Source organism: Nocardiopsis eucommiae, from assembly GCF_965344335.1.
Taxonomy (GTDB): Bacteria; Actinomycetota; Actinomycetes; order Streptosporangiales; family Streptosporangiaceae; genus Nocardiopsis; species Nocardiopsis eucommiae.
On sequence record NZ_CBDRIY010000024.1, the window covers coordinates 1 to 92,507 of the forward strand.

Genomic DNA, 92,507 nt, shown 5'->3' on the forward strand with positions numbered 1-92,507 from the left:
TGGCCTGGTGCCCGCGCCAGGCCACGGGGGTGCGTGGAATCACGCCAAGAGCACCAACTACGCCATGTTGGCGTCATAGGGCATGATGGGATGCATGAGTACCGACACCAGTGATGCGCACGAGCTGTCCGTGACCCAGGCCCGCGACCACTTCTCCGAGCGAGTCAACCGCGCGGTCTACGGGGGCGAGATCACATTCGTCACCCGGGGCCGCCGCCACCAGCGGGCCGCGGCGATCGTGCCGGCCGACATGGTCGAGCACTACGAGGAGCTGTTGGACGAACGAGACGCTCGGATCGCTGCCGAACGACTGGCCGATATCGAGGCAGGGCGGTCCACGACCGTGCCCTTCGACGAGGTCATGCGCCGGATCGGTCTGAGCGCGGAAGAGCTGGGGCAGTGAGCGGGATCTACACGGTTTCCTTCGCTGAACAGGCGTACAAACAGCTCGACAAGCTTGACAAGCCGGTGCGGTTGCGGATCGCTCGCAAGGTGCAGGAGCTGACGGTTGATCCCCGCCCCGCTGGGAGTATCCCGCTCAAAGGCGAGCCCGATCTCTGGCGGGTCCGAGTGGGCGACTACCGAATCGTGTACGCGATCCGTGATGGGGAGCTGCTCGTGCTCGTGTTGAGCGTGGCGCACCGTCGTGAGGTCTACCGCGACCTGTGACCGAGTCTGCCCCCGAAGTTCTCCCTGGCCGGAGAACACGTCATGGCCGTGGACACCACGGAGCCACGGGTGTCGCCCCACAGACCGTGGGCCCGTCGTCCCCCTCGCGTGCTTCGGTAACTCATGCTGGGAAGGCCGCGCTGGTCGACTTGATGAAGGGCCCATCCCCGCGTGCGCGGGGCCTACGCTTCACGACCTGCGGAAACGTGGGCCGTTATCTCCGCTTGACCTTTGGTTCGATCCACTCCTGGGCACAGGATGACAGATTCCGGGTCGCGGCATCAGCTCTCCTGGGCGTTGGCGATCGCGGCACTTGCCACCCCAACAGCCACCTCGCATGCCTCGTCGGCACTGACCTGTACGTAGAACGAGTGCTCATCGGAGACAGCCACGGTGAGGTCACAGGAGTCCGGGAACTCCAGGGTCACGCCCGGGTACCCCTCCACGCTGACGAACTCCTCGTCCTCAGCCCCGGAAAAGCCCGCAGAGACGGTGGACTCGACGGCGTCCCTCTCCTCGTGGACCTCCACTCGTAGGTCCACGCTGGCATCGACCCGGTTCGTGTAGAAGCAGTTCGCGTTGGACTGGGGGCTGCCCTCGCCCTCCTCGTCCAGGATCCCCAGATCGACGGCGGCGGCATCGGGGACCAGAGCACACGGGTGCGTGCCGGTGGGATCCAGCGCGCTGACCTCGAACTGCCGGATGGAGTCGCGCTCCTCCAGCTCCACAGCGCACCCGGTGAGCAGGAGCGCCGCCACCACGGCGGTCCGTGCACGCATACGCCGCTCCGTTCGCAGGGTGCCGGGACCCGGAAGGGCCCCGGCACGAAGCTACAGAGCGGCGTCTCGGAAGTGGCGCGCGTGGCCGGAAACGGTCAGACGACGAAGGCGGTCACGCCCGTGACGAGCAGACCCACACCCAGGCAGATCACCAGTCCGCCGAGCAGCACCGAGGCCGACGGGCGCAGCTCGCCCAGCCCGGTGCGCCCGCTGACCATGGCCTGACGGCGCGCCAGAACGGGCAGGAGGGCGACGTTGACCGCGTACATCACGGCGGCCACGACGCTCGCGGAGGCGAAACCCACCCAGAACCCACCGCCGCCGGACATCACGTTGAACGCGGCCAGCGACGGAAGCAACACCAGGAGCAGCACCGACGCCGCACCGAAGGCGGTGAGCAACCGGGGCGAGGACCCGCGCGCGCTCCCTGAGACCACGAGGAGAAGACCGATCAGGGCCGCCACCATGATGGCGCCCCCGATTCCGAACACGGCGATGTTGACCAGCGAATTCACGCTGGTCATTGTCGCACCGCCCGGCACCGTCCCCAACCCGGGGTGCGCTCAGCCGTGGTGCTCCAGCCTGGAGCCACCGGCGGCCTTCACCACACGGAGACGGGTCGTGACGCGTTGGCGGAGGTCCGCGACGTGGCTCACCACCCCGACGGCACGGCCGCCGTCGCGGAGCCGGTCCAGCACGTCCAGGACCTCCTCCAGGGTGTCCTCGTCCAGCGTCCCGAAACCCTCGTCCACGAACAGGGTGTCGATCTCCGTGCCGCCCGCCTCGGCGGTGGCCACGTCACCCAGCCCCAGCGCCAGGGCCAGGGAGCTGAAGAAGGTCTCCCCGCCGGAGAGCGTCGCCGGGTCGCGTTCCACCCCCGTCCAGGCGTCGACCACGCGCATGCCCAGGCCCCCGGCGGAGCGGGCTCTGCCGTCGCCCGCCGCCTTGTCCACCGTGTACCGCAGCTCGTACCTGCCGTCCGACATGGTCAGCAGCCGGTGGTTGGCCGCCTCCACCACCTGTTCCAGACGGGCCGCCAGCACGTAGGCGGACAGCCGGACGCTGTCGGTGTTGTCCGGTGAGGTCCCCGCCGCGAGGGTGCTCAGCCCCTGGGCCACCGCGTAGCGGCGCAGGACGGGCTCCGAACCGGACAGCTGTCCGTCGAGCTCCACGCGCAGATCCGCCAGACGGCGGGCCCGCTCGGACAGCATCCCCTGCCAGGCCACTGCCTGGTCCGCCGCGCGGTCGGCGGTCCGGGCGGACTCCTCCAGGGCCGTGGGGTCCGGTGCGGGGGCGAGTTCGGCGGCGGTCAGCTCCGGGTCCGCCAGGCGGGCCTCGACCGCGGCCCACTGGTCGTCGAAGTCGCGGGCCCGGGCCCTGAGGTCGGTGCGGCCGCGCTCGTCCAGGGCGGCCGCCACCACCTCGGCCTCGTCCTCGAAGCGCGCCTCGGTCAGGGAGCGTCCGGCCTCGGTGACGGCGGTGCGCAGCTCCTCGGCGGCCCGGCCGCGCAGTTCGACGGCGTCCGCCGCGTCGCGCAGCACCTCGGCCTCGCCGCGCAGTCGGGCGATCCGCTCGGCCAGCCCGGCGTCCTCGCCGCGCGCCCGGTCCAGCAGCGCGGTCAGCCGCTCGTGCTCCCTCGCCCCCTCCTCGCGGCGGGCGGTCAGTTCGCTCTCCTCACGGACCAGCTCGCCCTCGCGTTGGCGGGCTCGCTCCAGGTCCGCCGTGGCCTGGGCCAGCTCCTCCTCCAGGCGGTGCAGCTCGCGGGCGGCGGCGCGGGCCTCGGTGAGCTCCTGCTCGCGGGCGGCCACCTCCTCGGCGGCGGCCTCCACGGTGCGGCCCTCGGCCCGCTCGGCGGCGGCCGTGTGCCGTTCCCGGAGCGCCACCAGGGTGTTCTCCGCCTCGGTGCGCCGGGCGGCGGCGGTGTCCGCCGCCTGCTGGGCGGCCCGCTCCTCCTCGGCCGAGACCAGCCCCCTCGCGCTCGGTGCGGCGGGGGAGGGGTGCTCGGTGGACCCGCACACCGCGCAGGGCGCGCCGTCGGCCAGGTCGGCGGCGAGTTCGGCGGCCATGTGCGCGATCCGCCGCTCGCGCAGGTCCTGGGACCGGTCGCGGGCGGTCTGGGCGGTGTCGACCGCGCGCCGCCGCTCCTCCTCGGCCCGCTCGACCTCCCCACCCAGGCGCCGGTGCTCCTGCGCGGCCGAGCGACGCCGTTCGGCCAGGTCGAGGGCGGCCTTCGCGGGGTCGGTGAGTCCGGACTGCTCCTGGGCCCGGCGCAGCTCCTCGGTGATCGTCCCGACCCGGGCGGGCAGCGCCGTCACCCGTTCACGGGCCCGGTCCGCCTCGGTGCGCACGGCCGCGATCCGCCGGTCGAGCGCGGCGAGGTCGCGGTGCAGGGAACGACGGCGTTCGGCGTCCCCGCGCAGGTGGTCCAGGCGGGCGAGCTCGTCGTGGCGCGACCTCTCGGCGGAGCGCAGCGTCGCGGGGAGGTCGGGGTGGTCCCCCTGCTCCGCGTGTCCGGTGGCGTCGATGTCCGTCAGTGCGGCGGCGTCGACGTGCGTCAGCCCGGCGGCGTCCACGTCCGCGAGGCCGCTGACCAGGGCCAGGCGGTCGGTGACGGCCAGCTCGGCCTTGTCCAGTTCGGCTCGGCGGTGGTCGCGGGCGCGCAGGGACGGCAGCACCGTGTCGGCCCGCTCGGCGGCGGCCAGACGGGTGTCGATCCCGGTCCGCCACGCGCGCCGCTCGGCCAGCTGGGCGCGGCGCTCCCGGGCGGCGGCCAGCCGTTCCCTGCGGGAGAGCAGTTCACGCCCCGTGGCCAGCGCCTCCCTGGCCCGGTCCCGGGCCCGCGTGAACTCGGCGGTGACCTCCTCGGCGTCGCGGGCGGTGGCGGCCTGCACCGAGGCCAGTTCGGCGGCCCAGGCCGTGAGCTCCTCCGGGGCCTGCGGGGCCGTGGACCCGCCGACCTCCGCGATCCTTCCGGAGACCGCCCGCACGCGTTCGTCGGCGGCGCGTACCTCGCGCTCCAGCTTCCGGGCGTGCCCGCCGAACCACTCCTCCACGTCCCGGAACACCCGGGTGTTGAAGATGCGCTCCAGGGACTTGCGCCGGTCGTCGGACTTGGCCCGCAGGAACCGGGCGAAGTCGCCCTGGGGCAGCATGACGATCTGGCAGAACTGGGTGATGGTGAGCCCGACCAGGTCGCCCACGAACTGCCCGGCCTCGTCCGGGCGGGTCGTCACGCCCTCCCAGCGGTCGCCCCGCCAGTCGAACACGCGGACCTTCTGGTTCTCCGTGAGGGTGCCGCTTCCGCGCTTCTTGGGCCGCTCCCACCGCGGGTTGCGCTCGATCCGCACGCGGCGTCCCCGGACGGTGAACTCCAGGCTGACCTCGGGCCGGACGCCGGGTGCGGCGTGGTCGCTCCTGGGGGAGCGGTCCTTGCCGCGCGCACCGGGGACGTCGCCGTAGAGGGCGAAGCAGACCGCGTCCAGAACAGAGGTCTTGCCCGCGCCCGTGGGCCCGTGGATGAGGAACAGCCCGCCCCCGCCGAGCCGGTCGAAGTCGACCGTCTCGGTTCCGGCGAAGGGCCCGAAGGCGGTCATCGTGAGGGTGTGCAGCCGCATCTAGCGAGTCCCTTCCTGGACGCGGACCTCTTCGACGGCGCGGTCCACCAGCGCGCGTTCCTCCGGGGTCGCGGCGCTGCCCCGGGCCCACGCGACGAAGTCCGCGACCACCTCGCGTTCGGGCCGGTCCGCGACGGCCACGGTGACGGGCCGCCGCTCCACGTCGCCGTCGTCGGGGTCGAACTCCAGCATGAGGGTGTGCGGGAAGCGCTCGCGGAGGCGGTCCATGGGCTGGGCGGGACGCCGGGGGTCGGTGAGGGTGACGTGGAGCCAGTGCCCGGTGTGGGGATCCCACCGGTCCTCGGTGAGCAGGTCGTCGAGGCGGCCCCGGACGCGGGAGAGCGGCCGGGGCACCGGGGCGTCGGCGAACTCCGCTCCGGAGAAGCCGTCCGCGTCCAGGTCCACCAGCCAGAACCCCTTGCGGTGGTGCTCCTCGGAGAAGGAGTAGGCGAGCGGGCTGCCCGGGTAGCGCACCGACGGCGTGATGGTCTGGCGGCCGTGCAGGTGGCCCAGGGCCACGTAGTCGACCCCGTCGTAGACCGAGGCGGGCACGTGCGAGGCCCCGCCCACGGAGATGTCGCGCTCGCTGTCGGAGGGCTCCCCGCCGGTGACGAACGCGTGGGAGAGCACCACCGAGCGGGTGCCCGGCCGCTGGGCGAGGTCGGCCCGGACCAGGTCCATCGCGTGGCCGATCGCCGCCGGGTGGCCGCGTTCGGGCAGGTCCCAGTGGTGGCGGGCGATCTCCGGTTCCAGGTAGGGGATGCCGTAGAAGGCCACCGGGCCGTGCTCGTCCTCGATCAGCACGGGGGTGCCGATCCCGTCCAGGGAACTGCGCAGGTGCACCCCGGAGGCGTCGATCAGGCCGGTGGCGAAGGACATCCGGGCCATGGAGTCGTGGTTGCCGCTGATCAGCACCGCCCTGGCCCCGGTCTCCCGGATGCGGCCGAGGGCGCGGTCGAACAGGCGCACGGCGTCGACCGGCGGCAGGGCGCGGTCGTAGAGGTCACCGGCGACCACCACGACGTCGATCCGCTCCGCGTGGATGGTGTCGACGAGGTGGTCGAGGAAGGCGGCCTGGGCCTCGATGAGGTTCTCCCGGTGGAAGGAGCGACCCAGGTGCCAGTCCGAAGTGTGCAGCAGGCGCATGGAACTGGACATTACCCAAGATCACCCCGTCCCCGCCGGGAGAACCGTCCGGCCTGTGGACAACCCGGGCGGACGGAGTCGGGGGGCTCAGAGCCTGCGGGCCAGCGTGAGGCCGTCTCCGATGGGGAGCAGGACCTGTTCGACGCGGTCGTCGGCGACGAGCCTGTCGTTGAAGTCACGGATGCCCTGGACGTGCGGCGCGGTCTGCTCGGGGTCCACCACCCGGCCGTGGGACAGGGTGTTGTCGGCCAACAGCAGCCCGCCGGGGCGCGTGCGGGGGACCAGTTCCTCCCAGTAGTCCACGTAGCCGGTCTTGTCCGCGTCCAGGAAGGCCAGGTCGAACTGGGGTTCCCTCGGCAGGGCGCGCAGCGAGTCCAGCGCCGGGCCGATCCGCAGGGTGATCTTCTGTGAGACCCCGGCCCGCTCCCAGTACCTCCGGGCCACCGACGTCCACTCCTCGCTGATGTCCAGCGCGAGCAGGGTGCCGTCCGCGGGCAGGCCGCGGGCGAAGCAGATCGAGGAGTATCCGGTGAAGGTGCCGATCTCCACCGCGTTCCGCGCCCCCGACAGCTGGGTGAGGAGCGTGGAGAAGGCGCCCTGTTCGGGACCGATCTGCATCCCCTGGGACTCGGGGAACAGTCGGGCGGTCTCCTCGGCCAGGTCCGACAGGACCGGGTCCACCGGCTGGCTGTGGGCGACGACGTAGGCGTGCAGTTCGGGGCTGATGCCCTCTGTGGTTCGAGTCACGCCGCCAGCCTAGGAGGCCCCACCGCTCCGGCCAAGCGTCCCGCGCTCGGAGCGGCCGGTGCGGAACGACGCGCGTCCGCCCCTAGTGGTCGGGGAGCAGGGTGGGCCAGTCGAACAGGTACACGGAGCCGATGATGACGCCGATGGTGAGCAGCGGGGTGACCACCTTCTGCTCCACCGGGCCGTTGGTGACGAAGCCCTTGCCCTGGCCGATGCGCTTCTTCCAGAACGGCCAGAAGATCGGCACGCCCATCTTGGTGATCATGTCCCCGAAGAAGTGCAGGACGATGCCGAAGGCCACCGCCAGGCCCAGCCACGTGTAGTTCACGCCCACCGAGAACAGGGTGAGGGTGATCGCCGCCGTTCCCAGCGCGTTGATGATCCCCGAGGCCGTCCGGTTCTTGTCCATGCCGAAACCCAGCCCCTGGAGAGCGATTCCGACCAGCAGGAACACGAAGATCTGCACGGCCAGTTCCGACCACAGGGCCAGGGCCTGCACCAGCACGCCCATGAGGATCGCGAAGAAGAACGAGTGGGTCCCCATCCGGTGCCCCCCGAAGGCCCAGTTGAGAATGTCGCTCAGGATCTCGGTGGCCTTGCCGTAGGTCTTGGTCACCGTCGCGCTCTTGTGGTCCACGTCCGGCAGCAGGGCCGCGCCCGCGCACACCAGGGAACCGGCGATGATCTCACCGGGGCCCAGGTCGAAGCTGAGTCCAAGGAATTCCGTGCCCTGGACCAGCGGTACGACCGCCATCCAGCCGACCACGCCACTGAGTGCGTGCGAGTGCCCCATCATGGCGGGAACCGTAGCGGAGTCTGCCAATCGTCGCGAATCAGAGACCGGTTTCGGACAGGGAACAAAAGCCACTTCATCCTCAGGAAACACGAACGCTCCTGACACAGGAGTCGAATGTGTTGCGATATCCCGCCTCACCTCGAAGATCGTTGACGCTCGTCGTGACGAGTTGGTAGACAACCAACAACCCCCAGGTGGCAATGCCACCAACCCCACGAAACCTGACAGGGGCCGTTATGAAAACCCACCATCCTCCCTCCGGCACCCTTCTCCGGCGGACGGCGGCGTCCGGCAGCGCGCTCCTTCTCCTCGGAGGACTCACGGTGGCCCCCGCGGCCGCCGACGAGGCGAGCGGCACCACCCTCACCGTCGCCATCGCCCAGCAGGTGGACTCCTTCAACCCCTTCACCGCGCAGCTCGCGGTCACCACGAACATCCTCCGGCACGTCTACGACAGCCTCACCACCGTGGACCCGGAGACCGGAGAGCCCGCCCCCTCCCTCGCGGAGACATGGGAGACCTCCGACGACGGCCTCACCTGGACCTTCAACCTCCGTGACGACGCCCTCTTCAGCGACGGCGAGCAGCTCACCTCCGACGACGTGGCGTGGACGTTCACCACGATGATGGAGAACGAGGCCGCCGCCGTCGCCAACGGCAACTACGTCTCCGGGTTCGACACCGTCACCGCCGAGGACGACACGACCGTCGTCATCGAGCTGGACGAACCGCAGGCGACCATGGAGTCCCTGCGCGTGCCGATCGTCCCCAGACACGTCTGGGAACCGATCATCGAGGAACAGGGCGAGGCCTTCGCCGACTACACCGGCGACGACCTCCCCACGGTCGGCACCGGCCCCTTCGTCCTCACCGAGCACGCGCGCGGCGAACACATCCGTCTGGAGGCCAACCCCGACCACTGGCGGGGCGCACCCGGCTTCGACGAGCTCTACTTCCGCTACTACTCGGAGAAGGACGCCGCCGTCGAGGCGCTGCGCAGCGGCGAGGTCTCCTTCGTCTACGAGCTCACCGACGCCCAGATCACCTCCCTGGAGACCCTGGACAACGTCGCCGTCAACATCGCGGACGGCAAGCGGTTCCAGGCCTTCACCATCAACCCCGGCGCCGTCACGCAGGACGGCGAGGAGTTCGGTGACGGGCACCCGGCGCTGGCCGACCGCACCCTGCGCCAGGCCATCGTCATGGGCATCGACAACGAGGAGATCGTCCAGCAGGGCGCCAACGGCCAGGCCGTCGCGGCGGGCGGCTACGTCCCGCCCCGCTACACCGACTTCCACTGGGCGCCCGAGGGAGACGAGGCCATCCTCGACTTCGACCCCGACGCCGCCAACGCGATGCTCGACGAGGCCGGGTACGAGAGGGGCGAGGACGGCGTGCGCGTCTCGCCCGACGGCGACCGGCTCGAACTGCGCATGCACGTCCACGCCGACCGGCCGGACAACGTCCAGGCCGGACAGGTCATCGACGAGCGCCTCGCGGACCTCGGCATCGAGATCGACAACCAGACCGTCGACCCGGGCATCCTGAGCGACGCCCTCTACGACGCCGAGTACGACCTCATCTTCACCGGGTGGACGGTCAACCCCGACCCGGACTACGTGTTCAGCATCCACACCTGTGACGCGCTGCCCACCGAACCCGGCACCATGCAGGGCGACGCCTACTTCTGTGACGAGGAGTACGACGAGCTCTACGCCGCGCAGCTGGCGGAGTACGACCGCGCGGCCCGCGCCGAGATCATCCACCAGCTCCAGGAGGTCCTGTACCGGGAGGCCGTGGTCAACGTCCTGACCTACCCGAACATCATGGAGGCCTACCGGACCGACCACGTCGCCAGCCTCCAGCTGGAGCCCGCCGAGGGCGGGAACATCTGGGGGCAGGACGGCTACTGGGCCTGGTGGTCGGCCGAGCCCGCCGAGGGCGCCGGCAGCGGCGGCTCGGGTGTGTCCACCGGGGCGCTCATCGGCATCGGCGCCGGCGTGCTGGTGCTGGTGGTCGCGGGTGCCTTCGTCTTCTTCCGTCGACGCTCCACCGTGGAGGACCGCGAGTGACCATGACGCCCACCGAGGCGGACGAACCGACCGGGGCGGGGACCACCGACGTCCCCGCCCCGGCGGGCCCCACGGGGCTCGGCCGCGTGGCCCCCGTGGCCACCTACGTGCTCGGCCGCCTGACCACCGCCGTGGTCTCCCTGTTCGCCGTGATCGTCGCCGGGTTCTTCCTCTTCAGGATCCTGCCCGGCGACCCCGTCCGCGCCATGACCGAGGGCCGAGAGGTCTCCGCCGAACAGCGCGAGGAACTGCGCCGCCAGTTCGGCCTCGACCAGCCCCTCTGGCAGCAGTTCCTCGACTACGCCGCCGGACTGCTCCGGCTGGACCTGGGGATCTCCTTCCAGTACCGGGAACCCGTGGTCGACCTCATCCTCGAACGCCTGGGCCCGACGATCCTGCTCGCCGGGACCGGCACGGTCATCGCGGCGCTGCTCGGGCTGTTCCTCGGCGCCCGCGCCGGGTGGCGGCCGGGCGGACGCGGGGACCGGATCAACACGGCGGTGGCACTGTTCTTCTGGTCGGTGCCCACGTTCTGGCTCGGCCTGCTGCTGATCGTGCTGCTCGCCTCGGGGCGCGGGTTCATGCCCGGTCTGTTCCCGACCGGCGGCATGGTCTCGCCCAGCGCCACCGGACCGCTGGAGACCGCGCTGAGCACCGCCCGGCACATGGTGCTGCCGGTCGTGACCATGGTCGCGGTGATCTACGCGCAGTACCTCATGATCATGCGCTCCTCGCTGATGGACGAGAAGGGCGCCGACTACCTGGTCACCGCCCGCGCCAAGGGGCTGCGCGACGCGCTGGTGCGCCGCAGGCACGCCGTGCCCAACGCGCTGCTGCCCACAGTGACGCTCATCTTCCTCAACCTCGGGCAGGTCGTCTCCGGGGTCATCCTCGTGGAGACGGTCTTCTCCTGGCCCGGCCTCGGCCAGCTCTTCTACTCCGGCCTGCGCGTACCCGACCTCGGCCTCGTCCAGGGGCTGTTCGTGGTGTTCGCGGCCTCGGTGATCCTCATGAACCTCCTGGCCGACCTGGTGTATCCGCTGCTCGACCCGAGGGTGCGCCCATGAACACACCCACCGGACCCGCCACGGCCGGACCGTCGGCGGACGGCACGCCGCCGGTCCCGACGCTCTCCGCGAGCGCCCTGGCCCGCAGGCGCCGCCGCGAGGCCCTGGTCGGCTTCGCCCGCGAGTACGCGCGCAACCGGGCCGGGCTCCTCGGCCTGGGCCTGCTCCTCACCATCGGCGTGCTCGCCGTGACGGCCCCGCTGTTCATCGACCAGACCCACCTGACCATCACCGGAGCGCCCGGCGCCTCCCACGAACCGCCGAGCTGGCGGTTCCCCCTGGGAACCGACAACTTCGGCCGCTCCATCCTCGACCTCGTGATCTGGGGCGCGCGGGTCTCGCTGACGGTCGGCCTGCTGGCCACGTTCGTCTCGGTCACCCTCGGCACCCTCGTGGGCGTCACCGCCGGGCACTTCGGCTCGTCCGGCGGCGTCGGCGGCCGGATCGTGTCCACGGTGCTCATGCGCGTCACCGACTGGTTCCTGGTCCTGCCCACCCTGGTCCTCGCCGTGGCGCTGGCCGCCGTCCTGCCGCGCGGCACCGGCACCATCATCATCGCGATCGGCCTCACCGTCTGGCCGCCCACCGCACGCCTGGTGCGCGCGCAGACCCTGGCCGTGGAGGCCCGACCGTTCGTGGAGCGCGCCCGCGCCCTCGGCGGCGGCCACGCGCACGTGATGGGCTGGCACGTGCTGCCCAACGTCATGCCGGTGGTGCTCGCCCAGACCACGCTGCTGGTCGCCACCTCGATCATCGCGGAGTCCACCCTGGCCTTCCTCGGCATGGGCGACCCCACCACCATCTCCTGGGGCGGGATCCTGGAGGCGGCCCGCACCGCCGGGGCGATCAGCGCCGGGATCTGGTGGTACATCGTCCCGCCAGGCCTGGCCATCGCCGTGGTCGCGCTCTCCTTCACCCTGTGCGGGCGCGCGGTCGAGTCCGTCATCAACCCACGGCTCCGGGGGCAGAGTTGACCAGCCTTCTCGACGTCAGCGACCTGCGCGTCACCTACTCCGGCAGCGGCGGGGACGTCCCCGCCGTACGCGGCGTGAGCCTGTCCCTGAACCCCGGCGACACCCTCGGGGTGGCGGGGGAGTCCGGCAGCGGGAAGTCCACGGTGGCCCTGGCTCTGCTGCGGCTGCTGCCCGCGAGCGCGAAGGTCACCGGAAGCATCCTGCTGGAGGGCGAGGACGTCCTGCAGATGAAGTGGGGCCGTCTGCGCGCCGTGCGCTGGGTGGGCGCCTCGGTGGTCTTCCAGGGCGCCATGCACTCGCTCAACCCGGTGAAGCGGATCGGTGAGCAGATCGCGGAGCCGCTGCTCATCCACGAACTGGTCCGACCGGCCCGGGTGGACGCGCGGGTGTCCGAGCTCCTCGAACAGGTGGGGCTGCCCGCCTCCCGCCGACGCGACTACCCCCACCAGCTGTCCGGCGGCCAGCGCCAGCGGGTCATGATCGCGATGGCGCTGGCCTGCGAGCCGCGCCTGATCATCGCGGACGAGGCGACCACCGCCCTGGACGTGATGATCCAGGCGCAGATCCTCGGCCTGCTGGAACGGCTGGTGGACGAGACCGGGATCGGCATGCTGATGATCAGCCACGACCTGTCCGTCCTCGCCGCGACCTGCGACCGGGTCGCGGTCATGTACGCGGGGCGGATCGTCGAGCAGGGGCCCGCGCGCGAGGTCGTGCACGCCCCGGCGCACCCCTACGCGAGCGCGCTCAGCGCGGCCTTCCCCAAGATCGGTGACCCGGCCTCGCGCCTGGCCCCCCGGGGACTGCCGGGCGACCCGCCCGATCCCTCGGACCCGCCCTCGGGCTGTGTGTTCCGGCCGCGCTGCGCCGTCGCGGAGACGGTGTGCGCCACCGTCGACCCGCCGCTGTGGCCGGTCCGCCCCGACCGCGACGGCCACACCGACCGGCACGCGGCCTGCGTGCACGTGGGGCACGGGCCGGGCCTGCCGGACCGGAGCGGGGCCCCGGGGGACGGCGGCGCACGCGGTTCCCACGACACGAGCGGTTCCCACGACACCGAGGAGACGAGCCGTTGAGCGCCGACACCGACTCACGACAGCCCTCCTCCCTCTCCGTTCCGAGGGAGGACACCGGACCGATCCTGCGCGCCGACGACGTGCGGGTGGCCTTCGCCGCAGGGGCCGCCCCGGGCGGTGGCCGGGGGACCGCCCGTGCGGTCGACGGCGTCAACCTCGACGTGGCGGCGGGGGAGATCGTCGCCCTGGTGGGGGAGTCCGGCTGCGGCAAGACCACCCTGGCCCGGGCCCTGCTCGGGCTGGAGCGTCCCACCGGCGGCCGCGTCCTGTTCGAGGGCGCCCCGCTGGGCTACCGCTCGCGCGACCTGCGTGCCTACCGGCGCCGCGTCCAGCTCGTGCAGCAGGACCCGATGGGCTCGCTCAACCCCCGCCGCACCGTCTACGAGTCCGTCGTGGAGGGCCTGCGCATCCACGAGGGCACGACCGCGGACGAGACCGAACGGGTCTCCCGGGCCCTGTCCCAGGCCGGGCTGCGCCCGCCCGAGCGGTTCTTCACCCGTTACCCCCACGAGCTCTCCGGCGGCCAGCGGCAGCGCGTGGTGATTGCCGGGGCGCTGGTCCTGGACCCCGAGGTGCTGGTGGCTGACGAACCGGTGGCGTCCCTGGACGCGTCGGTGCGCGGCGAGATCCTGCGGCTGCTGCTGGAGCTGCGCGACGAACTGGGCCTGTCCGCACTGGTGGCCACGCACGACCTCGGGCTGGCGTGGAACATCGCGGACCGGGTCGCCGTGATGTACCTGGGGCGCGTGGTGGAGCTCGGCACCGTGGAGGAGGTCCTGTCCGCGCCCGCCCACCCGTACACGCGGGCGCTGCTGTCGGTCCTGCCCGACGCCGGGGCCGAGGAGGAACCGGTGGTGCTCTCCGGAGAGCCGCCGGACCCCAAGCAGGTGCCCGCGGGCTGCCGGTTCCATCCGCGCTGTCCCGTGCTGGTCTCGGGGGAGGCCGAGCGGGCCGGGGTGGCCCACCTGTGCACCACCGTGGACCCGGCGGTGCTGGGCGGCGGCGCCGAGCGGCGGGTGGCCTGCCACTGGGCGGCCGAGGACGAGACCGGGCGCCTGCGCGCGGACGGTCCGCCCGGTCCCGTCACCGTGTAGGGGAGCCCTGGCCGACGCCCGGTCACGGTACGCGTGCTCCTCGGTGGCCGAGGGGGAGGGTGTCGGCCCGGGGCCGCGCGCGCAGTACGTGGGGCCCTGGGAGACAGGAGTGTCCCGAGTGGACAGGGGCGTGAGCGCTGCGCGTGGGTGCAGTGACGGTGCCAGTGCGGTTCGCTGTCTCGCCCTGGGGTCGCGTGTGTGCCTCCGGGAGAGGTCGGGAGGGGCGTGTGCGCGGGTGGCCAGAGGGCCGCGTGTGTCCGCGCGGTGTGGGGGAGGCGGGCGTGCGGGTGCCGGAACAGCTCCGGAGCGGGTGCCGTTAGCCAGGACATGGGGACCAACGAGCAGCATGGGCGACCCGTACCCGCGACGCCGCCGGGTCCGCCGCCGGTACCCGAACCGGCCCTCACCGACCGTGACTTCTGGCACGGCGCGGCCCTCGACCTGGACGCCTATCTGGCGCGCCTGGGCCTGTCCGGGTCACCGCCACCCACCCTGGACACCCTCACCGCTGTGCACCGCGCCCACCTGGCGGCCATCCCCTTCGAGAACCTCCAGCTGCTCCTGGGACGCCCGGTCCCGCTGGACGTCCCCTCGCTGACGGACAAGATGGTCCACCACCGCCGGGGAGGCTACTGCTACGAGCAGAACCTGCTCCTCGCCGCCGCCCTGGACCGGCTCGGGTTCACCCTGACCGCCTTCACCGCCCGGGTGCTGCTGGGCGGGGACGGCCGCCCCCGGCCCTCCACCCACGCCCTCCTACGGGTGCGGGTGAAGGGAGAGCCCTGGTTGGCCGACGTCGGCTTCGGCGGCGGTGGCCTCGTGGAACCCCTCCGTTTCGCGGACGGCCAGCAGGTCTCGCAGGGCGGCTGGAACCTGCGGCTGGACCGGGTGTCGGAGATCGGTGACGAAGAGTGGCTGTTGCGCGGCTTCGAGGGTCGGCAGTGGCGGAACCTGTACTCCTTCGCCGCCTCGGGGGTGCTCCCCCAGGACTACGCGGTGTTCAGCCACTACCTCACCACCCACCCGCGGTCACCCTTCCGCCACCGACTGATGGTCGCGCGGACGGTCGGCGGGACCCGGTACGCGCTCGACGACACGACCCTGTCCGTCGAGCGGGTCGACGGCACCGGCGAGGTGCGGGAGTTGGCTCTGGGGGAGGTGGGAACGGTGTTGCGCGAGGTGTTTGACATCGCCCTTGACCAGGAGGAACGCCGGATCATCGAGGCTCGGGTGCGGGAGTTCCTGGACGCCTGACCCGAGCCCGCGCTATGTGATCGTCGTCACGTTAGAGGGCGCCCGCCGGACGGCTCCGTCACGAAGCCCGACGCCAACGGGTGTGTCGTGCACCTGATGACGCACCCGCTGAACGGGCCCGTGCGGCTTGCCACGATTTGGGGTGATCGCACACGTTCGTGACCGTGCGTGTCGGGGCAGGACCTGTGGGGCGCGACCCACAGGGAGCTGCTCATGGCGCACATGACCACGGAAGACGTCCACGACTACATCAACGGTGTCTGCTTCAAGACCGGCCCGCCCGGAAAGGTCGGGGCCGAGACCGAATGGCTCGTCACCGACCCCGAGGACCCCACCGCACCCGTCACCATCGACCGCCTCGCGGAGCTGCTGGAGGCCTGTGGCCCCCCGCCCGCGGGAAGCCGGATCACCTTCGAGCCCGGCGGCCAGATCGAGCTCAGCTCGGCGGCCATGCCCGGCCCGGCGCGCGCCCACGAGGCACTCGCCCGGGACCTCGACCACCTACGCAAGACCCTCGCGGACGACGGACTGCACCTGGCCGAGACCGCACTCGACCCGGTACGGCCGCCCGTCCGCCAGCTCCGCCTGCCCCGCTACACGGCCATGGAACGGTTCTTCGCCAACCGCCGCCAGCCCAGCGGACACACCATGATGTGCAGCACCGCGTCACTCCAGGTCTGCCTGGACACCGGCGCCGACCCCGCCGACGCGGGCGCCCGCTGGGAACTCGCGCACCGGCTCGGTCCCGTCCTGGTGTCGGCCTTCGCCAACTCCGCCGTGTGGCGCGGACGCCCCACCGGCTGGAAGTCCACCCGCTGGGCGATCTGGGCGGCCACCGACGGCACCCGCACCCGCCCGGCCCTGGAGTCCCACACCCACCCGGACCCCGCCACCGCCTGGGCCGAGTACGCCCTCGCCGCCCACCTCCTGGCCGTGTCGGAGGTCCCCGGCGGCGGAGGGGAGTGGACGGCCGACCCCGGCATCACCCTGGCGGACTGGATCGGCGGGCGCGGAGCCCGGCCCATCACGCTGGCCGACCTGGAGTTCCACCTGTCCACGCTCTTCCCGCCCGTACGCCCGCGCGGCTGGTGGGAACTGCGGATGATCGACGCCCTGCCGCTGGACTGGTGGCCGGTCCCGATGGCACTGGCCGCCGCGCTGTTCGACGAGCCCCGCGCCCGCGCCGTCGCGGAGGAGGCCACCGAACGCCTGTGCCGGGGCCGCTTCCCCGACCCCGCGCTGTGGCGGCGCTCGGCCAGCCTGGGACCGGCCGATCCCGAGATCGACGCCTGCACGCGGATCTGCTTCGACGCCGCGGTGGAGGCACTGCCGAGGATGGGCGCCGCCGGGCTCGCCCACCTGGTGGACGCCTACGCGGACCATTACGTCCGACGCGGACGGTGCCCGGCCGACGGCGCGCTCGGGCGACTGGTGCCCGAGCCGCGCGCGGAGACCGGCACCCGGGACGAGGACCACGGCGGCGTCCACGCCGTGCGAGGGGGAGACACGCCATGAGTCGGGAACAGGAACGCGCCAAGGAGCGCATCGCCGCCGAACTGGACCGGAGCAGACGCCGCAGCAACGGGCTGACGCTCGACTCCCTTGACGAGGCGGACCTGCTCGCCCAGCACTCCCCGCTGATGTCCCCGCTGGTCTGGGACCTGGCGCACATCGGCAACTACGAGGAGCAGTGGCTGCTGAGGGCCGCCGGGGGACGTGAGGCGCTGCGCCCCGACATCGACGGCCTGTACGACGCCTTCGAGAACCCCCGGGCCGACCGGGTCGCCCTGCCCCTGCTGCGGCCGGAGGAGGCCCGCGAGTACAACGACCGGGTGCGCAGGGAGGTCCTGGACACCCTCGACGCGGCGGACCTGGAGACGGTCCCCGTACCCCGGAGCCCGGGGGAGCGGTCCCTGCTGGAGGCCGGGTTCGTCTTCCACATGGTGATCCAGCACGAGCACATGCACGACGAGACCATGCTCGCCACCCACCAGCTCCGCCGGGGCGCCCCCGTGCTGCTGGAGGAGGAGAGCGCGCCACCGGAGCCGAGCCCGCCACCGGCCGAGGAGGTCCTGGTCCCCGCGGGGCCCTTCACCATGGGCACCGACGACGACCCCTGGTCCTACGACAACGAGCGCTCCGCACACACAGTGGACCTGGACGCCTACTGGATCGACACCGACCCGGTCACCAACCGCGCCTACCTGCGGTTCGTCGAGGACGGCGGCTACCAGGACCCGCGCTGGTGGTCCGACGAGGGCTGGGAGTGGAAGCGGCGCCGCGACGCCGTGGCCCCCGCCTTCTGGTCGCGGGACGGCGACGGCTGGGTCCGGCGCCGCTTCGGCCGGGTCGAGGAGGTGCCGCCGGACCAGCCCGTCCAGCACGTGTCCTTCCACGAGGCCGAGGCCTACGCCCGGTGGGCGGGCAGGCGACTGCCCACCGAGGCCGAGTGGGAGAAGGCCGCCCGCTTCGACCCCGCCAGCGGACGCTCACGCCGCTTCCCCTGGGGCGACGAGGAGCCCACCGGCGGCCACGCCAACCTCGGCCAGCGGGCGCTCGGCCCGCACCCGGTCGGCAGTCATCCCGAGGGGGACTCACCCCTGGGAGTACGGCACCTGATCGGTGACGTGTGGGAGTGGACCTCCACCACCTTCCACGGCTACCCCGGGTTCTCCGCGTTCCCCTACCGCGAGTACTCGGAGGTCTTCTTCGGCGGCGGGTACAAGGTCCTGCGCGGCGGCTCCTGGGCCACCCACCCCACGGCGGTGCGCTCCACCTTCCGTAACTGGGACCACCCGATCCGACGGCAGATCTTCAGCGGGTTCCGCTGCGCACGCGACGCGGACCGCGCCTGATGTGCCGACACCTCGCCTACCTGGGGCCGCCGCGTACCGTGCACGAACTGCTGTACGCGGCGCCCCACTCGCTGCACGTCCAGTCCTGGGCCCCGCGACAGCAGCGGTACGGGACGGTCAACGCGGACGGCTTCGGCGTCGGCTGGTACCCGGAGGGGGCCGAGACCGCGCCGCTCCGCTACCGGCGCGCCATGCCGATCTGGGGCGACTCCTCCTTCGCGGACGCCGCCCGGTCCATCAGCTCCGGGTGCGTGGTCGCCGCGGTGCGTGACGCCACCGTCGGCTTCGGCTCCGAGGAGTCCGGGGCCCAGCCCTTCCGGGCCGACCGCCTGCTGTTCAGCCACAACGGGGCCGCCCGGGACGACCAGGCGCTCCTGGACGGCCTCGCGGCGCCCTCGCCGCCGGGCGCCCTGGACGCCCGCGCTCCGGTCGACTCCGCGCCGCTGTTCGCGCAGACCCTCCGGGCCTGGCGGACGTCCAGGGACCTCGCCGGGGCGCTGGTCTCGGCGGTGCACCGCGCGCGGGAACTCTCCCAGGGCCGGTACAACCTGCTGGCCAGCGACGGCGAGGTGATCGTCGGGACCACGGCGGGCGACACCCTCTACACCCTGCGCCGTGAGGGGGCCTGGCTGGCCTCCGAGCCCTTCGACGACGGCCGCGGCTGGCGGCAGGTCCCGGAGAACTCCGTGGTCGTGGCCACCCGCGAGCGCACCGACATCCACCCGCTCGGCTGACCCGGTCGCGCACCCCACTGGTTTCACCCCGCCCCGGGTACATCCGTAAGGGACACAGGAGGCACCATGTTCCGGATTGACCGCAACCTGACCGCTGACGAGCTCGACAAGGCGTTGCGCACCGACGTCGCGGAAGGACTCACCGCGCGGCCCAAACAACTGCCGCCCAAGTGGTTCTACGACGAACGCGGCAGCGCGCTCTTCGAGGACATCACGCGGCTTCCGGAGTACTACCCGACCTGGGCCGAGCGCTCCATCCTGGAGACGCGCGCCGACGAGATCGCGGAGGCCGCCGGAGCGGTCGCCCTGATCGAGCTCGGGTCCGGTTCCGGGGTCAAGACCAGGCTGCTCCTGGACGCCATGCGCCGCCACGGAGGCCTTTCCCGGTTCGTGCCCGTGGACGTCAGCGGGGAGTTCCTCGCCGCCTCGGCACGCCCGGTCGCGGACGACTACCCGGGCCTGGACGTACACGCCGTGGTCGGGGACTTCGAGCAGCACCTGGGCCTGTTGCCCGTCAGTGAGGGCGGCCGTCAGCTCCTGGCAGTGCTCGGATCGACCATCGGCAACCAGGAACCCGGACCGCGCGCCTCCTTCCTGCGCGACATCCACAGCGTGCTGCACTCGGGGGACTCCCTGCTGCTCGGCGCCGACCTCGTGAAGGACCCGGCCCGCCTCGTGGCCGCCTACGACGACTCCCAGGGGGTGACCGCCGCGTTCAACCGCAATGTGCTCTCGGTGATCAACCAGCGGCTCGGCGGCGACTTCGACCCCACCGCGTTCGAACACGTCGCGGTGTGGAACGCCGAGTGCGAGTGGATCGAGATGCGCCTGCGGGCCCGCGCTCCGCAGCACGTGCGCGTCGCCGACCTCGACCTGGAGGTGGACTTCTTCGAGGGCGAGGAGATGCGCACGGAGATCTCCGCCAAGTTCCGCCGCGAAGGAATGACCGCCGAACTCGACGCCGCGGGGTTCGACCTCACCCACTGGTGGACCGACGAACCGGGCGACTTCGCCCTCACCCTGGCCACCGTGCGCTGAGCTCAGCCCGCCGCCACGCCGATCAGCGTGCCGACCGTGTACGTCACCAGCATGGCGAACGACCCGCCGAGCACGCACCGCACCGCCGCGCGCATCGGCAGGGCGCCGCCCATCCGCGCGCTGACCGCGCCCAGCAGACCCGTGGCCACCAGCACCGCGACCACCGTCACGGCCAGGCGCCAGGCGTCGGGGCTCAACAGCATGGCCGACAGCGGGATCATCGCGCCCAGCAGGAAGGAGAACATGCTCGCGAAGGCGGCCTGCCACGGATTGGCCCGGTAGCGGTTCAGGCCCAGCTCGACCTCCACGTGGGCGCTCAGCGCGTCGTGGTCGGTGAGCTCCCTGGCGACCTCGCGGGAGAGCCTCTCGCTGAGTCCGCGCTCCCGGTACATCCCGGCCAGCTCCTCCAACTCGCCGTCCGGGTCCTCGGTGAGCTCCCGCCGCTCCCGGGCGATCGCCGCCCGCTCGGTGTCGCGCTGGGTGCTCACCGAGACGTACTCGCCCGCCGCCATCGACAGCGCGCCCGCCAGGGTCCCGGCCACACCCGCGACCAGCAGGGCCTCCCGGTGCGGGGTGGCGCCCGCCACGCCGACCACGAGACCCGCCGTGGAGACGATGCCGTCGTTGGCGCCCAGGACCGCCGCCCGGAGCCCGTTCAACAGCGATCCCAGCCGCCTCTGCGAGTGCTCCGAGTTCGGTTCCATGGGGTCAGAGTGACACGTGTGACGCGCCCCGACCCGTCCCACCACGCCGAACTCCGCTACGCTCGTGCCGTGTTCAAGGTAGGAGTTTTCGGCGCCGATGGGCGCATGGGGTCAGAGGTCGTCAAGGCGGTTCAGGCCGCCGACGACATGGAACTCGTCGCCGGCGTGGACAGCGCCGCCGACCGTGACGCGGTGCTGGGGGCCGACTACGTCGTCGACTTCACGCACCCCGACGTGGTGATGGACAACCTCGCGTGGTTGATCGACCACGGGATCCACGCCGTCGTCGGGACGAGCGGCTTCGACGAGGCCCGCCTGGCGAAGGTGCGCGCCCTCCAGGAGGCCAGGCCGGGGGCGAAGGTGCTCATCGCGCCCAACTTCGGCATCGCCGCCGTCCTGATGATGCACTTCGCGAAGAAGGCCGCGCCCTACTTCGACTCTACGGAGATCATCGAGCTGCACCACCCGAACAAGGCCGACGCCCCGAGCGGTACGGCCTACCGGACCGCCGAGCTGGTGGCCGAGGCCCGCCGTGAGGCCGGGACCCGGCCGATGCCCGACGCGACGACTTCGGAGATCCCCGGGGCCCGTGGCGCGGACGTCGAGGGCGTCCGTGTGCACGCGCTGCGCATCCAGGGCCTCATCGCCCACCAGGAAGTGGTGTTCGGTACCGATGGCGAGACCCTGAAGATCCGCCACGACTCCATGAACCGCACCTCGTTCATGCCGGGTGTCCTTCTCGGTGTCCGCCGGACCGCTGAGCTCCCGGATTCCCTCACCCTGGGCCTGGAGCCGCTGCTCGGCCTGGACTAGTCACCAGACCACCGAGGGGGACCGCCACACGGGTGGTCCCCCTCAGTCATGTTCCATCCCCGCGTGCGCGGGGAGCACCCTTCTCCACCTGGGGACTTACCAGTGGCAAGGGTCGAATTCTCCAACTTCCCGAGAAACGGACATGTCCGGCTAGGCGCCTCGGCGGCAGGTCAGGAAGATCTGCACCTCGGGGTGGGCGCCCTCGGGGTTGTAGGCGACCACGCGCTCGTCCTCGATGATGAGCCCGGCCCTCTCCACCACCTCCCGCAGTTCGTCGCGGGGGTACCCGGACACGCGGATCTCGTTCCCCAGGAAGGAGATGGGCTGGTCGTCCAGGTCGGCCTCGACCATCGACAGGCACACCAGGCCGCCGGGCACCAGGGAGGCCCGCACGCGGCCCAGGGCCTGGGGGATGCGGTCCTTGGGCAGGCAGAGCAGCGAGAAGAAGGCCACGATGGCGTCGTACGAGCACTCCACCGGGTCGAGGTCGACGATGTCGGCCTGACGGAACGTCGCCTCGGGGACGTTCTCGCGGGCGAGCGCGATCATCTGCTCGGAGATCTCGAAGCCGGTCACCCGGGCACCCGAGCTGACCAGCTGGCGGGCGGTGGGCAGGCCGGTTCCCGAGCCGAGGTCGAGCACCTGCGCGCTCGGTGGCAGCAGACTCAGCAGCCTGCGCACGCAGTCCTCCTGGCCTTCCTTGTTGGGGAAGGCCTCGTCGTAGCGGTCTCCGATCGTGTCGAACGCGTTCGCCTGGCGGGCGTTGCGTTCGGCCCAGGCCACCGGGTCGGGGGCGAGCTCGAGGGGATCGGTGGGGTGGTCGCTCGGCACGGTTCTCCAAGGGGGTACGTAGGCGGGGCAGGCATCGTAACCGGACCGGGGTCCGGTGGTGGGTCCGCTCAGGTCCGCGCAGGCAGGACGGCGTGTCCGTCCTCCAGGTAGACCAGGCCGAGCCCCTGGTCGTCCACCGACACCGCCGCCTCCAGGCGTCGGGCCGTCCCGGCGGCGAGGTACTCGGACAGCCGCGAGGGCGGGACCCACTCCCAACCGGACAGTTCGTCGGGCTGGAGACGGAAGTCGGTGTGCGGGACCTCCACACGGAACAGCCACTGGTACGCGGCCGTGCGGGGTGGTCGGGACGGCACCCAGTCGATGACGAGCGGGGCCAGCACACGGGCGGTCACACCCAGCTCCTCGGCGATCTCACGGCGGCAGGCGGCCACGGGGGACTCGTCGGCCTCCATGATCCCGCCGGGGATGCCCCAGGGCCGCTCCGGGTCGTACACGCGCCGCACCAGGAGCACGTCGCCCGAGGTCGAACGGATGAGTCCGCCCGCCGCACCCCGGGTCGCGGGCAGGTTCGCGAAGAAGTCGTCGTCGCTCTGATCCACCCGACGACCCTAACCCGCCTAGCCCAGGGCGAGCGCCACCGAGAACAGCACGCCGAAGGCCATCTGGAGTTTCCCGGTCTCACCCAGCCCCAGGACCAGGTCGCGGCCGACCTGCCCGCCGAGCACCCGGCGCAGCGGGGGCACCGCCAGCGGCGCGGCCAGCAGGACCAGCGGCACCCACCACGACACCGTGGTCAGCACCAGGGCGACCAGGAACGACGCCACGATCATGCCCGCGTAGAGGCGCCGGGTGCCGGTCTCGCCCAGGCGGACGGCCAGGGTGATCTTCCCGGTCTCCCGGTCCGTGGGGATGTCCCGCAGGTTGTTGATCACCAGCACCGCGCAGGAGAGCAGACCGACCGGCACCGAGGCCACCCAGGCCTGCCAGGGCAGCGACTCCATCTGCACGAACACCGTGCCCACCACGGCCACCACGCCGAAGAACACGAACACCGAGACCTCGCCCAGGCCCCGGTAGCCGTACGGGGTGTTCCCACCGGTGTAGTACCAGGCGGCGGCGATCGCGGCGGCGCCGATCAGCAGCAGCCACCACGAACTGGTCGCCACCAGGACCAGGCCGACGACACCGGCGAAGGCGAAGCTCCCCAGCGCGGCGGCCAGCACCTGCCTGGGCGCCGCCAGCCCGCTCGCGGTCAACCGTGTGGGCCCGGTGCGTTCCTCGGTGTCGGTGCCCTTGACCCCGTCGCTGTAGTCGTTGGCGAAGTTCACGCCCACCTGGAGCGCCATGGACACCACCAGGGCGAGCAGCGCCTTCCACCACACGAACCCGTCCAGGGAGAAGGCGAGCGCGGTACCCACCGCCACCGGGACGATCGAGTTCGGAAGCGTGCGGGGGCGCAGCCCCGAGACCCATTCACTGACCGTGGCCACGCGCCGGTCCTCCAGATTCGAGACGGTGGCGCGCCGTGGGGCGCGCCGGACAACTACCCAACGGTAGTGCCTGGCCGACGCGCCGCCGCACTACTCGGACACGGCCGCGTGCAACCTCACCATCGGCAGCAGACGACCCATGTCGATCTCCCGCCGGGCCCCGTCCGCGCGCCACCCCGAGGCCTCGAAGAACGACCGCAGCGCGTTCTCCTCCTCCGGAACCCACACGTGCGCCGTGCCGAACCCGCCCTCCACCAGGTGGTCCACGCAGGCGTTCACCAGACGGCTGCCGTGCCCCTCGCGCACCCGCTCCGGATCCACGTGCAGCGCGAACACCTCGGCGTCCCTGGCGGGCCACAGGTCCGGGTCCCCGCCCGGGCCGAACGCCGCGAACCCGACCACCGTGCGCACCCCGCCGTCCTCGTCGGTGGCCACCACCAGCCGGTGCTTGGAGGTGGGCGGCGACTCCAGGGCCGCCGTCCACTGCTCACGGAAGCTCTCCCGGGCCTGGTCTCCGGAGAGCTCCTCCGCCACCTCGGCGGGCAACAGGTCCTTGTACACCGACCGCCATGACGCGACCTGGAGGTCCACCACCCTGTCCACGTCGGCGGCACGGGCGGGACGGACGAACTGCGCACTGGACACGAGGGGCCTCTCGGTTGGTTCCGCACCCGGCGTGGCGCGGGTGTGCGACACGCCGGAAGAAAAGATCACCCACGCCGGAGTTTCCGGACCTTGCACCGGCATGGGAACATCTACGTTGTGAGCCTCATTATCAGAGTTATCGCGAACGCGCTGGCCCTTTGGGCCGCTGTCCTCCTTGTCGACGGGATCGACGTCACGGCGCAGGACACCGCCGGTCAGATCTTCGTCTATCTCGTGGTCGGCGCGATCTTCGGTGTGGTCAACGCGGTCATCAAACCGATCGTCAAGACGGTCGGCTGCCTGTTCTACGCCCTCACCCTCGGGCTGATCGGGCTCGTGGTGAACGCGTTGCTGTTCATGCTCACCGAGTGGATCGCCGGGCTGTTCAACATCCCGTTCCACGTGGACGGATTCTGGCCCGCCTTCTGGGGCGCCATCATCGTCACCATCGTGAGCTGGATCGTCAGCATGTTCCTGCCCGACGGCAAGGACGACTGAGACACGCCCGAACGCCACCCGCGCGCCGTCCTCCGACCACGGTGACACCGGGCCCCGTCCGCGTGACGAGGGCCCGGTGCGGGTAGGTTCACACTTCCGGGCACCGGTCGAGCGCGTAGGCTCCAGGTGACCTGGTCGGTCACACCCGTGACGGTCCCTCACCTCAACCCACGAGGACGGGGGCCGAACCGGACCCGCTCCCGCGCACTCCCACGTGCGAGGGACACACAGACTTTCCCGCTTCCGGTGGCCCGCGTTCACCGGTCGCGGCGACGGACGTTCAACGCCGTCTTCACCCGTTGCACGGAGGAAAGCACCCGGCTCGGGACACGCACCCGTTTCACGCACATGGAGAGGAGGAAGGGCAACCCAGGGCCCCGACGCCTTCCGGCTGGGGCCCGAGAGCCTTTCACACACGATGGTGGAACCCAAGAACCGCCCATTCGGCAAGATGCTGACCGCGATGGTCACCCCGATGCTCGAAGACGGGGAACTCGACTACGACGGTGCCGCCCGCCTCGCCACCTACCTGGTGGACGAGCAGCACAACGACGGTCTGGTGATCAGCGGCACGACCGGTGAGTCGCCCACGACCAGCGACGACGAGAAGGACCGTCTGCTGCGCTCCGTGGTCGAGGCCGTCGGAGACCGCGCCCAGATCATCGCGGGGGTCGGCACCAACGACACCCGCCACAGCGTCAAGCTGGCCCGGGCCGCCGAGAAGGCGGGCGCGCACGGCCTGCTGGCTGTCACGCCCTACTACAACAAGCCCCCGCAGGAGGGGCTGATCCGGCACTTCACCGAGATCGCCGACACCACCGACCTGCCGGTCATGCTCTACGACATCCCGCACCGCACCGGGACGCCGATCGCCTCCGAGACCCTGGTCCGGCTGGCCGAGCACCCGCGCATCGTCGCCAACAAGGACGCCAAGGACAACGTCGGCGCCAGCTCCTGGGTCATGGAGCGCACCGACCTCGCCTACTACTGCGGCACGGACATCCTGAACCTGCCGCTGCTGTCGGTCGGCGCGGCCGGATTCGTGAGCGTCGTCGGCCACATCGTCGGCAGCGACCTCAAGGACATGATCGACGCCTTCGAGGAGGGCGAGGTCGGCCAGGCGCTGGCCATCCACCGCCGCCTCACCCCGGTCTACACCGGCATGTTCCGCACCCAGGGCGTCATCACGACCAAGGCGATCCTGAACCTGTTCGGGCTCCCCTCCGGTCCGGTCCGCACTCCGCTCGCGGACGCCTCCTCGGAGCTCCAGGCCCTCCTGCGCGAGGACCTGGCCGCCGCCGGGGTCAAGGGCCCGATCGGGCTCGCCCCGCACCAGGCCGTGCCCGCCAGCGCCGTGCGCGTCGAACGTCTGACGGAGGGTTCCGTATGAGTCACCCGCACCCCGAACTCGGTCCGCCCCCGCCCCAGGGCAAGGGTGTCCTGCGCATCGTCCCGCTCGGCGGTCTCGGTGAGATCGGCCGCAACATGACCGTCTTCGAGTACGACGGCCGTCTGCTCATCGTCGACTGCGGTGTGCTCTTCCCGGAGGAGGAGCAGCCCGGCGTCGACCTGATCCTGCCGGACTTCGACTACATCCGGGACCGTCTCGACGACATCGAGGCGATCGTGCTCACCCACGGGCACGAGGACCACATCGGCGGCGTGCCGTTCCTGCTGCGCGAGCGGGCCGACATCCCGATCGTGGGTTCCAAGCTCACCCTGGCACTGATCAGCGCCAAGCTCGGCGAGCACCGGATCAAGCCGGAGACCGTCCTGGTGGAGGAGGGGGAGCGCCACGACTTCGGCCCCTTCGACCTGGAGTTCTTCGCGGTCAACCACTCGATTCCGGACGCACTCGCCGTGGGCATCCGCACGCCCGGCGGCACGGTACTCCACACGGGCGACTTCAAGATGGACCAGCTGCCGCTGGACAGCCGCCTCACCGACCTGGCCGGGTTCGCCCGCTTCGGTGACGAGGGCGTGGACATCCTGCTGTCGGACTCCACCAACGCCGAGCAGCCCGGGTTCGTGGTCAACGAGCGCAACCTCACCGAGGCCATCGACAAGGTGTTCCGGCAGGCGAAGAAGCGCATCGTCGTGGCCTGCTTCGCCTCGCACGTGCACCGCGTCCAGCAGGTCATCGACTCCGCGACCGCGCACGGCCGCAAGATCGCTTTCGTGGGCCGCTCCATGGTCCGCAACATGAACATCGCGCGCGACCTGGGCTACCTGAGCATCCCCGGCGACACCATCGTCGACGTCAAGCAGCTCGACAAGATGCCCGCCGACGAGGTCGTGCTGATCTGCACCGGTTCCCAGGGCGAGCCCATGGCGGCGCTGAGCCGTATGGCCAACCGGGACCACCAGATCCGCATCGAGGAGGGCGACACCATCCTGCTCGCCTCGTCGCTCATCCCGGGCAACGAGAACTCGGTCAACCGGGTCATCAACGGCCTGACCCGCTGGGGTGCCAAGGTCGTGCACAAGGGCAACGCGCTCGTGCACGTGTCCGGCCACGCCTCCGCCGGTGAGCTGCTGTACGTGCTCAACATGGTGCGTCCGCGCAACTTCATGCCGGTGCACGGCGAGTGGCGGCACATGCGCGCCCACGCCGACCTGGCCAAGCTCACGGGCGTGCCGAGCGACCGCGTCGTCATCGCCGAGGACGGCGTGGTCGTGGACGTGTACAAGAACCGCGCCAAGATCGTCGGCGCGGTGCAGGCCGGGTACGTCTACGTGGACGGCTCCTCGGTCGGGGACGTCACCGACGCCGCCCTGAAGGACCGCCGCATCCTGGGCGAGGAGGGCTTCATCTCCGTCGTCGTCGCGGTGGACTCCAACTCCGGGAAGATCCTCGGGGACCCCGAGATCCACACCCGGGGCGCGGGCATGGGCGCCGCGGCCTACGACGACGTGATCGACAAGATCCAGGACGCCCTGGACAAGGCGGCCGCCGACGGGGTCAACGACCCGCACCAGCTGCGTCAGCTCATCCGCCGCAGCACGGGACGCTGGGTCAACGAGACCTACCGTCGACGTCCCATGATCATCCCCGTCCTGGTCGAGGTCTGACCGTAGGGGAAGCAGGGACACGGCCCGGGAACGTCCGCGTTCCCGGGCCGTTTCTTGTCTTTTTGCATCTCCGCTCCGCTTCGATGCGTGTTCGGGCGCCTGGAAAGGCAGGAACCTTCGGCGCCTGCGGTGTGATGGCTCGTTCCTCGCGATCCCACCTGCGGCACCTCCAGAACCCTGCCGGCGCCCGAACGAAAGCACCCCCCGTGGCCTTGGGCCCTGAGCGGGACTCACGACTGTGGGTGGGCGTGAGTCCCGCCTGTCCGCCTTGGCCACCGGGGGGGTGCCCCGTTCGAGCGCCGGAGAGGGTTCTGCAAGACGAGTCAAGCCGCCAGCGAGGAACGAGCCAGGCGTAGACGAGGATGAAGAATCCCTCTGCAAAGGCGCCGAACACGGGCCGAAGCGAAGCGGAGGCCCAAAGAAAACAGAGAACACGCCGTGCCCCCTGGGTGCTCCGGGCTGGACGGCTTAGTAGGCTTCCCGCCGTGCCGGGTCGCTGTGCCCGCACCTCGGAATCGACCCCGTCCCCGGTGGAGGTGACCCCCGATGGCCACGCGTGCCTCCTCAGGCGGTGCTGGGCGCAAGAAGCCCGCAGCGCGCAGACCGGCGGCGAAGAAGCGCATGCCCGACGGGCCCATCGCGTACGTGGTCACGCTCTTCGGTCAGTTCCTGCTGGTGATGTGGAAGCTCGTCGCGCACACGGTGGGCGGGGCGGCCCGCGCGGTCGGACGCAGCGCCCGCGGCCTCGACCCCGACCTGCGGCGCGACGGGGCGGGGCTGATCCTGCTGGCCCTGGGCATCCTGGTCGCCTCCGCCGTGTGGTGGCAGAGCGACGGCCCGCTGCTGGAGGCCACCCGCTTCGTGGTGGTCGGGGGCTTCGGCACCTTCTCGCCGATCCTTCCCCTCCTCTTCCTGCCGATCGCGGTCAAGCTGATGCGCACCCCGAGCACGAGCAAGGAGGGCGACGCGGGGCGGTTGTTCATCGGGGTCACCTCGATCATGCTCGGCCTCCTCGGGCTCATCCACATCGCCCACGGCATCCCGCAGCCCGCCGACGGTATCGAGGGGCTCCAGGAGGCGGGCGGCGTCATCGGCTTCGTCGCCTCCGGCCCGCTCAGCGCGGTGGTCACCCCCTGGCTCACCGGGCTCCTGCTGGCCCTGATCCTGATCTTCGGCATCCTCGTGGTGACCGCCACCCCCATCCGTCGCATCCCGGACCGGCTCCAGACCCTCTTCGGCGCCCTGATGGAGCGCGACACCGGCCCCGACTCCGGGATCGGCCTCCTCGGCGCGGACCCGGAGAAGCCCGCCAAGCCGCGCAAGCGCAAGCCGAAGGCGCAGACCGCCGAGGCCCAGACCGTCGCCGGGGACCACGAGCGCCCCTACGACAGCCCGGTCCTGCCCAGTGAGCCCGAGGCCGCGTCGATCGCCCCCGCTCTCACCGACGAGGAGGAGGCGGAGGCCTCGGCGGCGAAGAAGCCCGCCCGCAAGAAGGCCAAGGCCCCGACCCCCGACCCCACGCCGCCGCCGGTCACCACCGAGCAGCTCTCCATCCCCTCCCGCGTGGTCGAGGGCGACTACGAGCTTCCCGCGCCGACCATGCTCAAGCCGGGCACGCCGGTCAAGCCCCGCACACAGGCCAACGACGACGTCGTCGCGGCCCTGAGCGGGGTCCTGGAGCAGTTCAAGATCGACGCCGAGGTCACCGGGTTCACCCGGGGCCCGACGGTCACCCGCTACGAGATCGAGCTCGGCCCCGCGGTGAAGGTCGAGAAGGTCACGGCGCTCTCCAAGAACATCTCGCTCGCGGTGAAGAGCGCCGACGTACGTATCCAGTCGCCGATCCCCGGCAAGTCCGCGATCGGCGTGGAGATCCCCAACACGGACAAGGACATAGTGAGCCTGGGCGACGTCCTGCGCTCCTCGGCCGCCACCTCGGACGACCACCCCATGCTGGTGGGTCTGGGCAAGGACGTCGAGGGCAGCAACGTCGTCGCCAACCTCGCCAAGATGCCGCACGTGCTGGTCGCCGGTGCCACCGGCGCCGGTAAGTCCACCTGCATCAACGGACTCATCACCTCGTTGATGATGCGCGCCACCCCCGACGAGGTGCGCATGATCCTGGTCGACCCCAAGCGGGTCGAGCTGACCATGTACGAGGGCATCCCGCACCTGATCACGCCCATCATCACCAACCCCAAGAAGGCCGCCGAGGCCCTCCAGTGGGTGGTGGGGGAGATGGACCGGCGGTACGACGACCTCGCGGCCTCCGGATACCGGCACGTCGACGACTTCAACGCCGCCGTGCGCACCGGGGAGCTCACGGCCCCGCTGGGCAGCGAACGGGTCTACGAGCCCTACCCCTACCTGCTGGTGATCGTCGACGAGCTGGCCGACCTCATGATGGTCGCCCCCCGCGACGTCGAGGACGCGGTCGTGCGCATCACCCAGCTGGCCCGCGCCGCGGGCATCCACCTGGTCCTGGCCACCCAGCGCCCCAGCGTCGACGTCGTCACCGGCCTGATCAAGGCCAACGTCCCCTCGCGGCTGGCCTTCGCCACCTCCAGCCTCGCCGACAGCCGCGTCATCCTCGACCAGCCCGGCGCGGAGAAGCTGGTCGGCAAGGGCGACTCGCTCTTCCTCCCGATGGGCGCGGGCAAGCCCATCCGCCTCCAGAACGCCTGGGTGGCGGAGAAGGAGATCCGGGGGATCGTCGACCACTGCAAGAAGCAGTCCGAGCCCAGCTACCGCGAGGACGTCGCGGTCGTCGACACCAAGAAGAAGGAGATCGACGAGGACATCGGCGACGACATGGACCTGCTGCTCCAGGCGGTCGAGCTGGTCGTCACCACCCAGTTCGGATCCACGTCGATGCTCCAGCGCAAGCTCAGGGTCGGGTTCGCCAAGGCCGGCCGCCTGATGGACCTCATGGAGAGCCGCGACGTCGTCGGCCCCAGCGAGGGTTCCAAGGCGCGCGACGTGCTCGTGCAGCCCGACGAACTCGCGGCCGTGCTCACCGACATCCGGGGCGGATGAGACCGAAACCACGTCCGTGACGCCCGATTTGGCGCGATCTTGAGGCCTTCATGGGGCGTGGTGACCTGCGTTGTCCGTGTCCGGGTAGCAGAGTGGGTAGACGTAGGCACAGACAGTCGCGGGGGGAGTGCGCATGGCGACGATCGGCCAGACCCTGTCCGCCGCACGGATCGCGGCGGGTTGCTCCTTGGAGAACCTGAGCACACGCACACGTATCCGTATGCAGGTCCTGAGGGGGATCGAGAACGAGGACTTCGTCCCCTGCGGAGGGGACTTCTACGCGCGAGGACACATCCGGAGGATCTGCAAGCTCTTCGGTGTGGACCCCGCACCGTTGCTGGAGGAGTTCGACAGGGAACACGCGTCGCCTGAGAAGGCCACCTTCGTCCCTCCGCCCCGGCACCCGTCCGCGAAGCCCAAGGCGGCCAGGGTCGCGGCGGCCCACGGCGGACGAACCCACGCCGGAGCCGACGAGCGCCAGGCGTCCCCGGACGTTCGGCGCACCTTCGGCGACGAGGAGGCCGACCCGGAGCAGCGGGCCGAGAGCTGGGGCCACTTCGAACGCAACCAGCGGCTGGCCCGGCCGCCACAGCGCAACAGACCCCGGGGGGTCCCGACGGCCGGGGCCAACGGTGGGGCGGCGGTACCGGAACCGCGTCGACCCGGACGGCACAGCAGGCCGGAGAGCCCGCCGCCGGGGGCCCGACCGGGCGCCGCCCGAGCCGCCGCGCCCCGGAGCGGCGTCAGCAGCACCAGGACCCGCCGCGCCGAGGCGGTCCGGCGACACTGGCCCTGGGCCGTCGTCGGCATCATCCTGATCGCCGCCGTGTTCGTGGGTGTGCGCACCTGGCAGGGCTGGGAGGAGGGCAATCCCGTCCGGACCGCCTTCGAGTCGGCCCGGTCGGGCGGCGAGGGAGGTGCCGACTCCGTGCTGCTCCCGGAGGACGCGGCCGTCCCCCTCGACCGCGCCGAGACGGTCGAGGAGGCCCCGGCCGAGGTGGAACCGGTCGAGTTCACCGTCTCCTTCACCGCCAGCGACCGCAGCTGGATCGAGGTCAGCGAGGCCGACGGCGAGGCGATCTACACCGGGTTCCTCCTGGAGGGGGAGACCCAGGACTACGCCACCGAGGTGCCGCTGAACCTGTGGATCGGCAACGCGGGCGCGATCGACGTGGCCGTGGACGGTGAGGACCACGGCCCCGCCGGCGAGATCGGAGAGGTCCGGGAGGTCACCATCGGGGCCGAGGGCCTGGAGAACTGACGGGTTCCCACGACGCGGCACGGCACCACGTGCGACGAGGCCGGGGTACGGGCGGGTAGGTCAACCACGGTAGTGTGGGGGGCTGCGGGCGGCGACCATCGACGCCTTCGTGCGAGCACGACCCGACCGGTACCCCGGCCTTCGGCCGCGCCGCGCCCGCTGCACCCGTAGCTCTCCCACACGCTTGGAAGCCATGTCATCGCGCCGTACTGTCTCACTCGTCACCCTGGGGTGTGCGCGTAACGAGGTCGACTCCGAAGAGCTCGCCGGTCGCCTTGCCGCTGGCGGCTGGGACCTCGTCGACGACGACACCAAGGCCGACGTGACCGTCGTCAACACCTGCGGGTTCATCGACGCCGCCAAACAGGACTCCATCGAGACCCTGCTGGAGGCGGCCGAGGGCGGCGGCAAGGTCATCGCCGCCGGCTGCATGGCCGAGCGCTACGGCTCCGAGCTGGCCGAGGCCCTCCCCGAGGCCAACGTCATCGGGTTCGACGACTACGCCACCATCACCGACCGGCTCGACGACGTCGTCGCCGGACGCAAGCTGGCCCCGCACGACCCGCGCGACCGCCGCACCCTGCTGCCGATCAGCCCGGCCGAGCGCGACGCCTCCCAGGTCCACGTGCCCGGACACGCCGCCTTCACCGACTCCGAGGGCGCTGAGGGCACCGAGCTTCCCTACCGCGCGGCCACCCCGCGCCGCCGCCTGACCGGCGGCCCCGTCGCCAACCTCAAGATCGCCTCCGGCTGCGACAGACGGTGCACCTTCTGCGCCATCCCCGCCTTCCGGGGCGCCTACATCTCCCGCCAGCCCGACGAGATCGTCCGCGAGGCCGAGTGGCTGGCCAGCGAGGGCGTGCGCGAGGTCTTCCTCGTCAGCGAGAACTCCACGTCCTACGGCAAGGACCTGGGCGACGTGCGCGCGCTGGAGAAGCTGTTGCCGCGCCTGGCCGCCGTCGAGGGCCTGGAGCGGGTCCGGGTCAGCTACCTCCAGCCCGCCGAGGTCCGCCCCGGGCTGGTGGACGTGCTCACCAACACCCCCGGTGTGGTGCCCTACTTCGACCTCTCCTTCCAGCACGCCAGCGGCCCGCTGCTGCGCCGCATGCGCCGCTTCGGTGACCGCGAGCGCTTCCTCGAGCTGCTGGAGACCGCCCGCAAGGGCGCTCCGGAGGCCGGTGCGCGCTCCAACTTCATCGTCGGCTTCCCCGGCGAGACGGAGGAGGAGTTCCAGGAGCTGGTGGCCTTCCTCAGCGAGGCCCGCCTGGACGCCATCGGTGTGTTCGGCTACTCCGACGAGGACGGCACCGAGGCCCTGACCCACGAGGGCAAGGTGCCCGAGGAGGTCGTCCAGGAGCGCGTGGACACCCTCAACCGCCTGGCCGAGGAGCTCATGGTCCAGCGGGCCGAGGAGCGGATCGGTACCGAGGTGACCGTCCTGGTGGAGACCGTCCTGGAGGACGGCGCCTACGAGGGCCGCTCCGAGCACCAGGCGCCCGAGGTCGACGGCAGCACCATCCTGTACGGCGAGGGTCTGGCCGTCGGTGACCTCGTGCGCGCCACCGTCATCCAGTCGATGGGGGCCGACCTCGTCGCTGAGCAGGACGGGGAAGCCGCCGACAGATGAGCACCCACGACCCCGCGGCCTCGCCCGCCCCCCAAGCTCCGCTGTGGAACATCGCGAACATCCTCACGATGAGCCGCCTGGTCATGGTGCCGGTCTTCGTCTGGTTCATGTTCCTGGACGGGCTCGGCTGGCAGCTCGCCGCGTTCTCCGTCTTCGTGATCGCCGCCATCACGGACCGGGTGGACGGTGAGCTGGCCCGCCGTCGGAACCTGGTCACGGACTTCGGCAAGATCGCGGACCCCATCGCGGACAAGGCGCTGACCGGCGCCGCGCTGATCGTGCTCTCCGTCCAGGGAGACCTGTGGTGGTGGGTCACCATCGCGATCCTGCTGCGCGAGTGGGGGATCACCGCCCTGCGCTTCGCGGTGCTGCGCTACGGCGTCATGCCCGCCAGCAGCGGCGGCAAGCTCAAGACCGTCCTCCAGATCGTGGCGATCAGCATCTACCTGTTCCCGTTGGGGCTGCTGCCCTTCACCAGCGTGTTCATCTGGATCGCGCACGGGGTCATGGCCGCGGCGCTGGCCGTCACCCTCTGGACCGGTCTGACCTACGTGGTCGACGCCGTCCGCCTCGTGCGGGCCAGGGGCGCCGACGGCGGGAAGCAGTAGGGCCGTGGACGGAGCGGGGGACACCCGGATCGGGGGAGAGGCGCTGGAGGCCGCGCAGGCCGCCCACCGCGCCCTCCTGGAGGCCGGGTCCACCGCCGCCACCGCCGAGTCCCTCACCGGCGGTCTGATCGGCGCCCACCTCACCGCGGTCCCCGGCGCCTCCGCCACCTACCGGGGCGGGGCTGTCACCTACGCCACGGACACCAAGGCCTCCGTCCTCGGGGTCCCCGAGGCACTGCTCGCCGAGCACGGCGCCGTCCACCCGGACGTCGCCGTCCACATGGCGTGCGGGGCGCGCCGACTCACCGGAGCCGACTTCGGGGTCGCCGTCACCGGCGTGGCCGGGCCCGAACCGCAGGACGGGCGGCCCGTCGGCACCGTCTACGCGGCGGTCGCGGGACCGGAGTCACACACCCGGGTCGTCCGGTTCAGTTTCACCGGGGATCGTTCGGGTATCCGCCTTGACACGGTCACGGGTGCGCTGAGGCTCCTGGGGGCCGCCGTTCGCGGGGACGTGGCGGGAAACACCCGGGCCTGATCCCTCCGGCTGGTCCACCTCCCCCGGGGTGAGGGAACAAAACCACCCCCGGGCACGGTTCCCCCTCCAGCGAACAGGACGGCAAGAGGTGCCCGAATCGGGCGTGGGGCAGGTACGGTGTTGTATATGAAGGTCGTTACCGGTGGGAGGGAGCGCGAATGATGGTCCTGCTTCGTCACCTACTTGGTGACGTGCTCAGGCGGCTGCGCCAGCGCCAGGGTCGCACCCTCCGCGAGGTGTCGGCCGATGCACGGGTCTCCCTCGGATACCTGTCCGAGGTCGAGCGGGGACAGAAGGAAGCGTCCTCCGAACTGCTCTCCTCGATCTGTGGGGCCCTCGGGGTTCCGCTCTCGCAGGTCCTCAGGGAGGTCTCCGACCAGCTGGCACTGGCCGAGCTCCAGGAGGCCGCACTGCTGGGCGACGCGGTCACGACCGACCCCGTTCCCGCGCAGGACCTCGGCATCGCGCCCGTCCCGGATCGCGTTCCGCAGGTCGCGGACATGGCCGGTGTGTGACACCAGGTCCCACCCGCACTCGTCAGCGCGGACCGTACGAGTCCGCACTCAGGAAGCCGGTCACCCCTCGGGGTGACCGGCTTCCGGCGTTCTGGGCGGCGCCCCGGAGGGGCTGTCCGTTCAGCGGTGGGTGTGGTTGACCCAGGACTCGGGGTCCTCGGCCAGCACGCGCACCTGTTCGGGGAGTTCGTTGGTGACGAGGTGCTGGAGGTTGACCCCCTCCAGGATGGAGCGCTCACTGGCGCGCAGGGCGATCCACACCTGTTGCAGGCTGCGGGCGGCCCCGTCGTAGTCGACGTGCTCGGGGCGTTCCCCGCGCACGTTGGCGAGCGGTCCGTCGACCGCTCGGATGATGTCGGCGAGGGAGATCTCCGCCGCTGGTCGGGCCAGCCAGTAACCGCCGACGGGACCCCGTTGGCTGCGTACCAGACCGGCACGGCGTAGCTGGGTGAGGATGTTCTCTAGGAATTTTCCGGGGATGGCCTGCGCGCGTGCGAGCTGCTCGGCCGTCACCGGACCGTCGCTGGCGACAGCGAGCTCTGCGGCCGCGCGAAGCGCGTAGTCGACCCGGGCTGAAAGGCGCATGCTGTGATTATGCCGTGGTTAGAAGGGCGAATGGGGCACCGGGCGCCGACGAGTGTTGCCAGCGGCCGGGATGCTACACGCCAAGGGTACTTCTCCTACCGACTTTCGGGGACATGGGTGATGTCCCCCCCTCGTGTCGGAACCGGAGAACACCCGCGGCCCGGTCCCTGGTGGAGTGGTGGGGACCGGGCCGAGGCGGAGCGTACGGGGTGGGTACGCCCTGGGAGGGGTCGAGGGGCGGGCGGCCTACCGCGCGGCCTCCAGCGCGCCCGTGGAGCCCAGGAGCTCGGCGGCGCTGAGCCCGTTGACGTGCGCGGCGCCGTAGGTGCTCACATAGGCCCCGCAGTCGGGCCGCCAGATGGGCAGGCCCATCTCGACGACCACGGCCTTCGGGTAGGCGCTGATCAGGGCGTTCACGAACGCCTGGGCGGTCGGGTACCGGTGCGCGTCGCGCACAACGACGACCAGGTCGCGGCCGGAGGCGGCGGTCAGCACGGCGGTGGGGTCGTCGGTCTCCGGGGAGACCCGGACGGTGTCGCTGAACCAGGGGCCCAGGCCCCACGGCACGTCGCCGACGGCCACCCCGGCGGGGGCGTCCACCTCGACCACGTACGGGTTCTCCAGCGGGGGGAGGTCCCCGTCCACGCGGACGGCGCGGCGGGCGCCGGTCAGGCCGACCCGCTCGGTGTCCTCCGCGTCCGCGCGGCCCTCGGCGGAGTCCCTGATCCACTGACGCAGCCGGGCGTTGCGGTCGGCCGCCTCCTCCAGCCGCTCACCGGCCAGGCGGCCCTCCCGGACGGCCTCGACCAGTGCCGTGCGGACCTGGGCGACCTGGTCCGCGTAGACGAACCGGCCCAGGCACAGCAGGTCGCACCCGGCGGCCACCGCGAGCACGCTGGCCTCGGGGATGCCGATCTCACCGCTGACCCCACGCATGTCCATGGCGTCGCTCACCACGACCCCGCCGAACCCGAGCTCGCCGCGCAGCAGGTCGTTGAGCAGCGCCTGGTTGAGCGTGGCCGGGCCGTCGCCGCCGCCCAGACCGGGCAGCTCGATGTGCGCGGTCAGGATGGATCGGACCCCGGCGTCGATGGCCGCCCGGAAGGGCAGCAGTTCACGCCGGTGCAGCAGGTCCGCGTCGGCCTCCACACGGGGCAGGGTGTGGTGCGAGTCCTGGGAGGTGGCGCCGTGGCCGGGGAAGTGCTTGGCGCACGCGGCCACTCCGGCCTCCTGGAGGCCACGAACGGAGGCGGCGGCGTGTCGGGCGACCAGCTCGGCGTCGGCTCCGAAGGAACGGGTGCCGATCACCGGGTTGTCGTCCGCGACGTTGACGTCCACGGAGGGGGCCAGGTCCAGGTTGAAGCCCAGACCGGACAGCTGGTGGCCGAGCGCGCGCAGGGTGGCCCGGGTGAGGTCGGGGTCGTCCACCGCGCCCAGGGCGGCGTTGCCGGGGTAGTCACTGCCCCGGGCCTGGCCGATACGGGTGACGTCGCCGCCCTCCTCGTCCAGGGAGATCAACGGCGTGTCCGTGGCCTCGCACAGGCTCGCGTTGAGCGCGGTGACCTGCTCGGGGCTCTCCAGGTTGTTGTGGAAGAGACAGACGCCGGAGATCCCGTCCGCCAGCCCGTCCAAGATCCATCGGGGGGCCTGGAGGGACTCGAAGGGCACCAGCAGCGTGGCGTTGGCCAGACGCTCCAGTGTCGGGTCGTGCGGCATGACGAACTCCGTTCGGTGAGCAAGGGTGCCCAGGGGAGGGCAGACGCGTGGCGGGGATGGTGTGGTGTGACGGTCGGTCGTGTCGGGCGGTCAGCCCTTGACGGCCCCCATGGTCAGGCCGGAGACCATGCGGCGCTGGACGAAGAGGAAGAAGATCATCACCGGGATGGTCAGCAGGGTCGAGGCGGCCATGATCGGACCCCACTCCGTGCCGAAGCGGCCGAAGTAGTAGGAGAGGGTCAGCGGCAGCGTGTAGTTGTCCGTGCTCCGGCCGAGGAAGGTCAGGGCGACGATGAACTCGTTCCACGCCGTGATGAACGCGAAGATGCTGGCCGCCACCAGGCCGGGTGCGACGAGCGGCATCAGGATGCGCCAGAAGATGGTCCAGCCGCTGGCGCCGTCGATGGCCGCGGCCTCCTCCAGCTCCTTGGGGACCGCGGCGACGAAGCCGCGGAGCATCAGGATGGTGATCGGCAGCGACACGGCGGTGTAGACGATCAGCAGGCCGGAGAGGTTGCCGAGCAGCTGCACCCCGGTGGCCTCCGAGAGCGACCGGAAGTTGATGAAGATCGAGATGATCATCGCTTCCATCGGCACCATCTGGATGACGATGAGCAGCATGATGAAGGCGGAGCGGAGCTTGAACCGGAACCTGGCGACGGCCACCGCCGCCAGCAGGGAGAACAGGGCTCCCATGGCCACGGCGCCGAGGGTGACCAGGAGACTGTTGGCGAGGAAGGTCCCGAAGTTCACCCCGGGGATGAGCTGGCCGTTGATCACCCGGTCGAAGTGTTCCAGCGTGGGCGCCTGGGGGAACAGCCGCTGGTCCCGGGTGAAGATCTCGCCGGTCGGCTTGAAGGCCGTCGAGACCATCCAGTAGACGGGGAAGACCGAGAACAGGAAGACGGCGATCCCGGCCAGGTACAGGGGGAGGTCGCGCAGGCGGCGCAGCGGGCTGCGGCGGTGGACGCGTCGCGGGGTCCCGGTGCCGCCGGAACCACCCGACGTGGAGCCGGGAGCGGCGGTCGCGGGCCGAGCGGTCTTGTCGACGGCGGTCATCGGGTCTCCCCCTGGCGGATCATGATGCGCAGGTAGTACGCGGTGACGGCGAGGATCATGACGGTCATGACCACCGCGATGGCCGAACCCATGCCGTAGTTGGCCGGGCTGGCGCTGAACCCCTGCTGGTAGATGTAGTAGGAGAGCAGGTAGACGTCCTTGTTCTGGAAGCTGTTCGCCAGGATGTACAGCTGGGTGAACACGCGCAGGTCCCAGATGATCTGGAGGACCAGCAGGAGCGCGAACAGCGGACGCAGCATCGGGAAGGTGACGTTCCAGAACGACTTCCAGGCGTTGGCGCCGTCCATCCGGGCCGCCTCGTAGAGCTCGGACGGGATGCTCTTGAGACCGGCGAGCACCGACACCGCGACGAACGGGAACGACTGCCAGACGATCACCATGATGAGGATGCTGAACAGCGACAGCGGTTCGAGGAACCAGTTGTACTGGAGCCATCCGTCACCGACGAGCCAGTTCGGCAGACGGTCGAGGACGACGTTGACGAGGCCGCGCTCGGGCAGGAACAGCCACCGGAACACCAGGGAGGCGCTCAGGGCCGGCGTCGACCAGGCCAGCATCATGCCGATGGCCACGAAGGTGGAGAACCACTTGGGCAGCTTGTGCAGCAGGATGCCGATCAGCGTTCCGAGCACCATGGTGATGCCCACCATGAGGACGCAGACGACGACCGTGTTGCGCAGGATCGACCAGAAGGCGGGGTCGGTGAGCAGGCTCTGGTAGTGAGCGAAGTCGTTCCACTCCGGACCCGGCTGGTTGGGCATCAGGTTGCGGGTGGTGAAACTCGTGAACGAGTACCAGACCATCTGGACGATCGGCCAGAGCAGGACGACCGCCAGCAGGATCACCGACGGGATGATGAGCAGGTACGGGATCGGCTTGGGCCGCCTGGCTCGGGCGGGGGCCTGACCCACGGCGCCGTCCGGTTCGGCTGACGCTTTGTCGACGGTTCTCGGCATGGGCTTCTCAATCAGGGCGGGTTCGACCGGAAGGGGCGGGCGCGGGGTCCGCGCCCGCCCTCACGGCTGTGCTCAGAAGGGACGGGCTCTTACTCGACCGGCTCGTTGAGGATGGTGGTCAGCTGCTCGTTGGCGCCTTCCATGACCTCTTCGGGGTCGCCGCCCCGCACGATGTCGAGCACGGCGCCGGGCAGGATCTTGTTGTCCAGGTCGGCGGCGTTCCAGCGCGGGGTGCTGGGGAAGAAGCGCGTGTTCTGCATGCTCGTGGCCGCGGCGGCGCGGGCGGGGTCGTTCTGGTACTCGTCCGCCTGGAGCAGCTCCGGGTAGGCCGGGAAGAAGCCCGCGACGTCGGCGTAGGCCTTGCCGCCCTCCTGGTCGCCCAGGACGCCGAGCAGGTCGAAGGCCTGGTCCGGGTACGAGGTGAGACCGAAGACGGTCAGGGCCGAACCACCAGCGAAGACCGGGGCGTTGCCCTCGGCGCCGGGGATCGGGGCGGAGGCGATGTTCTCCAGGACCTCCGGGTCCTCGGCCTGCTCCTCGATGGAGCCCAGGGCCCAGCCGCCGTCGATGTACATGCCGAGCTGGCTGTTGGCGATGTCGGCCAGGGCGACCAGCTCGGTCTCACCGACGTAGCTCTGCGGGGAGATGCCGTCCTGGGTGAGCCCGGCGTAGAACTCCACGGCCTCGACGGTCTCGGGGTCGGTGAGCCGACCCGTCCACTCCTCGCCGTCCTGGACGGCGATCTCGCCGCCGTTGCCCCAGATGAAGCTGGCGATGCCGTTGGTGAAGTCGGTGGGCGCGGCGAAACCGGGGACGCCGTACTCCTCCTCGATAGCCTCGGAGACCTCGATGAGCTCGTCCCAGGTCGCGGGCGGCTCGTGGCCGATCTCCTGGAGCCAGTCGGCGCGGTAGTAGAGGGTGCGCACGCCGGAGAACCACGGGACGCCGTACTGGACGCCGTTGTACGTGCCGTACTCCAGGGCTTCCTGGTCCATGTCGGCGGCGGGGGCCCACTCGCCGACGTGGTCGCCGATGTCGAGCAGCGCGCCCTGGGAGGCCCAGCTGGAGACCTGGTCGTTGCCGACCTCGAGGACGTCGGGAGCGTCGCCGCCCGCGATGGCGTTGGTGATCGACTCCTGGGCGTCACCCCACGGGATGAACTCGACGTTGACGGCGGTGTCCGGGTACTGCTCCTGGAAGCGGGTCTCGGCTTCGTCGAAGTACGCGACCAGGTCGTCCTGGGAGGTGCCCATGACCCACACGGTCAGGGAATCAGGATTCTCGCCGGAAGAACTGTCGTCGCCACCGCCGCAGGCGGCCGCGAGCATCACCACGGCCGAGGCCAGAGCGATCTTGGGGAACCTCATGTGAACGTATCTCCCTTCGCACGTCACGCCGGGGCTCGGCGCCTGTGCTCGAAACGACCTGGGATCATGAACGGACCCGGGCGCCTCGACGTCTCTTATGGGGGTGTGCTGGGACAGCACTGGTTGTGGCCGCCCCGCCGGCGCGGGTACCGGTGGCCCGAATACAGCCTCGGACCTGCCGGGACGTGACCTCCTGTGAGGTTGTCAGCTAAATTAACAGGAAACTTTCCTAATAAAAACAGGGTGAGGTGTCACGGTTATGTCTCAACGTCCGGGGACTCCCCGGCTGCTGCGCCAGCTCAACGATCGCGCGGCACTGGAACTCCTCTTGTCCGGCGGTCCGTTGACCAGGACCCAACTCGGCACGAGGACGGGCCTGTCCAAGGTGACGGCGTCCCAGCTCCTCTCCCGTCTGGAGGAACGCGACCTGGTCCGGGTCGTCGGCAGCCAGGCGGGGGGCAGGGGGCCCAACGCGGCCCTCTACGCGGTCGTCCCGGAGAGCGCCTACGTGGCGGCGCTCGACGTCAGCGCGGGACGGGTCACCGCCACGATCGCGGACATCACCGGCCGGGTCATCAGCGAGGTGACGGTCGACCCCAGCGCCTCCGACGATCCCGTCGCCCTGGTGCACACCGCCGTGATGCGCCTGGCCGAGACCGCCGAGGTGCCGCTGGACAAGGTCCGCGCCTGCGTGATCGGCACCCCCGGTGTCGTCGACCCCCGCACCGGTGACATCCGGTTCTCCTTCGACCTCATGTCCTGGCACGAGGGTGTCCTGGAGGCCCTGCGCAGCGACCTCAAGCGCTCGGTCATGCTGGAGAACGACGTCAACCTGGCGGCGCTGGCCGAGTACTCCGAGGGCGCGGCCGAGGGCGCGGACGAGTTCGTGCTCATCTGGCTCAGCGCGGCGGGCGGCGTCGGTATGTCCACGATGATCGACGGCCGTATCCTCCGGGGCCGTTCCGGTGGCGCGGGGGAGATCGGCTACCTGCCGGTGCCCGGCGCCCCCATGCCGGTCGACGTGGGCCTGACCGGGAGCTACGAATCCCACCTGGCCCAGGGGGACCGGGAGCTGCCGCACGGCTTCCAGGCACTGGTCAAGGCCAAGCAGGTGGTCCAGCTCGCCGCCGAGCACGGCATCCCCGGCGACGGCGTCACCGAGGTCGTGGCCGCGGCCTCGGCCGGTGACACTCCCGAGAGCGACGCGTTCCTCGACGCCTTCGCCGACCGTCTCGCCCGGGGCGTGGCGGCGGTCAGCGTCATCATCGACCCGGGCCTGGTGGTCCTGGGCGGCGACGTCGCCAAGGCGGGCGGCCCCAAGCTCGCGGAGCGGGTCCAGGCGGCCACCGCGCGGATAGCCCCCAACGTCACCGAGGTGGCCATGGGCACCGTCGAGGGCAGCCCCGTGGTGCGGGGCGCCCTGCTGCACGCCCTGGAACGCGCCCGGGACGAGGTCTTCTCCTCCACCGTCTGAACCCCCGTCCCCCACCGACTCCGCGCCCCGGCACCTCACCCGCCGGGGCGCGCGGGCGTGGTCGCGCCCGGCGGGACGTGGACGCGCGCGGTGGGGTCAGTTCCCGGTGTCGGGGCCGAAGGAGTCGATGACGGCCTGGAACTCGTCCTGGCGCTCCTCGCGGAGGTCGGCCGGGAAGTTGAAGCTGATCCGGTAGGAGATCCCCCGGCTCTCGTCGGTGATCTCCCGGGTGAACATCCACCGGTCCGGCGACTCGCGCTCCTCGTGGCGGAACAGCACCTCGTAGACGGCGCTCTGGAGGCGGCCCTCCAGCTGTTCGGTCTCCAGCCGCTGCTGCCGGACGTCGCTGAAGTCCTCGTCCTCCTGGAGCAGCTCCTCCATCCGCACCATGGCGCCCTCGGCGTCGCGGACCAGGAAGTCGTACTCGGTGGCCACGACCGTGACGGACCCGTGCTCGTCACCGGTGACCAGGTCGTACGAGGCCAGCCGGGTGGCTGACTCGCCGCCGCCCTGGAGGTCCCCGTCGCGCACCGTCCAGTCCTCCGGCATGACCAGCCCCACCACGCCGTCCCCGAGGCGGACGTGTCCCTCGGGCGCGTCGTCCGAGAGGGTCTCGGGAAGCGTGTCGGACGCGCCCTCGGCGTCGGAGGGGGCACCGCTCGGCTCGGGGGTCGGCTCCTCCTCGGTGAGCTGGGCCTCCGCCTCGTTCCAGTCCCCGTCGGCCAACAGGGCCGGGACGGTGAACCAGCCCAGCACCAGCACCCCCGCGAGCACGGCGGAGCCGATCCACAGCGGGGCGCGGGAGCGCCGGGAGTCGCCCACCGGAGCGGTGGGCGGTGCCACCGCGAACACCCGGGGTGCCGAGGCGGTGGGAGCGGGCGCGTCGAGCAGCTCCAGCGCCCGCTCCGGGAGCAGGCGCCGCCGGGGGTCCCGCACCAGCAGCCCGGCGACCACGGCGGCCACCGGTCCACGCGCGGGCACCGGGGGAACGGGCTGGGTGAGCACCGCCGTGAGGGTCCCCGTGAGCGTGTCCCGCTTGAACGGGGACTCCCCGGACAGCGCCGCGAACAGGGTGGCGCCCAGGCTCCAGAGGTCCGAGACCGCGCTCGTCTCGTCGTCCTCCAGCCGCTCCGGAGCCGCGTAGGCCGCCGTGCCGAGGATGGTCCCGGTCCCGGTGAGCGCGGTGCCCTCGTGGTCGGGCAGGTTGGCGATCCCGAAGTCGGTCAGGACCGGCCGGGCACCGCCCTCGCTCAGCATGATGTTGGCGGGCTTGACGTCGCGGTGGATCACCCCGGCCCGGTGGGCGGCCCACAGGGCCCCCAGCAGCGGTCGGGCGATCCGCTCCACCTCGTCCTCGGACAGGGGCCCGGTACGCCGGAGCCGGTCCCGCAGTGACTCACCGTCCAGCAGCTCCATGACGATGAACGTGACGCCGCCCTCGTCCAGGACGTCGTGCACGGTCACCACCGAGGGGTGGGAGACCCGCGCCGCCGCCTGGGCCTCGCGCACCATCCGGGCCCGGGCGCGCTCGCGCTCACGCGGCGGCATGTCGTGGGGGAGGTGGACCTCCTTGACCGCGACCTCCCGGTTCAGCCCGGTGTCGTGGGCCCGCCACACCGTCCCCATGGCCCCGCTGCCCAGTTCGCCGAGGAACGTGTAACGCCCGACCGATCCGCGCGGGGAGGTCTGGCTGAGGTCGGCGGTCGGGCCGGAGGGGTCCGAGGGATCGGTGGGGTGCATGACCCCATCCTCTCAACACCGCGAAGCGCGACGAAAGCGAAGGTGGCCCTCCGGGGCGGAACGCCCTCGGTCAGCCGCGCCCGAGCGGCCGCGCCATCGCGATCCTGGGCCGGACCATGATCCCCGCCTCCTCCTCGACCTCCCACTGCCGTTCCAGCTCGGGGCCCCACCGTTCCCGAGGGAGCTCCTCGAAGCCCCGGCGCCCGTACCAGGGGCCGTTCCACGGCAGGTCCCGGAAGGTGGTGAGGGTGACCCGGTCGTACCCGTCCTCCTCGGCGTGGGCGCACACCGCGTCCAGCAGGGCCCCGCCGATCCCGCGCCGCCCGTGGTCCGGGTGCACGGCGAGCTGTTCGAGGTGGACGGCCCCGTCCAGGACGACCGTGGCGGCCAGACCGCACACGCCCTGGTCGGTGACGGCCACCAGCACCCGCTCCACGTGGTCGAGCATCTCCCGGGGATCGTCCGGCGGGAGTTCCAGCCCGGCCTCCGCGAAGAGGGTGTCCGCGGCGAGGGACACCTCCACCAGGGCGTCGGTGTCCCCCGGCTCCATGGGACGGATCACGAGTGGCAAGGCCACCTCCTGCGTAGGGTGCGTGTGGTCGAGGCTGATCCTCGCACCATGACGCGGCTCGGTCAGGGGTCCCACCGCCGTGCCGCGCTCAGCGGCGCAGACGCAGCCCCTTCGGGGTGACGTGGAACCCGGCCGCGACCAGCGCGGTGTCCGCCGGGGTCCCGAAGACCTCCGCGCCGTCCGCCCGCTCCACCGTGAGCGACTCCACCCCGCCCGCGTCCACCAGTTCCGCCACCGCGCGGGCGGCCCGCTCCAGCAGCGCCGGGGTGGAGCCGAAGGTCAGCACCGACCGCCCGCCCCGGCCCACGAACAGGGTCGGGCGGCCGCCGTCGAGCACCACCAGCGCGCCCGCGACCCGTCCCGGCCGGTGGGACGCCTCCACACCCGCCGCGCCCGCGGGCCAGGACAGCGCCGCGCCGAACGGGTTGGCCGGATCCGTGGCGGCCAGCACCACGGGCGGGGTCGGACCGCCCGGATCCTCACCGGACAGCGCCCGCAACCGGTCCACCGCCCCGGGCAGCGCGAACTGCGCCCCGCCCAGCCCCTCCACGAAGTACCCCCGGCGCACCCGCCCCGCCTCCTCCATGGACCGCAGCACCCGGTACTCGTCCGACGAGATGCCCCGGCCCTGCTGCCCCTTGAGCAGGAGCCCGTCCCGTTCGAGCCGGGCCTCCACCCGCGCCAGCGTGCGCTGGGTCGGGTCCGGGTCGGGCACCGGCAGCGCCGACCAGCGGCCCGCCGCCGTGGGAGGACCGGACCGCGTCGGCATCACCGGACGGTGCCGGGCACGGGAGGAGCCCCGGCGCGTGACGGGGCCCGCACCCAGCGCGGCGCGCAGCGGGGCCAGGGTGTCGTTGGTGACGCACCCCGACCACACCAGGAGCCACAAGGCCGCCACCAGGTCCGCGTCGGAGACCACCGCCCCGCCCAGGGCACGGGCCACGCGGTCGGACACGTCCCGGAAGAACAGGGCACCGCCCTCCCGCAGCACCTCCAGGACGGTCTCGGCCAGGGAACCCTCCTCCGGCGGGACCGGATCGGGCAGCAGCAGCCGGGCCTCGTCCGCCGGGGCCAGCGCCAGCCAGCCGTCCTCGCCCGGCAGCGACCCGGTCCCCGCCCAGACGACCTCGCCGGCCTGCGTGAGCGCGTCCAGGGACACCGGGGAGTAGCCCTCCACCCGGGCGGGCAGCACCGTCGACTCCAGCGACGAGGCGACCAGCGCCGTCCCGCGCAACGACTCCACCGCCTCGAACACCGCGTCGGGGCCGCGCAGTCGCGCGTCCGGGACGGCACGCTGCCACAGGGGCACGAACCGGGCCAGCGCCCGTGGTTCGACCGGCTCGACCTCCCTGCGCAGCCGGGCGACCGAACCCCGCCGCAGACGGCGCAGCACGTCGTCGTCGCACCACTCGGTACCGCTGCCGCCGGTCCGGAACCCGCCCCTGACCACCCGTCCGCGTCCCGCCAGCTCCCGCAGGGCACCCTCCACCGTGTCGCGCCCCAACCCGAGCCGCGCGGCCGCCCGCGCCGAGGTGAACGGCGCGTGCGTGCGCGCGTACCGGGAGACCAGGTCGACCAGCGGCTCCGCCACCGGCTCCAGGAACACCTCCGGGACACCGGGCGGGGGCTCCGCGCCCAGGGCGTCACGCAGCCGGGCCACGTCCTCCACCGCGCACCACCGCTCGGCCCCGGCCACCCGCATCCGGACCACGCGGCCGGAACCCTCCAGCTCCTCCAGCCACTCCCGCCGCGCGCCCCGCTCGGCCGCCTCGGCCGTGGTCAGCGGCCCCACCTCCCGCAGCAGGTCGGCGGCGCCCTCCAGGTCCCGCACCGGCGCGGCGATCCGCTGCAACAGGGCGTCGGTGTGCTCCACCACCTCCGGGTCCAGCAGCTCCCGCAGGTCCGCGCTGCCCAACAGGTCCGCCAGCAGCGACGGGTCCAGGGTGAGCGCCTGCGCGCGCAGCTCGGCGGCGGGCGCGTCCCCCTCGTACAGGAACGCCGCCGTGTACTCCATCAGCAGCGACCGGGCGAACGGTGAGGCCTGCGGGGTCTCCACCTCCACCACCCGCACCCGCCGCGCCCGCACGTCGGTGAGCACCTCGGCCAGCGCGGGCACGTCGAACACGTCCCGCAGGCACTCCCGCACCGTCTCCAACACGATCGGGAACGACCCGTACCGGCCCGCCACCGACAACAGGTGCTGGGCGCGCAACCGCTGCTGCCACAGCGGCATCCGCCGGTCCGGGCGCTGGCGGGGCAGCAGCAGCGCCCGCGCCGCGCACTCACGGAACCGGGACGCGAACAGCGCCGAGCCGGTGAGCTCGTCGGTGACCACGGCCTCCACGGTCCCGGGGTCCAACGACACCAGGTCGGTCAGCTCACCCGCCCGCAGGAGGCCGCCCGCCTCCACGTCCGGCAGCCGCAGCACGATCCCGTCGTCACCGTGCACCACCTGCGCGTCCGTGCCGAACCGCTCCCGCACGCGCCCGGCGATCGCCAGCGCCCACGGGGCGTGCACCCGGGCACCCAGCGGAGAGTGCACCACCGCCCGCCAGTCGCCCACCTGGTCCCGGAAGCGCTCGATCACCACCGTGCGGTCGTCGGGCACGCTCCCGGTCGCCTCCCGCTGGTCGGCCACGTACTCCACGAGGTTGTCGGCGGCCCAGCCGTCCAGCCCGGCCTCCGTGGCCAGCTCGCGCCCGGCGACCCGGTCGCGATCGGCCAGCTCGCGGGTCATTGCGCCCACCGCCCGGCCCAGCTCCGCCGGGCGCCCCAGGGCGTCCGCCTTCCAGAACGGCATCCGGCCCGGCCTGCCCGGGGCGGGGGAGACCATCACGCGGTCGGCGGTGATCGCCTCGATACGCCACGAGGTCGAACCCAGCACGAACACGTCGCCCACCCGCGACTCGTACACCATCTCCTCGTCCAGCTCACCGACACGCGTCGGTGCCCTGCTCGACGACTCCGAGGCCAGGTACACGCCGTACATGCCCCGGTCCGGGATGGTGCCGCCGCTGATCACCGCCAGCCGCTGGGCGCCGGGCCGGGCCCGCAGCACGTCCTCGTCGCGGTCCCACACCAGGCGCGGGCGCAGCTCGGCGAACTCGTCCGAGGGGTAGCGGCCCGACAGCATGTCGAGCACCGACTCCAGGACCGCGTCGCTCAGGCGGGCGAAGGGCGCCGCCCGGCGCACCAGCGCCGCCAGCTCGGGCACCGTCCAGTCGTCCATCGCCACCATCGCCACGACCTGCTGTGACAGCACGTCCAGGGGGTCGCTCGGCATCTCCAGCCGTTCGATCCCGCCCGCGCGCATGCGCTCGGTCACCACGGTGGTCGCCAGCAGGTCGCCCCGGTACTGCGGCAGGAACACCCCGCGCGAGGTCTCACCCACCTGGTGACCCGCGCGGCCCACCCGCTGGAGGCCGCTGGCCACGGACGGGGGAGCGGCCACCTGGACCACCAGGTCCACCGCGCCCATGTCCACCCCGAGTTCGAGGCTGGAGGTGGCCACCACACACCGCAGCCGCCCCGCCTTGAGGTCGTCCTCGATGAGCTCCCGCTCGGCCTTGGACACGGACCCGTGGTGGGCGCGCGCGATCACCGGGGCACCGCCACGGCTCTGCTCCGACTGGCCGATCACCTGGGCGGCGACCTCCTCACCGGGCAGACCGCCGTCGACGCGTTCGGCGTGGAGGTCGTTGAGCCGGGCACACAGCTTCTCGGCGGTACGGCGGCCGTTGGTGAACACGATGGTGGAGCGGTTGGCCTCGACCAGGTCCAGGACCCGGCGCTCCATGTGCGGCCACACCGAGCCCCGGCTCATGGTGTTGCCCGCGCGCGGGTCCGGGGGCAGGCCCTCGGCGGTGGCGGGCGGGCTCCCGGGTTCGTCCAGGTCGGGGACGGACGCCTCCACCCGCAGGTCCATGCGCGGGGTGTCCGGCGGTGCGACGATCACGGCGCCCGCACCGGGGGTGCCCCCACCGGTTCCGGTCAGGTAGGAGGCGACGGTCTCGCGCGGGCGCACGGTGGCGGACAGGCCGATCCGCTGGGCCGGGCGGTCCAGCAGGGCGGCCAGGCGCTCCAGGCTCAGCGCCAGGTGGGCGCCGCGCTTGGTCCCGGCCAGGGCGTGCACCTCGTCGACGATGACCGTCTCCACCCCCGCCAGTCCCTCGCGCGCCCGGGAGGTCAGGACCAGGAAGAGCGACTCGGGCGTGGTGATGAGGACGTCCGGCGGGTGGGTGGCCATCCGGCGCCGCTCCTGGGCCGGGGTGTCGCCGGTGCGCACCCCCACGGTGACCGGGGACAGGGCCTCCCCGCCGCGCTCGGCGGCGGCCGCGATCCCCGCCAGCGGCTGGCGGAGGTTGCGTTCCACGTCCACGGCGAGCGCCTTGAGCGGTGACACGTACAGGACCCGGCAGCGCCTCGTCCGGTCCGTCGGCACGGGGGCGTGGGTGAGGCGGTCCAGGGACCACAGGAAGGCCGACAGGGTCTTGCCGGACCCGGTCGGCGCCACCACCAGCGTGTCGCGGCCGGAGGCGATCGTCCGCCAGGCCTCGGTCTGGGCGGCCGTGGGACCGTGCGGGAAGGCCCGTCCGAACCAGGTCCGGGTCGCCGTTCCGAAGGGTGCCAGGGGGTCGGTCGCTCCGCTCATCGCACCAGTCTGCCCAAGGGGGCCGACAGATCGGCGCAGGACACCCGGTGCCCGGGACCCGGTGGAACCCGTCCTGTGGACGAGTCCCACCGGCTCCCTCCGGTCACTCATACTGGGGCCGATGAGACTCACTGTTTTCTGGCACAACATGCACGCCCAGTTCGGCGAGGCCTACGCGGACAGCCTGGCCAAGGACTACGTCATCGAGAAGCTCGGCTCCCGCACGGTCAACCAGGCGCTGGCCGACGGGATCTCGGCCAAGGAGGTGTGGCGGGCCGTGTGTGACGCGTTCGACCTTCCCGCCTCCGTGCGCTGACCCGTCCTTCGCCAAGCCCGCGTAAAAACCGGGACGCCAGGGGTTCGCACCGGATTTCGAACATGAGTTCGGGTAGTCTGGGTTCTCGACGGGCGGACGCCGAGCGTCGCGATTGTCGTACCGACCGCGTAGCGTCATGCGCATCATGAAGAAAAAGGCATCAACCCAACAGGGGAATCCCGTGGCATCTGGAGACCGAGACAAGGCTCTCGAAACAGCGCTCGCGCAGATCGAGCGGCAGTTCGGCAAGGGCTCCGTCATGCGCTTGGGGGACGACGACCGTCCGCCGATCGAGGCGATCCCCACCGGCGCCATCGCGCTGGACGTCGCCCTGGGTATCGGCGGCCTGCCCAAGGGCCGGGTCGTCGAGGTCTACGGCCCCGAGTCCAGCGGTAAGACCACCGTCGCGCTGCACGCGGTGGCCAGCGCCCAGAAGATGGGCGGCATCGCCGCCTTCGTCGACGCCGAGCACGCGCTCGACCCCGAGTACGCCAAGAAGATCGGCGTCGACACCGACAACCTCCTCCTCTCCCAGCCGGACACCGGTGAGCAGGCGCTGGAGATCGTCGACATGCTCATCCGCTCCGGCGCCGTCTCGATCATCGTGATCGACTCCGTGGCGGCCCTGGTGCCCCGCGCCGAGATCGAGGGCGAGATGGGCGACAGCCACGTCGGCCTCCAGGCCCGGCTCATGTCCCAGGCGCTGCGCAAGATCGCCGGTGCCCTGCACTCCACCGGCACCACCGCGATCTTCATCAACCAGCTCCGCGAGAAGGTCGGCGTCATGTTCGGCTCGCCGGAGACCACCACCGGTGGCAAGGCGCTGAAGTTCTACGCCTCGGTCCGCCTGGACGTGCGTCGCATCGAGACGCTCAAGGACGGCACCGACGCGGTCGGCAACCGCACCCGCGTCAAGGTCGTCAAGAACAAGGTCGCGCCGCCCTTCAAGCAGGCCGAGTTCGACATCCTCTACGGTGTCGGCGTCTCCCGTGAGGGCAGCCTCATCGACCTGGGCGTGGAGCACGCCATCGTGCGCAAGTCCGGTGCCTGGTACACCTACGACGGCACCCAGCTCGGGCAGGGCAAGGAGAACGCCCGCAACTTCCTGCGCGAGAACGTGGACGTGGCCAAGGAGATCGAGAAGAAGATCAAGGAGAAGCTGGGCATCCCCGGACAGGGTGACGACAGCGCCTCCGGCCCCGCGGAGCCCGCCAAGACCGACCCGGTCAAGGTCGAGGAGCCCAAGGCGCCCGCCAAGCGGGCCGCCGCCAAGACCACCAAGGCCGCCGCCCCGGATGCGTGAGGGGCGCCGGTCAGCCGACCGCGCCGGAGCGGCCGAGGCCGACCCGGTGAGCGCCGACGAGGAGGCCGCTCCGGGCGGGAGACCCGGAGCGGACCTCGAGAACAAGGCCAGGAACCTGGTCCTGAGGATGCTCACCCACTCCCCGCGCACCCGTGCCCAGCTGGAACGCTCCCTGCACCGCAGGGAGTACCCGGACGAGGTGGTGGAACAGGTCCTCAACGGCCTCGACGAGGCCGGGCTGATCGACGACGCCGCCTTCGCCCAGGCCTGGGTCTCCTCCCGGCAGCACGGCAGACACCTGTCCCGCCGGGCCCTGACCCAGGAACTGCGCACCCGGGGAGTGGAGGAGGAGACCGTCCGTGAGGCGGTCTCCGAGGTCAGCGACGAGGACGAGCAGGAGGCGGCCCGCGCCCTGGCCCGCAAGAGCCTGCGCGGAAGTCGTGGCAAGGACAAGGAGTCCCGGATCCGCCGCGCCCTGGGTGTCCTGGGTCGCAAGGGCTACCCGGGCGGTCTGTCCTACCGCATCGTGCGCGAGGAGATGGAACAGGAAGGCCTGGAGGCCGACCTGGACCACCCCGACCTCTAGCCGCCCGCTCGGGGGTGCGCTCATCCGTGCGACGTGGGTTCCGGCGGGTGATCACGCCGTGCCGGCCGCCCTCGGGCGCACCGGTCCCCACGGGACGCGGGTCGGAACGGCCCCGGTCGCCGTGAGCGTGGGCGGGGGCGGGGAGCGACGGCCCGCGCGACGCGGGCCACGCGCGGATGCTAGCTTCCCTTCCCATGACGGAGCACCAGGACCGGACCAGGGCGGCCTACGACGGGGTCGTCGAACTGTACGCGTCGTTGTTCGCCGGTCGGCTGGAGACCCAACCGTTCGCGCGGAACATGATCGGCACCTTCGCCGAGCTGGTGCGCGGGACGGGGAACCCACGGGCGGCCGATGTCGGCTGCGGTCCCGGGCATCTGACGGCCATGCTGGACGACCTGGGGTTGGACGCCTTCGGCCTGGACCTCTCCCCGGCCATGGTCGAGCACGCGCGGCGGGCGTACCCGTCCCTGCGGTTCGACGAGGCGCGGATGGAGGCGCTGCCGGTCGAGGACGGCGCGCTCGGCGGCGTGCTGGCCCACTACTCGATGATCCACACCCCGCCCGAGGAGCTGCCCGCGCTTCTGGCCGAGCAGGCGCGCGTCCTGACCACAGGGGGACTGCTGCTGGTCTCGTTCTTCGCCACGGACGGGCCGGAGACGATCCGCTTCGACCACAGGGTGGCACCCGCCCACAGCTGGCCCGCGGACCGGCTCGCCGGGCTGCTGACCGGGGCCGGGTTCACCGTGGTGGCCCGACTGCTCCACGATCCGGCCTCCGAACGCGGCTTCCTCGACGCCCACCTCCTCGCCCGCCTCGGCTAGGGCGTGCCTGTGCGGGTGCCTTCGCCGGTGGTGGTGGGGCCGCCGTCGTGTGCGCTGGACGCGGGCTCGCACAGCGGGGCCCGACCGGGTCTGGCCGTCCGGGCCTCATCGGCGCGGCGAGAGGCAGCGTGGCGACGCGAGCGCCGCGGAACGATCCGGGAAACACGCCCCAGAGCCCGTCCCAGCGCGCCTCACTCGGCCCGCCCCGACCGGGGCCGCACGGCGATCAGGACGGTTCCGTGGCTTCCCGGATCACGGGCTCACCGGTCACGGCGGTCACACCGGCCTCCGGGGTCACCTCGGGCAGCTGCTCCACGACGGGGAGATCGTCCTCCGGCTCCTCGCGCGGCGCGGGAGGATCGGTGGTGAGCTCCAACGGGGCCACGTCCGGCGTGAAACCGAAGACCCCCGCGTAGAAGGCCAGCTCAGCCTCCAGGGTGCGAACGCGCGCGGCCTCGGACCGGAAGCCGTGCGCCTCACCCTCGAACTCCAGCAGCGCGTACGGCACCTCCCGCCTGCTGAGCCCCGTGGCCATGCGGGTCGCCTGGTCCGGGGTGACCACCCGGTCCTCCAGACCCTGGAAGAGCAGTACGGGGGCCGTGATCTCACCGATCCGGTTGATCGGTGACCGCTCCCGGTAGGTTTCCACGAACCCCGGCAGGGTGCCCACCAGCGTGTCCGTGAAGCGGGACTCGAAGTCGTGGGTGGACTTGACCAGCCCCAGCAGGTCCGTGACACCGAAGTACGACACCCCGCAGGCGAAGGTGTCACCGGTCAGGGCGAGCAGGGCCGTGAGTCCGCCCGCGCTCGGGCCCCGGATGGCCAGACGCTCGGGGTCGGCCAGCCCCTGCTCCACCAGGGCTCGGGCGGCGGCGGTGCAGTCCTCGACGTCCACCGCGCCCCACTGCTTGTGCAGGCGCTTGCGGTAGGAGCGCCCGTAGCCCGTCGAACCGCCGTAGTCCACGTCCACGACGCCGATCCCACGGCTGGTGAAGTAGGCCTTGACCAGGTCCAGCGAGCGCGAGGCCTGCCCCACCGGGCCGCCGTGCGCCCACACCACGTAGGGGGCCGGACCCTCCGAGGAGACCTCGGGGTTGGTGGGCGGGTACACGTTGGCGTGCACCGTCGCCCCGTAGCGGCCGGGGAGCGTCTCCGTGCGGGGAACGGGCAGGTACGCGGGGTCCACCGGCACGTCGGAGCCCACGAGGACCTCCACCGTGCGGCGGTCCGGGTCCAGCCGCACCAGGCACGGGGCGGTGTCCGCCGAGGCGGCGAGGGCCACCACGCTGGTCCCGTCGGAGTCCAGGTGCGACCACGCGGTCAGGTCGGTGCCGACCGGTTCCAGGTCGAGGGTGTCCGGGTCGTACACGCTCGGCCGCATCGCGGTGTCACCGTGCAGGGTCACGATCCGACCGTCGTCCAGCAGTCGGAAGCAGCGCTCGCCCAGGCGCCACGGCGGGGAGTGGAACTCCTCCTCGGCCGGGTACAGCGCGATGGCCTGGCCCTTCAGACCCGCCTGGTAGAGGTTCCAGAAGCCCGGCCAGTCCGAGGCCACGTACAGTGTGGAGTCGTCCGCCCAGACGGGGGCGAGCACGGACTCGTCCACGCCGCCCTTGAGCGTGTACTCCCCGAGCAGCCCGTTCTCGGTGAGCTCGCCCACCCGCAGCTCGGTGCCGTCCCAGGGCATCCTCGGATGGTTCCACCGTACGTAGGCGAGGTGGGTGCCGTCCGGTGAGACGGTGGGGGAGGCGTAGAAGTGCGCGCCGGAGACCAGCTCGCGGATCGCGGACGGGTCGTGCCCGCCCCGCCCCGAGAGCGGCACCGCGACGATGGAACGGCGCACGCCGCCGTCGACGTGCTGCTCCCGCACACACAGCAGCTGCCGGCCGTCGGCGCCCAGCGCCGGGTCGGCGTAGCGCAGGGCCCCGGGCGCCTCGGGTTCGGGTGTCAGCGGGACCGGGTCCTTCGCACCGCGTTCGAGCAGGTAGAGGCGCTGGTCCTCGGCGTTGGCGAAGACCACGCCCACCCGGGCGATGGCCTTGTCGTCACGGCGGGGGACCGGCAGGTGGGAGCGGCCGCCGTACTCGTGCACCCTCGTGCCCACGCTCCACGGGGCGGGGAGCAGGTCGCGCACGGTGCCGTCCGCGTCCCGGCGCACGAGCGTGGTGCGCCCCTCCTCCCCTGGTCGGTACTCCTCCCACCAGACCTCCTCGCCCAGGACGGAGGGGTACGCCATCTGGCGCACTCCTCGGGCGACGTCACCGGCACTGATGGGTGATGGCCAGGAGCCGTGGGGGCTCGACAGTTCAGACATGTCCCGCTCAGGATGGGTCGTGGGTGTGATCAGATGACATGTCGACCTTAGTGCTCCATGGCCTTCGTGTGCAGTCCCGGTGGGGCCACCTGTGGACGGTGGGGCGCGGTGGGGGTCGGTGGGAGACCCCGTCGCCGCCCCCGTGCGTCCACGGGCCCACGACGACGGCCCCGCGGAACGCACTCGGGGGTGCGTCCACGGGGCCGTCGCGGGGTGCTCTGGGGGCTCGGTTACGAGCTCGAACCCCCGTCGCCGCCGGAGCCTCCGCCGGAGCCTCCGCCGGAACCGGAGTCCCCACCGGAGCCCGAGCCCCCGTCAGGAGCGGAACCGCCCTCGCCTGGCTCGGGACGCGGCTCGGACTCGGGCTCGGGACGCGACTCGTCCCGCTCGGAGCCCTCCTCGGTCTCGACCACGACGACGTCGCCACGGGGCTGGGCCGCCGCCCCGCCGGGCTGACCGCTCGGTGCGGCGGTCGGGCCGGTCACGTCGGTGGGCGCGCCGCCCGCCGCCGTCGCCTTGGCGGAGGGCCGGCCCCGTCGGGCGTTGCGGCGCTCCAGCCAGATCGCGAACCGGCTGAGCGACAGGTTGATGATGATGTAGATGACCGCGCAGATGATCGCCGCGGGGATCACGTTGCTCTCCCGGGTGGCGACCAGCGTGAAGCTGCGCAGGAGCTCCGGGAAGGCGATGATGTAACCCAGCGCGGAGTCCTTGAGCAGGACCACCAGCTGCGCCACGATCGCGGGCATCATCGAGGTGACGGCCTGCGGGATCAGGATCGTCCACATCGTCTGGGTCCGGCTCATACCGATGGACTGCGCGGCCTCGGCCTGCCCCTTCGGCACAGCGAGGATGCCCGCGCGGAACACCTCGGCCAGCACCGAACCGTTGTACAGCGTCAGGCCCGTGACCACCGCGACCAGCGCGGTCACCTGGAAGGTGCCCGTCGGGATGTCGAAGAGCTGCCAGGCGACGATGGGCAGCGCCATCGTGAAGAAGATCAGCATCAGCAGCGGGATGCCGCGGAAGAACTCCACGACGGCCCCGGACGGGATGCGGATCCACCAGCGCTCGGAGAGCCGTCCGATGCCGAAGACCAGGCCGAACAGCACCGCGAGCACCGACGCGGTCAGCGCCGCAGTCAGCGTGTTCTGGAGACCGGGGAGGACGTAGCCCGTCCACGTCTCCGGCCGCAGGAACGGTTCCCACTTCTCCGCGGCCCACTGCCCGGACGGATTGACCGCCCAGGTCTGCGCCGAGAAGAGGGGGGACTCGCGCTCGCTCAGGGTCCGGTTGAACCCCAGGTACAGCACGGCCAGACCGACCAGCCCGAGGGCCACGGTGACGATCGTGTAGAGGACGTTGCGCGCCCGGGCCCTGGGCCCCGGAGCGTCGAAGAGAACGGACTGCGCGCTCATCGGACCACCGCCACTCGCTTGGCGAGCCAGCCGAAGAAGTACCCCATCGGCAGGGTCAGGATCAGGAACCCGATCGCGAATCCGACGAAGGTCGGCAGGACCGGGGCGACGCCCTGGTCGAACATGAGCTTCATCTCCCGGGACGCCTCCTGGACGCCCAGCCCCGCGACGGAGGCGACGGTGGTGTTCTTGGTCAGCGCGATCAGCACGCTGCCCAGCGGGCCGACGACGGTGCGCAGCGCCTGCGGGATGACGATCAGCCGCAGGTTCTGGGTGAAGGTCAGGCCCAGGGAACGGGCCGCCTCGACCTGGCCCAGCGGGATGGTGTTGATACCGGCGCGCAGCGATTCGGACACGAAGCACGCGGTGTAGGCGGACAGTCCGATGACCGCCCACCAGAACACGTCCCAGGCCACGCTGTCGGCCAGGCTCAGCCCGAGGGCGCTGTTCAGGCCCAGTCCGCAGAAGAGCAGGACCAGGGTGAGGGGCGAGTTCCGGATGCCCTCGACGTAGGCGGTGGACAGACCGCGCAGCAGCGGGACGGGGGAGACCCGCATGGCGGTGAGCAGGACACCGAGGACGAACGAGAAGACGGCGCTGAACAGGGTGAGCCGGACGGTCCATGAGAAACCGTCGACGACTTTGTCGATGTTGCTGAGAAAGGCTTCCATAGGTCCCAGCCGGTCAAGGCTCGGAAGGTGGGGCCGGGCGGTCCCGACCCCACCTTCCGAACAAGGTCAGATGACGGTTTTAGGCGCAGGCCTCGAGCTCGGGGACGGACTCCTCGAAGGCGAAGTCGGTCTCACCGAAGGCGCTCTCCAGGTACTCGACGGCCGAACCGTCCTCCCACATCTTGGTGATGGCCGCGTTGACCTCCTCGCAGCGCTCGGTGGAGCCGGCGGGCAGGCCGACGCCGTACTTTTCCTCGCCGAACGGGTTGTTCACCAGCCGGTAGTCCTCGGGGTTCTGGGCGGCGAAGCCCGCGAGGATGGTGTTGTCGGTGGTGACGGCGTCGACGGTGCCGTTGCTGAGCAGCTCCAGGCACTCGGAGTAGTTGCCCGCCTCGCGCAGCTCGGCGTCGATCTCCATCTCCTCGGTGATGTTGTGCGCCGAGCGGGAGCCGGAGGCCGAGCACAGCACCTTGCCGCTGAGGTCCTCGGGGCTGTTGATGTCGGAGTTGTCGGCCTGGGTCAGGATGTCCTGCTTGGCGACGTAGTACGGACCGCCGAAGTCGACGACCTGGCGGCGCTCGTCGGTGATCGAGTAGGTCGCGAGGATCATGTCGACCGTGCCCTGCTGGAGGAAGGACTCACGGTTGGCGGAGGCCGCCTCGGTCCACTCGATCTGGTCGGGGGAGTACCCGAGCTCACCGGCGACGTAGGTGGCGACGTCGACGTCGAAACCGGCGGGGGTGCCGCCCTCGCTCAGGCCCAGGCCCGGCTGGTCGTACTTGACGCCGATGGTGATGGTGTCACCGTTGCCGCCACCGTCGCCGGAGCCGCCGTCACCCTCGCCGCCGACGTCGGCGGTGCCACAGGCGGACAGGGTCAGGGCGAGGACGGCGGCGCCGCCCAGGATGGTGTTGAAACGACGTGCTCGCATGTGGGGTACCTCTTCCTTGAGCGTGCGAAGAACGCGAAGATCTGGGGGAGCCCGAAGGCTCGGAAACCTAGTGGGTCAGGATCTTCGACAGGAAGTCCTGGGCCCGCTCCGACCGGGGGTTGGTGAAGAACTCGTCGGGGGTGTTCTCCTCGACGATCTGGCCGTCGGCCATGAAGACGACCCGGTTGGCGGCACGGCGGGCGAAGCCCATCTCGTGCGTGACCACGACCATGGTCATGCCCTCGCTGGCGAGGTCGGTCATGACGTCGAGGACCTCCTGGACCATCTCGGGGTCCAGAGCGGAGGTCGGCTCGTCGAAGAGGATCACCTTCGGGTTCATCGCCAGCGCGCGGGCGATGGCCACGCGCTGCTGCTGACCACCGGAGAGCTGGGCGGGGTACTTGTGTGCCTGGTTGCCGATCCGCACCCGGTCGAGGAGCTCCATGCCACGGGCCTCGGCGTCGGCCTTGGACTGGCGGAGCACCTTCATCGGGCCGAGCGTGACGTTCTGGAGCACGGTCTTGTGCGCGAACAGGTTGAACGACTGGAACACCATGCCGACGTCGCTGCGCAGCTTGGCCAGGCCGCGGCCCTCGGCGGGCAGGGGCTGACCGTCCAGGGAGATGACACCGGAGTCGATCGTCTCGAGCCGGTTCATGGTGCGGCAGAGCGTCGACTTGCCGGACCCGGACGGGCCGATGACGACTACCACCTCGCCGGAGTTAACCGTCAGATCGATGTCGCGGAGCACGTGCAGGTCGCCGAAGTGCTTGTTGACGTTCTCCAGCACGACGAGAGGAGTTGAAGTCATGCATCGGAACCTAATGGGTCCAAGTTGCCGTGTCATCACGAAAACGCTGCTTGACCCAGGAGTAGCTGACTTGTTACGGCGTGATCGGCAAAACCGTTATCGATTTCGTTGTGTAGGACGGATTCTGTCGCGCGGAGTGTCGGAGTCACTCTCCAGAGTTTCCGGTGGTGGCTCTCCGTGACGGCGTCGGAACTCCGAGCCGACCATGGTGGGCGCCGTCCCTCCAGGTCACGCGGGAGGTGTGGTGCCGGGTTCCGTAACAGGGATTGCGGGCGTGTTACGGAGCGTCCCTTTTCCCGGAAACTGGCTTTCCGCCTTAAGGAGGACTTCAGGAAGACGGGAGGAGGCTCGGGGAACGCCCTCGGAAACCACGCTCCCGATAACCGGCGGCTGGCCTGTCCCCAATGATCCGGGAGACCGAATCCGGTCCGGCGGAGCGCCCCGACCGGCGGTCCGGCCGACTCCGCCCCGAGGCTCCGGACCGGACTCCGCGCGAGCGTCCTGGAGGCCGCCGCGAAGCGGATAGCCTGGAACGGTGAGCCAGAGTCGTACCTACCAAGTGCGGACCTACGGCTGCCAGATGAACGTCCACGACTCCGAGCGCCTCTCCGGTCTGCTGGAGGACGCTGGGTACGCTCGCGCAGCTGAGGACACCACCGCAGACATCGTCGTCTTCAACACCTGTGCGGTCCGTGAGAACGCGGACAACCGCCTCTACGGCAACCTCGGTCACCTGCGCCCGGTCAAGGACGCCAACCCGGGGATGCAGATCGCCGTGGGCGGCTGCCTCGCCCAGAAGGACCGCGGGGAGATCGTGCGCCGCGCCCCCTGGGTGGACGTGGTGTTCGGAACCCACAACATCGGCTCCCTGCCCACGCTGTTGGAGCGCGCCCGCGTCCAACGCGAGGCGCAGGTCGAGATCGCTGAGGCGCTGGAGCACTTCCCGTCGACGCTCCCCAGCCGTCGCGAGTCCGCCTACGCGGCCTGGGTGTCGATCTCGGTCGGCTGCAACAACACCTGCACCTTCTGCATCGTGCCCGCGCTGCGCGGCAAGGAGAAGGACCGGCGCCCCGGAGACGTGCTCGCCGAGGTCCGCGCCCTGGTCGACGAGGGCGTCACCGAGGTGACACTGCTCGGCCAGAACGTCAACGCCTACGGCAGCGAGTTCGGGGACCGGCAGGCCTTCTCCAAGCTGCTGCGCGCCTGCGGTGAGATCGAGGGGCTGGAGCGGGTCCGCTTCACCTCCCCGCACCCGCGCGACTTCACCGACGACGTCATCGAGGCCATGGCCGAGACGCCCAACGTGATGCCGCAGTTGCACATGCCGTTGCAGTCCGGGTCCAGCAGGGTCCTCAAGGACATGCGCCGCTCCTACCGCCAGGAGCGCTTCCTCGGCATCGTGGAGAAGGTGCGCGCGGCGATGCCCCGGGCCGCCATCACCACGGACATCATCGTGGGCTTCCCCGGTGAGACCGAGGAGGACTTCGAGCAGACCCTGCACGTGGTCCGGGAGTCCCGGTTCGCCATGGCGTTCACCTTCCAGTACTCCAAGCGCCCCGGCACCCCGGCCGCCACCATGGACGGCCAGATCCCGCCCGAGGTCGTCAAGGAGCGCTACCAGCGGCTCGTCGAGCTCCAGGACCAGATCTCCTGGGAGGAGAACCAGAAGCTGGTCGGCCGCGAGGTCGAGCTGATGGTCTCCGAGGGCGAGGGCAAGAAGGACGGCGCGCATCGGCGCCTGTCCGGCCGCGCCCCCGACAACCGTCTCGTGCACTTCGCCGTGGGCGACGCCGAGGAACCCCGCCCGGGCGACATGGTCACCGTCGAGGTCACCTACGCCGCCCCGCACCACCTGGTCGCGGACTCCGGCGTCAGGAACCTGCGCCGCACCCGCGCCGGTGACGCCTGGGACGCCCGCCAGGGCAGGCCCGTCCAGGTCACCAAGCCGGACGTGCTGCTGGGCATGCCGAAGATCGGTGTTCCGGACGAGCAGCCCGCCCCCGCTGGCGGCTGCTGCGACGCCTGACCCGTACGCCTCCGAGACCCCCGACGCACACGCGCCGGGGGCCTCGTGCCGTCCGGGCGCGGCTCACACCTCGGCTGGCCGGAGCCGGATCGGCAGTTCCCTCAGGCGCAGCGTCCCCGGGACGGCGTCGGACACCGGCGGGCGGCCGGGCACCAGGGACAGCTCGGGGTAGGTCGTGAGCAGGGAGCCGAACGCGACCTCCCCCTCCTGGCGAGCCAGGGCCGCGCCCAGGCAGTAGTGCGCGCCGTGCCCGAAGGCCACGTGGGCCTCGCCGGGCCTGCCCTGCTGTCGGGTGACGTCGAACCGGTGCGGTTCGGAGTGGACCTCCGGGTCGTGGTTGGCCCCGGAGATCAGCGCCACCGCCCGCTGCCCGGCGGGCACCACCCCACGTTCGAGCCGGACCTCCTCCGTGGCGTACCGGGCCTTGGCCGAGACGGCGGTCCCGCCGACGCGGAGCATCTCGTGGACGGCGGTCGGCAGCAGTCCGGGGTCGGACCTGAGGAGGGCGAGCTGGTCCGGGTGTTCCAGGAGCGCGCGGGTACCGTTGCCCAGCAGGTGGGCGGTGGTCTCGTGACCGGCGATGACCAGGGTGAACACCAGTGTCACCAGTTCGCTCTGGGAGAGTCGGCCGCCGTCCTCGTCCCGGGCGCGCACGAGGGCGTCGAGCAGGTCCCCGCGCGGGTGTTCCCGGCGTTCGGTGATCATCGCCTCGACGTGGTCGATCATCGCGCCGAGGGCCTCGTTCATCACCTCCGGCCGGGCGGGGTCGAACTGGGCCAGCTGGTGGCTCCAGGCGTGCCACCGGGCGCGGTCGGCCACGGGGACCCCCACCAGGTCGCAGATGACCGTGATGGGCAGCGGGTAGGCGAAGTGCTCGATCAGGTCGACCACCCCGTCCTCGTCCGCGTGGTCGGGGAGCGCCGCCAGAAGGTCGGCGCTGATCCGCTCGACGCTCGCCCGCATCTCGTTGACACGGCGCACGGTGAACGTGCGGGAGACGAGTTTGCGTAGGCGGGCGTGGTCGGAGCCGTCCTTGTCCAGCAGTGACTCCGTCAGGTAGGTGACGAGGTCGCGGCGGAGTCCCAGCGCCACCATGGCGTCCGACCGCCGTGTCGTCTCCAGCCCCTGGGGCACGTTCTCGGGGTCGACGACGAACCGCCGGTCGCTGAGGATGGTGCGCACGTCGGCGTCGTCGACGAAGGCCCGTGCGGGCTGACCGTCGAGGAAGACGACCGGGGCCGAACCGCCCGCGGCCCGGATCCGTTCGATCACCTCCAGCGGCCGTGCGGCGAAATCCTCGGCGCGCATGTTGATGGGTTCGGGGTCGCGGGAGTGGTCCGTGGCTGGTGCGGCGGTGGTCATGTGCCCCTCCTCGTGGGGTCTACGTGCTGCGCTTGACGCGTTTCTGTTCCTCGATCTCGCCGGTCAGGAGCCGGTCGAGTCCGGAGAAGAGGGTGATGGCCCCCGCCTGCACGGCCTCCATGGCGGTCGCGGTCACGTCCTGTTCCATGAGCAGGCGGATGCTGCGTGCGGCCAGGTCGGCCCGGGTGGTGCGGTCGGGAACGGGGTACCCCTGCTGGGCGAGCAGGGGTTCGGCGAGCAGGTGTCCGATGACGGTGGAGCTGTAGGCGTAGAACTGCTGTTCCGAGGGGAGCAGCGGGCTCAGCACCCCGTGCTCCTCCAACAGGTCCCAGTAGTCGCGCAGGACCTTCTGCCGGGCCTCCGCGAGGTCCTTGACCAGCTCGGGAAGGGTGCGGGAGAAGGACCTGAGCTCCTCGCTGCTGTTGTTGTAGAGCGCGTGGACGACGGGGGAGTCGAACTGGAGGAGGTAGATGTGGCGCGCGATCTCGCTGGGTCGGGCCGCCTCCGGGTCCTCGCGCATGAGCTCCAGGAGGCGACTGACGATGTCGTGCTGGGCGCGCATCACCACAGTGAGGAAGAGCCGTTCCTTCGTGGGGAAGTGCAGGTAGACGGTTCCCTTGCCGACCCCCGCCCGGCGGGCGACGTCGTCGATGGTGGTCTTGCGTTGACCCCAGGCCACGATCAGCTCCTCCGCGGCGTCGAGGATGCGGTCGGCCCGTAGCTCGCGTTCGGAGGCGGGCCGGTCCTGGGCGTTGTGGTCGGCGGACGGGGACACGTACGGCTCCTTCGGTACGGGGGCCGCCGGTGAGGGCACTCACCAGCCTTGACGCGAAGACCATATCCAGACCTCCCCTCCCGGACCGCATCCTTCTGACTCTGTGACTGGATTTCAAATCTGGTCACAGAGTCAAAGCTAGGCCAGATCGCACCCCGGGACAAGCCCCCGTCGAGGGAAACCGAGGATGCGAGTCGAAGGGGATCGCCCGAACCGGAGCGGACGGGACGATAGCCTCGCCCCTGTGTTGATCGCCGCCGCCGTGTGCCCGCATCCGCCCGTGCTCTTCCCCGAGGTCGCCCGGGGGGCGGCGCCGGACCTCGACGGTCTGCGCGCCGCGTGCGACCGCGCCGTCGCTGGGCTCGGCAGGGCCGGGGCCGACCGTCTCGTCGTGGTGGGCCGGGGCCCGCGTGAGCACCTGTTCGGGTCCGAGACCGGTGGAGACCTCGCCGACTTCGGAGTCGTCCTGCGCGTGGGACCGGAACCGGCCGTTCTGGACCTGGCGGCCACGACCGGCCGCTGGCTGGCCGAGCGCGGCGGCCTGACCCCGGACGGCTACCTGGAGGTCTCCTCCGGGACCACCCCGGAACGCGCGGCGGGGCTCGGCGCGGAACTCGCGGGGTCGGCGGACCGGGTCGCGCTCCTGGTCATGGGGGACGGAAGCGCGCGCAGGACCGAACACTCACCGGGGTACGTGGACGCGCGGGCCGTCCCCCACGACGACGCCGTCGCCGAGGCCCTGGGGGCGGCGGACACCGCGTTCCTCGCCAGGCTCGACCCCCAGCTGGCCCTCGAACTCATGGTGGCCGGGCGCCCCGCCTGGCAGGTCCTGGCCGGGGCCGCCCGGGAGGGCGCCCTCACCGGGGACCTGCTCGCCTACGAGGCGCCCTACGGCGTGGGGTACTTCGTGGCCGCCTGGGCGTGAGCCCGGGGGCGCTCAGCGCTGCGGGTTCGGCAGCAGCGTCGCGACGTCCACCAGGGCCTCGCCCGGCTCCTCGGTACGCCCCGACAGCGCCGACTCCACCTGGGTCATCGCCCGCTCCAGCAGGTTCGGGGCGTCGTAGGGGAGCCAGTCCACCCGGGGGTCACGGCGGAACCACGACTCCTGGCGACGGGCGAACCGGCGCGTGGCCTGTGCGGTCTGCTCCTTGGCCTCGGTCTCGGTGATCTCACCGTCCAGCTGGGCGAGCGCCTGCGCGTAGCCGAGGGCCTTGGACGCGGTGCGCCCCTCGCGCAGGCCCTGCTTGTCCAGGCGACGGACCTCCTCCAGCAGACCCTGGTCCCACATGCGCTCGACCCGCAGGTCGATGCGCTCGTCGAGTTCCGGGCGCGGGGCGGTCAACCCGAGCTGCACACACGGGTAGAAGGAGGTGTGGTCGGGCAGGTTGGCGGTGAACGGGCGCCCGGTCAGCTCGATGACCTCCAGGGCACGGACGATCCGCCGTCCGTTGCCGGGCAGGATGGTGCGGGCGGCCTCGGGGTCGGACTCGGCCAGCCGGGCGTGCATCAGTCCGGGGCCGACGTCGGCCAGCTCGTTCTCCAGCCGGGCCCGCACCCGGGGGTCGGTGCCCGGGAACTCCATGTGGTCCAGGACCGCGCGCACGTACAGCCCGGAACCGCCCACCAGAACGGGGATGACGTCCCGGTCGGCGCAGTCGTCCACCCGTTCCCGCGCGAGGGTCTGGTAGGTGGCGACGTCGGCGGGTTCCCGCACGTCCCAGAGGTCCAGCAGGTGGTGCGGCACGCCCCGGCGCTCGCCCACGGGGAGCTTGGCGGTACCGATGTCCATGCCCCGGTAGAGCTGCATGGAGTCGGCGTTGATCACCTCACCCCGGCGCCCGGTGCGTTCCTCCAACCACTCCGCCAGATCGACGGCCAGGTCCGACTTGCCCACAGCGGTCGGGCCCACGACCGCGATCACCTTGATCATCCCTCCAGCGTAACCACGTCCGGCCCGCTCCGGGGCCGGAGCGGGTGAGAGATCGGTGGGAGTTCGACGGGACCTCGGCCCGTTCGATGACCTGGGCGCGCGCGTCTAGGATGGCCAGCATGCGATTCGCCAAGGGCCACGGAACCGAGAACGACTTCGTGATCCTCCCCGACCCGGACGGGGAGCTCCAGCTCACGGAGGAGACCGTACGTTCGCTGTGCGACCGACGGGCCGGTATCGGGGGTGACGGTGTCCTCCGGGTGGTGCGCACGAACGCCCTGGGCGAGACGCTCGCCCCGGCCGCCCGCACCGCCGAGCGGACCGCGTGGTTCATGGACTACCGCAACTCCGACGGCAGCGTCGCGGAGATGTGCGGCAACGGGGTGCGGGTCTTCGCGCACTACCTGCGGCACGCCGGTCTCGTCTCGGAGGACCGGTTCGAGGTCGGCACCCGTGACGGCGCCAAGGGCGTCGTGATCGAGTCCGACGGCGACGTCACCGTGGACATGGGCCGGGTGGAGCGCCTGGGCACCTCCTCGGCCAAGCTCGCCCGACAGGTCGTGCACGGCGCCCGCATCTCGGTGGGCAACCCGCACCTCGCCTGCGAGGTCGACGCTCCGGTGGCCGGGATCGACCTGACCGCACTGCCGGTGCTCGACACCGAGGCCTTCCCCCAGGGAGCCAACGTCGAGGTGTACTCCGAGGTCGGCCCCGGCGTGCTGGAGATGCGCGTGTACGAGCGGGGTTCCGGCGAGACCCGCTCCTGCGGCACCGGGATCGTGGCGGCGGCCGCCGCGGCCACCCCCGAGGGGGAGGACGCCACGTGGCGCGTACGGGTTCCCGGCGGTGAGTGCACGGTCCACGTGGACGCCTCCGGCGCCCGCCTGAGCGGCCCCGCCGTGATCGTCGCCGAGGGCGAGACCCTCCTGATCTGACGGGACCGCCCGGCGGTTCAGCGCGGGGAGAGCACGTTCCGCGCCGCCACGTCGAAGGCGGTGTCGCAGGCGTCGCGGACGGCGTCGTCGTGCGTGGCGATGACGACCGCGCAGCCCTCCCCGCTCATCTGACGCAGGACGTCCACCACCATCGCCCCGTTGCCCCCGTCCAGGGCCCCGGTGGGCTCGTCCGCGAGCACCAGGGACGGCCTCTTGACCATGAGCCGGGCCAGGGCCACGCGTTGCTGCTCTCCGCCGGACAGGTGGTGCGCCTTCTCCCTCTCCCGACCGGCCAGGCCGACCCTTTCGAGGGCCGTCGCGTGGTCGGCACGGGCGCCGCGCCGCAGGGCCACGTCGAGGTTGGCCCGCACCGTGGCGTTCTCGATCAGGGCGTAGTTCTGGAACAGGTAGCCGAGGTGGTCGCGACGGAACCGGCGTTGGCGGCCGGGCCCCCATCGGGTGACGTCGGCGCCCTCGAACAGGATCTGCCCGGAGGTGGGCCGCTCCAGCAGCCCCATGCAGTTGAGCAGGGTGGTCTTGCCCGAGCCGCTCGCGCCGACCAGGGCGAGCATGCGGCCCGGCCGCACGGTGAGGTCCAGGCCCTCCCACAGGACACGGGAGCCAAAGGACTTGCTGAGGTGCTGCACGGTGATCATGGATCTCCTCGGTTCGGGCTCAGGCCTGGGAGGCGCCTTCACGGACGATGCGGCGGTGGAAGAGGGCCAGCGCGGCGACGGTGATCACCAGGCAGGCCAGGACGATCCCCAGCGCGTGGAGGGGCTCCGCGCCGCTGGGGGCGAGGTCCGGTGGGCCTCCGTACAGGGGGTCGTCGAGCAGCGCCGTCCTGCGGAGCGTGTCCCAGTTCGCCCATCCCAGGAAGGCCAGGGCCAGCGCTCCCTCCACGAGGAGTAGTCGGCGGTGGGTGGCGGCGAAGGTCCAACCGCTGATGTGCCGCGCGAAGATCTCCTGCGCCCGAGTGCGCACGTGCACGACGCACGCGGCCATGGCGGTGAGCACCAGGACGGCGGCCGCACCGGCCAGGTTGAACAACTCGGTGCGCAGCGTGGTGAGCGTTCCCGCCTGCTCGGCGAGCGCACTGGTGGTGAGCGTCTCCACCATGGCCAGGTAGCGTGACGCGTCCGGATCCCGGGCCCGGTAATCGTCCACCACGGTCGGGTCCGGGAAGTAGAGCTGATTCTGGGACATGAGGCTCACGTACGTGGAGTCCGCGAGCACCCCGGCGTTCGGCAGGACGACCACGACGGGGTCGTGGAGCAGCGGGAGGTGGGGACGGGGCTCGTCGAACCGCTTGCTCGCGTAGACGAACAGGCTCTGGTCGTTCGCGGTGGGCGACACACGCACGTCGGGTCCCCGGTCCGGCGCGTCGGAGGGGTCGATCCAGGTGGCCCGTACCGCCTCGACCAGGACCTCGGTGTCCACGGTGAGGCCTTCGGGGACCAGGACCCGGATACCCTCCCCGGGTCCGTACCGGTCACCGTCAGGGGCCCGCACCTCCTGCTCTTCCAGGTAGGTGTCGTTGACCACGAGCAGTGGCTGTTCCAGGCGGTTCGCGGTTCCGTTCTCGACGTCGGCGCGGTCCAGGTCCAGCCGGTGACTGTGCACGGCCAGGACCAGGTCTCCGTCCGCGTCGGTGTCCCGCAGCCAGGGGCCGAGCTGGTCGTCGACCGCCTGGGGGTCGTCCCAACCGTAGTCGGCGCTCAGCCCCAGGAAGGAGGTCTCGCCCTGGTCCTCGTACAGTCCGAGCGCGGTCTCCGTGTCACGGGCGTTCTGGGACTGGGTGACGATGCCTCCGAGGATGACCAGGGTCAGCACCAGGACCGGCACTCGGACCAGGTACACCGCGGCGATGGTGGTCCGTACCGGCAGGCGGCCCCTGAGCGAGGGCAGGATTCCGGTGAGGTGCACCACTCCGAGGAACGCGGCGTGCACCAGGAGGCAGGGGATCGCGAGCATCGCCAGGAACACCAGCGCCGTGGTGGTGAAGTAGCCGAGCTGGTTCCACCCGTTGTAGAACCCGAGGAACACCAGAGTGACCAGGGAGACCGCGGGGAGCACGACACCGGCCCATCGGGTGACCCTGAGCAGGTCCCCGCCGAGGATCCTCAGGTAGGAACGACCTTGGAGGCGCATCACCGCGTACTCCCGTGCGCCGAGGAGGACCCCGGCTCCGGCGGCGGTGACCGATCCGAGCACCGCGACCAACAGCAGGTGGAACAGGAAGCCGCCGCTGAAGTAGTGCCACGCCTGGGTCGTCTGGGTACCGGGAGCCTCGTGGAGACCGTGCTCGGAGAGCGCCGAACGGAGCGCCGACTCCGCCGCCTCGGAACCGAAGACGAGGTAGGTGCCGTTCGGACCGACCTCACCGAAGTCCGCGACGGGATGGGTCTCGACGGAGAAGCCCCGGCCGAAGGAGGGGTAGCCGTCCGCCAACCAACCCGCCTGGCGGGAGTCCGGCCCGGGGACGGCGAGGTACAGATGGCCCAGCGACGCGGGCTGGTTCACGTCGAGGACGGCGAAGCCGATCGCGGTGTCGTGCTCGTCGGCCACCTGTTGCACGGAGGCGGCGACCTCGTCGTTGTCGTGCCCGCCCTCGTTCTGGGTGATCCAGACGAGCCGGGAGTCCTCCAGGACGTAGGTGGTGCGTTCCGAGGTACCGGCGAGAAGGAAGGCGATGAGCGTCGCGAACACGGCACAGGCCGCGTACGCGAAGGCGAGTGTTCTGTTGGGCACGGGTCGTTCCTGTCAGAGACCCGCCGCCGCCAGGGCGGCGGCGGGTCGGAGGCGGGGGATCAGCAGGTACGTCGGTATGCCTGGTTGTTGGCGATGGCCCTGGGCGCGTCGGCGCGGGCCCAGAACCCGCCGCCGATGTCGGCGGTACGCACGGTGGTCCTGCCCACCGCGGTGGCCCCGTGGCAGGAGGACGGATGGAAGTAGTGGGAGTAGCTGGTCCCGACCAGTCCGGAGCCGGTGGTGCCGTGGTTCCAGACGGGGCCGCTCGCGCTGGCGGCGGAGGCCGACCCGGCGGCGATTCCCGCCGTCAGCACGGCGGTCACGACGAGGTGTTGGGTGAACGTCATGGGGGATTCTCCTGATTCGTCAGCCGCAGGTGTTGCGCCAGTACATCTGGTTGTTGACCCACGCCTTCTGGACGCTCGCCCGCGACCAGAGGCCCGCGCTGGTGTCGGCGGAACGAACGGTGCGAACACCCACGGCGGTGGACCCGTGGCACCTGCTTTCGTGGAGGTAGTTCGAATAGACGCGGTCCGAAACGACGCCTCGGTCCCAGATGCCTCCTCCGACGTGGGAGACGGCCGCCGCCGCGACTCCGGAGCTGGCCATGCCCATGCCAGCCGTGATCAGCAGGGTCGCGAGGACTCTCTTTGTTCTGCTCATGATTCCTTCTTTGGGGGATTCGACACGGACTTTCGTCCGCAAGAAAAAAGTAAGGACCCTTCGTGTGGGATGTCAAGTCGCTCGGTCTCCGGTTGGAGGGTCTGGATCCGGTCAACGTTTTCCCAGCTGGCAGGGGGTTCTGGGGTGTTCCTTTCTGTCGTCCGAGGAAATCGTTCGAATCCGCTCCAGTGGGGCACGATTCGTGTTCTTCCGCAGGTCGTTGGGTGTCCCTGGTCTGGTTGACGTTCGAGATGATTATGACCGGATGCGGACATGAGAATGCGGATCGGAAGGTGATCTCTTCCGGATTTTGGGGCACCTCGAATCGCGCTCCGCGCGAATTGCACTTCTCTCGGATCGTGTATATGAGGGAAATTCCTGATTCGACCTGTTCGTTCTTTGTGGTGCTCTCGTGGTGGGTGTTCTTCTTTTCCGGTTCTCGGTCCTGGGCTGGCTGCGCTCCCACGACGTCGATGGCGCTGGGTGAGGACCGAACCCGCATGGGAGGGACATGCCGAAGGCCCGGTGCTCCGTGGAACGGAGCACCGGGCCTTCGGAGAGGCTAGGAGCGAGGCGGGTGGAGAAGGGCTCGCGTGTCCAGGCCGCGCAGGGAGGCGTCCAGGATCTGGGCGGTGTGCGTCACCGCCACCGGCGAACCCGCGCGTTCCATGGCGGAGGCGATCTGGAGGGAGCACCCGGGGTTGCCCGAGACCAGCACCCGGGCCCCGGTGGAGGCCACGTCCGCTCCCTTGCGGTCGCCCAGTTCGCTCGCGGCCTCCGGCCTGAACAGGTTGTACACCCCCGCCGAACCGCAGCAGACCTCCTTGTTGGGCAGGTCGACCACCTCCAGGCCGGGGATCTGGCGGAGCAGCTCACGCGGCTGGCGGGTCACCCCCTGGCCATGGGACAGGTGGCACGCGTCGTGGTAGGCCACCCGGAGCGGGATCGGATGGCGTTCGGCGCGGGGGCCCAGGGCCACCAGGTACTCGGTCAGGTCCACCACCTTCGACGCGACCGCCCGGGCACGCTCCACCCACGCCGGTCCCGCCCCCGCCTCGTCCAGGGTCCGGTCGAAGTGCTTCATGCTGGACCCGCACCCGGCGGAGTTCACCACGACGCGGTCTACCTGACGGGCCTCGAACACCTCGATCAGGCCCTTCGCGAAGTCCGCCGCCTCGCCGAGCCGCCCCGAGTGCCCCGACAGCGCCCCGCAGCACCCCTGGGCGCGCGGGATCACCACCTCGCAGCCCTCCAGGGCCAGCACCCGGGCGGTGGCCGTGTTGACCTCGGGGAAGAACGCGCCCTGCACACAGCCCACGAGCATGCCCACCCGGGCGCGCCGCTCACCGACCGCCGGGACGAGCTCGGGCAGCGGGGGAGGGGGCGCGGACAGGGGCGGGGCGATCCGCTCCATGGTGGCCAGGGTCGGTGAGATCCGGTCCAGGAGCCCGGACCTGCGAACCAGCGCGGAGACTCCGCTCGCCTGGTAGGCGCGCAACGGCCCGCGCAGCGCCCGGAGCCGCCCCCGGTGCGGGAAGAGCGAGAACACGGCCCCGCGCAGCACGCGCTCGCCGGGGGACCGTCGGTGCTCCTCCTCCACCCGGTACCGGGTGTGCTCGATGAGGGCGTCGTAGGCCACCCCGGAGGGGCACGACGACACGCACGCCAGACAGCCCAGGCAGTTGTCGAAGTGCCCGACCGCCGTCTCGGTGAGCACGTCCTCCTCGTGCATCTGCCCCATGAGGTGGATGCGTCCGCGCGGGGAGTCCATCTCCTGGCCCCACAACACGTTGGTGGGGCAGGTGGGCAGACAGAAACCGCAGTGCACACAGTCGTTCAGCAGGTCACCGAAGAGCCGTTCGCGCTCGCCGGGTCCACCGCTGGCCGGTTCGGTCGGTAGGTCGGTCACGGGGCTCCCTGGTGTCGAGGCGGGCGGGTGGCGGGTCGGGTGGCTCAGATCCCCCCGGCGAACCGGCCGGGGGAGAGGCGGTGCCCGGGGTCGAGTGAGTCCTTCACCGCGCGCATCAGCCCCAGGCCGGGGACCTCGCCCCACGGGCTGATCCCGGCGGCGCGCACGTCCGGTTCGGAACGCAGCAGGACCAGCGGATGCTCGGTGGCCGACCGGACGCCGTCGACCACCAGCCCGATCCGCTCCGGGGCGGTTCCCGGGGGGAAGGACACGACCAGGGACCCGGTCGAGGCCGAACCCTGCGTGCGCGCGCCCGCGTCGACCGCCCCGGAGACCTCCGCGACCCAGGCGGCGGCCGCGACACTCTGGGCCGGTGGGGTCGTGACCAGGGCGAGGGTGCCCTCGGCGGGGAGCACGCCCCAGCCCTCGGGCAACTCCTCGCGGACCGTGGGCGGGCCGTCGGCGCCGTTCTCGGCCAGGGCCCGCACCGTCCTCCCCGCGCGTGCCTCCAGCCCGGCCGGGGTCCCCTCCAGCACCACGTCCAGTCGTCCGGGGCCCTCGGGGGGCCAGTCCAGCTCCACGGCCGAGGGCACCACGGAGGTCGCCCGCAACGCGGCCAGGGCCTCCTCGGCCCGCGACCGGGAGGACACCCGCGCGCTCACCACCCGCAGGGACTCCGGGAGGGGGTGCAGGCGGAAGGCGACCGACGCGATCACACCGAGCGTGCCGAACCCGCCGGTGTGCAGCTTGGCGAGGTCGTACCCGGCCACGTTCTTGACCACCCGGCCGCCGCTGCTGGCCACCACCCCGTCCGCGCGCACCACCGTCATCCCGATCACGAGGTCGCGCAGGGCTCCCGAGAGCAGACGGCGCGGGCCGCTCACCCCCGTCGCCACGGCTCCGCCCACCGTGCAGCCGAGCCGGACCGGGTCGTAGGACAGTCGCTGCCCGGCCGAGGCCAGGACCGCGTACAGGTCGGCCACCGGGGTGCCCGCACCGACCTCCACCACCAGGTCACCGGCGATGTGGTCGATCCAGGAGAGCGCGGAGACGTCCACCAGCAGGTCGAGGGAGCGCGGTGTCCCGCCCCAGTCCAGTGCGGTGCCTCCACCGCGCACGGTCACCGAGAGCGCGCTCCGGTGCGCCGCCGCCATCACGCCCGCGAGGGCGTCGGTGTCGGACGGCGCCGCCACGTACCGGGGCACGACCCCGCACACGGCGTCCTCAACGGTCGCCTCCCTCAGGTCACAGCCATCGACATCCAGGTTCACCCTCGGCCTCCCGGCCCTCGTCGTCACTCCGCCGCGGCCCGGCGGTTCAGAACTGCTCGGCCTCGCCGGATTCCACCAGCGGGTGCACCCCGGTGCGCACCCCCGGCCGCTCGCCACACAGGCGCGGTGTGGGCAGGAGCTTCTCCGGGTTGGCGATCCCGTCCGGGTCGAAGGCCCTCCGGAACAGGTCGAAGGTCTCCAGCGCGGCGTCGTCGAACATGCGGGGCATCTTGCACGCCTTGTCCACGCCCACCCCGTGCTCCCCGGTGATGGACCCGCCGTGCTCGATGCACAGGTCCAGGATCGCCCCCGACACCCGCTCGGCGCGCTCGCCCGCGCCGGGCTCGGAGTCGTCGAACAGCACGAGCGGGTGCAGGTTCCCGTCTCCGGCGTGGAACACGTTGGCCACCCGGATGCCGGACTCCGCCGACAGCGCGGCGATCCGCCCCAGCACCTCGCCCAGCGAAGTGCGCGGTACCACCCCGTCCTGCACGATGTAGGCCGGGCTGATCCGGCCCACGGCGGCGAAGGCGGACTTGCGGCCCTTCCAGATGAGGGCGCGCTCCTCGGCGCCGCTGGCCGCGCGGGTCTCGAAGGAACCCGCGTCCGCGCACAGGGCGGTGACCCTCTCCAGCTGGGCGTCGACCTCCTCGGCGGGGCCGTCCAGCTCCACCACCAGAACGGCGGCCGCTCCCTCGGGGTAGTCGCAGGCCACGGCGCGCTCTGCGGCCTCGATGGCCAGGGCGTCCATCATCTCGATGGCGGACGGCAGCACCCCGGCGGAGATGATAGCGCTCACCGCCTCGCCACCCGCGTCCAGCGAGGTGAACGCCGACAGCAGGGTCACGGTCTTCTCGGGGGAGCGGGTCAGGGACACGGTGACACGGGTGGCCACGCCCAGGGTGCCCTCGGATCCGACGAACGCCCCGATGAGGTCGTACCCGTGCGCGCCCGGTGCCTTGCCGCCGAGCTCGACGATCTCGCCCGCCGGGGTGACGATCTGGAGTCCGCGCACGTGGTTGACGGTGAACCCGTACTTGAGGCAGTGGGCGCCGCCGGAGTTCTCCGCGACGTTGCCGCCCACCGAGCACACCTGCTGGCTGGAGGGGTCGGGTGCGTAGTAGTAGCCGTGGGGGCTCGCGGCCCGGGTGACGTCGAGGTTGGCCACACCCGGTTCGACCACCGCGCACTCGTTCTCCACGTCGATCTCGACGACGCGGCGCATGCGGGAGGTGACGAGGAGGACGCCCTCGGCGTGGGGGAGCGCGCCCGCGGACAGACCGGTGCCCGCCCCGCGCGGGACGAAGGGGACGCGGTGCTCGGCGCAGAGGCGAATCACGGCGGCGACCTGCTCGGTGGTGGTCGGCATGACCACGACACCCGGGGTGGCGCGGTGGTAGGTGAGGCCGTCGCTCTCGTAGACGCGCCGTTGGGAGGGATCGGTGAGGACGCCGTCGTCACCGCAGATCTCACGCAGCCGGGGGATCAGGGTGGCCAGCACCGTGGGCGTGTCGGGTGCGGACGTGGTCATGGGCGCCTCCCGGTTCCGTCCGGAGAGCACGGCTGGGGGTGGCGCTCTCCGACTGCGGCCTCGCAAGGGGACCGTACGACCGTGCCCCCTGCCGAGGCAAGGGGCACGGTGGAAACGGTATTTCGTTTTGTGAAACCGGTGCGGGGCGGTCCGCGAGTCGGACTCGGTGGACCGGCCCGATCCGTCCAGGTTGGCCGCGCTGGACGGGTTCCGGTCGGCTACGGCATGCGCTCGTAGGCGGGCAGGGTCAGGAAGTCGACGTAGTCGTCGTCCAGCGCGACCTCGGTGAAGAGCTCGCTGGCCTGCTTGTACAGGTCCTCGTTGAAGTGGGCGCCGAGGGCCTCGCGGATGGCGGCCAGCTCCTCACCGATGATCTGCCTGACCAGGTCGGCGGTGACCTTCTCGCCGCCGTCCAGGGTGACGTCGTTGTGCAGCCACTGCCAGATCTGGGACCGGGAGATCTCGGCCGTGGCGGCGTCCTCCATGAGGTTGTGGATGGCCACCGCGCCGTTGCCGCCCATCCACGCCGCCAGGTACTGGAGGGCGACGTTGACGTTGCCGCGCAGACCGGCGAGCGTCACGCCGCCGGGGGTCTGGTCCACGGCGAGCAGGTCGGCGGCGGACACCTCGACCTCGGGGCGCTGCTTGTCGATCTGGTTGGGGCGGTCGCCCAGGACGCCGTCGAAGATCTCACGGGCGATCGGGACCAGGTCGGGGTGGGCGACCCAGGAGCCGTCGAAACCGTCGCCGGACTCGCGGGACTTGTCGTCGCGGACCTTGGCGAAGGCGTTCCGGTTGACCTCCTCGTCCTTGCGGGACGGGATGAAGGCGGCCATGCCGCCGATCGCGTGGGCGCCGCGCTTGTGGCAGGTCTTGACCAGCAGTTCGGTGTAGGCGCGCATCATCGGTGCGGTCATGGTGACGGCGTTGCGCTCGGGCAGCAGGAAGCCGCGACCACGGGTGCGGTGGGTCTTGATGATGCTGAAGAGGTAGTCCCAGCGACCGGCGTTGAGACCGGCGGAGTGCTCGCGCAGCTCGTAGAGGATCTCCTCCATCTCGAACGCGGCCGGGATGGTCTCGATCAGGCAGGTGGCGCGGATGGTGCCGCGCGGGATCCCCAGACGCTCCTGGGCCAGGACGAAGATGTCGTTCCAGAGGCGGGCCTCGAGGTGGCTCTGCATCTTCGGCAGGTAGAAGTAGGGGCCCCTGCCCTTGGCGATCTGGCGCTTGGCGCTGTGGAAGAAGTACAGCGCGAAGTCCACGATGCCGCCGCTGGTGCGCTGGCCGTCGACGAGGACGTGCTTCTCGTCCAGGTGCCAGCCGCGCGGGCGGACCACGATCGTGGCCAGCTCGGAGTCGTCCTTGAGGGCGTAGGTCTTGCCCTGGGGGGAGGTGAAGTCGATCTCGCGGTCCAGGGAGTCACGCAGGTTGAGCTGCCCCTGGATCATGTTCTCCCACAGCGGGGTGTTGGCGTCCTCGAAGTCGGCCAGCCACACCTTCGCGCCGGAGTTGAGCGCGTTGATGGTCATCTTGCGGTCCGTGGGACCGGTGATCTCGACGCGGCGGTCGGTGATGCCGGGGGCGGCCGGAGCCACCTTCCAGCTGTCGTCCTCGCGGATGTGCCGGGTCTCGGGGAGGAAGTCGAGGTCCTCGCCGGCGGCGATCCGCTCCTCGCGGGTCCGGCGCGCGGCCAGCAGTTCCTGGCGGCGTGACTCGAAGGTGCGGTGCAGCTCGGCGACGAGGGCGAGGGCGTCCTCGGTGAGGATCTCGTCGAACCGATCGTTGAGGGGGCCGGTGATCTCGACCCCGTGCGTGGCGCCCATGGATAACCTTCCGCAATACGAAACAAGCTTCTGGGATGTGGAAATGAAGCTACTATCTTGATGTCGAGCGGTCAACGTCACTCACGTGCTTGATCAGTGAAGATCTTCATCAAGGCGGAAGTATGTCCAAAGTTCCGACGGAAGATCTGCGCTTCTTGAGTGTTGGAGCTACTCCAAGGATCTCACGCGTCCGCGCGGACACATGGCCTGTGTCACGTTCCCTGCGATAATTCGGATGCCCTGCCCGAGCGGAGGTGCGAGCATCGTGACCACGGCCGTCGTACCCGCTCCGGGAAGAACCATGGCGGCACATGCGTTGACCCACCTGGAGGGATATGAATACAGCTGACACCCACGGAAGCGACCGCGCGGGGCACCAGGCCCACAGCGAGGACGACTTCCGTGAGGAGAGCACCGTCGGCGGCGGAGCCGCTGGCGGTGACCACTACGAGGACCAGGGCCACACGCCCGACCAGGGCGAGATGGAGCTGGCCGAACGGCACGCGCTCCGCCGCGTCCAAGGGCTCTCCACCGAGCTCACCGACGTCACCGAGGTCGAGTACCGGAAGCTGCGCTTGGAGCGGGTCGTGCTCATCGGCGTCTGGACCAGGGGGACCCAGACCGACGCCGACAACTCACTGACCGAGCTGGCCGCACTCGCCGAGACGGCGGGCGCCCTCGTCCTCGAAGGACTCACCCAGCGCCGCTCCAAGCCCGATCCCGCGACCTACGTCGGCAAGGGCAAGGCCGCGGAACTGCGCGACATCGTCGAGGCCACCGGCGCCGACACCGTCATCTGCGACGGCGAGCTCACCCCGGGCCAGCTGCGCCAGCTGGAGGACGTCGTCAAGGTCAAGGTGGTCGACCGGACCGCTCTGATCCTCGACATCTTCGCCCAGCACGCCAGCAGCAGCGAGGGCAAGGCCCAGGTCGAACTCGCCCAGCTCAACTACCTGCTCCCGCGACTGCGCGGCTGGGGTGACTCCCTGTCCCGACAGGCGGGCGGCTCCGGCGGTGGCGGTGCGGGCGGCGGCGTCGGCACGCGCGGTCCCGGTGAGACCAAGATCGAGACGGACCGCCGACGCATCAACGACAAGATGGCCAAGCTGCGCCGTCAGCTCGCCCACATGCGGACCGCGCGCGAGGTCAAGAAGGACGTTCGCCGCAGCCGCGAGGTGCCCTCGGTGGCGATCGCCGGGTACACCAACGCGGGCAAGTCCAGCCTGCTCAACCGGCTCACCGGCGCCGGGGTGCTGGTGGAGAACGCGCTGTTCGCCACCCTGGACCCGACCGTCCGTCAGGCCCGCACGCCCGACGGTCGCGGCTTCACCCTGAGCGACACCGTGGGCTTCGTCCGGCACCTGCCGCACCAGCTGGTCGAGGCGTTCCGCTCCACCCTGGAGGAGGTGGCCGACTCCGACCTGATCCTGCACGTGGTCGACGGCGCCCACCCCGACCCGGAGCAGCAGATCAGCGCGGTCCGCGAGGTGTTCGCGGAGATCGAGGCCGTGGACGTGCCCGAGCTCATCGTGGTGAACAAGGTCGACGCCGCCGACCCGGACACGCTCAGGGCGCTGCGTACCCGCTACCCCGACCTGGTCGAGGTGTCGGCGCGCACCGGTGAGGGTGTGCCCGAGCTGGTCACGGCACTGGCCGAGGCGCTGCCGGAGCTCGCCAAGGAGGTGCGCGCCCTGGTCCCGTACTCGCGAGGCGACCTCATCGCCCGGGTGCACGAGGAGGGCCGCATCCTCAGCGAGGAGCACACCGGGGACGGGACGGCGCTGCACGCCTTCGTCCCCGAACTGCTCGCCGCCAAGCTCGACGAGTACGCGCCCAGCAACGCCTGAGACCCGGCACGGGCGAACACGCGGCCGGGACGTCCACGGGACGTCCCGGCCGCGTCGTGTCGCGACCACGGACTCCCGGGGAGCCGCGCCAGCGGCACTCACGTTCCCGAGGAACACGATCGGAGCTCGATCGCGAGAAGGAAGGCCAGCTCAGGGAGGGTCCGGGTGGTCTTCATCACGCTGCGGGCTTGCGAGTTTCGCTCGGTAACGCTCGCATTCGTCCCCTCGGGGAGGTGTACACGGGCTCCGAGGATGGACTACGGTTTTGGAGCACTGGCCGGCAGTGATCGCTGTCCCCCCGGGCCGATGCGAACCCCCACTGTCACGGCACCGCGAGGCGACTCCGGGTCGCCCACGGCCCTGTCGGAATCGTTTCCAGATACGAGGTCGCCATGCCCGCCCGTGCACGCCACGTCCCTGCTCCGCGCGTCCCGCGGCGGATCTGACCGGCGAGGGCGGACCACCCCATGACGGTAGTACTCCTCACCAACATCGGTCGGCTGTGGACAGGGATCGAGCTGCTCACCAAGGCCGCCATCCTGATGGACGACGACCGGATCGCCTGGGTCGGTCACGCGGCCGAGCTCCCCCAGCGCATCCCCGGAGTGATGGAGGACCTCACCGAGGTCGACGAGGTCGTCAACATCGGCGGCGGACTCGTCACGCCCGGCCTGGTCGACGCCCACTGCCACCCCGTCTACGCGGGCGACCGCTACGCCGAGGTCAACATGTGGGCCAAGGGCGCCACCCGCGCGGACATCTTCGCCGCGGGCGGCGGGGTGTCCACGACCGTCACCATCACCCGGGGAACCGACCCCTGGACGCTGTGCAACGCGGTCCGGGAACGGCTCCGGCACTGGGTGCTGTCCGGCAGCACCACCGTGGAGGCCAAGACCGGCTACCACCTCACCCGGGACGGCGAGCTCGCGGACGTGCGCCTGCTGCGCTCCCTTGAGGAGGAACCCGGGATGCCCCGGCTGCACGTCACGTTCTTCCCCGCGCACGGGGTCCCGCCGGAGTTCTTCGGCCGTCCCAAGGAGTACGTGGCCACCGCCGCCTCCTGGCTCAGCGACGCCGCCATGGCCGGGGCCGACGGCGTGGACGTCTACTGCGACAACCAGCAGTTCACCACCGAGGACGCCCACATGCTCCTGGGCGTGGGCCAGTCGGTGGGCCTGCGCACCACCCTGCACGCCTGCTCGCGGCCACGGCACGGCGCCGTCCGGATGGCCGCCGAACTCGGCTGCTCCTCGGTGGACCTCGTCCACGAGGCCGACGACGAGGACCTGCTCGCTCTGGCGTCCACCCGCACACCCGTGGTGGCCTGCCCCACCACCGCCCTGCACGAGCGCCGTACCCCGCCGGTGCGCGCCCTGCTCGACCACGGTGTCCCCGTGGGCCTGGGCACCGACCACAACCCGGGTCAGTCCGGCACCACGTCCATGCCGCTGGTCATCTCCCTGGCGGTGTCGATGTTCGAGATGACCGTCCAGGAGGCGCTCAACGCCGCCACGGCGGGCAGCGCGCACGCCCTGGGCCTCAACGACCGGGGCATGATCGCCCCGGGCATGCTGGCCGACCTGGTGCAGTGGGACGCCGACCACGAGGGTGCCTTCGCGTGGTCGATGGGCCTGCACACGCTGCGCGTGTGGCAGGGCGGCCGGACCATCCACTGAGCCCCGTCCGGACCCCCGGGCGCGTGGACGCGGCGCGAGCCGGAACCGGGTCGGAGTCCGGCGGGCGGTGCGGCGCCGCTCCGCTCAGCGGGTGCCCCGGGCGCGGGCGATCTCGATCACCGCGCGCTCCAGCGCGTACTCGGGATCGCGTCCGGCGCCCTTGATCAGCGCGTCGGTCTCCGCGATCACCGCCATCGCACGGGTCACCCCGGCGGCGCTCCACCCGCGTGCCTGCTGGCGCAGGGTGCGCAGCTTCCACGGCGGCACCTTGGCGCGCTTGGCCAGCTCCGCCTCGTTCACACCGCGCGGAGGCTGGGCGGCCACCGCGATCCCGCGTACGGCACCGGCCAGGGCGCTGTTGATGAGCACCGGGGCGGTGCCCACCGCCAGCGACCAGCGCAGCTGCTCCAGGGCCTCGGGCAGGCGCCCCTCCACGGCGCGGTCCGCGACGGTGAACCCGGAGGCCTCCGCCCTGCCGGAGTGGTACCGGGCCACCGCCGCCGCGTCCACCCTGCCCTCGGTGTCCGCGATCAGCTGGGTGCAGGCCGCCGCGATCTCGCGCAGCTCGGTGCCGACCGCGTCCACCAGGGCCTGTGCGGCGTCCCCGGTGATCTGCCGACCAGCCGAGGAGAACTCGCCCTTGACGAAGGCCACCCGCTCGGGCCCCTTGGTGGGTCCCTTGCAGTCCACCCGCCGGGCCCCGGCCTTCACCGCCGCCTGGAGCAACGCCTTGCCCTTGGCGCCGCCCGCATGGGTGAGCACCATGAACACGTCGTCGGCGGGCGACCCCAGGTAGTCGGTGACGGTCGCCGCGAGGTCCTTGACCAGGTCCTGGGAGGACCGGAGCACCACCACCCGGCGGTCACCGAAGAGCGAGGGGGACGTGACCTCCACCAGGGTGGTCGGTCCCACCTGGGAGGGAACGAGGTCGTGGACGTCCACCTCGGGGTCCTCCTCGCGGGCCGAGGCGACGACGGCGGCCACGGCACGGTCGACGAGGAGCTCCTCGTCGCCGACGATGAGCGTGATGAGGGCGGGTGCAGGCATACAACGAGGATGCCACGCCCCACCGACCAACCGGTGCCCGATCACCGGTTCCCCGCCCCGGATCACCCCTGCGGACCGGTGCCCGGGTCCGGGCCACGGGTGGCCACGCGTACCGGTCCGCCCAGGACGGCCACGTCCCCGTCGAGGTCCGTGCGGGCGTGCACCCGGGCCACCTCCTCCAGCACGCCCACCGTGAACGGGGTCGGGTGGCCGTAGGAGTTCTCCCGACCGGCCGAGGTGACCGCCACCGTCGGGTCCGTGGCGGTGAGGAAGGCCGGGAACTGGGTGCTCGCGCCGTGGTGCGGGGTGGTCAGCACCGTCACCGAGAGCAGTTCCGGCTCCGGCTCGCGTAGCAACGCGCTCTGCGCCTCCACCTCGATGTCCCCGGTGAGCAGCACCGACATCTGCGGGCCGTCGGCGCGGACCACCACGGAGGTGTCGTTCACCGATCCCACGAACCCCTCCTCCGGCCAGAGCACCCGCAGAAGCCACGGACCCACCCGGAACCGCTGGCCCCGTTCCGCCTCGTTCAGCTCCACTCCCTCCTCGGCCAGGAGCCGCCCCGCCTCCCCCTCACCGAACCCCGGAGGTGCCAGCGCCGCCGGAACCCTCCGCTGCCGCAGCACGCCGGGCGTTCCGTCGACGTGGTCGGCGTGGTCGTGGCTGAGGACCAGCAGCGGCACCGTCCGGACCCCCAGCCGGTGCAGGCAGCCGTCCACCAGGTCCGGGTCGTCCCCGGTGTCGAAGACCACCGCCTCTCCCCGTCCGACGGCCAGGACGAAGGCGTCCCCCTGCCCCACGTCGCAGGCGACCACGGCCCACCCCGCCGGTGGCCACCCACCGGGCACGCACCGCGCGGCCAGCCCCAGGACCAGCACGGTCACCGCGACGGCGGCGAGCACCCGCCGGGTCCGGCCCCGGGTCACCAGGAACACCACCAGCACCACGGCCAACAACAGACCGCCCACCACGTCCGACCGCCAGGGCAGCGCGCCATAGGGAACCCGGGCCCCGGTCTCGGCCACCAGGGCGATCCAGGACACCCCCAGACCGGGCAGGGGCACCAGGAACGCGGCGGCCCCGGGCCACACCGAGGCCAGCGCGGTCAGCACCGAACCCGCCACGGTCACCACCGCCACCACGGGCGCGGCCAGCACGTTGGCCGGGACCGCCACCCAGGACACCTCGCCGGACAGCAGCACCAGCACCGGCGCGACCGCCACCTGGGCCGCCACCGCGACGGCGAGGGCCTCCGCCACCGGGCGCGGCCAGCGCGAGGACCAGGCCCGCGCCCAGCCGGGCACGAGCACCAGGATGCCCGCTGTGGCCAGCACCGACAGCGCGAACCCGTAGGACGCGGCCAGGCCGGGCGCCACGAACAGCACCCCCACCACCGTGACGCACAGGGCTCTCATGCCCGCCTGCGCGCGCCCGGTGGCCAACGCCAGCAGTCCCAGCGACCCCATGAACGCCGCCCGCACCACACTCGGCTCCGGTCGGCACACCAGGACGAACACCCAGATCATCAGGGCGCCGCCCAGCACCGAGCACCAGGTGGGCGCACGCGCCCACCGTGCCACCCCGAGGACGAACCCCGTGAGGATCGCGAGGTTGGCGCCGCTCACCGTCAGCAGATGAGTCATCCCGGTGGCCCGGAAGTCCTCGGCCGTGCGCTCCGGCAGAGCCGACACGTCACCGACGATCAGTGCGGGAAGCAGGCCCCGCTCGGGTGCGGACAGCCCGGCCGACGCCTCGCGCAGGCCGGAACGGACGCCACCGGCGAACTCCTGGAGGCCGCCGGGTTCACCGATCCGCTCCGGGGGTCCCCGAACGAGGACCAGGGCGGCGGTCAACCGGTCGTCGTCCGCGCCCAGGAAGGCACCGCGTGCCTCGAAGGACTGGCCCGGCAGCAGGTCCGACCACCCGTCCCCGGAGGCCAGCACCACCACCGGCGCCCGCGACGCGCGCTCCACGCCGTCCACCCGGACCCACGCGGTGCGCGCGGGCACCACCCACGCGGCCCGGCCCGGACGCGACAGCCCCGCCCTGGCACGGGGGTCGGTGGAGACCACCGCGCGGAAGGCCGTCTCCCCACCGTGCTCCACTGCGGCTGAGGCGGCACTGACGGCCGTCCGGTGGACGTGGACCCCGGCCACCGCCGCCACCGTCGCGCCGCAGGCCAGCGTGGCGACCAACGCCAACGCCGACGACTCCGCCACGGGGTGCGTCACCAGGAGCGCCACCAGCGCGGCGCCGCCCAGAACCCCCGCGAACGACCACGCCAACCACGGCGGTGCGGCCAGCGCGCCGAGGGCCGCCGACCAGGCGGCGACGGAGGGCAGGAGCAGCCGGAGATCCGGTGGCCGGTCCAGCCCGTGGGCGTCGGTGCCCAGCCAGCTGACCACCCCGCCTCACCCCACCGTCACGTGGGGTTCGAGACTCCTGAACGTCTTCTCCGCGATGCCGTCGACGCCCAGCAGGTCCTCGGTGGAGCCGAACGTGCCGCCGAGCGACTCCCGGTGGGCCAGGATCTGCTGGGCCTTCTTCTGCCCGATCCCGGGAAGGGTCTCCAGCTCCGACTGCCCGGCGAGGTTGAGGTTGACGAGGGGACCGCCGCCCTCGGGGCCCTCACCCGACGCCCCGTCCGGCTGGGGGACCCCCACCAGGACGCGCTCCCCGTCCGTCAACGGACGGGCCAGGTTGACCAGATCCAGGTCGGCCTCGGGCAGCGGACCGCCCGCCTCCTCCACCGCGTCGGCCACGCGTGATCCGCCGGGCATGGTGTACAGGCCGGGCCTGACGACCTCACCTCCCACGTGCACCACCACGTCCGCGCCCGGTTCCTCGGCGGCGCCACTCCCGGCGGCGCCACTCCCGGCGGCGCCACTCCCGGCGTCGTCATCCCCGGACCCGGGCTGCTCGGCCCCGTCCCGTCCGGCCGGGGAGGCCTGGCTCGCCAGCTCGGTCACGACCACCTCCTCGGGGCGGTCACGCACGACCAGGAGGGCTCCCGCGACGGCGAGCAGTCCGAGCACCAGCAGGGCGACCACCGCGCGCCGTGACAGGGACGAGCGGGCGCCCCAACGCTCGGCCACCCGGTCCAGGACCGAGTCGGGCGCCTCCGGGGTCAGCTCCGTGTACCCGGACGGGGGGCGAACCGCCGCCGCACCGCGCCGGTGCCGTCCGCCCGCGTCCTCGTCGGGCGGAGGCTCCGGGGTCTCCGCCGACCCGGGGGCGGCAGGCGCCCCGAGGCTCCCCTCGGGCGCACTCGGGACGTCGGGGCCAGGGGCGGGGGCGTGCGCGGTCGACGGGGCGGGGACGGAGGGCGTGACCACACCGGAGCGCCCTCCGGACGCGTGGGCCCCGGGCTCCGTTGCACCTCCCGGATCCCAGCTCGTGGAGTGCTCCTCCCGGGGACCCTCGCGGTGCCGCTGTTCCGGGACACCCTCTCCGAGGGCCGTGGCGAACACGGCGTCCGGTCCCGTGAGCTCGCTGGTCCAGGGGGACGGGCCGTTCCGGTGGTTCTCCGGGGCGGTGTCCGAGGAAGCGGCATCCGGAGGGGCGGTATCCGGAGGGACTCGACGCGCAGCCGGGGCCTCCGTGACAGGGGGTACGGCCAGGGCGTCCGGCGTGATCCGGACGGTGGGTGCCGTCTCCGGGTCGAGGGGGTCCTCCGGCAGCAGCACCGCCTCGTCCGGCGGCCCCGCGGTTCCGTTCCACAGGGGGCCGGGCGGGGACGGAGAACTCCAGTGCCCGCTCCCCACCGAGGCCCGGCCCTCAGGGAGGTAGGGGGAATCGGACCCGTCCACCGCGTAGGGCGGCCGGGGGAGCACCACCGCCGGTGCGGGAGCGGGGCGTGGAGCGTGGTCGCGTTGCGGCGGGAGGGCGGGGGAGGAGTCCAGCCCGAGGGCACGGAGCCGTTCCTCGGGGGCCGACAGGGGAGGTGTGCGCCGTGACCGGCGCGAAGCGGTCATACAACCCACGCTAGGGACGCCGGACCGCCCTGTCACCGGCTGGTTTCCACCTGTGGACAACTCCGCGGGGCGAGGCTCGGGGCAGCTTCCGGGCAGGCGGACGCGGGCGGAGCCGGAGGCTCCCCCGATATCGAGCAAACCAGGAGTCGGGCCCCGGCTCCAGGCACACGGGCGACCTGTGGACAACTCCGAGGGGTTGAGCGACCTGGCCTCGGGACCCTGCCCGCGCCCGTGTCGCCGGTACCTCCGGGGAGCCTCGGACGGGCCGACCGGGAATCCGTGACCGATCAGGGGCCCCGGGGCCCGGGCACGACGAAGGGCCCGGTCCTGGTGGACCGGGCCCTCACGAAGCCTTGTGCCTTGAGCCCCTAGGCGGACTGAAGGTCGTGCAGGCGCTTGGCGATCGCGCTCTTGCGGTTCGCGGCCTGGTTCTTGTGGATAACGCCCTTGCTGCTGGCCTTGTCCAGGGTACGAGCGGCCTCGCGCTGCGCGATGACGGCCTGCTCGACGTTCCCGGCCTCGGCAGCTTCGCGGAACTTCCGAACGGCCGTCTTCAGGGAAGAGCGCACCGCCTGGTTGCGGACACGAGCCTTCTCGTTCTGCCGAATGCGCTTCTTCTGCGACTTGATGTTCGCCATGCGAAAACGTGCTCCAGTTACTGTGATCTTCGCGTCGGTCGAACAGGCGGCTCATCCCATGGGCAGCCGTTCCATGAGAGGCCTGCGTGGGCGCCGACGCAGGGTGTGTGTGAGTCCACAGGGCTCAAATTCGAACGTGGAAGTCCGAGACACGGACTTCTCAGTATGCCGTACCGGGCGGACCACTCGGAACCGTCACGGCTCACCCACAGGGGACAGCCAGGCGTTACGGTACGCGGTCAGGTCGCCTTCGTCGGCCTCGTCCACCAGGTACAGGGACACACCCAGGGTCATGCCCTCGGGGACCTCCTCCGCCCGGGACATCCCCAGCCGGACGGCGGCGAGGGCCGTCAGCGCGGTCTCGTTCTCAGTGAGCGGCCCCCACTGCTCGCTCCCGTAGGCGGGCACCCCGAACCTCACGGTGACGTCCTCGCGAGTGCGCAGCGCCGTCACCGCCTCGGTCACCTGCCGCACCATGAACCCGCCGTACAACCCCGCCGTGGGCATGTCCGCGCCCACCCCGGGGAGCACGACCTCGTCCGCGTGCTCGGTCACCCGGTCCAGGTACCCCTTGGACCAGTACTTCTCCTCGCCGCCCGCGACGAAGGACGGAACCCTGCCTCCCGGAGCCAGCTCCACGTGGTGGGCCCGCACGGACAACAGCGCGTCCTCGTCCAGCTCCTCGCGCACCATCTCCATGAGGGTGGGCAGGGACGGGTCGTTCACCGTCACCGGGCGGATCTCCAGGTGCACCCCGTCGAACCCGTCCGCGCCGACCTCGGCGACGGCCGGAGCCAGGGCCTCCCTGGCCGGGGCGTCGAACCGGTCCCGGATGAGCGAGGAGCCCGACTCCACGTGCCGCAGCCAGGCCAGCGCCTCCACGTCGGGGTGGTGCGCCTCCAGCCACGACAGCAGCGCCCCGGTGTCCGGCACCCGCTCCACGGCGCCGTCCGCGTCCACCTCGCCCGCGTACACGTACAGCGTGCTCACCGCACCGGTGTCCAGCAGCGCCTCCAACGCACCGGTGTCCTCCCACGAGCCCACCCACGCGGCGTCGGCGCCCTGCGAGGCGGCCCACTCCTCGGGTGACCCCGAGTACTGGTAGGCCAGCAGCGCACCGGCGCCCACCAGCACGACCAGGACCGCCGCCACACCCGCCAGCAACCGCTTCAGAAGCCACTTCACCCGTACGCCACCCGCTCTCGTCCGGCGCCCTGGTCCCCTGGGCAGCCGCATCGCCCGTTTCCGGTCCCAGGTCGCATAATCTGGACCCAGGTCCCGCGCTCGCGCCCATACTGCCGTATCCTCGCCGGCCGACTCCGGTGAGGACGGTCTCGGCGCCGTGGGATGATGGACGATGCCGTGGCCGGATGGTCCCTGCCATCCACGAGCCCGGCGGGGCGGCGCCACCCCAGGCGCACGACGACCCACACCCAACCCTGTGAACGGAGCACGGTGGCACAGCCGAACTGGACCGATCCCGCGCTGATCCGCAACTTCTGCATCATCGCGCACATCGACCATGGCAAGTCGACGCTGGCCGACCGGATGCTCCAGATCACCGGCGTCGTCGAGGACCGTCAGATGCGGGCCCAGTACCTGGACCGCATGGACATCGAGCGCGAGCGCGGCATCACGATCAAGTCGCAGGCCGTGCGCATCCCGTTCACCGCGCTGGACGACCGCACGTACACCCTCGACCTCATCGACACCCCCGGCCACGTGGACTTCACCTACGAGGTGTCGCGCTCCCTGGCCGCCTGTGAGGGCGCGATCCTGCTGGTCGACGCCGCGCAGGGCATCGAGGCCCAGACCCTCGCCAACCTCTACATGGCGCTGGACAACGACCTCACCATCATCCCGGTCCTGAACAAGATCGACCTCCCCGCCGCGCAGCCCGAGAAGTACGCCGAGGAGCTCGCCGGAATCATCGGCTGTGAGGCCTCCGACGTGCTCAAGGTCAGCGCGAAGACCGGTGAGGGCGTCGAGGACCTGCTCAACGAGATCGTCAACCAGATCCCGCCGCCCGTCGGCCGGGCCGACGCCCCGGCCCGCGCGATGATCTTCGACTCGGTCTACGACACCTACCGCGGCGTGGTCACCTACGTGCGGGTCGTGGACGGCCACCTCAGCCCGCGCGAGCGCATCCAGATGATGTCCACCAAGGCCTCCCACGAGATCCTGGAGATCGGTGTCAGCTCGCCCGAGCCCACCAAGAGCCAGGGCCTGGGCGTGGGCGAGGTCGGCTACATCATCACCGGCGTGAAGGACGTGCGCCAGTCCAAGGTGGGTGACACCATCACCTCCCTGTCCAAGCCCGCCACCGAGATGCTCGGCGGCTACCAGGAACCCAAGCCCATGGTGTTCTCGGGGCTGTACCCGATCGAGGGCACCGACTACCCGGTGCTGCGGGACGCCCTGGACAAGCTCCAGCTCAACGACGCCGCCCTGGCCTTCGAGCCGGAAACCTCCGCCGCCCTGGGCTTCGGCTTCCGCTGCGGCTTCCTGGGCCTGCTCCACCTGGAGATCACCCGGGCCCGGCTGGAGCGCGAGTTCAACCTCGACCTCATCTCCACCGCGCCCAACGTGATCTACCGCGTGGACATGGAGGACGGCGCCGAGCACGTGGTGACCAACCCGAGCGAGTTCCCCACCGGCAAGATCGACGGGATCTACGAGCCGATGGTCAAGGCCACGGTCCTGAGCCCCTCGGACTACATCGGTCAGATCATGGAGCTGTGCCAGGACCGCCGCGGCGAGCTCCAGGGCATGGACTACCTGTCCGAGGACCGCGTCGAGATGCGGTACACGCTGCCCATGGCGGAGATCGTCTTCGACTTCTTCGACGCGCTCAAGTCCCGCACCAAGGGCTACGCCTCCCTCGACTACGAGCCCATCGGTGAGCAGAAGGCAGACCTCGTCAAGGTCGACATCCTCCTCCAGGGCGAGCCGGTCGACGCGTTCTCCGCGATCGTCCACAAGGAGAAGTCCTACGCCTACGGCGTGGAGATGACCAAGAAGCTGCGTGAGCTCATCCCCCGGCAGCAGTTCGAGGTCCCGGTCCAGGCCGCCATCGGCGCCCGGGTCATCGCCCGTGAGAACATCCGCGCCATCCGCAAGGACGTGCTCTCCAAGTGCTACGGCGGCGACATCAGCCGTAAGCGCAAGCTGCTGGAGAAGCAGAAGGAGGGCAAGAAGCGGATGAAGATGGTCGGCCGGGTCGAGGTGCCCCAGGAGGCCTTCATCTCCGCGCTGTCCACAGACACCAGTGGTGCCGAGGACAAGAAGAAGAAGTAGGACGGCCCCGGTCGGCGCACCGCTGACCGGGACCGGCCCGCACAGTGAGGGGCGCTCCCGCCGGGAGCGCCCCTCTCGTCGTGTGCCGTGCGGGCCCTACCCCTTGACCGCCCCGGCGGTCAGGCCGTCGCTGATGTAGCGCTGGAGGAACCAGAACACGATCAGCGTGGGCAGGGACAGCATCAGCGCGCCCACCGCGAACATCCCGAAGTTGGCGTTGCGCTGTGAGGCAACCAGTTGGTACAGCCCCAGACCCAGCGTCTTGGCGTCGGTGTCCCGCAGGAACACGCTCGCCATCAGGAACTCGTTGATGGTGGAGACGAACACCAGCAGCGCCACGATCGCCAGCACCGGGGTCACCAGCGGCAGCATGATCCGGAAGAACACCTGCGCGTGGGTCGCGCCGTCGATCTGCGCCGACTCGTCGAGCTCCTTCGGCACCGTGTCGAAGAAGCCCTTCATCAACCACGTGTTGATGCTCAGCGCACCGCCCAGGTACACCAGCAGGAGACCCCACCGGGTGTCGAAACCGACCGCCGGGTAGAGCTCACCGATGGTGGAGAACATCAGGTAGATGGCCACGATCGCCAGGAACTGCGGGAACATCTGGATGACGAGCAGACCGACCAGGCCGACCCTGCGCCCTCGGAACCGCATCCGGCTGAAGGCGTATGCCGCCAGTGCCGAGAACAGCACCGTCACCGCCGCGTTGGTGGCCGCGAAGAACAGCGAGTTCGCGTACCAGGTGGTGAACGGCGTGTTCCGGAACAGGTCCCGGGCGTTGTCCAGGCTCGCCCCGGTCGGCCACATCTGGGCGCTGCTCAGGGTGCCGAGGGGGTTGAGCGCGGCCGAGACCACGAACATCACGGGGAAGATCGCGAAGGCCACGACCACCAGCATGACCGCGTGCCGCCACCCCAGGCGGCGGGCCCACAGCGCGAACCGGGCGGCGCCGCTCCGGGTGTGGGGCGCGCGCACCGTTTCGGGATCGCCGACCGTCATCGGTCCACCTCCTTGAGGGCCTTGCTCCGGCTCAGGCTGACCACGGAGATCACGGAGACGATGAGGAAGATCATCACCGACAGCGCCGCCGCGTACCCGTACTGGGCCGTGGCCTCGTTGAACGCCAGCCGGTAGGTGTAGGTGATGAGCAGGTCCGTGCCGCCCGCCGTCGGGTTGTCCGGCGAGAACGGGCCGCCCCTGGTGATCAGCCACACCGCGTTGAAGTTGTTGAAGTTGAACGCGAACGTGGCGATGAGGATCGGGGTCATGGCGACCATGAGCAGCGGCAGGGTGACGTGTCGGAAGGCCTGCCACGGACCCGCGCCGTCGATCTGCGCCGCCTGCCCCAGCTCACGCGGGATGGCCTGCAACGCCCCGGTGGCCACCAGGAACATGTACGGGTAGCCCAGCCACACGTTGGCGAGGATGACGGCGGCCCTGGCGGTCCACACGTCGCCCAGCCAGTCGATCTGGAGCCCCAGCATCCGGTTGAACAGGCCGAAGTCGGTGTTGAACATGTCCCGCCACAGCAGGAACATGGCCAGCGAACTCATGGCGTACGGCAGGATCACCAGGACCCGGTAGAGCACCCTGCCGCGCATCCTGGGCACGTGCAGGGTCAGGGCGATCGCCAGGCCCACCACGAACACCAGACCGGTGACGGAGGCCGCGAACACCAGGTTCCACAGCAGGATGCCGAAGAACGACCCGGCGAAGGTCGGGTTGAGCAGGAAGCGGGCGAAGTTGTCGAGGCCCACGTTCACCTGCCAGCCCTGCGCCAGCCGCTGCCCGTCCTCGTTGTAGAAGGCGCCGCGTTCGTCGTCCGCGGTGTGGACCTCGCCGGTCTCGGTGTCGGTCACGCAGTCGCAGCCCTGGTCGTAGACCCGGACGGCGCTGCCCTCGAACGCGCTGGACAGGCCGCTGGAGCGGATGCCCGCACCGTCGCCGGTGGGGACCGCGAACTCCTGGAGCTCGTCGCTGCGCGCGTTCACCTCGGTGGGGCTGAGGATCGTGTAGCCGAACGCGTCGGTGACCTTCCCGGCCGGGTCGACGTCGGCGCCGGAGAGGTCGCTCAGACCGTCCGCGGTGCCCACGTACGCGTGCCCCTCGCCGTCGGTGAGCAGGAAGGCGAGCTCTCCGGTCCCGGGGTCGCCGGTGGTGGCGACGGTGAGCACGTACTCGGGCGAGTCGGGGTCCCGGGTGACCGAGAAGGCCTCGATGGCGGCGATGGCCTGGGCCTTGTCGCCCCGGTGGCCGTCACTGAGGTTGGTCACCGAGGTGCTCATCGTGTAGAGCACCGGAAGGATCTGGAAGGCCAGGAGGAACACGACGCCCGGGACCAGGTACTTCGCCGGGACCGCGCGTTTGGACAGGTAGACGTAGTAGACCAGGCCGACCACCACGGCGACCAGGCCGATGCCCCACCAGTTGCCCGCCACGTACAGCGGCAGGACCGCCCACACGCCGAAGGCGGTGAAGACGCTGAGCAGGGCGATCCTGACGAGTTGGCCGGCGAGCGACCCGTTGGCGGCGAACCGTCCCCCGGGCAGCGGGGGACGCGCGGGCGCCCCGGGTGAGGGGGCGCCCGCTCCGTCACGGCTGGAAGCGGCCACCTCTACTGGCCGATCTGCTCGGCGATGGTGTCGTGGGCGGCCTCCATGGCCTCGCGGACGTCCCCGCCCGCGATCGCCTGGGCCTGCGCCTGGCCCAGCGGGTCCCAGGTCTCACCCATCTCCGGGATGGACGGCATCGGCATGCCGTCCGCGCCGGCCTCCGCGATCGCCGCGATGGTGGCGTCGTCGGCGGAGACGGACTCCAGGGCCTCGTTCTGCACGGGGGTGCGCGGGTCGGCCTCGTAGAGGCTGAGGATGAAGTCGGTGGAGGTGACGTAGTTGGTCACGAACTCCTGGGCCATGGCGCTGTTGGCGCTGCCCTCGGTGACGAAGAACGCGTGGTAGCCGATGTAGGGGCTGGCCGGGGCCTCGCCCTCGAAGCCGGGGATGGGGCTGATCTCGAAGTCGACGCCCGCCTCGTTGGCGTCACCGACGTTCCACGGTCCGGCGACGAAGAAGGGCGCCTCCTCCTCGTAGAAGAGGTTGGCGTCGTTCTCGACGTCGATGGAGCGGCGGAGCACGCCCTCGCCGTCCTCGCCGTACTCGGCGATCTTCTCCATGGCCGCGACGGACGCGTCCGAGCCCACACCGAGGTCGGTGGGGTCCCAGGTGCCGGTGTCGTCCTGCCCGAACAGGTACCCGCCCGCCGAGGTGAACAGGGCGTTCATCCGGAAGGGCTCGCCCTCCTGGCCGACCGCCATGGCCAGGACCTCGCTGGTGTCACCCGCGTCCTTGAGCTCGGTGCCGATCTCGACGAGCTCCTCGAAGGTCTCGGGGGCGTCGGGGGCCAGCGCCGTGTTGCGCATCAGGAAGATGTTCTCCTGCGAGTACGGGACGCCGAAGAGCTGCCCGTCGTAGGTGAGCGCCTCGACGGCGGTCTCGTCCACGCCCCCCGCCTGGTCGCCGGTGAGCTCGACCGGGGAGACGGCACCGTTGCGGACGAGGTTGCCGGTCCAGTCGTGGGCGCCGATGAAGACGTCGGGGGCGTTGCCCGCCTGGTGGGCGTTGAGGAGGTCGCCCTGGATGTCGTCGAAGGTCAGCCCCTGGACGTCCACCTCGATGCCGTTGGCCTCCGCGAACGCGGCGGCGGCGCTCTGGATGGCGTCGGCGCGCTCGGGGTCGGACCAGATGACCAGGGTGCCCTCGGCGGCGCCGCCGTCGCCCCCTTCGGAACCGTCGCCGCTGCACGCGGTCGCCGTCAGGGCGATCGCGGCGATACCGGCGACCGCTGAAGCGCTGCGGGATCTCATGGTGTCTTCCTTTCGGGAGGACTGGAGGAGGTGGGGTGCACGCGGCTCACCGGCCGACCGGGTCCGTCGCGGGCGTGCGTGGTGATGTGACGTTAGCAATAACTTGCAGGCTTTGAAAGGCTTTGCAGACGCCCTGGATAAAGATGTGGAAACACCCCGGAAACGGAAGGGGTGTCCGGGTGCGGAGAGTCGCTTCGCGCTCGCCGTGGGTGGGGGTGTCACCCTTCGCGGCCCCAGGGGCAGCCGTTCGACCTCGGCCATCGTCTCCGCTCCCCACCCGCGGTGGCGGGGCGGGGGGTCGGATGCCGGGCGGGGAGCGGGCGGGGGGAGTGCTCCGCGAAGGAGGGGAGGGGTGTCGG

General features: G+C 71.4%; 76 protein-coding genes. 33 read left to right on the forward strand and 43 right to left on the reverse strand.

The window, feature by feature from the left end; genetic code table 11:
* Nucleotides 1-94 precede the first annotated feature (94 nt).
* On the forward strand, nt 95-403 hold the full coding sequence (locus ACRWK8_RS16455; RefSeq protein ID WP_431871313.1) for a type II toxin-antitoxin system prevent-host-death family antitoxin: 309 nt from the start codon (nt 95-97) through the stop codon (nt 401-403).
* Nucleotides 400-669 (forward strand): type II toxin-antitoxin system RelE family toxin, encoded by a 270-nt coding sequence (locus ACRWK8_RS16460; RefSeq protein WP_378737121.1) that lies wholly within the window; start codon nt 400-402, stop codon nt 667-669. The genes ACRWK8_RS16455 and ACRWK8_RS16460 overlap by 4 nt, the downstream gene beginning before the upstream one ends.
* A 281-nt stretch (nt 670-950) precedes the next feature.
* On the opposite strand, the gene ACRWK8_RS16465 is transcribed toward ACRWK8_RS16460, so the two are convergent.
* The 6 genes from ACRWK8_RS16465 to ACRWK8_RS16490 form a co-directional block, all read right to left on the reverse strand.
* Nucleotides 951-1,448: a DUF3558 family protein gene (locus ACRWK8_RS16465; RefSeq protein WP_431871316.1), complete on the reverse strand. Its 498-nt coding sequence runs from the start codon at nt 1,446-1,448 to the stop codon at nt 951-953.
* A 95-nt stretch (nt 1,449-1,543) separates the two neighbouring features.
* Complete coding sequence (locus ACRWK8_RS16470) at nt 1,544-1,972, reverse strand: hypothetical protein (RefSeq protein WP_431871318.1); 429 nt, start codon at nt 1,970-1,972, stop codon at nt 1,544-1,546.
* 39 nt (nt 1,973-2,011) lie between these two features.
* Nucleotides 2,012-5,062 (reverse strand): AAA family ATPase, encoded by a 3,051-nt coding sequence (locus tag ACRWK8_RS16475; RefSeq protein ID WP_431871320.1) that lies wholly within the window; start codon nt 5,060-5,062, stop codon nt 2,012-2,014.
* Nucleotides 5,063-6,220 (reverse strand): exonuclease SbcCD subunit D, encoded by a 1,158-nt coding sequence (locus ACRWK8_RS16480; RefSeq protein ID WP_431871322.1) that lies wholly within the window; start codon nt 6,218-6,220, stop codon nt 5,063-5,065.
* Between the two features lie 75 nt (nt 6,221-6,295).
* Nucleotides 6,296-6,955 carry an O-methyltransferase gene (locus tag ACRWK8_RS16485; RefSeq protein ID WP_352387876.1) on the reverse strand — a complete coding sequence of 220 codons (660 nt, stop codon included), beginning with the start codon at nt 6,953-6,955 and terminating at the stop codon, nt 6,296-6,298.
* 82 nt (nt 6,956-7,037) lie between these two features.
* Nucleotides 7,038-7,751 (reverse strand): metal-dependent hydrolase, encoded by a 714-nt coding sequence (locus ACRWK8_RS16490; RefSeq protein WP_352387874.1) that lies wholly within the window; start codon nt 7,749-7,751, stop codon nt 7,038-7,040.
* Between the two features lie 236 nt (nt 7,752-7,987).
* Between ACRWK8_RS16490 and ACRWK8_RS16495 the strand changes: the two genes are divergently transcribed.
* The 10 genes from ACRWK8_RS16495 to egtD all read left to right on the forward strand — a co-directional run bounded on the left by ACRWK8_RS16495 (nt 7,988) and on the right by egtD (nt 19,915).
* Complete coding sequence (locus tag ACRWK8_RS16495) at nt 7,988-9,823, forward strand: ABC transporter substrate-binding protein (RefSeq protein WP_431871325.1); 1,836 nt, start codon at nt 7,988-7,990, stop codon at nt 9,821-9,823.
* Nucleotides 9,820-10,890: an ABC transporter permease gene (locus ACRWK8_RS16500; RefSeq protein WP_378737108.1), complete on the forward strand. Its 1,071-nt coding sequence runs from the start codon at nt 9,820-9,822 to the stop codon at nt 10,888-10,890. The genes ACRWK8_RS16495 and ACRWK8_RS16500 overlap by 4 nt, the downstream gene beginning before the upstream one ends.
* Nucleotides 10,887-11,864, forward strand: coding sequence for an ABC transporter permease (locus ACRWK8_RS16505; protein WP_378737106.1), 978 nt, complete (start codon nt 10,887-10,889; stop codon nt 11,862-11,864). The genes ACRWK8_RS16500 and ACRWK8_RS16505 overlap by 4 nt, the downstream gene beginning before the upstream one ends.
* Entirely contained in the window at nt 11,861-12,940 is a 1,080-nt protein-coding gene (locus tag ACRWK8_RS16510) for an ABC transporter ATP-binding protein (protein WP_431871327.1), read from the forward strand. Before ACRWK8_RS16505 ends, ACRWK8_RS16510 begins: the two co-directional genes overlap by 4 nt.
* Nucleotides 12,937-14,034: an ABC transporter ATP-binding protein gene (locus tag ACRWK8_RS16515; RefSeq protein ID WP_431871329.1), complete on the forward strand. Its 1,098-nt coding sequence runs from the start codon at nt 12,937-12,939 to the stop codon at nt 14,032-14,034. Before ACRWK8_RS16510 ends, ACRWK8_RS16515 begins: the two co-directional genes overlap by 4 nt.
* Nucleotides 14,035-14,361: 327 nt before the next feature.
* Nucleotides 14,362-15,288: an arylamine N-acetyltransferase family protein gene (locus tag ACRWK8_RS16520; RefSeq protein ID WP_431871331.1), complete on the forward strand. Its 927-nt coding sequence runs from the start codon at nt 14,362-14,364 to the stop codon at nt 15,286-15,288.
* A 213-nt stretch (nt 15,289-15,501) separates the two neighbouring features.
* The gene (gene egtA / locus ACRWK8_RS16525; protein ID WP_431871397.1) at nt 15,502-16,803 is read left to right on the forward strand and encodes an ergothioneine biosynthesis glutamate--cysteine ligase EgtA; all 1,302 of its coding nucleotides are present in this window, start codon (nt 15,502-15,504) and stop codon (nt 16,801-16,803) included.
* Nucleotides 16,800-18,143 carry an ergothioneine biosynthesis protein EgtB gene (egtB, locus tag ACRWK8_RS16530; RefSeq protein ID WP_431871333.1) on the forward strand — a complete coding sequence of 448 codons (1,344 nt, stop codon included), beginning with the start codon at nt 16,800-16,802 and terminating at the stop codon, nt 18,141-18,143. The genes egtA and egtB overlap by 4 nt, the downstream gene beginning before the upstream one ends.
* Complete coding sequence (gene egtC / locus ACRWK8_RS16535; RefSeq protein WP_378737096.1) at nt 18,143-18,877, forward strand: ergothioneine biosynthesis protein EgtC; 735 nt, start codon at nt 18,143-18,145, stop codon at nt 18,875-18,877. Before egtB ends, egtC begins: the two co-directional genes overlap by 1 nt.
* 66 nt (nt 18,878-18,943) lie before the next feature.
* Nucleotides 18,944-19,915, forward strand: a complete 972-nt coding sequence (gene egtD / locus ACRWK8_RS16540; protein WP_431871336.1) for an L-histidine N(alpha)-methyltransferase — start codon at nt 18,944-18,946, stop codon at nt 19,913-19,915.
* 2 nt (nt 19,916-19,917) lie between these two features.
* Here the strand turns inward: egtD and ACRWK8_RS16545 are convergent, their stop codons facing one another.
* Nucleotides 19,918-20,619, reverse strand: coding sequence for a VIT1/CCC1 transporter family protein (locus ACRWK8_RS16545; RefSeq protein WP_378737092.1), 702 nt, complete (start codon nt 20,617-20,619; stop codon nt 19,918-19,920).
* A gap of 69 nt (nt 20,620-20,688) precedes the next feature.
* Here ACRWK8_RS16545 and dapB point away from each other — a divergent pair, with 69 nt between their 5' ends.
* Nucleotides 20,689-21,432 (forward strand): 4-hydroxy-tetrahydrodipicolinate reductase, encoded by a 744-nt coding sequence (dapB, locus tag ACRWK8_RS16550; protein ID WP_378737090.1) that lies wholly within the window; start codon nt 20,689-20,691, stop codon nt 21,430-21,432.
* Nucleotides 21,433-21,582: 150 nt separating this feature from the next.
* On the opposite strand, the gene ACRWK8_RS16555 is transcribed toward dapB, so the two are convergent.
* From ACRWK8_RS16555 to ACRWK8_RS16570, 4 genes are all read right to left on the reverse strand, one after another.
* Nucleotides 21,583-22,263, reverse strand: coding sequence for a class I SAM-dependent DNA methyltransferase (locus ACRWK8_RS16555; RefSeq protein WP_431871339.1), 681 nt, complete (start codon nt 22,261-22,263; stop codon nt 21,583-21,585).
* A gap of 68 nt (nt 22,264-22,331) precedes the next feature.
* Nucleotides 22,332-22,823: an NUDIX domain-containing protein gene (locus ACRWK8_RS16560; RefSeq protein ID WP_431871341.1), complete on the reverse strand. Its 492-nt coding sequence runs from the start codon at nt 22,821-22,823 to the stop codon at nt 22,332-22,334.
* 18 nt (nt 22,824-22,841) lie between these two features.
* Nucleotides 22,842-23,714, reverse strand: a complete 873-nt coding sequence (locus ACRWK8_RS16565; RefSeq protein WP_431871343.1) for a 1,4-dihydroxy-2-naphthoate polyprenyltransferase — start codon at nt 23,712-23,714, stop codon at nt 22,842-22,844.
* Nucleotides 23,715-23,804: 90 nt separating this feature from the next.
* Nucleotides 23,805-24,359 carry a GNAT family N-acetyltransferase gene (locus ACRWK8_RS16570; protein WP_378737083.1) on the reverse strand — a complete coding sequence of 185 codons (555 nt, stop codon included), beginning with the start codon at nt 24,357-24,359 and terminating at the stop codon, nt 23,805-23,807.
* Nucleotides 24,360-24,476: 117 nt separating this feature from the next.
* Between ACRWK8_RS16570 and ACRWK8_RS16575 the strand changes: the two genes are divergently transcribed.
* From ACRWK8_RS16575 to ACRWK8_RS16615, 9 genes are all read left to right on the forward strand, one after another.
* Entirely contained in the window at nt 24,477-24,857 is a 381-nt protein-coding gene (locus tag ACRWK8_RS16575; protein WP_378737081.1) for a phage holin family protein, read from the forward strand.
* Between the two features lie 418 nt (nt 24,858-25,275).
* Nucleotides 25,276-26,247 carry a 4-hydroxy-tetrahydrodipicolinate synthase gene (gene dapA, locus ACRWK8_RS16580; RefSeq protein WP_017546364.1) on the forward strand — a complete coding sequence of 324 codons (972 nt, stop codon included), beginning with the start codon at nt 25,276-25,278 and terminating at the stop codon, nt 26,245-26,247.
* Nucleotides 26,244-27,929: a ribonuclease J gene (locus tag ACRWK8_RS16585; protein ID WP_378737077.1), complete on the forward strand. Its 1,686-nt coding sequence runs from the start codon at nt 26,244-26,246 to the stop codon at nt 27,927-27,929. The genes dapA and ACRWK8_RS16585 overlap by 4 nt, the downstream gene beginning before the upstream one ends.
* Before the next feature lie 546 nt (nt 27,930-28,475).
* On the forward strand, nt 28,476-30,965 hold the full coding sequence (locus tag ACRWK8_RS16590; RefSeq protein ID WP_431871346.1) for a DNA translocase FtsK: 2,490 nt from the start codon (nt 28,476-28,478) through the stop codon (nt 30,963-30,965).
* A gap of 133 nt (nt 30,966-31,098) precedes the next feature.
* Nucleotides 31,099-32,226, forward strand: a complete 1,128-nt coding sequence (locus ACRWK8_RS16595; RefSeq protein ID WP_378737073.1) for a helix-turn-helix domain-containing protein — start codon at nt 31,099-31,101, stop codon at nt 32,224-32,226.
* 193 nt (nt 32,227-32,419) lie between these two features.
* A complete protein-coding gene (rimO, locus tag ACRWK8_RS16600) occupies nt 32,420-33,853 on the forward strand; it encodes a 30S ribosomal protein S12 methylthiotransferase RimO (protein WP_378737071.1) in 1,434 nt (477 codons plus the stop codon).
* The gene (gene pgsA / locus ACRWK8_RS16605; RefSeq protein ID WP_378737069.1) at nt 33,850-34,461 is read left to right on the forward strand and encodes a CDP-diacylglycerol--glycerol-3-phosphate 3-phosphatidyltransferase; all 612 of its coding nucleotides are present in this window, start codon (nt 33,850-33,852) and stop codon (nt 34,459-34,461) included. The genes rimO and pgsA overlap by 4 nt, the downstream gene beginning before the upstream one ends.
* 4 nt (nt 34,462-34,465) lie before the next feature.
* Nucleotides 34,466-34,999: a CinA family protein gene (locus ACRWK8_RS16610; protein WP_378737067.1), complete on the forward strand. Its 534-nt coding sequence runs from the start codon at nt 34,466-34,468 to the stop codon at nt 34,997-34,999.
* Between the two features lie 158 nt (nt 35,000-35,157).
* Nucleotides 35,158-35,514 carry a helix-turn-helix domain-containing protein gene (locus ACRWK8_RS16615; protein WP_378737065.1) on the forward strand — a complete coding sequence of 119 codons (357 nt, stop codon included), beginning with the start codon at nt 35,158-35,160 and terminating at the stop codon, nt 35,512-35,514.
* Between the two features lie 120 nt (nt 35,515-35,634).
* Here the strand turns inward: ACRWK8_RS16615 and ACRWK8_RS16620 are convergent, their stop codons facing one another.
* The 5 genes from ACRWK8_RS16620 to ACRWK8_RS16640 all read right to left on the reverse strand — a co-directional run bounded on the left by ACRWK8_RS16620 (nt 35,635) and on the right by ACRWK8_RS16640 (nt 41,218).
* On the reverse strand, nt 35,635-36,099 hold the full coding sequence (locus ACRWK8_RS16620) for an RrF2 family transcriptional regulator (RefSeq protein ID WP_026129576.1): 465 nt from the start codon (nt 36,097-36,099) through the stop codon (nt 35,635-35,637).
* Nucleotides 36,100-36,345: 246 nt separating this feature from the next.
* Nucleotides 36,346-37,815 carry a glycoside hydrolase family 3 protein gene (locus tag ACRWK8_RS16625; protein ID WP_431871350.1) on the reverse strand — a complete coding sequence of 490 codons (1,470 nt, stop codon included), beginning with the start codon at nt 37,813-37,815 and terminating at the stop codon, nt 36,346-36,348.
* A gap of 90 nt (nt 37,816-37,905) precedes the next feature.
* On the reverse strand, nt 37,906-38,874 hold the full coding sequence (locus ACRWK8_RS16630; protein WP_378737061.1) for a carbohydrate ABC transporter permease: 969 nt from the start codon (nt 38,872-38,874) through the stop codon (nt 37,906-37,908).
* Nucleotides 38,871-39,851, reverse strand: a complete 981-nt coding sequence (locus ACRWK8_RS16635) for a carbohydrate ABC transporter permease (RefSeq protein WP_378737060.1) — start codon at nt 39,849-39,851, stop codon at nt 38,871-38,873. Before ACRWK8_RS16635 ends, ACRWK8_RS16630 begins: the two co-directional genes overlap by 4 nt.
* Before the next feature lie 89 nt (nt 39,852-39,940).
* Nucleotides 39,941-41,218: an extracellular solute-binding protein gene (locus ACRWK8_RS16640; RefSeq protein WP_378737058.1), complete on the reverse strand. Its 1,278-nt coding sequence runs from the start codon at nt 41,216-41,218 to the stop codon at nt 39,941-39,943.
* Nucleotides 41,219-41,477: 259 nt separating this feature from the next.
* On the opposite strand from ACRWK8_RS16640, the gene ACRWK8_RS16645 reads away from it, so the two are divergent.
* Nucleotides 41,478-42,692 (forward strand): ROK family transcriptional regulator, encoded by a 1,215-nt coding sequence (locus tag ACRWK8_RS16645; protein ID WP_378737056.1) that lies wholly within the window; start codon nt 41,478-41,480, stop codon nt 42,690-42,692.
* A 96-nt stretch (nt 42,693-42,788) separates the two neighbouring features.
* Here the strand turns inward: ACRWK8_RS16645 and ACRWK8_RS16650 are convergent, their stop codons facing one another.
* From ACRWK8_RS16650 to ACRWK8_RS16660, 3 genes are all read right to left on the reverse strand, one after another.
* On the reverse strand, nt 42,789-44,432 hold the full coding sequence (locus tag ACRWK8_RS16650) for a serine/threonine-protein kinase (RefSeq protein ID WP_431871353.1): 1,644 nt from the start codon (nt 44,430-44,432) through the stop codon (nt 42,789-42,791).
* Nucleotides 44,433-44,502: 70 nt separating this feature from the next.
* Nucleotides 44,503-44,982, reverse strand: coding sequence for a GNAT family N-acetyltransferase (locus tag ACRWK8_RS16655; RefSeq protein WP_378737605.1), 480 nt, complete (start codon nt 44,980-44,982; stop codon nt 44,503-44,505).
* A gap of 109 nt (nt 44,983-45,091) precedes the next feature.
* On the reverse strand, nt 45,092-49,654 hold the full coding sequence (locus tag ACRWK8_RS16660) for an ATP-dependent helicase (RefSeq protein ID WP_431871355.1): 4,563 nt from the start codon (nt 49,652-49,654) through the stop codon (nt 45,092-45,094).
* Nucleotides 49,655-49,775: 121 nt separating this feature from the next.
* On the opposite strand from ACRWK8_RS16660, the gene ACRWK8_RS16665 reads away from it, so the two are divergent.
* The 4 genes from ACRWK8_RS16665 (at nt 49,776) to ACRWK8_RS16680 (ending at nt 52,683) form a co-directional block, all read left to right on the forward strand.
* On the forward strand, nt 49,776-49,970 hold the full coding sequence (locus tag ACRWK8_RS16665; RefSeq protein WP_378737050.1) for a DUF3046 domain-containing protein: 195 nt from the start codon (nt 49,776-49,778) through the stop codon (nt 49,968-49,970).
* A 181-nt stretch (nt 49,971-50,151) separates the two neighbouring features.
* Nucleotides 50,152-51,273: a recombinase RecA gene (gene recA, locus ACRWK8_RS16670; protein ID WP_378737048.1), complete on the forward strand. Its 1,122-nt coding sequence runs from the start codon at nt 50,152-50,154 to the stop codon at nt 51,271-51,273.
* Nucleotides 51,266-51,859, forward strand: coding sequence for a regulatory protein RecX (locus tag ACRWK8_RS16675; RefSeq protein WP_378737046.1), 594 nt, complete (start codon nt 51,266-51,268; stop codon nt 51,857-51,859). Before recA ends, ACRWK8_RS16675 begins: the two co-directional genes overlap by 8 nt.
* 194 nt (nt 51,860-52,053) lie before the next feature.
* A complete protein-coding gene (locus tag ACRWK8_RS16680; protein ID WP_378737044.1) occupies nt 52,054-52,683 on the forward strand; it encodes a class I SAM-dependent methyltransferase in 630 nt (209 codons plus the stop codon).
* A 226-nt stretch (nt 52,684-52,909) separates the two neighbouring features.
* On the opposite strand, the gene ACRWK8_RS16685 is transcribed toward ACRWK8_RS16680, so the two are convergent.
* The 5 genes from ACRWK8_RS16685 to ACRWK8_RS16705 all read right to left on the reverse strand — a co-directional run bounded on the left by ACRWK8_RS16685 (nt 52,910) and on the right by ACRWK8_RS16705 (nt 58,828).
* The gene (locus ACRWK8_RS16685) at nt 52,910-54,997 is read right to left on the reverse strand and encodes a S9 family peptidase (RefSeq protein WP_378737041.1); all 2,088 of its coding nucleotides are present in this window, start codon (nt 54,995-54,997) and stop codon (nt 52,910-52,912) included.
* A 230-nt stretch (nt 54,998-55,227) separates the two neighbouring features.
* On the reverse strand, nt 55,228-56,415 hold the full coding sequence (locus ACRWK8_RS16690) for an amino acid ABC transporter permease (RefSeq protein WP_431871359.1): 1,188 nt from the start codon (nt 56,413-56,415) through the stop codon (nt 55,228-55,230).
* Nucleotides 56,412-57,086: an amino acid ABC transporter permease gene (locus tag ACRWK8_RS16695; RefSeq protein WP_378737037.1), complete on the reverse strand. Its 675-nt coding sequence runs from the start codon at nt 57,084-57,086 to the stop codon at nt 56,412-56,414. Before ACRWK8_RS16695 ends, ACRWK8_RS16690 begins: the two co-directional genes overlap by 4 nt.
* A 79-nt stretch (nt 57,087-57,165) precedes the next feature.
* The gene (locus ACRWK8_RS16700; RefSeq protein WP_378737035.1) at nt 57,166-58,017 is read right to left on the reverse strand and encodes a glutamate ABC transporter substrate-binding protein; all 852 of its coding nucleotides are present in this window, start codon (nt 58,015-58,017) and stop codon (nt 57,166-57,168) included.
* Nucleotides 58,018-58,084: 67 nt separating this feature from the next.
* Complete coding sequence (locus tag ACRWK8_RS16705; protein ID WP_378737033.1) at nt 58,085-58,828, reverse strand: amino acid ABC transporter ATP-binding protein; 744 nt, start codon at nt 58,826-58,828, stop codon at nt 58,085-58,087.
* Nucleotides 58,829-59,387: 559 nt separating this feature from the next.
* Between ACRWK8_RS16705 and miaB the strand changes: the two genes are divergently transcribed.
* Nucleotides 59,388-60,854, forward strand: a complete 1,467-nt coding sequence (gene miaB, locus ACRWK8_RS16710) for a tRNA (N6-isopentenyl adenosine(37)-C2)-methylthiotransferase MiaB (protein WP_431871399.1) — start codon at nt 59,388-59,390, stop codon at nt 60,852-60,854.
* Nucleotides 60,855-60,917: 63 nt separating this feature from the next.
* Here miaB and ACRWK8_RS16715 read toward each other — a convergent pair whose 3' ends face one another.
* The gene (locus tag ACRWK8_RS16715) at nt 60,918-62,216 is read right to left on the reverse strand and encodes a cytochrome P450 family protein (RefSeq protein ID WP_431871362.1); all 1,299 of its coding nucleotides are present in this window, start codon (nt 62,214-62,216) and stop codon (nt 60,918-60,920) included.
* Nucleotides 62,217-62,235: 19 nt separating this feature from the next.
* Nucleotides 62,236-62,991, reverse strand: a complete 756-nt coding sequence (locus tag ACRWK8_RS16720) for a TetR/AcrR family transcriptional regulator (RefSeq protein ID WP_431871364.1) — start codon at nt 62,989-62,991, stop codon at nt 62,236-62,238.
* Nucleotides 62,992-63,235: 244 nt separating this feature from the next.
* Between ACRWK8_RS16720 and ACRWK8_RS16725 the strand changes: the two genes are divergently transcribed.
* Entirely contained in the window at nt 63,236-63,916 is a 681-nt protein-coding gene (locus tag ACRWK8_RS16725) for a class III extradiol dioxygenase subunit B-like domain-containing protein (protein ID WP_431871366.1), read from the forward strand.
* Between the two features lie 12 nt (nt 63,917-63,928).
* Here the strand turns inward: ACRWK8_RS16725 and miaA are convergent, their stop codons facing one another.
* Nucleotides 63,929-64,921, reverse strand: a complete 993-nt coding sequence (miaA, locus tag ACRWK8_RS16730; RefSeq protein ID WP_378737025.1) for a tRNA (adenosine(37)-N6)-dimethylallyltransferase MiaA — start codon at nt 64,919-64,921, stop codon at nt 63,929-63,931.
* Nucleotides 64,922-65,031: 110 nt separating this feature from the next.
* Here miaA and dapF point away from each other — a divergent pair, with 110 nt between their 5' ends.
* Nucleotides 65,032-65,856 (forward strand): diaminopimelate epimerase, encoded by an 825-nt coding sequence (dapF, locus tag ACRWK8_RS16735; RefSeq protein ID WP_378737023.1) that lies wholly within the window; start codon nt 65,032-65,034, stop codon nt 65,854-65,856.
* Between the two features lie 17 nt (nt 65,857-65,873).
* Here the strand turns inward: dapF and ACRWK8_RS16740 are convergent, their stop codons facing one another.
* From ACRWK8_RS16740 to aceB, 8 genes are all read right to left on the reverse strand, one after another.
* A complete protein-coding gene (locus ACRWK8_RS16740) occupies nt 65,874-66,512 on the reverse strand; it encodes an ABC transporter ATP-binding protein (protein WP_431871368.1) in 639 nt (212 codons plus the stop codon).
* 19 nt (nt 66,513-66,531) lie between these two features.
* A complete protein-coding gene (locus tag ACRWK8_RS16745; RefSeq protein ID WP_431871370.1) occupies nt 66,532-68,607 on the reverse strand; it encodes a bacteriocin-associated integral membrane family protein in 2,076 nt (691 codons plus the stop codon).
* Nucleotides 68,608-68,666: 59 nt separating this feature from the next.
* Nucleotides 68,667-68,954: a lactococcin 972 family bacteriocin gene (locus ACRWK8_RS16750; protein ID WP_431871372.1), complete on the reverse strand. Its 288-nt coding sequence runs from the start codon at nt 68,952-68,954 to the stop codon at nt 68,667-68,669.
* Nucleotides 68,955-68,973: 19 nt separating this feature from the next.
* Nucleotides 68,974-69,270, reverse strand: a complete 297-nt coding sequence (locus ACRWK8_RS16755; RefSeq protein WP_431871375.1) for a lactococcin 972 family bacteriocin — start codon at nt 69,268-69,270, stop codon at nt 68,974-68,976.
* 562 nt (nt 69,271-69,832) lie between these two features.
* Nucleotides 69,833-71,179, reverse strand: a complete 1,347-nt coding sequence (locus ACRWK8_RS16760; RefSeq protein WP_431871377.1) for a (Fe-S)-binding protein — start codon at nt 71,177-71,179, stop codon at nt 69,833-69,835.
* Nucleotides 71,180-71,223: 44 nt separating this feature from the next.
* On the reverse strand, nt 71,224-72,450 hold the full coding sequence (locus ACRWK8_RS16765; RefSeq protein ID WP_431871379.1) for an FAD-binding oxidoreductase: 1,227 nt from the start codon (nt 72,448-72,450) through the stop codon (nt 71,224-71,226).
* A gap of 46 nt (nt 72,451-72,496) precedes the next feature.
* Nucleotides 72,497-73,981, reverse strand: coding sequence for an FAD-linked oxidase C-terminal domain-containing protein (locus ACRWK8_RS16770; protein WP_378737017.1), 1,485 nt, complete (start codon nt 73,979-73,981; stop codon nt 72,497-72,499).
* Between the two features lie 218 nt (nt 73,982-74,199).
* Nucleotides 74,200-75,804, reverse strand: a complete 1,605-nt coding sequence (aceB, locus tag ACRWK8_RS16775) for a malate synthase A (RefSeq protein ID WP_378737015.1) — start codon at nt 75,802-75,804, stop codon at nt 74,200-74,202.
* A gap of 335 nt (nt 75,805-76,139) precedes the next feature.
* Between aceB and hflX the strand changes: the two genes are divergently transcribed.
* Nucleotides 76,140-77,651 (forward strand): GTPase HflX, encoded by a 1,512-nt coding sequence (gene hflX / locus ACRWK8_RS16780; RefSeq protein ID WP_431871382.1) that lies wholly within the window; start codon nt 76,140-76,142, stop codon nt 77,649-77,651.
* Nucleotides 77,652-78,118: 467 nt separating this feature from the next.
* Nucleotides 78,119-79,327 (forward strand): amidohydrolase family protein, encoded by a 1,209-nt coding sequence (locus ACRWK8_RS16785; RefSeq protein ID WP_378737011.1) that lies wholly within the window; start codon nt 78,119-78,121, stop codon nt 79,325-79,327.
* Between the two features lie 84 nt (nt 79,328-79,411).
* Here ACRWK8_RS16785 and holA read toward each other — a convergent pair whose 3' ends face one another.
* From holA to ACRWK8_RS16810, 5 genes are all read right to left on the reverse strand, one after another.
* Entirely contained in the window at nt 79,412-80,374 is a 963-nt protein-coding gene (gene holA, locus ACRWK8_RS16790; protein WP_378737009.1) for a DNA polymerase III subunit delta, read from the reverse strand.
* 62 nt (nt 80,375-80,436) lie between these two features.
* Entirely contained in the window at nt 80,437-82,779 is a 2,343-nt protein-coding gene (locus tag ACRWK8_RS16795; RefSeq protein WP_431871384.1) for a ComEC/Rec2 family competence protein, read from the reverse strand.
* Nucleotides 82,780-82,785: 6 nt separating this feature from the next.
* Nucleotides 82,786-84,348: a helix-hairpin-helix domain-containing protein gene (locus ACRWK8_RS16800; protein WP_431871386.1), complete on the reverse strand. Its 1,563-nt coding sequence runs from the start codon at nt 84,346-84,348 to the stop codon at nt 82,786-82,788.
* A 368-nt stretch (nt 84,349-84,716) separates the two neighbouring features.
* Complete coding sequence (gene rpsT / locus ACRWK8_RS16805; protein ID WP_378737003.1) at nt 84,717-84,986, reverse strand: 30S ribosomal protein S20; 270 nt, start codon at nt 84,984-84,986, stop codon at nt 84,717-84,719.
* Between the two features lie 195 nt (nt 84,987-85,181).
* On the reverse strand, nt 85,182-86,171 hold the full coding sequence (locus tag ACRWK8_RS16810) for a hypothetical protein (RefSeq protein ID WP_431871388.1): 990 nt from the start codon (nt 86,169-86,171) through the stop codon (nt 85,182-85,184).
* Between the two features lie 270 nt (nt 86,172-86,441).
* On the opposite strand from ACRWK8_RS16810, the gene lepA reads away from it, so the two are divergent.
* Nucleotides 86,442-88,283 carry a translation elongation factor 4 gene (gene lepA, locus ACRWK8_RS16815; protein ID WP_378736999.1) on the forward strand — a complete coding sequence of 614 codons (1,842 nt, stop codon included), beginning with the start codon at nt 86,442-86,444 and terminating at the stop codon, nt 88,281-88,283.
* Nucleotides 88,284-88,379: 96 nt separating this feature from the next.
* Here the strand turns inward: lepA and ACRWK8_RS16820 are convergent, their stop codons facing one another.
* Genes ACRWK8_RS16820 through ACRWK8_RS16830 form a run of 3 tightly spaced genes read right to left on the reverse strand, consistent with a single transcriptional unit; the run spans nt 88,380 to nt 92,148 of the window.
* Nucleotides 88,380-89,285: a sugar ABC transporter permease gene (locus ACRWK8_RS16820; protein ID WP_431871391.1), complete on the reverse strand. Its 906-nt coding sequence runs from the start codon at nt 89,283-89,285 to the stop codon at nt 88,380-88,382.
* Entirely contained in the window at nt 89,282-90,898 is a 1,617-nt protein-coding gene (locus ACRWK8_RS16825) for an ABC transporter permease subunit (RefSeq protein ID WP_431871393.1), read from the reverse strand. Before ACRWK8_RS16825 ends, ACRWK8_RS16820 begins: the two co-directional genes overlap by 4 nt.
* 2 nt (nt 90,899-90,900) lie before the next feature.
* Entirely contained in the window at nt 90,901-92,148 is a 1,248-nt protein-coding gene (locus ACRWK8_RS16830; protein ID WP_431871395.1) for a sugar ABC transporter substrate-binding protein, read from the reverse strand.
* Nucleotides 92,149-92,507: the final 359 nt, after the last annotated feature.

Coding starts and splice junctions, on each gene's coding strand:
- ACRWK8_RS16455 (WP_431871313.1), top strand. CDS start 95: ATGAGTACCGACACCAGTGATGCGCACGAGCTGTCCGTGACCCAGGCC.
- ACRWK8_RS16465 (WP_431871316.1), bottom strand. CDS start 1,448: ATGCGTGCACGGACCGCCGTGGTGGCGGCGCTCCTGCTCACCGGGTGC.
- ACRWK8_RS16470 (WP_431871318.1), bottom strand. CDS start 1,972: ATGACCAGCGTGAATTCGCTGGTCAACATCGCCGTGTTCGGAATCGGG.
- ACRWK8_RS16475 (WP_431871320.1), bottom strand. CDS start 5,062: ATGCGGCTGCACACCCTCACGATGACCGCCTTCGGGCCCTTCGCCGGA.
- ACRWK8_RS16480 (WP_431871322.1), bottom strand. CDS start 6,220: ATGTCCAGTTCCATGCGCCTGCTGCACACTTCGGACTGGCACCTGGGT.
- ACRWK8_RS16490 (WP_352387874.1), bottom strand. CDS start 7,751: ATGATGGGGCACTCGCACGCACTCAGTGGCGTGGTCGGCTGGATGGCG.
- ACRWK8_RS16495 (WP_431871325.1), top strand. CDS start 7,988: ATGAAAACCCACCATCCTCCCTCCGGCACCCTTCTCCGGCGGACGGCG.
- ACRWK8_RS16505 (WP_378737106.1), top strand. CDS start 10,887: ATGAACACACCCACCGGACCCGCCACGGCCGGACCGTCGGCGGACGGC.
- ACRWK8_RS16520 (WP_431871331.1), top strand. CDS start 14,362: ATGGGGACCAACGAGCAGCATGGGCGACCCGTACCCGCGACGCCGCCG.
- egtA (WP_431871397.1), top strand. CDS start 15,502: ATGGCGCACATGACCACGGAAGACGTCCACGACTACATCAACGGTGTC.
- egtB (WP_431871333.1), top strand. CDS start 16,800: ATGAGTCGGGAACAGGAACGCGCCAAGGAGCGCATCGCCGCCGAACTG.
- egtC (WP_378737096.1), top strand. CDS start 18,143: ATGTGCCGACACCTCGCCTACCTGGGGCCGCCGCGTACCGTGCACGAA.
- egtD (WP_431871336.1), top strand. CDS start 18,944: ATGTTCCGGATTGACCGCAACCTGACCGCTGACGAGCTCGACAAGGCG.
- ACRWK8_RS16545 (WP_378737092.1), bottom strand. CDS start 20,619: ATGGAACCGAACTCGGAGCACTCGCAGAGGCGGCTGGGATCGCTGTTG.
- dapA (WP_017546364.1), top strand. CDS start 25,276: ATGGTGGAACCCAAGAACCGCCCATTCGGCAAGATGCTGACCGCGATG.
- ACRWK8_RS16585 (WP_378737077.1), top strand. CDS start 26,244: ATGAGTCACCCGCACCCCGAACTCGGTCCGCCCCCGCCCCAGGGCAAG.
- ACRWK8_RS16590 (WP_431871346.1), top strand. CDS start 28,476: ATGGCCACGCGTGCCTCCTCAGGCGGTGCTGGGCGCAAGAAGCCCGCA.
- ACRWK8_RS16595 (WP_378737073.1), top strand. CDS start 31,099: ATGGCGACGATCGGCCAGACCCTGTCCGCCGCACGGATCGCGGCGGGT.
- rimO (WP_378737071.1), top strand. CDS start 32,420: ATGTCATCGCGCCGTACTGTCTCACTCGTCACCCTGGGGTGTGCGCGT.
- pgsA (WP_378737069.1), top strand. CDS start 33,850: ATGAGCACCCACGACCCCGCGGCCTCGCCCGCCCCCCAAGCTCCGCTG.
- ACRWK8_RS16615 (WP_378737065.1), top strand. CDS start 35,158: ATGATGGTCCTGCTTCGTCACCTACTTGGTGACGTGCTCAGGCGGCTG.
- ACRWK8_RS16620 (WP_026129576.1), bottom strand. CDS start 36,099: ATGCGCCTTTCAGCCCGGGTCGACTACGCGCTTCGCGCGGCCGCAGAG.
- ACRWK8_RS16625 (WP_431871350.1), bottom strand. CDS start 37,815: ATGCCGCACGACCCGACACTGGAGCGTCTGGCCAACGCCACGCTGCTG.
- ACRWK8_RS16630 (WP_378737061.1), bottom strand. CDS start 38,874: ATGACCGCCGTCGACAAGACCGCTCGGCCCGCGACCGCCGCTCCCGGC.
- ACRWK8_RS16635 (WP_378737060.1), bottom strand. CDS start 39,851: ATGCCGAGAACCGTCGACAAAGCGTCAGCCGAACCGGACGGCGCCGTG.
- ACRWK8_RS16640 (WP_378737058.1), bottom strand. CDS start 41,218: ATGAGGTTCCCCAAGATCGCTCTGGCCTCGGCCGTGGTGATGCTCGCG.
- ACRWK8_RS16645 (WP_378737056.1), top strand. CDS start 41,478: ATGTCTCAACGTCCGGGGACTCCCCGGCTGCTGCGCCAGCTCAACGAT.
- ACRWK8_RS16650 (WP_431871353.1), bottom strand. CDS start 44,432: ATGCACCCCACCGATCCCTCGGACCCCTCCGGCCCGACCGCCGACCTC.
- ACRWK8_RS16655 (WP_378737605.1), bottom strand. CDS start 44,982: ATGGAGCCGGGGGACACCGACGCCCTGGTGGAGGTGTCCCTCGCCGCG.
- ACRWK8_RS16660 (WP_431871355.1), bottom strand. CDS start 49,654: ATGAGCGGAGCGACCGACCCCCTGGCACCCTTCGGAACGGCGACCCGG.
- ACRWK8_RS16665 (WP_378737050.1), top strand. CDS start 49,776: ATGAGACTCACTGTTTTCTGGCACAACATGCACGCCCAGTTCGGCGAG.
- ACRWK8_RS16675 (WP_378737046.1), top strand. CDS start 51,266: ATGCGTGAGGGGCGCCGGTCAGCCGACCGCGCCGGAGCGGCCGAGGCC.
- ACRWK8_RS16680 (WP_378737044.1), top strand. CDS start 52,054: ATGACGGAGCACCAGGACCGGACCAGGGCGGCCTACGACGGGGTCGTC.
- ACRWK8_RS16685 (WP_378737041.1), bottom strand. CDS start 54,997: ATGTCTGAACTGTCGAGCCCCCACGGCTCCTGGCCATCACCCATCAGT.
- ACRWK8_RS16690 (WP_431871359.1), bottom strand. CDS start 56,415: ATGAGCGCGCAGTCCGTTCTCTTCGACGCTCCGGGGCCCAGGGCCCGG.
- ACRWK8_RS16695 (WP_378737037.1), bottom strand. CDS start 57,086: ATGGAAGCCTTTCTCAGCAACATCGACAAAGTCGTCGACGGTTTCTCA.
- ACRWK8_RS16700 (WP_378737035.1), bottom strand. CDS start 58,017: ATGCGAGCACGTCGTTTCAACACCATCCTGGGCGGCGCCGCCGTCCTC.
- ACRWK8_RS16705 (WP_378737033.1), bottom strand. CDS start 58,828: ATGACTTCAACTCCTCTCGTCGTGCTGGAGAACGTCAACAAGCACTTC.
- ACRWK8_RS16715 (WP_431871362.1), bottom strand. CDS start 62,216: ATGACCACCGCCGCACCAGCCACGGACCACTCCCGCGACCCCGAACCC.
- miaA (WP_378737025.1), bottom strand. CDS start 64,921: ATGATCAAGGTGATCGCGGTCGTGGGCCCGACCGCTGTGGGCAAGTCG.
- dapF (WP_378737023.1), top strand. CDS start 65,032: ATGGCCAGCATGCGATTCGCCAAGGGCCACGGAACCGAGAACGACTTC.
- ACRWK8_RS16740 (WP_431871368.1), bottom strand. CDS start 66,512: ATGATCACCGTGCAGCACCTCAGCAAGTCCTTTGGCTCCCGTGTCCTG.
- ACRWK8_RS16750 (WP_431871372.1), bottom strand. CDS start 68,954: ATGACGTTCACCCAACACCTCGTCGTGACCGCCGTGCTGACGGCGGGA.
- ACRWK8_RS16755 (WP_431871375.1), bottom strand. CDS start 69,270: ATGAGCAGAACAAAGAGAGTCCTCGCGACCCTGCTGATCACGGCTGGC.
- ACRWK8_RS16770 (WP_378737017.1), bottom strand. CDS start 73,981: ATGACCACGTCCGCACCCGACACGCCCACGGTGCTGGCCACCCTGATC.
- aceB (WP_378737015.1), bottom strand. CDS start 75,804: ATGGGCGCCACGCACGGGGTCGAGATCACCGGCCCCCTCAACGATCGG.
- hflX (WP_431871382.1), top strand. CDS start 76,140: ATGAATACAGCTGACACCCACGGAAGCGACCGCGCGGGGCACCAGGCC.
- ACRWK8_RS16785 (WP_378737011.1), top strand. CDS start 78,119: ATGACGGTAGTACTCCTCACCAACATCGGTCGGCTGTGGACAGGGATC.
- holA (WP_378737009.1), bottom strand. CDS start 80,374: ATGCCTGCACCCGCCCTCATCACGCTCATCGTCGGCGACGAGGAGCTC.
- ACRWK8_RS16800 (WP_431871386.1), bottom strand. CDS start 84,348: ATGACCGCTTCGCGCCGGTCACGGCGCACACCTCCCCTGTCGGCCCCC.
- rpsT (WP_378737003.1), bottom strand. CDS start 84,986: ATGGCGAACATCAAGTCGCAGAAGAAGCGCATTCGGCAGAACGAGAAG.
- ACRWK8_RS16820 (WP_431871391.1), bottom strand. CDS start 89,285: ATGACGGTCGGCGATCCCGAAACGGTGCGCGCGCCCCACACCCGGAGC.
- ACRWK8_RS16830 (WP_431871395.1), bottom strand. CDS start 92,148: ATGAGATCCCGCAGCGCTTCAGCGGTCGCCGGTATCGCCGCGATCGCC.